Source organism: Micromonospora sp. DT233 (genome assembly GCF_049841815.1).
Classification (GTDB): Bacteria; Actinomycetota; Actinomycetes; order Mycobacteriales; family Micromonosporaceae; genus Micromonospora.
The window spans coordinates 1-113596 of record NZ_JBNCLB010000001.1; the positions used below are offsets into that span (position 1 = coordinate 1).

At 73.7% G+C, this 113596-nt stretch carries 102 protein-coding genes, 1 tRNA gene and 1 pseudogene (1 of these 104 cut by a window edge); 38 read left to right on the forward strand and 66 right to left on the reverse strand.

Going from position 1 to position 113596, the window contains the following annotated elements:
- The first annotated feature begins 956 nt into the window (after positions 1–956).
- Positions 957–1250: a DUF1540 domain-containing protein gene (locus ACLQ2V_RS00005; RefSeq protein ID WP_425716243.1), complete on the forward strand. Its 294-nt coding sequence runs from the start codon at positions 957–959 to the stop codon at positions 1248–1250.
- A gap of 28 nt (positions 1251–1278) precedes the next feature.
- On the opposite strand, the gene ACLQ2V_RS00010 is transcribed toward ACLQ2V_RS00005, so the two are convergent.
- Positions 1279–3285 (reverse strand): protein meaA, encoded by a 2007-nt coding sequence (locus ACLQ2V_RS00010; RefSeq protein ID WP_425716244.1) that lies wholly within the window; start codon positions 3283–3285, stop codon positions 1279–1281.
- Positions 3286–3418: 133 nt separating this feature from the next.
- Here ACLQ2V_RS00010 and ACLQ2V_RS00015 point away from each other — a divergent pair, with 133 nt between their 5' ends.
- On the forward strand, positions 3419–4264 hold the full coding sequence (locus ACLQ2V_RS00015) for an ABC transporter ATP-binding protein (protein WP_425716245.1): 846 nt from the start codon (positions 3419–3421) through the stop codon (positions 4262–4264).
- Positions 4264–5106 carry an ABC transporter permease gene (locus ACLQ2V_RS00020; RefSeq protein ID WP_425716246.1) on the forward strand — a complete coding sequence of 281 codons (843 nt, stop codon included), beginning with the start codon at positions 4264–4266 and terminating at the stop codon, positions 5104–5106. The genes ACLQ2V_RS00015 and ACLQ2V_RS00020 overlap by 1 nt, the downstream gene beginning before the upstream one ends.
- Here the strand turns inward: ACLQ2V_RS00020 and ACLQ2V_RS00025 are convergent.
- Positions 5048–5419 carry an SDR family NAD(P)-dependent oxidoreductase gene (locus tag ACLQ2V_RS00025; RefSeq protein ID WP_425716247.1) on the reverse strand — a complete coding sequence of 124 codons (372 nt, stop codon included), beginning with the start codon at positions 5417–5419 and terminating at the stop codon, positions 5048–5050. The two genes, ACLQ2V_RS00020 and ACLQ2V_RS00025, sit on opposite strands and share 59 nt — an antisense overlap.
- A 156-nt stretch (positions 5420–5575) precedes the next feature.
- On the opposite strand from ACLQ2V_RS00025, the gene ACLQ2V_RS00030 reads away from it, so the two are divergent.
- Positions 5576–6385: an alpha/beta hydrolase gene (locus ACLQ2V_RS00030; RefSeq protein ID WP_425716248.1), complete on the forward strand. Its 810-nt coding sequence runs from the start codon at positions 5576–5578 to the stop codon at positions 6383–6385.
- Between the two features lie 44 nt (positions 6386–6429).
- On the opposite strand, the gene ACLQ2V_RS00035 is transcribed toward ACLQ2V_RS00030, so the two are convergent.
- Both ACLQ2V_RS00035 and murA read right to left on the reverse strand, forming a co-directional pair.
- Positions 6430–7278: a 3-hydroxyacyl-CoA dehydrogenase family protein gene (locus ACLQ2V_RS00035; protein WP_425716249.1), complete on the reverse strand. Its 849-nt coding sequence runs from the start codon at positions 7276–7278 to the stop codon at positions 6430–6432.
- A 162-nt stretch (positions 7279–7440) separates the two neighbouring features.
- Entirely contained in the window at positions 7441–8877 is a 1437-nt protein-coding gene (murA, locus tag ACLQ2V_RS00040; RefSeq protein ID WP_425716250.1) for a UDP-N-acetylglucosamine 1-carboxyvinyltransferase, read from the reverse strand.
- Between murA and ACLQ2V_RS00045 the strand changes: the two genes are divergently transcribed.
- Complete coding sequence (locus ACLQ2V_RS00045) at positions 8876–9448, forward strand: cob(I)yrinic acid a,c-diamide adenosyltransferase (protein WP_425716251.1); 573 nt, start codon at positions 8876–8878, stop codon at positions 9446–9448. The genes murA and ACLQ2V_RS00045 overlap by 2 nt on opposite strands.
- Positions 9449–9524: 76 nt before the next feature.
- The gene (locus ACLQ2V_RS00050; RefSeq protein WP_425716252.1) at positions 9525–9749 is read left to right on the forward strand and encodes a hypothetical protein; all 225 of its coding nucleotides are present in this window, start codon (positions 9525–9527) and stop codon (positions 9747–9749) included.
- A gap of 116 nt (positions 9750–9865) precedes the next feature.
- Here ACLQ2V_RS00050 and ACLQ2V_RS00055 read toward each other — a convergent pair whose 3' ends face one another.
- The 12 genes from ACLQ2V_RS00055 to ACLQ2V_RS00110 form a co-directional block, all read right to left on the reverse strand.
- Positions 9866–10321: a DUF2550 domain-containing protein gene (locus ACLQ2V_RS00055; RefSeq protein ID WP_425716253.1), complete on the reverse strand. Its 456-nt coding sequence runs from the start codon at positions 10319–10321 to the stop codon at positions 9866–9868.
- Positions 10322–10334: 13 nt separating this feature from the next.
- A complete protein-coding gene (locus ACLQ2V_RS00060; protein ID WP_425716254.1) occupies positions 10335–10619 on the reverse strand; it encodes a F0F1 ATP synthase subunit epsilon in 285 nt (94 codons plus the stop codon).
- 103 nt (positions 10620–10722) lie between these two features.
- Complete coding sequence (locus ACLQ2V_RS00065) at positions 10723–11958, reverse strand: LCP family protein (RefSeq protein WP_425716255.1); 1236 nt, start codon at positions 11956–11958, stop codon at positions 10723–10725.
- A 170-nt stretch (positions 11959–12128) separates the two neighbouring features.
- Complete coding sequence (gene atpD / locus ACLQ2V_RS00070; protein WP_425716256.1) at positions 12129–13583, reverse strand: F0F1 ATP synthase subunit beta; 1455 nt, start codon at positions 13581–13583, stop codon at positions 12129–12131.
- Positions 13583–14512 carry a F0F1 ATP synthase subunit gamma gene (locus tag ACLQ2V_RS00075; RefSeq protein WP_425716257.1) on the reverse strand — a complete coding sequence of 310 codons (930 nt, stop codon included), beginning with the start codon at positions 14510–14512 and terminating at the stop codon, positions 13583–13585. The genes atpD and ACLQ2V_RS00075 overlap by 1 nt, the downstream gene beginning before the upstream one ends.
- A 9-nt stretch (positions 14513–14521) precedes the next feature.
- Positions 14522–16162, reverse strand: a complete 1641-nt coding sequence (gene atpA, locus ACLQ2V_RS00080) for a F0F1 ATP synthase subunit alpha (protein WP_425716258.1) — start codon at positions 16160–16162, stop codon at positions 14522–14524.
- Positions 16163–16263: 101 nt separating this feature from the next.
- Positions 16264–17085, reverse strand: a complete 822-nt coding sequence (locus ACLQ2V_RS00085) for a F0F1 ATP synthase subunit delta (RefSeq protein WP_425716259.1) — start codon at positions 17083–17085, stop codon at positions 16264–16266.
- Positions 17085–17612 (reverse strand): F0F1 ATP synthase subunit B, encoded by a 528-nt coding sequence (locus ACLQ2V_RS00090; RefSeq protein ID WP_425716260.1) that lies wholly within the window; start codon positions 17610–17612, stop codon positions 17085–17087. The genes ACLQ2V_RS00085 and ACLQ2V_RS00090 overlap by 1 nt, the downstream gene beginning before the upstream one ends.
- 31 nt (positions 17613–17643) lie before the next feature.
- Positions 17644–17865: an ATP synthase F0 subunit C gene (gene atpE / locus ACLQ2V_RS00095; protein ID WP_425716261.1), complete on the reverse strand. Its 222-nt coding sequence runs from the start codon at positions 17863–17865 to the stop codon at positions 17644–17646.
- Between the two features lie 93 nt (positions 17866–17958).
- On the reverse strand, positions 17959–18780 hold the full coding sequence (gene atpB, locus ACLQ2V_RS00100) for a F0F1 ATP synthase subunit A (protein WP_425716262.1): 822 nt from the start codon (positions 18778–18780) through the stop codon (positions 17959–17961).
- On the reverse strand, positions 18781–19002 hold the full coding sequence (locus ACLQ2V_RS00105; RefSeq protein ID WP_425716263.1) for a hypothetical protein: 222 nt from the start codon (positions 19000–19002) through the stop codon (positions 18781–18783).
- Positions 19003–19167: 165 nt separating this feature from the next.
- Positions 19168–19599, reverse strand: a complete 432-nt coding sequence (locus ACLQ2V_RS00110) for a hypothetical protein (protein WP_425716264.1) — start codon at positions 19597–19599, stop codon at positions 19168–19170.
- Between the two features lie 148 nt (positions 19600–19747).
- Here ACLQ2V_RS00110 and ACLQ2V_RS00115 point away from each other — a divergent pair, with 148 nt between their 5' ends.
- Positions 19748–21259 (forward strand): SDR family oxidoreductase, encoded by a 1512-nt coding sequence (locus tag ACLQ2V_RS00115; protein ID WP_425716265.1) that lies wholly within the window; start codon positions 19748–19750, stop codon positions 21257–21259.
- A gap of 45 nt (positions 21260–21304) precedes the next feature.
- On the opposite strand, the gene ACLQ2V_RS00120 is transcribed toward ACLQ2V_RS00115, so the two are convergent.
- The 4 genes from ACLQ2V_RS00120 to prmC all read right to left on the reverse strand — a co-directional run bounded on the left by ACLQ2V_RS00120 (position 21305) and on the right by prmC (position 25991).
- Complete coding sequence (locus ACLQ2V_RS00120) at positions 21305–23422, reverse strand: transglycosylase domain-containing protein (protein WP_425716266.1); 2118 nt, start codon at positions 23420–23422, stop codon at positions 21305–21307.
- A 317-nt stretch (positions 23423–23739) separates the two neighbouring features.
- Positions 23740–24351, reverse strand: a complete 612-nt coding sequence (locus tag ACLQ2V_RS00125) for a phosphotyrosine protein phosphatase (RefSeq protein ID WP_425716267.1) — start codon at positions 24349–24351, stop codon at positions 23740–23742.
- Positions 24352–24996 carry an L-threonylcarbamoyladenylate synthase gene (locus ACLQ2V_RS00130; RefSeq protein ID WP_425716956.1) on the reverse strand — a complete coding sequence of 215 codons (645 nt, stop codon included), beginning with the start codon at positions 24994–24996 and terminating at the stop codon, positions 24352–24354.
- Positions 24996–25991, reverse strand: a complete 996-nt coding sequence (prmC, locus tag ACLQ2V_RS00135) for a peptide chain release factor N(5)-glutamine methyltransferase (protein WP_425716268.1) — start codon at positions 25989–25991, stop codon at positions 24996–24998. Before prmC ends, ACLQ2V_RS00130 begins: the two co-directional genes overlap by 1 nt.
- A 73-nt stretch (positions 25992–26064) precedes the next feature.
- On the opposite strand from prmC, the gene ACLQ2V_RS00140 reads away from it, so the two are divergent.
- Positions 26065–27621 carry a diguanylate cyclase domain-containing protein gene (locus tag ACLQ2V_RS00140; RefSeq protein WP_425716269.1) on the forward strand — a complete coding sequence of 519 codons (1557 nt, stop codon included), beginning with the start codon at positions 26065–26067 and terminating at the stop codon, positions 27619–27621.
- A 19-nt stretch (positions 27622–27640) separates the two neighbouring features.
- Here ACLQ2V_RS00140 and prfA read toward each other — a convergent pair whose 3' ends face one another.
- From prfA to thrB, 5 genes are all read right to left on the reverse strand, one after another.
- Entirely contained in the window at positions 27641–28729 is a 1089-nt protein-coding gene (gene prfA / locus ACLQ2V_RS00145) for a peptide chain release factor 1 (protein ID WP_425716270.1), read from the reverse strand.
- A gap of 116 nt (positions 28730–28845) precedes the next feature.
- A complete protein-coding gene (gene rpmE / locus ACLQ2V_RS00150; RefSeq protein WP_425716271.1) occupies positions 28846–29070 on the reverse strand; it encodes a 50S ribosomal protein L31 in 225 nt (74 codons plus the stop codon).
- A gap of 456 nt (positions 29071–29526) precedes the next feature.
- Positions 29527–33018, reverse strand: a complete 3492-nt coding sequence (locus ACLQ2V_RS00155; RefSeq protein ID WP_425716272.1) for a phosphodiester glycosidase family protein — start codon at positions 33016–33018, stop codon at positions 29527–29529.
- Between the two features lie 141 nt (positions 33019–33159).
- Complete coding sequence (gene rho, locus ACLQ2V_RS00160; protein WP_425716273.1) at positions 33160–35325, reverse strand: transcription termination factor Rho; 2166 nt, start codon at positions 35323–35325, stop codon at positions 33160–33162.
- Between the two features lie 295 nt (positions 35326–35620).
- On the reverse strand, positions 35621–36565 hold the full coding sequence (gene thrB, locus ACLQ2V_RS00165; RefSeq protein WP_425716274.1) for a homoserine kinase: 945 nt from the start codon (positions 36563–36565) through the stop codon (positions 35621–35623).
- A gap of 108 nt (positions 36566–36673) precedes the next feature.
- Here thrB and ACLQ2V_RS00170 point away from each other — a divergent pair, with 108 nt between their 5' ends.
- Positions 36674–37009: a hypothetical protein gene (locus ACLQ2V_RS00170; RefSeq protein WP_425716275.1), complete on the forward strand. Its 336-nt coding sequence runs from the start codon at positions 36674–36676 to the stop codon at positions 37007–37009.
- A 100-nt stretch (positions 37010–37109) separates the two neighbouring features.
- Here ACLQ2V_RS00170 and ACLQ2V_RS00175 read toward each other — a convergent pair whose 3' ends face one another.
- From ACLQ2V_RS00175 to argS, 6 genes are all read right to left on the reverse strand, one after another.
- The gene (locus ACLQ2V_RS00175) at positions 37110–38351 is read right to left on the reverse strand and encodes an MFS transporter (protein WP_425716276.1); all 1242 of its coding nucleotides are present in this window, start codon (positions 38349–38351) and stop codon (positions 37110–37112) included.
- 332 nt (positions 38352–38683) lie between these two features.
- Positions 38684–41944 carry an efflux RND transporter permease subunit gene (locus ACLQ2V_RS00180; protein ID WP_425716277.1) on the reverse strand — a complete coding sequence of 1087 codons (3261 nt, stop codon included), beginning with the start codon at positions 41942–41944 and terminating at the stop codon, positions 38684–38686.
- 122 nt (positions 41945–42066) lie between these two features.
- Complete coding sequence (thrC, locus tag ACLQ2V_RS00185; protein WP_425716278.1) at positions 42067–43116, reverse strand: threonine synthase; 1050 nt, start codon at positions 43114–43116, stop codon at positions 42067–42069.
- Between the two features lie 131 nt (positions 43117–43247).
- Positions 43248–44561 carry a homoserine dehydrogenase gene (locus tag ACLQ2V_RS00190; protein ID WP_425716957.1) on the reverse strand — a complete coding sequence of 438 codons (1314 nt, stop codon included), beginning with the start codon at positions 44559–44561 and terminating at the stop codon, positions 43248–43250.
- 8 nt (positions 44562–44569) lie between these two features.
- On the reverse strand, positions 44570–45955 hold the full coding sequence (gene lysA, locus ACLQ2V_RS00195; protein WP_425716279.1) for a diaminopimelate decarboxylase: 1386 nt from the start codon (positions 45953–45955) through the stop codon (positions 44570–44572).
- Positions 45956–45994: 39 nt separating this feature from the next.
- Positions 45995–47659: an arginine--tRNA ligase gene (argS, locus tag ACLQ2V_RS00200; protein ID WP_425716280.1), complete on the reverse strand. Its 1665-nt coding sequence runs from the start codon at positions 47657–47659 to the stop codon at positions 45995–45997.
- 97 nt (positions 47660–47756) lie between these two features.
- Here argS and ACLQ2V_RS00205 point away from each other — a divergent pair, with 97 nt between their 5' ends.
- The 7 genes from ACLQ2V_RS00205 (at position 47757) to ACLQ2V_RS00235 (ending at position 52269) form a co-directional block, all read left to right on the forward strand.
- Positions 47757–48572, forward strand: a complete 816-nt coding sequence (locus ACLQ2V_RS00205; protein ID WP_425716281.1) for a DUF3105 domain-containing protein — start codon at positions 47757–47759, stop codon at positions 48570–48572.
- 27 nt (positions 48573–48599) lie between these two features.
- Positions 48600–49268, forward strand: coding sequence for a DUF305 domain-containing protein (locus tag ACLQ2V_RS00210; protein ID WP_425716282.1), 669 nt, complete (start codon positions 48600–48602; stop codon positions 49266–49268).
- A gap of 436 nt (positions 49269–49704) precedes the next feature.
- Entirely contained in the window at positions 49705–50397 is a 693-nt protein-coding gene (locus ACLQ2V_RS00215) for a winged helix-turn-helix domain-containing protein (RefSeq protein WP_425716283.1), read from the forward strand.
- 130 nt (positions 50398–50527) lie between these two features.
- Positions 50528–50599: transfer RNA gene (locus ACLQ2V_RS00220), tRNA-Arg, on the forward strand.
- Between the two features lie 250 nt (positions 50600–50849).
- Positions 50850–51224, forward strand: a complete 375-nt coding sequence (locus tag ACLQ2V_RS00225; RefSeq protein WP_425716284.1) for an ArsR/SmtB family transcription factor — start codon at positions 50850–50852, stop codon at positions 51222–51224.
- On the forward strand, positions 51221–51718 hold the full coding sequence (locus ACLQ2V_RS00230; protein WP_425716285.1) for an SRPBCC family protein: 498 nt from the start codon (positions 51221–51223) through the stop codon (positions 51716–51718). Before ACLQ2V_RS00225 ends, ACLQ2V_RS00230 begins: the two co-directional genes overlap by 4 nt.
- Positions 51706–52269: a dihydrofolate reductase family protein gene (locus tag ACLQ2V_RS00235; RefSeq protein ID WP_425716286.1), complete on the forward strand. Its 564-nt coding sequence runs from the start codon at positions 51706–51708 to the stop codon at positions 52267–52269. The genes ACLQ2V_RS00230 and ACLQ2V_RS00235 overlap by 13 nt, the downstream gene beginning before the upstream one ends.
- Positions 52270–52312: 43 nt before the next feature.
- Here the strand turns inward: ACLQ2V_RS00235 and ACLQ2V_RS00240 are convergent, their stop codons facing one another.
- Positions 52313–53245, reverse strand: coding sequence for an alpha/beta hydrolase family protein (locus tag ACLQ2V_RS00240; protein ID WP_425716287.1), 933 nt, complete (start codon positions 53243–53245; stop codon positions 52313–52315).
- 106 nt (positions 53246–53351) lie between these two features.
- Here ACLQ2V_RS00240 and ACLQ2V_RS00245 point away from each other — a divergent pair, with 106 nt between their 5' ends.
- Together ACLQ2V_RS00245 and ACLQ2V_RS00250 are read left to right on the forward strand one after the other, a co-directional pair.
- On the forward strand, positions 53352–53717 hold the full coding sequence (locus tag ACLQ2V_RS00245; protein WP_425716288.1) for a MerR family transcriptional regulator: 366 nt from the start codon (positions 53352–53354) through the stop codon (positions 53715–53717).
- Positions 53718–53818: 101 nt separating this feature from the next.
- Positions 53819–54109: a hypothetical protein gene (locus tag ACLQ2V_RS00250; protein ID WP_425716289.1), complete on the forward strand. Its 291-nt coding sequence runs from the start codon at positions 53819–53821 to the stop codon at positions 54107–54109.
- A 138-nt stretch (positions 54110–54247) separates the two neighbouring features.
- Here ACLQ2V_RS00250 and ACLQ2V_RS00255 read toward each other — a convergent pair whose 3' ends face one another.
- Complete coding sequence (locus ACLQ2V_RS00255) at positions 54248–55246, reverse strand: aldo/keto reductase (RefSeq protein WP_425716290.1); 999 nt, start codon at positions 55244–55246, stop codon at positions 54248–54250.
- Positions 55247–55374: 128 nt separating this feature from the next.
- Here ACLQ2V_RS00255 and ACLQ2V_RS00260 point away from each other — a divergent pair, with 128 nt between their 5' ends.
- Positions 55375–56271 (forward strand): helix-turn-helix transcriptional regulator, encoded by an 897-nt coding sequence (locus ACLQ2V_RS00260; protein ID WP_425716291.1) that lies wholly within the window; start codon positions 55375–55377, stop codon positions 56269–56271.
- 83 nt (positions 56272–56354) lie between these two features.
- Here the strand turns inward: ACLQ2V_RS00260 and ACLQ2V_RS00265 are convergent.
- Positions 56355–57094: pseudogene (locus ACLQ2V_RS00265) on the reverse strand (ATP-dependent DNA ligase); the annotation flags it as partial.
- Between the two features lie 147 nt (positions 57095–57241).
- Between ACLQ2V_RS00265 and ACLQ2V_RS00270 the strand changes: the two are divergent.
- Positions 57242–57832, forward strand: a complete 591-nt coding sequence (locus ACLQ2V_RS00270) for a TetR/AcrR family transcriptional regulator (protein ID WP_425716292.1) — start codon at positions 57242–57244, stop codon at positions 57830–57832.
- The gene (locus ACLQ2V_RS00275; protein WP_425716293.1) at positions 57832–60036 is read left to right on the forward strand and encodes an MMPL family transporter; all 2205 of its coding nucleotides are present in this window, start codon (positions 57832–57834) and stop codon (positions 60034–60036) included. The genes ACLQ2V_RS00270 and ACLQ2V_RS00275 overlap by 1 nt, the downstream gene beginning before the upstream one ends.
- Before the next feature lie 56 nt (positions 60037–60092).
- On the opposite strand, the gene ACLQ2V_RS00280 is transcribed toward ACLQ2V_RS00275, so the two are convergent.
- Positions 60093–61349, reverse strand: coding sequence for an erythromycin esterase family protein (locus ACLQ2V_RS00280; protein WP_425716294.1), 1257 nt, complete (start codon positions 61347–61349; stop codon positions 60093–60095).
- A gap of 94 nt (positions 61350–61443) precedes the next feature.
- Between ACLQ2V_RS00280 and ACLQ2V_RS00285 the strand changes: the two genes are divergently transcribed.
- Positions 61444–61635: a DUF2795 domain-containing protein gene (locus tag ACLQ2V_RS00285; protein ID WP_425716295.1), complete on the forward strand. Its 192-nt coding sequence runs from the start codon at positions 61444–61446 to the stop codon at positions 61633–61635.
- A 58-nt stretch (positions 61636–61693) separates the two neighbouring features.
- On the opposite strand, the gene ACLQ2V_RS00290 is transcribed toward ACLQ2V_RS00285, so the two are convergent.
- On the reverse strand, positions 61694–62599 hold the full coding sequence (locus tag ACLQ2V_RS00290; protein WP_425716296.1) for a Gfo/Idh/MocA family protein: 906 nt from the start codon (positions 62597–62599) through the stop codon (positions 61694–61696).
- A 191-nt stretch (positions 62600–62790) separates the two neighbouring features.
- Here ACLQ2V_RS00290 and ACLQ2V_RS00295 point away from each other — a divergent pair, with 191 nt between their 5' ends.
- Both ACLQ2V_RS00295 and ACLQ2V_RS00300 read left to right on the forward strand, forming a co-directional pair.
- Complete coding sequence (locus ACLQ2V_RS00295) at positions 62791–63186, forward strand: hypothetical protein (protein ID WP_425716958.1); 396 nt, start codon at positions 62791–62793, stop codon at positions 63184–63186.
- Complete coding sequence (locus tag ACLQ2V_RS00300; protein ID WP_425716297.1) at positions 63179–63595, forward strand: hypothetical protein; 417 nt, start codon at positions 63179–63181, stop codon at positions 63593–63595. The genes ACLQ2V_RS00295 and ACLQ2V_RS00300 overlap by 8 nt, the downstream gene beginning before the upstream one ends.
- Here the strand turns inward: ACLQ2V_RS00300 and ACLQ2V_RS00305 are convergent.
- From ACLQ2V_RS00305 to ACLQ2V_RS00320, 4 genes are all read right to left on the reverse strand, one after another.
- Complete coding sequence (locus tag ACLQ2V_RS00305) at positions 63526–64623, reverse strand: HEAT repeat domain-containing protein (protein WP_425716298.1); 1098 nt, start codon at positions 64621–64623, stop codon at positions 63526–63528. The two genes, ACLQ2V_RS00300 and ACLQ2V_RS00305, sit on opposite strands and share 70 nt — an antisense overlap.
- 6 nt (positions 64624–64629) lie before the next feature.
- On the reverse strand, positions 64630–65307 hold the full coding sequence (locus tag ACLQ2V_RS00310) for a HEAT repeat domain-containing protein (protein WP_425716299.1): 678 nt from the start codon (positions 65305–65307) through the stop codon (positions 64630–64632).
- A gap of 235 nt (positions 65308–65542) precedes the next feature.
- Positions 65543–65707 (reverse strand): hypothetical protein, encoded by a 165-nt coding sequence (locus ACLQ2V_RS00315; RefSeq protein ID WP_425716300.1) that lies wholly within the window; start codon positions 65705–65707, stop codon positions 65543–65545.
- Positions 65707–66465 carry a helix-turn-helix domain-containing protein gene (locus tag ACLQ2V_RS00320; protein WP_425716301.1) on the reverse strand — a complete coding sequence of 253 codons (759 nt, stop codon included), beginning with the start codon at positions 66463–66465 and terminating at the stop codon, positions 65707–65709. The genes ACLQ2V_RS00315 and ACLQ2V_RS00320 overlap by 1 nt, the downstream gene beginning before the upstream one ends.
- Positions 66466–66792: 327 nt before the next feature.
- Here ACLQ2V_RS00320 and ACLQ2V_RS00325 point away from each other — a divergent pair, with 327 nt between their 5' ends.
- Complete coding sequence (locus ACLQ2V_RS00325) at positions 66793–67995, forward strand: helix-turn-helix domain-containing protein (RefSeq protein ID WP_425716302.1); 1203 nt, start codon at positions 66793–66795, stop codon at positions 67993–67995.
- A gap of 3 nt (positions 67996–67998) precedes the next feature.
- A complete protein-coding gene (locus ACLQ2V_RS00330) occupies positions 67999–68223 on the forward strand; it encodes a hypothetical protein (protein WP_425716303.1) in 225 nt (74 codons plus the stop codon).
- A gap of 68 nt (positions 68224–68291) precedes the next feature.
- Here ACLQ2V_RS00330 and fabG read toward each other — a convergent pair whose 3' ends face one another.
- Positions 68292–69050 (reverse strand): 3-oxoacyl-ACP reductase FabG, encoded by a 759-nt coding sequence (gene fabG, locus ACLQ2V_RS00335; protein ID WP_425716304.1) that lies wholly within the window; start codon positions 69048–69050, stop codon positions 68292–68294.
- Positions 69051–69104: 54 nt separating this feature from the next.
- Positions 69105–70757: an alpha-amylase family protein gene (locus tag ACLQ2V_RS00340; protein ID WP_425716305.1), complete on the reverse strand. Its 1653-nt coding sequence runs from the start codon at positions 70755–70757 to the stop codon at positions 69105–69107.
- A 157-nt stretch (positions 70758–70914) separates the two neighbouring features.
- Between ACLQ2V_RS00340 and ACLQ2V_RS00345 the strand changes: the two genes are divergently transcribed.
- A complete protein-coding gene (locus ACLQ2V_RS00345) occupies positions 70915–71586 on the forward strand; it encodes a DedA family protein (protein ID WP_425716306.1) in 672 nt (223 codons plus the stop codon).
- Between the two features lie 49 nt (positions 71587–71635).
- On the opposite strand, the gene ACLQ2V_RS00350 is transcribed toward ACLQ2V_RS00345, so the two are convergent.
- The 4 genes from ACLQ2V_RS00350 to ACLQ2V_RS00365 all read right to left on the reverse strand — a co-directional run bounded on the left by ACLQ2V_RS00350 (position 71636) and on the right by ACLQ2V_RS00365 (position 76117).
- Complete coding sequence (locus tag ACLQ2V_RS00350; RefSeq protein WP_425716307.1) at positions 71636–73189, reverse strand: cellulose binding domain-containing protein; 1554 nt, start codon at positions 73187–73189, stop codon at positions 71636–71638.
- 121 nt (positions 73190–73310) lie between these two features.
- A complete protein-coding gene (locus tag ACLQ2V_RS00355) occupies positions 73311–74720 on the reverse strand; it encodes a chitinase (RefSeq protein WP_425716308.1) in 1410 nt (469 codons plus the stop codon).
- A 135-nt stretch (positions 74721–74855) separates the two neighbouring features.
- A complete protein-coding gene (gene yidC, locus ACLQ2V_RS00360; RefSeq protein WP_425716309.1) occupies positions 74856–75599 on the reverse strand; it encodes a membrane protein insertase YidC in 744 nt (247 codons plus the stop codon).
- Between the two features lie 218 nt (positions 75600–75817).
- A complete protein-coding gene (locus ACLQ2V_RS00365) occupies positions 75818–76117 on the reverse strand; it encodes a DUF6412 domain-containing protein (protein WP_425716310.1) in 300 nt (99 codons plus the stop codon).
- A 201-nt stretch (positions 76118–76318) separates the two neighbouring features.
- On the opposite strand from ACLQ2V_RS00365, the gene ACLQ2V_RS00370 reads away from it, so the two are divergent.
- The 3 genes from ACLQ2V_RS00370 (at position 76319) to ACLQ2V_RS00380 (ending at position 79747) form a co-directional block, all read left to right on the forward strand.
- Positions 76319–77458, forward strand: a complete 1140-nt coding sequence (locus tag ACLQ2V_RS00370) for a carboxylate-amine ligase (protein WP_425716311.1) — start codon at positions 76319–76321, stop codon at positions 77456–77458.
- 96 nt (positions 77459–77554) lie between these two features.
- A complete protein-coding gene (locus ACLQ2V_RS00375) occupies positions 77555–78928 on the forward strand; it encodes an FAD-dependent oxidoreductase (RefSeq protein ID WP_425716312.1) in 1374 nt (457 codons plus the stop codon).
- Positions 78929–79072: 144 nt separating this feature from the next.
- Complete coding sequence (locus ACLQ2V_RS00380; RefSeq protein ID WP_425716313.1) at positions 79073–79747, forward strand: hypothetical protein; 675 nt, start codon at positions 79073–79075, stop codon at positions 79745–79747.
- 75 nt (positions 79748–79822) lie between these two features.
- On the opposite strand, the gene ptsP is transcribed toward ACLQ2V_RS00380, so the two are convergent.
- Genes ptsP through ACLQ2V_RS00420 form a run of 8 tightly spaced genes read right to left on the reverse strand, consistent with a single transcriptional unit; the run spans position 79823 to position 86416 of the window.
- Entirely contained in the window at positions 79823–81457 is a 1635-nt protein-coding gene (ptsP, locus tag ACLQ2V_RS00385; protein ID WP_425716314.1) for a phosphoenolpyruvate--protein phosphotransferase, read from the reverse strand.
- Positions 81450–81725, reverse strand: a complete 276-nt coding sequence (locus ACLQ2V_RS00390; protein WP_425716315.1) for an HPr family phosphocarrier protein — start codon at positions 81723–81725, stop codon at positions 81450–81452. The genes ptsP and ACLQ2V_RS00390 overlap by 8 nt, the downstream gene beginning before the upstream one ends.
- 8 nt (positions 81726–81733) lie before the next feature.
- Complete coding sequence (locus tag ACLQ2V_RS00395) at positions 81734–82774, reverse strand: zinc-dependent dehydrogenase (protein ID WP_425716316.1); 1041 nt, start codon at positions 82772–82774, stop codon at positions 81734–81736.
- A complete protein-coding gene (locus ACLQ2V_RS00400; RefSeq protein WP_425716317.1) occupies positions 82771–83205 on the reverse strand; it encodes a PTS sugar transporter subunit IIA in 435 nt (144 codons plus the stop codon). Before ACLQ2V_RS00400 ends, ACLQ2V_RS00395 begins: the two co-directional genes overlap by 4 nt.
- Positions 83198–83506: a PTS lactose transporter subunit IIB gene (locus ACLQ2V_RS00405; RefSeq protein ID WP_425716318.1), complete on the reverse strand. Its 309-nt coding sequence runs from the start codon at positions 83504–83506 to the stop codon at positions 83198–83200. Before ACLQ2V_RS00405 ends, ACLQ2V_RS00400 begins: the two co-directional genes overlap by 8 nt.
- 2 nt (positions 83507–83508) lie before the next feature.
- Complete coding sequence (mtlA, locus tag ACLQ2V_RS00410; protein WP_425716319.1) at positions 83509–84672, reverse strand: mannitol-specific PTS transporter subunit IIC; 1164 nt, start codon at positions 84670–84672, stop codon at positions 83509–83511.
- 14 nt (positions 84673–84686) lie between these two features.
- Positions 84687–85640, reverse strand: coding sequence for a 1-phosphofructokinase (gene pfkB / locus ACLQ2V_RS00415; protein ID WP_425716320.1), 954 nt, complete (start codon positions 85638–85640; stop codon positions 84687–84689).
- Positions 85641–85654: 14 nt separating this feature from the next.
- Positions 85655–86416, reverse strand: coding sequence for a DeoR/GlpR family DNA-binding transcription regulator (locus ACLQ2V_RS00420; RefSeq protein WP_425716321.1), 762 nt, complete (start codon positions 86414–86416; stop codon positions 85655–85657).
- A gap of 124 nt (positions 86417–86540) precedes the next feature.
- Between ACLQ2V_RS00420 and ACLQ2V_RS00425 the strand changes: the two genes are divergently transcribed.
- Positions 86541–87419 (forward strand): aminoglycoside phosphotransferase family protein, encoded by an 879-nt coding sequence (locus ACLQ2V_RS00425; RefSeq protein ID WP_425716322.1) that lies wholly within the window; start codon positions 86541–86543, stop codon positions 87417–87419.
- A gap of 139 nt (positions 87420–87558) precedes the next feature.
- On the opposite strand, the gene ACLQ2V_RS00430 is transcribed toward ACLQ2V_RS00425, so the two are convergent.
- Complete coding sequence (locus tag ACLQ2V_RS00430; RefSeq protein WP_425716323.1) at positions 87559–88401, reverse strand: Fpg/Nei family DNA glycosylase; 843 nt, start codon at positions 88399–88401, stop codon at positions 87559–87561.
- A gap of 101 nt (positions 88402–88502) precedes the next feature.
- Positions 88503–89411: an alpha/beta fold hydrolase gene (locus ACLQ2V_RS00435; RefSeq protein WP_425716324.1), complete on the reverse strand. Its 909-nt coding sequence runs from the start codon at positions 89409–89411 to the stop codon at positions 88503–88505.
- A gap of 249 nt (positions 89412–89660) precedes the next feature.
- Between ACLQ2V_RS00435 and ACLQ2V_RS00440 the strand changes: the two genes are divergently transcribed.
- Both ACLQ2V_RS00440 and rocD read left to right on the forward strand, forming a co-directional pair.
- Positions 89661–90569, forward strand: a complete 909-nt coding sequence (locus ACLQ2V_RS00440; protein ID WP_425716325.1) for a thrombospondin — start codon at positions 89661–89663, stop codon at positions 90567–90569.
- Between the two features lie 314 nt (positions 90570–90883).
- Positions 90884–92101, forward strand: coding sequence for an ornithine--oxo-acid transaminase (rocD, locus tag ACLQ2V_RS00445; RefSeq protein ID WP_425716326.1), 1218 nt, complete (start codon positions 90884–90886; stop codon positions 92099–92101).
- Between the two features lie 73 nt (positions 92102–92174).
- Here rocD and ACLQ2V_RS00450 read toward each other — a convergent pair whose 3' ends face one another.
- The 6 genes from ACLQ2V_RS00450 to ACLQ2V_RS00475 all read right to left on the reverse strand — a co-directional run bounded on the left by ACLQ2V_RS00450 (position 92175) and on the right by ACLQ2V_RS00475 (position 99741).
- Complete coding sequence (locus ACLQ2V_RS00450) at positions 92175–93320, reverse strand: FHA domain-containing protein (RefSeq protein ID WP_425716327.1); 1146 nt, start codon at positions 93318–93320, stop codon at positions 92175–92177.
- On the reverse strand, positions 93317–93610 hold the full coding sequence (locus tag ACLQ2V_RS00455) for a 4a-hydroxytetrahydrobiopterin dehydratase (RefSeq protein WP_425716328.1): 294 nt from the start codon (positions 93608–93610) through the stop codon (positions 93317–93319). The genes ACLQ2V_RS00450 and ACLQ2V_RS00455 overlap by 4 nt, the downstream gene beginning before the upstream one ends.
- A gap of 140 nt (positions 93611–93750) precedes the next feature.
- On the reverse strand, positions 93751–97503 hold the full coding sequence (locus tag ACLQ2V_RS00460) for an SCO7613 C-terminal domain-containing membrane protein (protein WP_425716329.1): 3753 nt from the start codon (positions 97501–97503) through the stop codon (positions 93751–93753).
- A 47-nt stretch (positions 97504–97550) separates the two neighbouring features.
- Positions 97551–97871, reverse strand: coding sequence for a divalent-cation tolerance protein CutA (gene cutA, locus ACLQ2V_RS00465; protein ID WP_425716330.1), 321 nt, complete (start codon positions 97869–97871; stop codon positions 97551–97553).
- A 9-nt stretch (positions 97872–97880) separates the two neighbouring features.
- Positions 97881–98903, reverse strand: a complete 1023-nt coding sequence (locus ACLQ2V_RS00470) for a 1-acyl-sn-glycerol-3-phosphate acyltransferase (RefSeq protein ID WP_425716331.1) — start codon at positions 98901–98903, stop codon at positions 97881–97883.
- 4 nt (positions 98904–98907) lie between these two features.
- Positions 98908–99741 (reverse strand): patatin-like phospholipase family protein, encoded by an 834-nt coding sequence (locus ACLQ2V_RS00475; RefSeq protein ID WP_425716332.1) that lies wholly within the window; start codon positions 99739–99741, stop codon positions 98908–98910.
- 151 nt (positions 99742–99892) lie between these two features.
- Between ACLQ2V_RS00475 and ACLQ2V_RS00480 the strand changes: the two genes are divergently transcribed.
- Positions 99893–101494: a serine/threonine-protein kinase gene (locus tag ACLQ2V_RS00480; RefSeq protein ID WP_425716333.1), complete on the forward strand. Its 1602-nt coding sequence runs from the start codon at positions 99893–99895 to the stop codon at positions 101492–101494.
- 52 nt (positions 101495–101546) lie between these two features.
- Here ACLQ2V_RS00480 and ACLQ2V_RS00485 read toward each other — a convergent pair whose 3' ends face one another.
- The 4 genes from ACLQ2V_RS00485 to ACLQ2V_RS00500 form a co-directional block, all read right to left on the reverse strand.
- The gene (locus tag ACLQ2V_RS00485; RefSeq protein ID WP_425716959.1) at positions 101547–102605 is read right to left on the reverse strand and encodes a glycosyltransferase; all 1059 of its coding nucleotides are present in this window, start codon (positions 102603–102605) and stop codon (positions 101547–101549) included.
- Between the two features lie 243 nt (positions 102606–102848).
- Positions 102849–104474, reverse strand: coding sequence for a trypsin-like peptidase domain-containing protein (locus tag ACLQ2V_RS00490; protein ID WP_425716334.1), 1626 nt, complete (start codon positions 104472–104474; stop codon positions 102849–102851).
- A gap of 62 nt (positions 104475–104536) precedes the next feature.
- Positions 104537–106087, reverse strand: a complete 1551-nt coding sequence (locus ACLQ2V_RS00495) for a sensor histidine kinase (RefSeq protein ID WP_425716335.1) — start codon at positions 106085–106087, stop codon at positions 104537–104539.
- Positions 106084–106785 (reverse strand): response regulator transcription factor, encoded by a 702-nt coding sequence (locus tag ACLQ2V_RS00500; protein WP_425716336.1) that lies wholly within the window; start codon positions 106783–106785, stop codon positions 106084–106086. Before ACLQ2V_RS00500 ends, ACLQ2V_RS00495 begins: the two co-directional genes overlap by 4 nt.
- 197 nt (positions 106786–106982) lie before the next feature.
- Here ACLQ2V_RS00500 and ACLQ2V_RS00505 point away from each other — a divergent pair, with 197 nt between their 5' ends.
- From ACLQ2V_RS00505 to ACLQ2V_RS00520, 4 genes are all read left to right on the forward strand, one after another.
- Positions 106983–107639, forward strand: a complete 657-nt coding sequence (locus ACLQ2V_RS00505; RefSeq protein WP_425716337.1) for a hypothetical protein — start codon at positions 106983–106985, stop codon at positions 107637–107639.
- 203 nt (positions 107640–107842) lie between these two features.
- Positions 107843–108781 (forward strand): ABC transporter ATP-binding protein, encoded by a 939-nt coding sequence (locus tag ACLQ2V_RS00510; protein WP_425716338.1) that lies wholly within the window; start codon positions 107843–107845, stop codon positions 108779–108781.
- Positions 108778–109602, forward strand: a complete 825-nt coding sequence (locus tag ACLQ2V_RS00515) for an ABC transporter permease (RefSeq protein ID WP_425716339.1) — start codon at positions 108778–108780, stop codon at positions 109600–109602. Before ACLQ2V_RS00510 ends, ACLQ2V_RS00515 begins: the two co-directional genes overlap by 4 nt.
- A 260-nt stretch (positions 109603–109862) precedes the next feature.
- On the forward strand, positions 109863–113596 hold the 5' portion of the coding sequence (locus ACLQ2V_RS00520; RefSeq protein WP_425716960.1) for a multifunctional oxoglutarate decarboxylase/oxoglutarate dehydrogenase thiamine pyrophosphate-binding subunit/dihydrolipoyllysine-residue succinyltransferase subunit. The gene runs 28 nt beyond the window's last position; 3734 of the gene's 3762 nt are visible here — the first part of the coding sequence; the start codon lies at positions 109863–109865; its stop codon lies beyond the right edge, outside the window.

The window sequence follows — 113596 nt, forward strand, 5'->3', positions numbered from 1 at the left end:
ATGGGGGTGACTCCAATCGGGGATCGACACCCGCACGCCATCCGGGGGGACGACAGACACGGATGTGAGCACCACGCGGGGGCGCCCAACATGGGGAAAACACACGGGGAAGATGTCGTTCCGCGCCGCACGCACGGCCCGACGAGGGCGGGGCTCGCGGTGGTGGCGGGGCCGGGCTGTGATGGCGCGGTCCAGGTGTAACCACCGGCGACCCGGCCGCATTCCAGGAAACGGCCCGCCGACCGGGAGTCCTCTCGCGGGCTATCTGGAGCTGATGTCGCAAACGACTCAGCCGGGCGATCGCGGGGCGATGTCGTAAACGACTCAGCTCCATAGCATCCAGGAGGTGCCGCCCTTGGCGGTGGCGGTTGGCCAGGCCCTCGCAAACGTCCTCGCCGGCTACGCCACGAGTGCGGGCGGCTCGGAGAGCGCTGCTCGATCGTCCGCCATGTACAACCACCCCGAGCCGGCCGATGTTCCGCCCCCACGATGCCGGCCGTCACACCCAGTGCGCCGCCCAGCCCGCCTAGGCCACCGCACCCGCCCGGCCCACCCGGCCGGACCCATCGGACCGGATGGACCCCAACCGGGACATGGTCGACCCCGTCAGTGACATTGGGGCATCCCTCCGCCCGAAAGGCCCCATGTCCTTGACATCGTGTTGATTCGAGCCCAACCAGTCGACGATTTGGTCGAACGCATTGGCGCCGCCGCGTTGATCAAGAGGTTTGTGTCACGCTGGAGATCAAAGCTGACGCAAACCTCTTGATCAACGCGGGCTTAAGGGTGGGGCCGGCGTGTCCGCTGGTCGCCAGGGCCCGCCGGGTCCAGGGCGCCTCGGCGCATGAGACCGGAACGGCCAGCCTCCGCCGCTGTCGGTTACGGCCGATCCGCCACCGAAAATCCGGCAAAAAACTAATATCGGAAGGGAGTCCACGTCAGCAGAGGAGGTCGTCATGACGACGGCGATGGAAATGCCCCGCGTCCAGGAATGCGTGGTCACGGCCTGCGCGTACAACCACACCAGCGACTGTCACGCCTTCGCCATCACGATCGGCAGCCCCGACCACGCCCACTGCCATACCTTCATCGATCTGCCGGTGCGCGGCGGGATCGACGCGATCGCCCAGGTGGGTGCCTGTCAGCGGTCGGACTGTCGGCACAACGAGCAGCTCGAGTGCCACGCCCCGTCCATCCGGGTCGGCCCGGACAACGACATGGCCGACTGCATGACCTACGACGGCCGCTGACCGACCAGCACCGTTGACGACCCGTGCGTTACAGGCCGTTGGCGGTGCGGACGACGGTCACCAGGTCGTCGATGATGCCGGTGAGGGCGAAGTCCTTCGGGGTGAAGACGCGGGCCACCCCGGCGGCCAGCAGCGTCTCCGCGTCGGCGGGCGGGATGATGCCGCCGACCACCACCGGCAGGTCACCCCGGCCGGCGGCGCGCAGGCCGTCCAGCACCGCCGGCACGGCGGCCAGGTGCGAGCCGGAGAGCACCGACAGGCCCACCAGGTCGACGTCCTCCTCGACGGCGGCGGCGACGATCTGCCCGGCGGTCAGCCGGATGCCCTGGTAGATCACCTCGAAGCCGGCGTCGCGGGCGCGTACCGCGATCTGTTCGGCGCCGTTGGAGTGCCCGTCCAGGCCGGGCTTGCCGACCAGCAGCCGCAGCCGGCCGCTGCCCAGCTCGCGGGCGGTGGCCGCGACCCGTTCCCGCACTGCGGTCAGGCCCGTGTCGTCGCCGCCGCCGGCGGCGCCGGCCAGCCCGGTGGGTGCCCGGTACTCGCCGAAGACCTCGCGCAGCGCGCCCGCCCACTCCCCCGTGGTCGCCCCGGCCCGCGCGCATTCCAGCGTGGCGGGCATCAGGTTGGCGCTGGTCGCGGCGTCCGCGCGCAGCCGGTCCAGCGCGGCCGCGACCGCCGCGCCGTCCCGCTCGGCCCGCCACCGGCGTACGGAGGCCACGGCGGCTGCCTCCACCGCCGGGTCGACCTGCTCGATCGCCTCCGCGCCGGCCGCGGTCAGCGGCGACGGCTCGGTCTCGGTGAAGCGGTTGACGCCGACCACCACGTCGGTGCCGTCCTCCAGCCGGCGGCGGCGCTCGGCCAGCGAGGCGACCAGCGCGCTCTTGAGGTGACCGGACTCGACGGCGGCCACCACGCCACCCAACCGCAGCACCGTGTCCAGTTCCGCCCGCGCCCCGGTGACGATCTCGTCGACGAGCGCGGTCATCACGTGCGAGCCGGCGAGGATGTCCGGGTATTCCAGCAGGTCCGACTCGTACGCGAGGACCTGCTGCATCCGCAGCGACCATTGCTGGTCCCAGGGGCGGGGCAGGCCCAGCGCCTCGTTCCAGGCCGGGAGCTGCACGGCGCGGGCGCGGGCGGCGCGGGAGAGGGTGACGCCGAGCATCTCCAGCACGATCCGCTGGATGTTGTTCTCCGGCTGGGCCTCGGTCAGGCCGAGGGAGTTGACCTGCACGCCGTAGCGGAACCGGCGCTGCTTCGGGTCCGTTACCCCGTACCGCTCTCGGGTGATCTCGTCCCAGAGCACGCCGAACGCGCGCATCTTGGCGATCTCCTCGACGAAGCGCACCCCGGCGTTGACGAAGAACGAGATCCGGGCGACCACGTCGCCGAGCCGCTCGGCCGGCACCTGGCCGGCGTCGCGCACCGCGTCCAGCACGGCGACGGCGGTGGCGAGGGCGAAGCCGACCTCCTGCACCGGCGTCGCACCGGCCTCCTGGAGGTGGTACGAGCAGATGTTCACCGGGTTCCACCGGGGCATCTCGACCAGCGTGTACGCGACGACGTCGGCGGTCAGCCGCAGCGACGCCGCCGGCGGGAAGATGTGCGTGCCCCGGGAGAGGTACTCCTTGATGATGTCGTTCTGGGTGGTGCCGGCGCAGCGGGCCGGGTCCGCGCCCTGCTCCGCGCCGACGGTGCGGTAGAGGGCCAGCAGCCACATCGCCGGGGCGTTGATCGTCATGGACGTGTTCGTCTCGGCCAGCGGCAGGCCGTCGAAGAGGGCCCGCATGTCGCCCAGGTGGGCCACCGGCACCCCGACCCGGCCCACCTCGCCGACGGCCAGCTCGTGGTCCGGGTCGTACCCGGTCTGGGTGGGCAGGTCGAAGGCGATCGACAGGCCGGTCTGCCCCTTGGCCAGGTTGCGGCGGAACAGGGCGTTGCTCGCGGCGGCCGAGGAGTGCCCGGCGTAGGTGCGCATCACCCACGGGCGGTCGCGCTCGGGTAGCCGGCCGCCGCCTGGAGCCTTCTCATCCATGGCCGGAGTCTAAGTTACCGTTCAGTACGGAAGTCGGTGAAAAACCACACAGGTCCATGCGACGGCCGCGCCCGACCCCGCGCCGGCCACCCCGACCCGCGCTGGCGGCCGGGCACGACGCACACTTGACGGCATGGATGACGAGCTCGCGATCTCCGTCCGGGGCCTGCGCAAGGCGTACGGCGACAACGTCGCGGTGGCAGGCGTGGACCTCGCGGTCCACCGGGGCGAGGTGTTCGCCCTGCTCGGCCCGAACGGCGCGGGCAAGACCACCACGGTGGAGATCCTGGAGGGGTACCGGCAGCGCGACGGCGGCGAGGTCTCCGTGCTGGGCAGCGACCCCGCCCACCCCGACCCGCGCTGGCGCTCACGGGTCGGCATCGTGCTCCAGGGCACCGGCGAGTTCGACGAGTTGACCGTCGGCGAGGTGGTCCGGCACTTCTCCGGCTTCTATCCCAACGCCGACGACCCGGCGAAGGTCGTCGAGCGGGTCGGCCTGGGCGCCAAGGCGAAGGCCCGCACGCACACCCTCTCCGGCGGGCAGAAACGCCGCCTCGACGTGGCGCTGGGCATCATCGGCCGCCCCGAGCTGCTCTTCCTGGACGAGCCGACCACCGGCTTCGACCCGGAGGCCCGGCGGGAGTTCTGGGAGCTGATCCGGGACCTGGCCGCCGCCGGCACCACCATCGTGCTCACCACGCACTACCTCGACGAGGCGGAGTCGCTGGCCGACCGGGTCGGGGTGATCGCCGCCGGCCGGCTGGTCGAGGTCTCCCCGCCGAACCTGCTCGGCAACCGCCAGGAGGCCCTGGCGACGGTCTCGTGGCGTACCCCGGCGGGGGTGCTGGAGAGCGCGCAGAGCGCGACGCCGACGGCCCTGATCGCGGAGCTGGCCGCGCGCCACGGCGGCGAGGTGCCCGGTCTCACGGTGACCCGGCCGACCCTGGAAGACGTCTACCTGAAGATGATCGGACACTGATGACCACCACCACGAAGCCGGCGGCCCCGCTCGCCGCACCGGCCCGCCGGCTCGGGGCGGGCTCGCTCGCCCTGCGGCAGGGGCGGCTGGAGATCACCCAGTTCCTGCGCAGCCGGGAGTCCGTCGTGTTCACGATGGGTTTCCCGATCATCATGATCTTGATCTTCGCGGCGATCTTCAGCGACGAGATCGCCCCCGGGGTGAGCTACACGCAGTACTTCATCACCGGCATGATCGCCACCGGCCTGATGACCGTCAGCTTCCAGAACCTCGGCATCTGGATCCCGATCGAGCGCGACCGGGGGGTGCTCAAGCGCTACCGGGGCACGCCGATGCCGAAGTGGGTCTGGTTCGCCGGCAAGGTGATCATGGTGGTGGCGATCGGCGTGGCCGAGACCGCCCTGCTGCTGGCCGTCTCGGTCGCCCTGTTCGACCTGACGCTGCCTGGCACGGCCGGCAAGTGGCTCACCTTCGGCTGGGTCTCCGTCCTCGGCGTCACCGCCTGCACCCTCTGCGGCATCGCGATCTCCTCGCTGGCCCGCACCGCGCGCAGCGGCTCCGCCGTGGTCACCCCGGTCGCCCTGGTGCTCCAGTTCATCTCCGGGGTCTTCTTCGTCTTCACCAGCCTGCCGACCTGGATGCAGCAGGTGGCGGCGCTCTTCCCGCTGAAGTGGATGTGCCAGGGCCTACGCTCGGTCTTCCTGCCCGAGAGCTTCGGCGCGCAGGAGCCCGGCGGCTCGTTCGAGCTGGGCCGGGTCGCCCTCGTGCTCAGCCTCTGGTGCGTCATCGGCGTGGTGCTCTGCCTGACCACGTTCCGCTGGACCACCAAGCGCGACGGCTGACCCCGTCGCTGCGTGGGGTCACGCAGTGGCGCCCTGTGGATAGTGGGGGCGCAGGTTGGCGGCGCTGACCCGGTCGAGCGTGCGGTCGGAAAGCAGCCGGGACAGGCGGGCGAGCAGGGCGGCATCCCGGCCGACGGGGTTGGATCACGACCACCCGTACGCCCAGCGGCGCGACCTCCCGGCGGAGCGAGTCACCGACGGCCTCCAGGGCGAACTTCGCGCCGGCGTACGCCCCGTAGGTGGGCATGGCGACCCGGCCACCGATCGAGCCGATGTTGATCACGCGGCTCCTGCTGCGCAGCAGGGCAGTCACCCGCGCGGACAGAGGTCAGCGGTCACCTCGCCCCGGGCAAGTGGCGCACCACCACGGACGATCTCGTCGACACCCTCGTCCGCATGGTCGCCGGGGCCGACAGGACGGGGTGACGGCGGGGCGGCGCGCCCAGCCCGGGGCTGACAGACTGGCCCGGTGGTGGGGAGACCTACGCGGCGCGGGCTGCTCCTGGCCGGGGCCGCCACGGCGGCGCTGACCGTGGCCGGGGGCGCGGCGGCGAAGCAGTTGGCCGGCCCACGCCCCGGTCCGAGCCCGGCGCTGCCGGACGCCCCGGCCGGCGACGAGCGGCTGCTGCGGCGCGCGTCGGCGGCGCGGGGCCGGACCGTCGACTTCTGGACCGCCGTGCCCGCCGGTTACGGCGACGGCCGAGGGCTGCCGGTCTGCCTGGTGCTGCACGGCGCGTCGTCCACCCCGCGCGACTTCGCCCGCTTCGGCCTGGCCCGGTTCCTGACCGACGCGGTGCGCCGGGGCGCACCGCCGTTCGTGCTCGCCGGGGCCACCGGCGGCCGGCTGGCCTGGCGTCGCTCCGGCGACGACGACCCGCAGCGGATGGTCCGCGAGGAGCTGCCCGCCTGGTGCGCCGAGCGCGGCTTCGACACCGGCCGCGTCGTCGCCTGGGGCTGGTCGATGGGCGGCTTCGGGTCGCTGCTGCTGGCCGAGACCTTCCCCGGCTGGCTGCGCGCGGTCGCCGCGTTCTCCCCCGCCGTACGCCCCGGGGACGCGGTCTTCGCCGGGGCGCCGCGGCTGCGCGGCACCCCCGTCGGGCTCTGGTGCGGCCGGCAGGACAACCTGCTGCGCGACGTGCGGGCGCTGGCGCGGGCCCTGCCCGAGCCGCCGGCCCGCGCCGAGTACGCCGACGGCCGGCACAACTTCGTCTACTGGGGCACCCTCATCCCCGACGCCTTCGCCCTGCTGGGCGCGGCCCTCACCCCGCCGCGCCCCTGACCCGCCCCCGGTTGGCGGGAACGGGTCAGGGCGTCGGCGTCGCGTCAGTACGTGTAGAAGCCCTTGCCGGTCTTGCGGCCCAGGTCCCCGGCGGTGACCATGCGCTGCAGCAGCTCCGGCGGGAAGAACTTCTCGTCGGCGGTGTCGGTGTAGATGTTCTTCGAGGCGTGCAGCAGCACGTCCACGCCGGTCAGGTCGGTGGTGGCCAACGGGCCCATGGCGTGACCGAAGCCCAGCTTGCAGGCCGTGTCCAGATCCTCGGCCGAGACCACCCCGGACTCGACCAGCTTGACCGCCTCCACGACCAGGGCGGAGATCAGCCGGGTGGTGACGAAGCCGGCGATGTCCCGGTTGACCACCACGACGGTCTTGCCGATGCCCTCGGCGAACGCCCGGACGGTGGCGAGGGTCTCGTCGCTGGTCTTGTACCCGCGCACCAGCTCGCAGAGCTTCATCATCGGCACCGGGGAGAAGAAGTGCGTGCCGACGACCGCCTCGGGGCGCTCGGTCACGGCGGCGATCTGGGTGACCGGGATGGCGGAGGTGTTCGTGGCGAGCACCGCGTCGGCCTTGCAGATCTTGTCCAGCGCCCGGAAGACCTCGTGCTTGATCTCCAGCCGCTCGAAGACCGCCTCGACCACGATGTCCGCGTCGGCCGCCGCCTCCAGGTCGGTGGTCGGCGTGATCCGCCCCAGCGTGGCCTCGACCTCGTCGCCGGCGATCTTGCCCTTCTCGGCGAACTTCTCCAGCGACTTCCGGATGCCGGCCAGCCCGCGCCCGGTGGCCGCGTCGTCGAGGTCCCGCAGCGTCACCTGCCAGCCTGCCTGCGCCGCCACCTGGGCGATGCCCGAGCCCATCAGCCCGGCCCCGACGACCGCGAGTCGACCCGCCATCTGCTTCTCCCTCGCTGCGATTGAGTGTCTGTCTGCACCCTAGTCGGCGAGATTGAACGATGGCTAAGCCGGCCGAGGCGGCGGCCGGCGACCAGCCCGCCTTACCGGGACGGCGGCCGGCTGCTCGTCCGCCTCGCCGCGTCGCGTGGGTCGGGGGCGGGCTCAGATCTCCAGCGCCGGCTCGTCCGGCACGCTGCCGCGCTCGACCTGCACGCCCAGCGCCCGCAGGTCGGCGACGAAGTCCGGGTAGCCGCGGTCCACGTGGTGCACGTGGGACACCTCGGTCACCCCGGCGGCGCAGAGCCCGCCGATGATCAGCCCCGCGCCGGCCCGGATGTCGGTGGCCCGCACCGGCGCGCCGGAGAGCCGTTCCCGGCCCCGGACCACGGCGTGGTGACCGTCGGTCTTGATGTCCGCGCCGAGCCGCATCATCTCGTTGGCGAACATGAACCGGCCGTCGAAGATGTTCTCGGTGATCAGGGACGCCCCGTCGCTGACCGCCGCCAGCCCGATCGCCATCGGCAGCAGGTCGGTGGCGAAGCCCGGGTACGGCAGGGTGACCACGTCGACGGCCCGGGGGCGGGTGTCCATGCGTACCCGGAAGCTGTCGCCGTTGGTCTCGACCAGGCCGCCGGCGCAGACCAGCTTGTCCAGCGCCACCTCCAGGAAGCCCGGGTCGATGCCCGTCACGGTGACGTCCCCCCGGGTCATCGCGGCGGCGAACGCCCAGGTCCCGGCGACGATCCGGTCCCCCACGGTGGCGTGCCGCACCGGCCGCAGCTCCGGCACCCCGGCGATGTGCACGGTGGAGGTGCCGGCCCCCTCGATCCGGGCGCCCATCCGGACGAGCATGGCGCAGAGATCGACGATCTCCGGCTCCCGGGCCGCGTTGTCGATCACCGTGTCGCCCCGGGCCAGGACGGCGGCCATCACCAGGTTCTCGGTGGCCCCGACGCTGGGGAAGTCGAGCACGATCTCCGCGCCGTGCAGGCCGTCCGGGGCGGCGGCGATGACGAAGCCGTGCTCGCCGGAGATGTCCGCGCCCATCCGGGTCAGCCCGGCGACGTGCATGTCCAGCCCCCGGGAGCCGATGGCGTCCCCACCCGGATGGGCCACCCGGACGTACCCCCGGCGGGCCAGCAGGGGGCCCAGCACGCAGATCGACGCCCGCAGCCGGCGTACCAGGTCGTAGTCGGCCTCCGCGCCCGGCCGGGCCGGCACGTCGATGGTGACCGACCGGGAGCGGGCCGACCCGCCCCGCGCCACCATCGGGTCGACCGGGTCGTCGGCGTCGAACCGGACCTCGCAGCCCAGCCGGCGCAGCACCTCGCCCATGATGGCGATGTCGGTTATCCGGGGGACGTTGGTGATCACGCTGCGGCCGGGGGCCAGCAGGGCGGCGGCCATCAGCTTCAGGGCCGAGTTCTTCGCGCCGACGACGTGCACCGTGCCGGCGAGCCGGGCGTCCCCGGTGACCCGGATGACGTCGACGTCGTTGACCGCCGGGTCGCCGGCATCACCGGGGCCGACGCCGGCCGGCCGGGTCTCGGCCGGTCGAGCGGGGACGGTCAGGTCCGGTATCCGTAGGCTGTGCGTCATGGCCGTCCACCTCACGCGCATCTACACCAAGGCCGGCGACGCCGGCATGACCAGGCTGAGCAACAACGAGCAGGTGCCGAAGACCGATCCGCGCATCACCGCGTACGCGGACGTCGACGAGTGCAACGCCGCGCTCGGCGTCGCCCTCGCCCTCGGGCAGCTCGACGACGAGCTGCGGGCGGTGCTGGGATCCATCCAGAACGACATGTTCGACGTGGGGGCCGACCTCTCCACCCCCGTGGAGCCGGACCCGCAGTACCCGCCGCTGCGGGTCACCGAGGAGTACGTGGAGCGCCTCGAAGGGTGGTGCGACGAGTACAACGCACGCCTGAGCAAGCTCGACTCCTTCATCCTCCCCGGCGGCACCCCCGGTGCGGCGCTGCTGCACGTGGCACGGACGATCGCCCGGCGGGCCGAGCGTGCGGCGTGGGCGCTGGTCGCCCACGACCCCGACCGGACCAGCCCCCTCCCGGCAAAGTATCTCAACCGGCTCTCCGATCTGCTCTTCATCCTGTCAAGAACGGCAAACCCGGCGGGGGACGTGCTATGGGTCCCGGGCGGTCAGCGCTAAGCGGCGAGGCCCCCACCCGACGTGGTGCAGGGCCCCGACCGGGGCGACGTACCTGGTGCTGGAGGAGTCCCCGGCGATGTCCGGTCGAAACCACGACCGGCTCGCCCCGGGCCTGAACCACCTGGCCTTCCACGCCGGAGCGCCGGCCGACGTGCAGCGGCTGGTCGCTGCCGCGCCCGCGCACGGCTGGACGCTGCTCTTCCCGGACCGCCACCCGCACGCGGGGGGCCCGGAGAGCCACGCGGCCTACCTCACCGACGATCAGGGGTACGAGGTCGAGCTGGTCGCCGCGCTCCCCTGACCCGGCCCGGCGGCCGGGTCGGACGGCCCGGCTCCCGCCCGACGGCGGGGCGGCTCAGGCGGGGGCGGGGCGGCTCAGGCGGGGGCGGGGCGGCTCTCAGGCGGGGGCGGGGCGGCTCAGGCGGCGGGCCAGTCCTGGGAGGCCAGACGCGGCGAGGCCGCCCCGGGCGGGGCGGCCTCGAGCCAGGAGAGGAAGCCGGTGACGGTGGATTTCGCCATCGCGATCTCCACCGGCGCCTGTCGACTGGTACAGCGCAGGATCACCCAGTCGGCGGGCATGGAGAGGCGTTCCTGCCCCTCGGGCAACCGCCGGCGCTGCACCACCAGGCCCTTGCGGCTGAGCACCAGCTTGGGGCGCAGCGCGAAGGAGAACATCCGGTACCACCGCAGCTCGTCGCCGCTGAAGCGGCCGAAACCCGGAGACCAGCCCCGACCGTCGAGCATCGTGGAGACCCGGACACCGAGCCGGATGATCCCACCGCTGCGGGTCACCAGCGCGCGCCGGACGAAGAGAAAGAGGAGGGCGACGAGCACGGCGGCGAAGCCGATCCCGATTCCCTCCACGATCTGCATCGGCCGGGTTGGCTCAGCGGCTCGGTGCGGCGGTGACCGGGGTGGCGCTCTCGGCGAGCACCGTGACGCCCTCGCGGCTCACCGAGAGGAAGCCACCGGCCACCTCGTAGGAGACCTGCTCGCCACCGGGAAGCTTGATCCGGACCTGGCCAGGATCGGCGAGCTGGCCCAGGAGGGGCGCATGCCCCGGCAGCACACCCAGCTCACCCTCGGTCGTCCGGGCGACCACCATCTCGGCCTCGCCGGACCAGATCTTCTCCTCGACGGCCACGAGCTCGACGTGAAGCTGCTGTGCCACGCTGTCTCCTTGCTGCGGCGGGCGGAATGTCGAAAGTCTAGTCGCGCCGCCCCCGAGCACCGAACGCGGGTGGCGTAAGCTGCGCCACCCCGCGTCCGGGGCACTACCTGGTCTTGTTGCGGAAGTCGGGATGCTCCAGCAGGAAGGCGTCCAACTGCTCCTTCTTCAACGCCGCGAAGAAGTCCTCGGCCTCGGGCAGCAGCCGCTCCCCCCGGTAGCCGGCGCCGGTGCCGATGTTCTCCCCCGGCAGCTTGATCAGCTCGACGTTGCTCGAGCGGATGCCCTTGAGGGCGATGGCGAAGTCGATCACACCGTTGCCCCGACCGTTGAAGATCAGCGACTGCCCGGCGGCCCGGATCACCCGGTCCAGCTTGATCGGATTGGTCACCACGTCGGCGCTGAACGCCTGGTCGACCATCGCCTTGATGAACTGCTGCTGGTGGCGCTGCCTGCCGTAGTCGGCGTCCGGGACGCCGTTACGCGGGTAGCGCTGCCGCACGTAGTCCAGTGCCTGCCAGCCGTTGAGGTGCCGGTTTCCCTTCTTGTAGACCGCCTGCGGGCCGACGTACCCCTCGCCGTCCGGGTTGCCCTTGCGGTGCACCCCGCTGGGTTCGCGGTGCTCGGAGCGCACCTCGTGCTCGATGTACATGTCGACGCCGCCCATCGCGTCAACGATCTTCTTGAAGCCGGTGAAGTTGATGATCGCCCCGGCGTCGAAGCGCTCCACCCCGACCACCTGCTGCACGGTCTTGGCCAGCAGTTCGAAGCCCCGCGCGGCGTCCGGGTCGCCCCCCGGCACCCGGCTGCCGTACGACATGGCGGCGTTCAGCTTGTCCGTGCCGCCGTTGAAGTCGGCCTTGCTGAACCTCGGGATCTCCACCCGCAGGTCCCGGGGCAGCGAGAAGAGGTACGCCCGGTCCAGTTGGGTCGAGACGTGCAGCACCATGATCGAATCGGCCAGCGGCGGCATCGTCGGGTCGCGCGGGTCGATGCCGACCAGCAGGATGTTGAGCGGCCCCTTGACGTCACTCGTGGGCTCCTGGGCGCCCGCCGCCTCGTCGCCGAAGAGGTCGCCCTTGCCGACGGCCCCCTCGTACCGGGAGACCAGCGCCTCGTAGCCCACCAGCCCCGCGCCGCTGAACAGCAGGAGCACGACGCCGAGGATCGTGCACACCCGCGCCCAGCGCGGCACACCCGACCAGACGGAGCGTTTCCTCCTGCCACCCTTGTCGGCCCTGCCGACCTTGCCACCCTTGTCGGCCCTGCCGACCTTGCCACCCTTGTCGGCCTCGCCGGCCTCGTCGGCCTTGTCGCCCTTGCCGGCCTTTACCACGAGCATCTCCGTTCGTCACGCCCACGAGGAGAAGACGGGCGCTCCCAGCCGATAAGTTGTCACAACAATCACTCGTCCGGGGGACGGCGTGGACCGCCACGGTACCGCGCGGCGCACGAGAACGAGGACCGTCCCGGTGATCACCGGGACGGTCCTCGTCACTACGAAACGCGCAACTAGCTCTTCATGAGCTCCGCGGCCTTCTTCTCCAGGTCCTCCAGGCCACCGCACATGAAGAACGCCTGCTCGGGGAAGTGGTCGTACTCCCCCTCGCTGATCTTCTTGAACGCCTCGATGGTCTCGGTGATCGGGACCGTCGAGCCCGGAACGCCGGTGAACTGCTCCGCCGCGTAGGTGTTCTGCGACAGGAAGCGCTCGATCCGCCGCGCACGCTGCACGGTGATCTTGTCTTCCTCGGAGAGTTCCTCGATGCCGAGGATGGCGATGATGTCCTGCAGGTCCTTGTACTTCTGCAGGATCCGCTTGACCTCGGTGGCGACCGCGAAGTGCTCGGCGCCGACGAACTCCGGGGCGAGGATCCGCGACGAGGACGCCAGCGGGTCCACCGCCGGGTAGATGCCCTTGTCGGAGATCGACCGCTCCAGGTTGGTGGTGGCGTCGAGGTGGGCGAACGTGGTGGCCGGGGCGGGGTCGGTGTAGTCGTCCGCCGGCACGTAGATCGCCTGCAACGAGGTGATGGCCTGGCCCCGGACGGAGGTGATCCGCTCCTGGAGCTCGCCCATCTCGTCGGCCAGGGTCGGCTGGTAACCCACGGCGCTCGGCATGCGGCCGAGCAGCGTGGAGACCTCGGAACCGGCCTGGGTGAAGCGGAAGATGTTGTCGATGAAGAGCAGCACCTCCTGCTTCTTCACGTCACGGAAGTACTCCGCCATGGTCAGCGCGGAGAGGGCGACCCGCAGCCGGGTGCCCGGCGGCTCGTCCATCTGGCCGTAGACCAGCGCGGTCTTGTCGATGACGCCGGACTCGGTCATCTCGGCGATGAGGTCGTTGCCCTCACGGGTGCGCTCACCCACGCCGGCGAAGACCGACGTACCACCGAAGTTCCGGGCGACACGGGTGATCATCTCCTGGATGAGCACCGTCTTGCCCACGCCCGCGCCGCCGAACAGGCCGATCTTGCCGCCCTTGACGTACGGGGCCAGCAGGTCGATGACCTTGATGCCGGTCTCCAGCATCTCGGTCTTCGGCTCCAGGTCCGCGAAGGCCGGGGCCTTGCGGTGGATGCCCCAGTGGTCGTCCGGGCTCAGCGTCTCGCCCTCGGTGAGGTTGAGGCACTCGCCGATGGCGTTGAAGACGTGGCCCTTGACCGTGTCGCCCACCGGCACCTGGATCGGCATGCCCCTGTCGCGCACCTCGGCACCGCGGACCAGGCCGTCGGTCGGCTGCATCGAGATGGCGCGGATCAGGTTGTCGCCGAGGTGCTGGGCGACCTCCAGGGTCAGCGTCTTCTCGCCGCCGGAGAGCGTCACGTCGACGTTCAGGGCGTTGAACAGGGCCGGCATGGCGTCGCGCGGGAACTCGGCGTCGACGACCGGGCCGATGACCCGGACCACGCGACCCGTGGCCGTCCTGGTCTCTGCTGGTCCACCAGCAACTGCGGATACAGTCATCACACTTCACTTCCCGACGCGGCGAGCGCGTTGGCGCCGCCGACGATCTCGCTGATCTCCTGGGTGATGCCGGCCTGACGGGCCGAGTTCATCTCACGCGTGTACTTCTCGATCATCTCTTCGGCGTTGTCGGTGGCGCTCTTCATCGCCCGCCGTCGGGCGGCCGACTCGCTCGCCGCCGACTCCAGCAACGCCGCGTAGATCCGCGTGTTGATGTACTTCGGCAGCAGCGCGTCGAGCAGCGCCTCCGCCTCCGGCTCGAACTCGTACGCCGGGAGCGGGCCCTCGGCGCTCGGCAGGTCCTCGACCTGCATCGGGCCGATGACCTTCGTGACCGGGTTCTGGGTCATCAGGGAGTGGAACTCGGTGTAGACGATGTGCAACTCGTCGACCCCCAGCACCCCGTCCGCCCCGGCGCTGCCGTCGGTGTCGTCCGCGCCGGCGGTGAACGCCTTGATCAGCGTCTCCCCCACCTCGCGGGCGTCCTCGAACGTCGGCTGCTCCGAGAAGCCCGTCCAGTTCGCCTCGATCGGCCAGTCCCGGAACCGGTAGAACGCCACGCCCTTGCGGCCGATGACGTAGAGCACGGGCTTCTTGCCCTCGGCGTTCAGCCGGGCGATCAGCGCCTGCGCCTTCTTGATCGCGTTGGAGCTGTAACCGCCGGCCAGGCCCCGGTCGGAGGTCACCAGCAGGACGCCCACCCGCCGCACCCGCTCGCGCGGGCTGAGCAGCGGGTGGTCGATCCGGGCGTTGGACGCCAGCGCGGTGAGCACGCCGGTGATGGCCTGGGCGTACGGCAGGGACGCCTGCACCCGGGCCTGGGCCTTGGCGATCCGGCTCGTCGCCACGAGCTCCATCGCCTTGGTGATCTTCTTCATCCCCTTCGCCGAGCGGATCCGTTGACGAAGAACGCGTACCTGGGCCGCCATGTGTCAGCCCTACTGCTTCTCTGCGGCGTCGCGGTAGCGGGTCACCGTCTCGCGGTTCTCCTCGCCCTCCAGCGGGGCGGCCGGGGCCTCGTTGATCCGGGGCTCGTCGGCCTTGCCCAGGAACATCTGCTTGAAGCCGGCGATGGCCTGGTCGAGAGTGGCGACAATCTCGTCACCCCAGGTGTTGTCGGCGATCGCCGCGAGGGTGCCCTCGTGCTTGTGCCGCAGGTACTGGAGGAACTCCGACTCGAAGCGGCGCACCTCGCCGACCGGGATGTCGTCGAGCTTGCCCTCGACGCCGGCCCAGACCGAGACGACCTGCTCCTGCACCGGGTACGGCGAGTAGTTCGGCTGCTTGAGCAGCTCGACCAGGCGGGAACCGCGGTCCAGCTGGGCCCGCGAGGTCTTGTCCAGGTCGGAGGCGAAGGCGGCGAACGCCTCCAGCTCGCGGTACTGGGCGAGGTTGAGCCGCAGCGAACCGGCGACCTTGCGCATCGGCTTCACCTGGGCGGCACCGCCGACCCGGGAGACCGAGGTGCCGACGTTGATGGCCGGCCGGACGCCCTGGTTGAACAGGTCCGTCTCCAGGAAGATCTGGCCGTCGGTGATGGAGATGACGTTGGTCGGGATGAAGGCCGAGATGTCGTTGGCCTTCGTCTCGATGATCGGCAGGCCGGTCATCGAGCCGCCACCCAGCTCGTCGGAGAGCTTCGCGCAGCGCTCCAGCAGGCGGGAGTGCAGGTAGAAGACGTCACCCGGGTACGCCTCGCGGCCCGGCGGGCGACGCAGCAGCAGCGACACGGCCCGGTACGCCTCGGCCTGCTTGCTCAGGTCGTCGAAGACGATCAGGACGTGCTTGCCGCCGTACATCCAGTGCTGCCCGATGGACGAGCCGGTGTACGGGGCCAGGTACTTGAAGCCGGCCGGGTCCGACGCCGGGGAGGCGACGATGGTGGTGTATTCCATCGCGCCCGCCTCCTCCAGGATGCCCTTGATCGAGGCGATCGTGGAGGCCTTCTGGCCGATGGCGACGTAGATGCAGCGGACCTGCTTCTTCGGGTCGCCGGAGCGCCAGTTGTCCCGCTGGTTGAGGATGGCGTCCAAGGCGACCGTGGTCTTGCCGGTCTTCCGGTCGCCGATGATCAGCTGCCGCTGACCCCGACCGATCGGGGTCATGGCGTCGACCGCCTTGATGCCGGTCTGCAGCGGCTCGGAGACCGACTGCCGCGACATCACGTTCGGGGCCTGCAGCTCCAGCTCACGGAAGCCCTCGTTGGCGATGTCGCCGAGGGCGTCGATCGGCTGGCCGAGCGCGTCGACCACCCGGCCGAGGAAGGCGTCGCCGACCGGCACGGAGAGCACCCGGCCGGTGCGCTTGACGCGCTGGCCCTCTTCGAGCTTCGCGGAGTCGCCGAGGACGACGACACCGATCTCCCGCACGTCGAGGTTCAGCGCCACGCCGAGCGTGCCGTCCTCGAACTCCAGGAGCTCGTTGGTCATGGTCGAGGGAAGGCCCTCGACGTGGGCGATGCCGTCGCCGGTGTCGGCGACGGTGCCGACCTCCTCGCGGGAGACGTCGGGCGAGTAGGAGGAGACATAGCGCTCCAGGGCGCCGCGGATCTCCTCCGTCGAGATGGTCAGCTCGGCCATCCTCTGCTTCCTTAAATTCAGGGGCCCGGGATACCTAGTACCGACCGGTCCGAATGGCGTCTGTCAATCCGGCGCTTCGCGCGTGTGCCAGCGGGTGCCGGTCAGCGCTTCGCGAGCGCGTTGCGAGTCTCGTTGAGGCGGCGCAGGACGGTGCCGTCGTACAGGTCGGAGCCGACCCGCACACTGACGCCACCGAGAACCGAGGGGTCGACCGTCTGCTTGACGGAAACCTCTCGACCGTATATCGCAGAGAGACTCGCGCCCAACCGTCGCTCGTCCTCGTCACTCAACGGGGATGCGGCGGTCACGTACGCGACCTGCCGGTCCCGCCGGTCGGCGGTGAGCTCGACCAGCCGGCTGAGCGCCCCGGTGAAGGAACGTCCCCCGAATCCGCTCAGCGCCACCTCGACGAGGCTGATGGTGACCGGGCGCGCCTTGCCGGCGAGCAGCTCGCGGGCCAGCCCGGCCCGCTGCCCGACCGGGGCGATCGGGTCGGTCAGCGCGCTGGAGAGCCCGGGCTGACCGGCAACCACCTGACCGAAGCGGAACAGCTCGTCCTCGACCTCACCGAGGTCGCCGGCGGTGTCGGCGCTGGCCAGCAGCGCCTCCACGCCGAGCCGCTCGGTGCCTTCGAGCAGCTCCGAGGGGGTCGACCAGCGGTTGGCCACCAGCGAGGCGAGCAGGTCCAGCGCCTCGGCGCTCACCTTGCCGCGCAGCATCTCGCTGAGCAGGCCGGCCCGGTCGGCACCCGGGCGGGCCGGGTCGGAGAGCGCCCGGCGCAGCCGCGGCTCGCGCCGCAGCAGGTCGGCGACGGAGAGGAGATCGGCGGCGGTGGAGGCCACCGCCGACGCCTCCGTGCCGCGGACGTACGCGTCGAGGCGCTCGGCCCCGAGCTTGTACGACTCCCGGCTGGCGGCCTGCATCAGCGGGCCCCCGCGCTCTCGAGGCCGCTCAGGAACCGGTCGACGGTGCCCTTGCGACGCGCCTCGTCGGCGAGGGACTCACCGACGATCTTGCTGGCCAGGTCGACCGCGATGGTGCCGACCTCGACACGCAGGTCGCGGGCGATGGTGGCCCGCTCGGCGGCGAGCTGCTCCTTGCCGGCCGCGATGATCCGGTCGGACTCCTCGCGCGCCTTGGCGAGGATGTCCTGGCGGATGCCCTCGGCGTCGGCCCGGGCGTCGTCCCGGATCCGGGCGGCCTCGGTGCGCACCTCGGCGAGCTGGGTCCGGTACTGCTCCAGCAGCTGGTTCGCCTCGGCCTGCGCGGCCTCGGCCCGCTTGAGCCCACCCTCGATCGCGTCGACCCGTGCCTGGTACATCGCCTCCATACGGGGCATGACGAACTTCAGCAGGACGAAGCAGAGCAGGATGAAGGAGATGATTCCGATGACCATCTCCTGCCAGATCGGCAGGATCGGGTTGTGCGCGCCTTCGGCGGCGAGGAACATGTCGGACCTCCGGGTCGTGGAGAAGCTCTCGTCAGACTGCGAAGGCGAGCACCAGGCCGAAGAGCGCGAGCGCCTCGACCAGAGCGAAGCCCAGGACCAGCCAGGTGCGGTTGTAGCCGGCGGACTCCGGCTGACGCGCGCTCGACTGGATGTAGGCCGCGAAGACCAGGGCGACACCGATGCCGGGGCCGATGGCGGCGAGGCCGTAGCCGATGGTGTTGACGCTACCGTCGATGGCGGCAAGAACGTCCATTGCGGGTATTCCTCCTAGTTGGCGCGTGAGGGCTCACGCGTACTCGGTTCGGTACCAGAAGCTTGGTCGGGCCGGGTGGCCCGCCGAGCCCGATCAGTGCTCGTCGGCGAGCGAACTCCCGATGTAGTTCGCGCTCAGCGTGACGAAGACGTAGGCCTGCAGGACGGCGACCAGCACCTCGAAGAAGGCCATCACGATCGCCATCAGGAAGGAGAAGACAGAGGTCACCTGGATGAACAGGCTGCTCGAGTTGAGCATCACGAAGCCGCCGACGGTGAAGACCAGCAGCAGCAGGTGGCCGGCGAACATGTTGGCGAAGAGTCGGAGGGCCAGCGTGACCGGCCGGACGATGAACGTCTGCAGAAACTCGATCGGGATCAGCAGGATGTGCATGGGCCACGGCACGCCCGGGATGACCAGGCTCATCTTGAGGTATTTGCCGAGGCCGTGTTTGCGGGCGCCGAGGTAGAGGTACATCACGTAGGAGATCGCGGCGAGCACGATCGGGAAGGCGATGTGCGAGTTCGGCGAGATCTGCAGCCCGGGCACGATGCTGAAGAGGTTGGTCAGTGTGATGAACGCGAACAACACCGTGAAGTAGGGCGCGAAGCGGACGCCCGCCGGGCCCATCTGCTCCTTGGCGATGTTGTCGCGGACCAACCCGTAGAGCGCCTCGGCGTAGAACTGGGTCTTTCCGGGAACCAGCGTGGGTTTCCGGTAGGCGTACAGGAAGAAGATGATCAGCAGCGCCACCGCGAGCCAGACCATGATGCCGAACTTCGTGACCCAGGGCCCGGCGACGTCCGGCGGGTAGAAATCCCCGACGCTGGGGGGCCAGGGAAGGTCCTGGGCGACGACCAGCTGTCCGCTCACCGTGTCATCCTCCGCACTCGACAGACCCGCGCGTGCTGGCACTCAAGCACTGAGCCTCTTCATGATCAGGTAAATCGCTCCGGCCGCGCCGAAGATCATGCCGACGGCTGCTCCGACACCGGTTCGGAGGTCGAGAAACCGCTCCACCAACCAACCGAGGAAGCCCCACACCACAATGCCGGCGAGCAGGTAGCCCAGAACGGCCCCTGCCACGCCCTCCGGCGAGGATTCGCCGGCTTTCTGGGGCTGTGGGTCGTCTGCCATGACCTGCCGAACAATATCAGCATCGACGCGCGGCGGTGTGCGGCACCCCCCACACGCTGGGAGCAGCGTGCGGGCCGAGGTGCGGGCGCGTAGGTCGTTGGTCAGGCTACTCCCGCTAGGGGCCCGGCGGCAGCCCGAAATGCCGGACAACGGGTGACGACCTACTTACTGCTCGCGGCGCTGGAAGGTGGGCAGCGGCGAGCGCAGGGCCCACGCCAGGTGGGTGCCCGTCCAGACCACGACGGCGATGATGATCGCCGCTCCCATGTCCGGCAGGCCGGGCCAGCCGGTGGCCGCGACGGCGGCCATCGTCAACCCCAGCACCACGATCTTCGTGGCGTAGGTGACCAGCCCCACCGACATGATCATCCGGGGGTGCACGGCGTCGGCCCAGGCCACCGAGAGGCCAGAGACCAGGTAGCTGGCGACGACGAGCGCGATCCCGGCGGCCACGCCGGCCGCCCCGGTGCCGCCGCGCAGCACCGCCGCGGTCGGGACCCCGATCAGCGCGAGCACCCCGCAGGCCAGCAGCGGCAGGCGCAGGTGCGGCAGGCGGGACCGGATGGCGCCGGGCTCGCCCGCACGGGGCTCGCTCATCGGGGACCCGCCGGCCGGGCCAGGGCGGGCCGCCCCGCCTGCTCGGAGCCCGGCCCGGCGGCCCGGAACTCTTCGAGGCCCGGCCCTCGGAGGGTGCTCGTCGCGTTCTTCACAACGAGAAAGTCTATGGGGCCGCACACTGGAGGCCGTGAGATGCCTCGTCACGGGTGCGACCGGCTACATCGGCGGGCGGCTCGCGCCCCGACTGCTGGCCCAGGGGCACACCGTGCGCTGCCTGGTCCGCCGGGCCAGCCGGCTGCGCGACGTGCCCTGGGCGGCGCAGACGGAGATCGTCGAGGCGGACCTGCGGCGGCCGGAGACGCTGCCGGCCGCGTTCGACGGCGTCGACGTCGCCTACTACCTGGTGCACTCGCTCGGCACCGCCGGCTTCGAGGCCGCCGAGCGGGAGTCGGCGGCCAACTTCGCCGCGGCGGCCCGCGCCGCGGGCGTACGCCGGATCGTCTACCTGGGTGGGCCGGAGCCGGCGGCCGGCGGCAAGGTCCCGTCGCCGCACCTGCGGTCGCGGGCCGAGGTGGGGCGGATCCTGCTGGCCAGCGGGGTGCCCACGGCGGTGCTCCGGGCGGCGGTGGTGATCGGGTCGGGCTCGGCGTCGTTCGAGATGCTGCGCCACCTCACCGAACGGCTGCCGGTGATGGTCACCCCGCGCTGGGTGCACAACCGGATCCAGCCGATCGCCGTGCGGGACGTGCTGGGCTACCTGGTCGGCTGCGCCACGCTGCCACCGCAGGTCAACCGGGCCTTCGACGTCGGCGGTCCGGACGTGCTCACCTTCGTCGACATGATGCAGCGCTACGCGCGGGTGGCCGGGCTGCGCGGGCGGGTCGTGCTGCCGGTGCGGGCGCTGACGCCGTCGCTCTCCTCGCACTGGGTCGGGCTGATCACGCCGGTGCCCAGCTCCATCGCCCGGCCGCTGGTGGAGAGCCTGATCCAGGAGGCCGTGGCCGGCGAGCACGACATCGCCCGGTACGTCCCCGACCCGCCGGGCGGGCTGACCGGCTTCGACCGGGCGGTCGAGCTGGCGCTGGTGAAGATCCGCAACGCGGAGGTGGAGACCCGGTGGTCCACCGCGAGCGGGCCGGACGCCCCGGCCGAGCCGCTGCCCAGCGACCCCGAGTGGTCCGGCGGGACGGTCTACACCGACGTACGCGAACAGGTCGTCGCCGCCCCGCCGGCGGCGCTGTGGTGGGTGGTCGAGGGCGTCGGCGGCGAGCACGGCTGGTATTCGTTCCCGCTGGCCTGGTCGGCGCGCGGCTGGCTGGACCGGCTGGTCGGCGGGGTGGGGCTGCGCCGGGGCCGGCGGGATCCGCACCACCTGCGGGTCGGCGAGGCGCTGGACTTCTGGCGGGTCGAACAGCTCGTGCCGGGTGAGCTGCTGCTGCTGCGCGCGGAGATGCGGCTGCCCGGCCGGGCCTGGCTGGAGTTGCGCGTCGAGCCGGTCGAGGGCGGTGGCAGCCGGTACGCCCAGCGCGCGATCTTCCTCCCCCGGGGGCTGGCCGGGCACGCCTACTGGAACTCGCTGCTGCCGTTCCACGCGATCGTCTTCGGCGGCATGGCCCGCAACATCGCCCGCACCGCCCGCCGCCGCACCCCACGCGGCTGCACCGTCCACGCCGCCGAGCACCCGACCGACCGCGCCTGACCGGCCCCGGCGCGTCCGGCCGACCCGGCTCCGCGCCCCACCGGCTCAGTTGCCGGTGCGTTGGCCGGTCAGCCGGTGGGCCACCGAGTCGCTGGGCGGGACGAAGTCGAGGATCGGCTCGTCGCGGAGCGCGTCGTGCAGGACCGCGCCGACCACGTCGACCAGGCGGGCCTGCACCGGCCAGCCCACCGCGTCGCGCGGGTCGTCGGGGTTGGCCGCGATCGAGGCGACGGCGAGCTGCGGGGTGAAGGCGACGACGGACTCCGTCCCGTTCCCCTCCGAGCTGCCGGTCTTGCCCGCCACCGGCCGGCCGAGCCGGGCGCGCAGGCCCGTGGCGGTGCCGCCGGTGCAGCCGCCGTACATCGACTGGTCGCCGACCGGGCAGCGGGCGGCGTCGGCGGCCCCCCGGGCCACGTCGACGTCGAGCGCCTGCCGGCAGGCCGGGCGTCCGGCGGCGACCGTCCGGCCGGCGGCGTCGACGATCGACAGCACCGGCGTGGGCGCGCACCACGTCCCCTCCGCCGCCACCGCGGCGTACGCCCCCGCCAGGTCCAGGGGGGTGGTGGCGGCTACGCCCAGGGTGAACGGCCCCCAGTCCCGCGCGCCGTAGCGGGCCATCCGGGCGTCGGGCTCGGCGCGCAGCCGGATGCCGAGCCGCTCGGCCATCTCCACCACCCGGTCCGCACCCACCTGCTCGGTCAGCCAGGCGAAGTACGTGTTGACCGAGCGGCCGAAGGCGTCCCACATCGTGCGTGGGCCGTCCATCCCGGCCGGGTCGGCGTTCGCCGGGCACCACTTGCCGCCGCAGTCGGCGGAGCCGCCGGTGACCGGGAACCGGGTCACCACGCGCGACGGCGCGTTGAACGCGGTGCTCAGCGGCAGCCCGGCCTCCAGCCCGGCGAGCAGGGTGAAGAGCTTGAACGTCGACCCGGCCTGATAGCCGTCGATCGTCCCGCCGCCGGCGACGAGCTGATTGACCGTGTTCGGCCGGTTCACCCAGCCCGGCGGGTTCTCCGCCACGCTGTAGTTCCGGTTGACCGCCAGGGCGAGCACCCGGCCGGTGCCCGGCTGCACCACGGCGGTCGGTGCGGCGCGGGCGTCGTCGACGCCGTAGACCCCGCGCACCTGCGCGGCGACGGTCTGCTGCACGGCCGGGTCGAGCGAGGCGATGATCTTGAAACCGCCCCGGCGCAGGGTGCGCTGCCGCTCGTCGACGGTGGCCCCGAAGGCGGGCTGCTCGTTCCACCACCGGGTGAACCAGTCGCAGAAGAAGCCCCAGTCGTTGTGCTCGCGCGGCACGGCCGTGCAGTCGTTCGGCGTCGTGCTCGGGCGCAGCGCCAACGGCTCGGCCTTCGCCGCCGCGGCCACCGCCGGCGCGACCTGGCCGGTCTCGACCAGCCGCTCCAACACGTACGCCCGGCGGCTCAGCGCCGCGTCGACGTCGCCGTCGATCGGGTCGTCGGTGTTCGGGGAGCGCATCAGGCCGGCCAGCAGCGCCGCCTCGGCCAGGGTGAGCTGGGCCGGCGGCTTGGAGAAGTACCGCTTGCTGGCGGCGGCCACCCCGTACGCCCCGGCGCCGAAGTAGGCGATGTTGAGATAGCCGGCGAGGATCTCGTCCTTGCTCATCTCCCGCTCCACCGCCAGGGCGTACCGCATCTCCTTGAGCTTGCGGGCGACGGTGATCTCGGTGGCCTCGGCCCGCTGCGCCTCGGTCAACGCCGGGTCGCTGGCCAGCACGTTGCGGACGTACTGCATGGTCAGCGTCGACGCGCCCTGCCGGGTGCCGTCGCGCTGGTTGGCGGTCAACGCCCGCAGCACGCCCCGGGCGTCGACGCCCCGGTGGCGGTAGAACCGGACGTCCTCGGCGGCGACGATGGCCTGGCGCATCGCCGGGGCCACCTCGGCCAGCGGCACGTCCACCCGGTCCTCGACGTAGAACGAGGTGATCAGGGTGGTGCCGTCGTTGGCGTAGAGGGTGGAGCGCTGGGCCGTGGGCGGCGTGCGCAGCGACTCGGGCAGCCCGGACCAGGGCCCGGTGAGCCCGCGCACGCCGATGCCGAAGACCAGGGCGGCCGGCAGGGCCGCCACGGCCAGCGCCAGCCCGGCGAGCACCCCGGCGAGCAGGATGGTGACCAGCTTGTCGAGACGACGGACCCGGATCATCAGCTCTCCCCGCAGGGCCGCTCAGGTTTGCGGACCCGTCCAGGATGACCCGAAACGCCCTACATCCCGCTGCTTTTCCCCGAACGAGGCCAAATATCGCGAGAAAGACCCACAACGCGCATTCCCGGCCTGTCGCCCCCGCCCCGCGCTCCTCCCCTGCCGCCCCCGCCCCGCGCTCCGGGCAAGATCCGAGCATCTTCGGGGAAGATGCTGCCTGAAAGCCCGATCGACCCAGCATTTTCCCTGAAGATGCTCGGATCTTGGGGCGCGTGGGGTGCGGCGCGGGCAGGGACGGCGGCGGGGCGGGACGGGACGGGCTACGGGAGCAGGGCGGCGGCGAGGGGGTGCACCGTTTCCTCGATCTCGTCGCCGATGCGGCTGAAGCACTGGTCGCCGCGCCCCCACGGGTCGTCGAGGTCGTCGGTGGCCAGCGGGGACGCGCCCTGCCGGGCGGCATGCGCGGCGGCGACCAGGGCCACCCCTCGGGCGTACACCGCGTCGGGGGTGGGCTCGGCGGTCGGCAGCCCGGTGGCGTCCACGGCCGCCAGCAGCCGGCCGAACTCGCCGAGCACGAAGGTGCGGGCCGCCGCGTCGGGGCGCAGCGCCAGCACGTACTCGTGTTGGTCGGCGGTGGCGGTGAGCACCAGGTCCGCGCCGTCGATCAGGTCGGAACGCAGCTTGCGGGCGGCGAACCCGGCCACCTCGCCGCCACGGGCGAGCACCTGGCGGGCCGCCGGGGGGTTCATCTCCTCCCCCGCGTGCCAACCGCCGGTGCCGGCGCTGTGGCTGTGCAGCAGCCCGTCGGCGTCGGCCACGTCGACGCCGCGTCGGGCCAGCCGCTCGCGGACGGCCAACGCCAGCAGCCGCTCCGCCATCGGCGAGCGGCAGATGTTGCCCATGCAGACGTGCAGGACGGTGAACGGCGACACTCAGCCCACCCGGCTTCCGATGATGTCCGGCACCACGTCGCGCAGCTTCTCGAACGCGATCGCCCCGTCGCGCAGCACCCGGGGCACCTCGCCGGTGAGGTCGACGATGGTGCTCGGGACCGGGTCGGGGCACGGCCCGGCCTCCAGGTACGTCCGCACGGAGTAGCCCAGTTGCTCCCGCGCCGCCTCGGCGGTGACCGCCGCCGGCTGGCCGGCCCGGTTGGCCGACGCCACCGCCATCGGGCCGGTCTCCCGCAGCACCTCCAGGGCCACCGGGTGCAGCGGCATCCGCACGGCGACGGTGCCGCCGGCGTCGCCCAGGTCCCACGACAGGCTCGGCGAATGCTCCACCACGATGGTCAGCGCGCCCGGCCAGAACGCCTCGACCAGCTCGCGGGCCGACCGGGGCAGCGTGAAGACCAGGCCGTCGAGGGTGTGCCGGGAGCCGATCAGCACCGGCGGGGGCTGCCGACCGACGCCCTTGGCGTCGGCGAGGGCCTTCACCGCGTACGGCGTGAAGGCATCCGCGCCGATGCCGTAGACCGTGTCCGTCGGCAGGACGACCAGCTCCCCGTTGCGGACGGCCTCGATGGCAGCGGCGATGCCGCGGTCCCGGTCGGCGGGCGACCGACAGTCGTAGAGCATCACGAGGAGCCAGTCTGCCACGCCTGCGCCCCGTCGGCCTGCTCGCCGCGATCGGGTTGCCCGGCAACTGCCGCCGGGCGGCGGCGGGCGGTGGCGAACCGGGGCCGCCCGGTGAGGTCCCGGTGGGCCTCGACCGCCTCGTAGCGGCCGTCGGCGGCCAGCAGCGCCGGCACCGCGTCGCCGTGGCTGTCGTCGTGCTCGATGCCGAGCACCCCGCCGGGGCGCAGCAGCCGCGCGGCGCGGTCGAGCACCGGCCGGATCACCGCCAGCCCGTCCGCCCCGCCGAAGACCGCCTCGTCCGGGTCGTGCGCCGCCACCTCCGGGGGCACGGCCACGGCGCGGGGCACGTACGGCGGGTTGCACAGCAGCACGTCCACCCGCCCGGTCAGGTCGGCCAGCAGGGCGGGGTCGGTGACGTCGCCGGCCACCACCTCGATCGGGGCGTCCCCGGCGGCGGCCCGGTCGGCGGCGTTGCGGCCCAGCCAGGCCAGCGCGGCCGGGGAGCGCTCCACCGCCACCACCCGGGCCCCGGGCGTCTCCTGGGCGACGGCCAGGGCGATCGCCCCCGACCCGCTGCACAGGTCCACCACCAGCGGTCCCCCGCCCGTCCCGGCGGCCGCCGCGCCCCGCAGCCGGGCCTGGTCGACGCCCCAGCCCGCGAGCAGTTCGGTCTCCGGCCGGGGCACGAAGACCCCCGGCCCGACCGCCAGCTCCAGGTGCCGGAAGGCGGCGCTGCCGGTGAGGTGCTGCAACGGCTCCCGGGCCGTCCGCCGGGCGACCAGGGCGTCGTACCGGTCGAGCTGGTCGGCGGTGAAGCCGTCGGTCAGCGCCAGCCGCCCCCGGGGCACGGCCAGCACGTGCGCGGCGAGCAGCTCGGCCTCTGCACGGGACGCCTCGACCCCCGCCGCGGCGAGCAGCCGCGCGGCACGGGCCACGACCACGGAGGGCCGCCGGCGTTCTGACCCTTCGGACGGGTGTTGCGAAAGGGAGGTCACGACATAATCATGAGGCGTCGCCGGGCCACGAACGACGTTGCGTGGTGGACGCACACCGACAGGGAGGTCGCGGGTGGGCTGGCTCGACCGGGTCGACGACCAGGTTGACATCCTGACCCGGGCCCGCGCCCTGCAGGAGGTGAGCCGCTCCGCCGAGGCCTGCGCCCTCCTCGAGAGGGTGATCGAGAACACCGCCGACCCGCACGCCCGCGCGGACGCGCTGGTGCAACGACTCTCCGCGCTGATCAATCTCGGCCGCACCGCCGAGTTCACCCGGGCCATCGAGGCGGCCTCCGCCGCCGTGCGGGACCTGCCCGAGCCGTACCTGCACGGGCACGTCAACGCGCTGGCCGCGCTCGCCGCCCACCACCAGGGCGCGCTCGACCGCTGCGTGACCCACCTGGTGAAGGCGGCCCGCGCCCTCAACGCCGTCGACGACCCGGACCGGGACACCGCATGGGGCTGGCACGACCTGGCGATGGCCTACTCCTACCTCAGCTTCCACGGCTACGCCCTCGGCGCCATCGAACGCGCCCGGCAACTCGGGATCGCCGCCGGGATCCCCGAGGAGACCTTCGCCGCGCCCGGCATCCGGCTGCGCAACGCCGTCGCCCTCGACCACAACGGCGACAGCGACGGCTGCCTGCGGGTGCTACGGGACGTCGCGGCGGATCTGAGCCGGTTCCTGCGCGGTGGGCAGGGCAGCCGGCTGCGCCCGAGCAGCCTCGCCGCGTACGGCTACGCCGCCGCCCGCCGGGCGGCGCTGGGCGAGCACGTGGAGGCGGGCACCGAGGCGGAGCCGGCCCGGCTGCTGGCGCACGGCGGGGACAGCGCCCGCGCCCGGGACATGCGCCAGCTCGGCCAGGTCTGCCTGGCCATCGCCGCCGGCAACCCGATCGAGGCGGTCACCCGGCTGGACACCGCGCGGGTCTCCACCGAGACCCTCGGCGCGGCCGAGCCCGCCCGGCTGCGCAGCATCGCGTACGCCCGGGGTGGTGACCACGCGGCGTCGCACCGCGCCGACCGGCACGCGTTCCGGCTCGCCGCGCAGCGCAACGACCGGCTGCGCGACGTCTACATCGACGGCATCGCCGCCCGCATCGACCACGAGGAGATGCGCCGCGAGGCGGCCCGCTACGAGGGCGAGGCGCTCACCGACCCGCTGACCGGGCTGCCCAACCGCCGCCGGTTGGAGCGCTACGTCGCGGCGGTGGTCAGCCGGGGCGAGCAGGTGGTGATCGGCGTCTGCGACCTGGACGGCTTCAAGGCGGTCAACACCCGCCACGGCCACCACTCCGGCGACCTGGTCCTCCAGCGCATCGCCGGGGTGATCAACCGGGTGATGCGCCGGGGCGACTTCGTGGCCCGCTACGGCGGCGACGAGTTCGTGGTGGTGCTCTCCGGCGCGGGCCGCTCCGAGGCCGGCGAGGTGGCCCGCCGGATCGCGGCGGCGGTGCGCACCGAGGACTGGGAGTCGCTGGTGCCCGGCACCCCGGTCGGGGTCAGCATCGGCTTCGCCGAGGTCAACCCCTCCGCCGCCGGGCTGCGCGAGGCGCTCGGCGAGGCGTTCGAGACCGCCGACCGGGAGATGCTGGCCGCCAAGGCCCGCTCCCGCTCGCGCGTCTCCTGAGCCCACCCGCGCGCCGAGGTCAGCGGCGGCTGAGCTCCGTGTCGCCGGCCAGGCGGGCGGCGCGGTCGGCCTCGGTGAGGGCGTCCAGCACGCCGTCCAGCTCCCCGGCGAGGGCCAGGTCCAGGTTGTACGCCGTGTAGCCGATCCGGTGGTCGGTGATCCGGTTCTGCGGGTAGTTGTAGGTGCGGATGCGCTCCGAGCGGTCCACGGTGCGCACCTGCGCCTTGCGCGCGTCCGAGGCGGCGGCGTCGGCCTGCTCCTGGGCGGCGGCCAGCAGCCGGGCCCGCATGATGCGCATCGCCTGCTCCCGGTTCTGCAGCTGGGACTTCTCGTTCTGGCAGGAGACCACGATTCCGGTCGGCAGGTGGGTGATCCGCACCGCCGAGTCGGTGGTGTTCACCGACTGCCCGCCGGGACCCGACGAGCGAAACACGTCGATGCGCAGCTCGTTGGGGTCGATGGTGACGTCAACGTCCTCCGCCTCGGGCAGCACCAGCACGCCGGCGGCGCTGGTGTGGATGCGCCCCTGCGACTCGGTGACCGGGACGCGCTGCACCCGGTGCACCCCGCCCTCCCACTTCAGCCGGGACCAGACGCCGTTGCCGCCGTCCGGGACGCCCTTGGTCTTGATCGCCAGCGAGACGTCCTTCACCCCGCCCAGGTCGGAGTCCTGCGCGTCGATGACCTCGGTGAGCCAGCCGTGCCGCTCGGCGTACCGGGTGTACATCCGCAGCAGGTCGCCCGCGAAGAGGGCGGACTCCTCGCCACCCTCGCCGGCCTTGATCTCGACGATCACGTCCTTGGCGTCGTGCGGGTCGCGCGGGATGAGCAGCTCGGCGAGGCGTTCCTCCAGCGCCGGCAGCCCGGCGGCGATCGAATCCGCCTCGGCGGCGAAGGAGGGCTCCTCGGCGGCCAACTCCCGGGCCGCGACCAGGTCGGCGCGGGCCTGCTCCAGCTCGCTGGCCGCCTTGTGCAGCGGCACCAGCTCGGCGTACCGGCGGCCGATCCGGCGGGCGAGGCCCTGGTCGGCGTGGATGGCCGGGTCCGCGAGCCGCTTCTCCAGCTCGGCGTACTCGTCGAGGAGGGCGGTCAGCCGCTCGCTGCTCATGCTGGGGGTGCTCCTTCGACGACGAGGACCGGCCGGCGGGGCTCGACCGGAAAAAGGGGCGATACGGACAGCGCCCGCGTCCGGCGGGAAGCCGGACGCGGGCGCCGAACGCGGAGCTACTTGGCCTTCTTGGCCTGAACCTTGGCGTACTTCTGCTGGAACTTGGCGACCCGGCCGGCCGTGTCGAGAACGCGCTGCTTACCGGTGTAGAACGGGTGGCAGGCGCTGCAGGTCTCGACGTGGATGGAACCGCCCTTGGCCGTGCTGCGGGTCGTGAACGTGCTACCGCAGGAGCAGCTGACCTCGGTGGTCGTGTACTGCGGGTGGATGTTGGACTTCATCGCCTCGGTCCTTTCGTGGGTGGTCGCCGGGTCGCCGTGCGGCCCCGGACGCGTGCTGCGTCGGGCGCGGGCGTGAACCGGAACCGGTGGCCGATTGACCAGTGTGCCATGGGCTTCGGCCGACCCGTCGAGCGGGCCGCACAGCAGGTCCGGCTTCGTCAACACCCCCGCCCGGTGTCGCATTCCCCCGGGCGGGGGGCAGGGCACCTGCCGCCGCCCACCGCCCGGAGAAGTCGGTGCGGCGTCCGGTGGTCGGTGTCCGATTCGCCCCGGGAACCGACCGGGCGGGGCAGACCGCCCCGGCTGAGCGCCACCCGCGGGCTGCCCGCCTCCGGCATGACCTCGGCCTGACCGTCTTCCAGGTGGCCGGGGGCGACTCCTGAACCGGCCCCGGGCCGGGCCCCGCGCCGACGCGTGTCGACGAAGGGCCCGGCCCGGGGGGCCTGGCGGCGCGGCTCAGGCGGCGCGGGACGCCGCCCGGGGGGTCAGCGCGACGGTGGCCTCGGCGCGGACGCCGTTGACCGTCACCGCCAGCACCACCGACGCCCCGGCCCGCAGCGCCGTCAACTGGCCGGTGGCCGGGTCGAAGCGGGCCACGTGCCAGGGCCGCACCCCGGCGGCCGAGCCGATGTGCACGCTCGGCGAGGCCGACCAGTCCGCGCTCACCGGGGCGGCCACCGGCACCGCCCGGCCGCCCGGCTGGGTCAGCGTCGCGGTGACCCGCGCCGGCGTGCCGACCGGCACCGTCTCCGGTGCGGTCACGGCGAGCCGGTCGACGTGGGCGTGCGTCTCGGCGCTCACCCAGCGGGGGCCCTCGGCGAGCGGGTTGAGGCGGGCCAGCGCGGCCTCGGCCGGGGTGACCGGGTCGACGCCGAACTCCGTCCAGCCGGTGAAGCCACCGAGCTGCGCCGGGGTGGAGGGGTTCTTCCCCGAGTTGCCGTTGATCACGTACGGCACGCCGTCGACCCGGTCGGCGTGGAACGCCCCAACGTGGCCGTTGACCACGAGCGCGCCCTTGCCGGTGCGGTGCTGGAAGTCGGCGACCCACTGCTCGACCAGGGCCGCCTCCTTGCGGTCACCGAGCTGGCTGGCCTTGGCCGGGCTGGGGTCGCGCGGCGGGTGGTGGAACAGCACGGCCACCGAGCCCACCGCCGGGTCGGCGGCGGCCCGGTCCAGGGTGTCGCGCAGCAACCGGACCTGGTCGAAGCCGCCCCCGCGCAGCGAGCCGGTGGCGGTGCTCAGGGTGAGAAAGCGGGTGCCGGCGTGATCGAAGACCCGCGACGTGGGCCCGAACACGGCGCTGAAGTTGGCGATCGGCGCGCCCATGATCTCGTGGTTGCCGGGGACGTAGTAGTAGGGCAGCGCGCCGCCCAGCTCCTCGTCGAGGATCCGCTTGGCCAGCGCGAAGTCCGCCGGGTACGCGGTGTCGACGAAGTCGCCGTTGATCACCAGGAAGTCCGGCTTCGCCGCCTTGACCTCGCGCAGCGTGCGACGGGCCTGGGCGACCAGGTCGCTGTCCGGGTCGGCGGCGACGAACTGGGCGTCGGACATCACCGCGAAGCGCCAGGGGGCGCCGTCGACGGTGCCGTCGCGCAGCACCACCCGGTCGGTGCGGGGCGCCTCGGCCGGCACCTCGATCGCCGGCGGCACCTTCGCCACCAGGTCGTCGATGACGACCTCGCTGGTGTACTGCGCGGCGGCGTTGGTCTCGGCGACGTAGAACCGGCGCACCCGCACCGGGTACTGCACGCCGGCCGGGACGGCGAACTCCACGTAGCGCCAGCCGGTCCAGTCGATCAGCGGGCCGCGCAGCACGTGCTGGGTGTCCTGGGCGTCGTGCAGGTGCAGGCTGGGCCACTCGCCGTGGCCGCTGCCGTTGATCCACATGCCGAACGCCTGCGGCTGGCCGGGCACGTCGATCCAGGCCGGCGGGTCCGCGTACGCGGCGCGGGTGCCGGTGGACTGGCTGAAGTCGTACGACAGCTTCAGGCCGGTGCCGGTGTGGCCCGGCGCGGGGGCGACCGAGCCGCTGGCGCGGGCCTGGCTGAACTTCCAGGCCGCCGCGTCGTCGAAGCCGGCCACCGGCACGTCGGTCAGCCCGATGGTCACCGGCAGCACCGTGCTGCGGCTGCCGACCCTGGCGGTGACCAGCGCGGAGCCGGTGCCGGCGAGCGCCTTCACCGCGAGGTTGCCGTCCTCGGTGGGGGTGATCTCCAGCAGCGACCGGTCGTAGTCGAGCTTGACGTCGGCGGGCTCGATGGGGGCGGTGTTGCCCTCGGCGTCGTAGCCGACGATGCCGGAGACGGCGGTGGCGCCCGCCCCGGTCAGGCCGACCCGGTCGGTCGTGGCGTCGATGCGGGCCAGCGGGCCGAGCACGGTCAGGGCGAGGGTGCCGTCGGCGTCGCCGCGCCGCGCGGTGACGGTGGCGGGGCCGGGCAGGCCGGCCCGGAAGACGCCGTCGCGGGCGACCAGGCCCCGCAGCACGGGGCTCACCCGCCAGGTCGGGGCGCCGGCCGCCGGGCCGTACGTCTCGTCGTGGCCGGTGGCGGTGAGCCGGCGGGTCAGGCCGGGGAAGACCCGGTCGGGGCGACCGCCGCGGATCGGGGCGACGCCCGGCGCGGCGGTGGGGTCGCTGGTGGTGCGCAGCCAGTACCCGGTGAGCCGGCCGCTGCCCTTCGGCGCGTAGATGGCCAGGCCGTTGGGGACGGGGCGCTCGCTGCCGTCGGAGGGGGCGTTCTCCACCCGCACGGTCTCCTCGCCGGGGCGGCGGGCCAGCAGGGTCGACGAGCCGCCGCCGTCGAGGTTCAGCGCGCTCGACGCGCCGAGCTCGGCCATCATCCGGCCCATCTCGGTCTGGGTGACGCCGCGGCTGTCGGCCTGCCGGCCGTCCACGGTGAGCATGATCATGCGGCGGCCGTCGGCGGTGAAGCCGACCGAGGTGCGCGGCGCGAGGGTGGGGTCGTCGATGCTCTGCACCACCCCGTCGCGGACCAGCACGCTGGCGCCGCCGATCGCCGCGCGCAGGGTGCCGCCGTCGGAGGCCTTCGGCCGGTACGCCACGCTCACCGCGTCGCCCGGCCGCAACCCGGCCAGGGCGTCCGCGCCCGCGTCGCGGCCCAGCAGCACGGTCGTGCCGGCCGGGATCGGGCCCGTGCCGGCCGCCGTGGTCACGCTGGCGACGCGGCCGTCGACCACGATCACCTCGGTGACGCGGGCCGCGCCCTCGACCGCCCGCTGCCGGGTGTACGCCCCCCAGAGCGGCGTGAAGAGCCCGATCCCGCCCGGCTGCACCATGTTGTTGAACTGGGTCAGCGACACCGGGCCGGCGGGCAGGGTGGCGGTGCCGTCGAAGTTGACCTGGATCACCCGGCCGAGGCCGTCGGCGCTGATCGCCACGGCGTTGTTGTGCCCGGCGACGGGCGACTGCACCAGCTCGCCCGCGCGCACCCCGATCCCCTGCGCGGCACCGGAGTTGTTGATGTCGAAGAAGTCGCCGTTGACGGCGGCGACGGCCCGGGAGCGGTCCACGGCGGCGCGCAGCGGCTCGTCCTTCGACACCGCACCGGAGTTGACGTAGTCGACCGCGAGGCCGCCGGAGAGGTCGGCGGTGAGCGCGTCGGCGCGCAGCCAGCCGTCGGCGTCGTACCGGTCGAAGGAGGTCAGGTCGAGGCCGGGGGCGACCGGCCGGGTGGTCTTGGCGGTCTCCAGGCCGCCGGCCGGCTCGACGCCCGAGGCGGCGCGGGCGGCGGCGGTGGCCGCGCCCGGGTCGGCGGCGAGGGCGACCGGCTCGGCCGACGCGGACGACGCCCGGGGGGCGTCCTCGGCGGTGGTGGCGGTGGCGGGGCCGGCGACCGGGCCGGCGGTGGCCGGCGTCAGGCCGGCCAGGGCGAGGAGCGGCGTCAACAGCAGGACGCCGGCGAGGTGAGCGGATCGACTGCGGGTGCGCATGGACCCCAGTCAACCGACCCTGAATAGAAGTTTCAATACCTTACGGCCCAACCGAAGAAAAACTTCAACCCCTCCCCCGGGGCCGTGGAGACGCGAAGGGGCACGGCCGCTGCCGGCCGTGCCCCTTCGCTGCCGTACGGATCAGTCCCCCGGGGTGGACTTCGCGATCTGCATCAGGAACTCGATGTTGGTACGGGTCTGCTTGAGCTTCTCGAGCAGCAGGTCCAGCGCCGCCTGCGAGTCCAGCGAGTGCAGGACCTTGCGGAGCTTGTGGAGGATGGCCAACTCCTCCGGTGCCAGCAGGACCTCTTCCTTACGGGTGCCGGACGGGTTGATGTCGATGGCCGGGAAGGTCCGCTTGTCGGCGATCTTCCGGTCCAGCTTCAGCTCCGCGTTACCGGTGCCCTTGAACTCCTCGAAGATGACCGTGTCCGCCATGGAACCGGTCTCCACCAGGGCGGTGGCGAGGATGGTCAGCGAGCCGCCGTTCTCGATGTTGCGGGCCGCGCCGAGGAACCGCTTCGGCGGGTAGAGCGCCGTGGAGTCGATACCACCCGACATGATCCGGCCGGAGGCCGGCGCCGCCAGGTTGTACGACCGACCGAGCCGGGTCACGGAGTCGAGCAGCACGACGACGTCGTGCCCCAGCTCGACCAGCCGCTTCGCCCGCTCGATCGCCAACTCCGCGACGGTGGTGTGGTCCTGCGGCGGACGGTCGAACGTGGCCGCGATGACCTCGCCCTTGACCGACCGGGTCATGTCGGTGACCTCTTCGGGCCGCTCGTCGACCAGCACCACCATCAGGTGGCACTCCGGGTTGTTGTGCGTGATCGCGTTCGCGATCGCCTGGAGCACCATGGTCTTGCCGGCCTTGGGCGGCGAGACGATCAGCGCCCGCTGACCCTTGCCGATCGGCATCACCAGGTCGATGACGCGGGTCGTCAGGATGTGCGGCTCGGTCTCCAGCCGCAACCGCTCCTGCGGGTAGAGCGGGGTGAGCTTGTAGAACTCCGGGCGACGCTTCGCCTCGTCCGGCTCCATCCCGTTGACCGTGTCCAGCCGCACCAGCGGGTTGTACTTGTCCCGCCGCTGCTCGCCGTCGCGGGCCGCCGCGCGCACGGCACCGGTGATCGCGTCGCCGCGCCGCAGGCCGTACTTCTTGATCTGCGACATCGAGACGTACACGTCGTTCGGGCCGGCCAGGTAGCCGGTGGTCCGGACGAAGGCGTAGTTGTCGAGCACGTCGATGATGCCGGCGACCGGGACGAGGACGTCGTCCTCGCTCACCTGCGGCTCGCGGCTCGAACCGCCGACGGAGACGTTGTCGCCCTCGCCGCGCTCGCCACGGCCCCGCCGGCGATCCCGGAAGCGGCTGCGCCGGCCACGCCGGCCGCCGTTCTCGTCGTCGTCGTCGTGGTCCCGCTCGACACGCTGTCCCCGGTCGTTGCGGTCGCCCCGGTCGGCACGCTCGGTGCGGTCGGCACGGTCGGCACGGTCGCCCCGATCGTTGCGCTCGGCGCGATCGGCACGGTCGCCCCGATCGTTGCGCTCGGCACGATCGCCCCGGTCGCCCCGGTCGTTGCGCTCGGTGCGGTCGGCACGCTCGGTGCGATCGCCCCGGTCGGTGCGGTCGGCACGCTCGGTGCGGTCGGCCCGGTCGGCACGCTCGGTGCGCTCGCCCCGGTCGGTGCGCTCGGCACGCTCGCCCCGGTCGGCCTGGTCCCGGCCGCCCCGGCCCTCGCCCCGCTCCCGACGGCTCTCGCCGCGGTCGGTGGGTTCGGTCGTGACGGCCACGGCCTGCGGCTCCTCGGTGCGGCTCTCGGCCGGCCGAGGCTCGGCCTCGGCGGGCCGGGAGTCGACCACGGCGGGCCGGGAGTCGACAGCAGCGCCGGCGCGGCTGCGCCGGGCCCGGGTGCGTCCCTCGGTCGGCGCGGCAGCGGCCGGCTCCGCCGACACCCGGCTCTGGCCCGTGGCCGGTGCCCGGCTCTGGTCCGCGCCGACCGGAGCCGGAGAGACCTCCGCGCGCACCTCCTCACGGGTGGCAGCGGCCGCAGCCGCCACCTCGGCGCGCGGTCGAGGGGTCCCGGCGGCGGCGCCGCCCTGCCGCTCGGAGATCGCGCTGATCAGCTCGCCCTTGCGCATGCGGGCCGTGCCGGAGATGCCGAGCGACGCGGCCAGGCTCTGGAGCTCCGGCAGCAGCATCGCCGACAGGCCGGTGCCGCTGCGTCGACGGCGGACGGGGGCGGCGGCGGTGGCATCGCCAGCGACGTTGGAAACATCCGACGTCACGTCGGTGGTGTCGCTCAATGGATTCCTTCCCTCGATAGGCCGGGACTGCCCGGGGTCGACAAGCAGGTGGCCGGGCGGCCTCGGTGCACCCGCCTCGCATGACGCGTCGCGGGAGACTGTGACACAGCAGCCGGTCGATTTCCCGACTCACCAACCTCGGTGAGCAGCTCTCGCCCTCTGCGGCGACCTGCGGAAACTGCGGTGCGGCGTGGGCCTTGAGCAGAGGTGACGGGCTGACCGCCGAGAGCTTCAGGGGTGCGCCGACCCGCAGGGAGATCGCATGCTTCGCGGCTGTGCTAAGTCTAGAGCGTAATCAACTCTTCCGACCTGCGGCAACAGGGTCCCGCTCGGCGTGTCCCAGTGTACCCCGTGCGGACCGCGCTCCGTGCACCTCTATACCCAACCGCCACCTGCGCCAACCTGTTCCTGCGCCGAGGTTCGCCGGCGGCTCGCTCAACGCCAGGACCGTCGGACCCGCCCCACTGACCACGGCGGCCACACCGGCCGCACGCAACGCATCGACCAGGGCGGACGTCTCCGGCATCCCCTCGGCGCGGTAGCCCTGGTGCAGCCGGTCGACCGTCGCGGGCAAAAGCAGCTCCGGCGCGCGGGTCAGGGCGTGCACCAGCAGCGCCGCCCGGCCGGCGGTGAGGGCGGCGTCGCCGTGCGGGACGGCACCGGGCAGCGCGGCCCGGGCCACCGCCGTCAGCCCCCGCTCCTCGGGCACGAAGAGCGTCGGGCGCACCCGCGCGTCGACGGCCAGCGAGACCGCCCGCGCCCCCGAGGGCTCCGTCCAGGCGATCGTGAAGCCACCGAGCAGGCAGGGGGCGACGTTGTCCGGATGCCCCTCGAGCTGCGCCGCCAGGCGCAACGCCCCCGCGTCGTCCAACCGGGTCGCGCCGTCGGCGACGAGCGCGCGGGCCAACTGCACGCCGGCCACGATCGCGGCGGACGAGGAACCCAGGCCCCGGGCCTGGGGAATACGGTTGACGCACTCCACCGCGAGGCCCGGCGGCTGCCCGCCCAGCGCGTCGAAGGCGGCCCGCATCGCCCGGACGACGAGATGGGCGTCGTCGTCGGGCAGCTCGCCCGCGCCCTGCCCGGTCACCGTCACCCGCACGCCGTCGGGCACCACCTCGGCGGCCACGTCGTCGTACAGGGCGAGCGCCAGCCCCAGCGCGTCGAACCCCGGCCCGAGGTTGGCGCTGGTCGCCGGGACCCGGACCTTCACCGGCCCGGACACGAATGTCGTCGACACGCGCCCATGCTAGGCCGCGCCCCGCCCCGGCCGCGGCCCGCCCGCCCGGTCCGTGGGATTCGACCACCTCCGATAGCCTGGCCCGCACCACCCGAGACGGGAGACGGCGTGCAGTCCCTGCTCTACTCCGCCATCCAGTTCGCCGTCCAGCTCCCGACCCTGCTGGTGCTGGTCGCGGGGGTGGTGCTGGCCGTGCTGACGCGCGACCGGCTGCCCCGGCGCTCCCGCACGCTGCTGGTCTGCGGCGCGCTGGTGCTGCTGGTCGGCGCGCTGCTCAACCTCGCCTGGTTGGTGGTCATCCCCCGGCTGCACCAATCCGGGACGTCGGCGGGCGACATCGGCTGGCTCAGCGGCGGCCTCGGCCTGGTCTCGGCGGTGCTCAACCCCGTCGGCCTGGGCCTGCTGGTCGCCGCGGCGCTGACCGGCCGGCGCCCCAACGCCTGACCCACCCGCCGCGCGACCCAACCCACCACGCGATCCACCCACCGCGCGACGCCCGCGAGCCCGGCCCTCGGGCGGGAGCCCGGCGCCCCGCCGGGGCGGGTCAGCGGGCCGGGGCGGGGTCGGTGGCCGGCTCCCCGGTCAGCGAGAGCCGGCGGGTGGCGATCCGCCAGCCGACCGCGTAGACCAACGTGACCAGGCCACAGCCGGCCAGCACCACCCGCTCGTCGACCAGGTCGACCACCCCGGCCACCACGAGCTGACTGACCGAGATCGCGAGCGTCGCCAGCATCATGTCGGTGGCGAAGACCCGGCCGCGCAGCCGGTCCGGCACCTCGCCCTGCAGGGCGAAGTTCGACAGCACCCAGTTGCTCCCGCCGGCCAGGTGCGCCACGAAGACCAGCGCCAGCACCAGCGGGAACCAGCCCACCACCGACGTGCCGAGGTAGGCCACGCCGTACAGGGACATCGACAGGGCCAGGCCGGGCAGCAGCCAGGCCCGTCTGGTCAGCGCCCGGCGCATCAGGATCGGCCCGATCAGGGCGCCCGCGCCGCGCACCGCGAAGAGCAGGCCGGCGCCGAGCGGGCCCACCCCGTACACGCCGGCCAGCAGCGGGAAGACGGTGAGCACGCCGTTGCCCAGCCCGACGGCCGACTTCACCGTGACCAGCGCCAGCACCCGGGGACGGTGGGCGATGTAGCCGAGGGCCTCCCGGATCGCCGGCCAGGTGCGCTGCGCCGGCACGGCGGCGTCGCGGGGGGCCTGCAAGGGGCGGCGGATCAGCGCCGCCAGCCCCGCCGCCGCCGTCAACGCGCCCGCCGCCACCCAGAAGCAGACGTACGGGCCGGCGGCGGCGCTGAGCACCCCGCCCAACGAGGCACCCACCACCGTCATGGTGCCCCAGGCGGAGCCCGCCACCGCGTTACCGGCGGCCAGTTCCTCCGGGTCGAGCACGTTGGGCAGGGCGGCCTGGGCGGCCGGGGAGTAGAACGCCTTCGCCACCGCCATCACGGCGACCGCCGCCATCGCCAGCCACGCCGTGTCGGCGCTGCGGACGCCGAGCAACAGCAGCACGCCGAGCAGGGCGGCCAGGTTGGCCACCATCATGATCTTCTTGCGGTCGAACCGGTCGGCGATCGTGCCGGTGTACGGCAGCAGCAGCGCCACCACGCCGGTGTCCACGGCCAGCACGAGCGCGCCCCAGACGCCGCTGCCGGTCAGCTTCGGCAGCAGCACGAGCAGCGGCACCATGACGAACCAGTCGGCGCCGAAGACCACCAGCTCAGCCAGGAAGAGGTTGCGGAAGTTCCGGTTGCGGACCAGGACCGAGACGGTGGGCGACACGGGGAAAGACCCTACCCGGCGGCGGCCGGCGGTCCCGCCGGCCGCCGCCGGGCCCGCCGCCGCCGACCGACACCGTCCACCATGGCCCCCGCCTCCGGGCGGACCGCCGTCGAGGGGGCGATCCGACACCCGTCAGTATGCGATCGCCGGCCCGGGGCGCGGAGTCGGATCCGCGACGCATCCCGGCGCGACACGTGCCGGGCCCGACACGAGCCGGGCCCGACACGGCCCGGCGCGACACGAGCCGGGCCCGACACGGCCGTGCCGGGCGGCCCGACGCGGCACGCCCCCGCCGGGCGGACCCGGCGGGGGCGTGTCGTGGTCGTGCCCGGCTACTCGGGCGGCGGCAGCGGCGACTGCCGACTCCTCGGCAGCCGCAGCACCTCGAACTGGTCGGTGCCGTCCAGCAGCGCCGCCGACGGCGCCGGCCGGGCCTCGGCGGTGGGACGCGACGGTGCCGCCGTCGGCGTCGGCTCGGGATCACTGGCCGGGGCGTCGCCCGGGACCGGTGCCTCGGGCTCCGCCGGGTCACCGCCGCGCCGCTGGCGGCGGGCCCGCAGCGACTCCTTGGTGTGCTCCACCATGGTGTAGAGCGTCGGGACCAGGATCAGCGTGAGCAGGGTGGAGCTGAGCAGGCCACCGATCACCACGACCGCCAGCGGCTTGGAGATGAAGCCACCCTCGCCGGTCAACCCGAATGCCATCGGCAGCAGGGCGAAGATCGTCGCCACCGCGGTCATCAGGATCGGACGCAGCCGGCGTCGGCCGCCCTCGATCACCGCCTCGCCGACCGGCATGCCCTGCGCCCGGTACTGGTTGACCAGGTCGAGCAGCACGATCGCGTTGGTCACCACGATGCCGACGAGCATCAGGACGCCGATCAGCGCCGGCACGCCCAGCGACGTGCCGGTGGCCAGCAGCAGGCCGATCGCCCCGGTCGCCGCGAACGGGATCGAGATGAGCAGGATCAGCGCCTGGGTGAGGCTGCGGAACGTCGCCACCATGATCAGGAAGACGATCGCGATGGCGGCCAGCACGGCCAGCCCCAGGTCGGCGAACGCGTCGGCCTGGTCGGCACTGACCCCGCCGATGCTGATCTTCGCGCCGGGCACGTCGATCGCGTCCAGCTTCTTCTGCAACTCCTCGGTGGTCGCGCCGAGGTTCGACCCGGTCGCCGTGCCGGTGACCGTGACGCTGCGCTCGCCGTCGATCCGGGTCACCTGCTGCGGCCCCTCGGCCGGGGTGACGTCGGCGATGTCGTCCAGCTTGACCGGGCCGACCCGCAGGGCGCGCAGCTCCTCCACGGTCGTCGGCGGCTTGCCGGCGGAGCGCAGCACCACGTCCTGCTGCCCGCCGTCGAGGGTCACCTGCCCCAGCGGGGAACCCCGGTAGAGCTGGGACACGAGCTGCCCGACGGCGGCCTCGGTGAGCCCCGCCTTCGCCGCGGCCAGCCGGTCGACGGTGACGTCCACCCGCGGCACCCGCTCGGCCAGGGTGGACGAGACGTCCTCGACCTCGGCGGTGTCGGCCATCGCCACCCGCACCTGCTCGGCCGCCCGCGTCAGCACCTCCTGGTCGGCCGCCTGGATCACGACCGCCAACTGGTTGGTCGACGCGCCGCCCTGGCCGACGCCGAAGCTGAGCTCGCCCACGCCGGGGCCGAGGTCGTCGAACTCCCGGCGCAGCGTCTCCTTCACCTCGGCCACGTCGGCGTCGCCGTCGAGCGCGACCGAGTAGCTGGCCGCGTTGTTGCCGCCCGCCGCGAAGATCTGCTCGCTGCCGCCGGCGCTGACCTGGTACGTCTTGACGCCGTCGGTGCGGGTCAGCACCGCCTCGACCCGGCGGGCCGCCTCGTCGGTGGCCGCCAGGCCGCTGCCGGCCGGCAACTGCTGGCTGATGGTCAGGGTGTCCTGGCCGGAGTCGTCCAGGAAGTTGGTCTTCAGCGCGCTGGAGAGCCCGAAGGTGCCCAGCAGCACCAGCACGCCCAGGCCCAGGGTGATCCAACGGGTCGCCCGGCTGCGGGTGGCGAAGCTGATCGCCGGCAGGTACGCCCGCTGCAACGGGCTGCGCAGCTCCTTGGCCTCGGCGGCCCGCCGGGCGGCGTCGTCCGTCCCGCCCTTGGGCTTGAGGAACCAGTACGCCAGCACCGGGATGACCGTCAGCGAGACCAGCAGCGAGGCCAGCAGGGCCACCGTCACGGTGATCGCGAACGGCGCGAAGAGCTGCCCGACGAAGCCGCCGACCAGCGCGATCGGCAGGAAGACGGCCACCGTGGTCAGGGTCGACGCGGTCACCGCCCCGGCCACCTCACGGACCGCCGTGAGGATCGCCTGCCGCTTCGGCTCGCCGTACTCCAGATGTCGTTTGATGTTCTCCAGGACCACGATCGAGTCGTCGACCACCCGGCCCACGGCGATGGTCAGCGCGCCGAGGGTGAGCAGGTTGAGCGAGTAGTCGCCGATCCAGAGGACGATCAACGCCACCAGCACCGACAGCGGGATGGAGACCGCGGTGACGATGGTGGAGCGCACCGACAGCAGGAAGACCAGGATGACCAGGACCGCCATGACCAGGCCGAGCAGGCCCTCGGTGGCGAGGCTCTCGATGGACTTCTCCACGAAGGGCGCCTGGTCGAACACGACGGTCAGCTCCGCGCCGGAGGCGGCCCGCAGGTCGGCGAGGCGGTCGCGGATCTCGTTGGAGATCTCGACGGCGTTGCCGTCCGGCGCGGCGGTGACCGCGATGCCGAGGCTGTCCTGGCCGTTGGTGCGGGTGAACGAGGTGGCCGGGGCGAGCTGCTGCTCCACGGCCGCCACGTCGCCGAGCCGGACCGGGGTCGACTTCGGCGTGCTGGAGGTCAGCACGATGCTCTTGAGGTCGTCGACGGAGCGGATCGGCGTACCCACCTGGACGGTGAGGGCCCGCGTGCCGTCGCTGACCGCGCCGGCCGGCACGGCGACACCGTTGGTCTTCAGGGCCGTGCCGATCGCGGTCGGCGGGAGCTTCGCGGCGGCCAGCTTGGCCTGGTTCGGGGTGACCGTGACGACCTGGTCGCGGGTGCCGGTCACGTCGACCGTGCGGACCCCCTCGATCGACTCCAGGTCCGGCACCACGGTGTCGCGCAGCTTGTCGGCCAGCACCCGCTGGTCACCGCCGCCGCCGGTGGCGGCGACCACCACGGCCGGAAGGTCGTCGGTGCCGCCGGTGAGCACCTGCGGGTCGACGCCCTCGGGGAGCTGGGCCTCGATCCGGCTCAGCGCGGTCTGCATCTTGTTGACCACGTCGTCCAGGTCGGTGCCGAAGACGAACTGCACCTGGACGGTGGCGGCGCCCTCGCGGGAGGTCGAGGTGACCTCCTCCAGGCCGGGGATGCCCTGGAGGCTCTTCTCGATCGGCTCGGTGACCTGGGACTCGACGATCTCGGGCGCGGCGCCGGGATAGGGCGCGATGACGAACGCGCCGGGGAACTCCAGCGACGGCAGGAGCTGCTGCTTCAACGACGGCACAGCGAACAGACCGAACAGCGTCAGGACCACCGCGATGAGGGCCACCAGCCCCCGGTTGGCGAGGCTGAATCTGGCAAGCAGTGACATCGGCGTGGCTCACTCCTGAAACGGAAGGCGGAACAGCTCGGTGAGAAAGAGTGTGCCGCACCGGCCCCGCCGCGTGACGCGCGGGCGTCGCCCGCCCGGCCGCCCCCGTCCGCCGGCGGCGGTCAGACCAGATCGAGGGCGCGGGCGGCGGCCAGCGGGTCGTTGCCGATGGTGATGGGGGCGGGCGCGGTGGAGATCGCCCACTCCGGGTCCTTGAGGCCGTGGCCGGTCACCGTGCAGACGATCGTGGCACCGGCCGGGACCCGGCCGGCGGCGGCCTGCTGGAGCAGCCCGGCCACGCTCGCCGCGCTGCCCAGCTCGACGAAGACCCCGACCTCGCGGGCCAGCAGCCGGTACGCGGCCAGGATCTCCCGGTCGGAGACGGCGGCGATCAGCCCGCCGGAGGCGTCCCGGGCGTCGACGGCCTTGGTCCAGCTCGCCGGGTTGCCGATCCGGATGGCGGTGGCGATGGTGGAGGGCTCCGGCACGACCTGGCCGGTGACGATCGGGGCCGCCCCGGCGGCCTGGAAGCCGTACATCCTCGGGGCCTTCGTGGCGTTGCCGTCACGTAGGTCCTCCGAGTACCCCATCCAGTACGCGGAGATGTTGCCGGCGTTGCCGACCGGCAGGCAGTGGATGTCCGGGGCGTCGCCGAGCGCCTCGACGATCTCGAACGCGGCGGTCTTCTGCCCCTGCAACCGGTCGGGGTTGACCGAGTTGACCAGCGCGACCGGGAAGTCCTGGGCGAGCTTGGCGGCGGTGGCGAGGCAGTCGTCGAAGTTGCCGGTGACCTGGAGCAGCTTCGCGCCGTGCACCAGCGCCTGGGCCAGCTTGCCCAGGGCGATCTTGCCCTGCGGCACCAGCACGGCGCAGGTGATCCCGGCGCGCGCGGCGTACGCGGCGGCGGAGGCGCTGGTGTTGCCGGTCGAGGCGCAGATGATCGCCTTGTCGCCGTGCTCGACGGCCTTCGAGACCGCCAGGGTCATGCCCCGGTCCTTGAACGAGCCGGTCGGGTTGGCCCCCTCCACCTTGAGGTAGACCTCGGCGCCGAGCCGGGCGGAGAGCACCGGGGCGGGCACCAGCGGGGTGTTGCCCTCGTGCAGCGTGACGACGGGAGTCGCGGCGGTGACCGGCAGCCGGTCCCGGTACGTCTCGATCAGGCCCCGCCACATGTCGCTCTCCTCGCCTCTGCCGCCCCGCCGTGCCGGGCCGCCTCGCCTCCAGGGTGACCCACGGTCCCCGGCCCGGGGCCGGCGCACCCGCGCCTAACCATCAGGCGAGACGCGATCGTGACCCGGGTCGCTCAGGCCCCGCCCTCCACCCGCAGCACGCTCGCCACCGACCGGACGTTGTCCAGCCCGCGCAGCTGCTCGACGGTGGCCGCGAGCGCGGCGTCGGGCGCCACGTGGGTGACGATGACCAGCTCCGCGTCGGCGCCGGAGGCGACCCGGCCGCCGCCCGCCGCGCCCTGCCGGACGGTGGCGATCGACACGTCGTGCGCGGCGAAGACCCCGGCCACCGAGGCCAGCACGCCGGGACGGTCGGCCACGTCCAGGCTGACGTGGTAGCGGGTCAGCGCCTCCCCCATCGGCCGCACGGCCAGCCCCGCGTACGCGGACTCGCTGGCCGCGCGCACCCCGGCGAGGCGGTTGCGGGCCACCGCCACCACGTCGCCGAGCACGGCGCTGGCCGTCGGCGCGCCGCCCGCGCCCCGGCCGTAGAACATGAGCTGCCCGGCCGCCTCGGCCTCGACGAAGACCGCGTTGAAGGCGTCGCCGACGCCGGCCAGCGGGTGGCTCAGCGGGATCATCGCGGGGTGCACCCGCACGCCGACGGTCTCCGCGCCGGCGGCGTCGCGCCCCCGGGCGGCGATGCAGAGCAGCTTGATCGTGCAGCCCATCGCCTTGGCGCTGGCCACGTCGGCGGCGGTGACCTCGGTGATCCCCTCGCGGTGCACATCGGCGGCGGTGACCCGGGTGTGGAACGCCAGCGAGGCGAGGATGGCCGCCTTGGCGGCGGCGTCGAAGCCCTCCACGTCGGCGGTCGGGTCGGCCTCGGCGTAGCCCAGCGCGGTGGCCTCCTCCAGCGCCTCGGCGAAGCCGGCGCCGGTGGCGTCCATCGCCGAGAGGATGAAGTTGGTGGTGCCGTTGACGATGCCGGTGACCCGGTTGACCCGGTCGCCGTGCAGCGACTCGCGCAGCGGGCGCAGCAGCGGGATGGCCCCCGCCACCGACGCCTCGTAGTAGAGGTCCGCCCCGCCCTCGGCGGCGGCGTCGTGCAGGGCCGCGCCGTCCTCCGCCAGCAGCGCCTTGTTGGCGGTGACCACGCTCTTGCCCGCCCGCAGCGCCTCCACCAGCCAGCCCCGGGCCGGCTCGATCCCGCCGACCACCTCGATCACCACGTCGACGTCGTCGCGCTTGACCAGCCCGAGCGCGTCGGTGGTGAAGAGCACGTCGTCGACCGGCAGGGCGCTGCGGTCCCGGCCGAGCCGACGCACGGCGATCCCGGCGATCTGCAGGGGCGCGCCGATCCGGGCGGCGAGGTCGGCGGACTGCTCGTGCAGCAGCCGCACCACCTCGCTGCCGACGGTTCCGCAGCCGAGCAGCGCCAAGCGCACAGGTTGGGTCATCCGACATCCAATGCGAGCAGGTCTTCTTCGGTCTCCCGCCGGACGATCAGGCGGGCCCGGCCGTCGCGCACCGCGACCACCGGGGGCCGGGGCACGTGGTTGTAGTTGCTGGCCAGGCTCCGGCAGTAGGCCCCGGTGCCGGGCACCGCGACAAGATCTCCCGGCTGCACGTCGGCGGGCAGGAATTCATCCTTCACCACCACGTCCCCGGACTCGCAATGCTTTCCCACCACGCGGGCGAGCGTCGGCGGCGCGGCCGACGCCCGGGAGGCCAGCGTCGCCGAGTACGACGCGTCGTAGAGGGCGGGCCGGACGTTGTCGCTCATCCCCCCGTCCACGCTGACGTAGCTGCGCAGCCCGTCCACGTCCTTGACCGTGCCCACCTCGTAGAGGGTGAACACGGCGGGGCCGACGATCGCCCGGCCGGGCTCGACGGAGAGGCGCGGCACGGTCAGCCGCTCGGCGGCGCACTCACCGTCGATGATCTTGCGGAGCCGGTCGGCCAGCTCGTGCGGGGTGGCCGGGTCGTCCTGGCTGGTGTACGCGATGCCGAACCCGCCGCCGAGGTCCAGCTCGGGCAGCTCGACGCCCCGGGCGTCGCGGATCTGCGCCTGCAGGGCCAGCACCCGCCGGGCGGAGACCTCGAAGCCGCTGGTGTCGAAGATCTGCGAGCCGATGTGCGAGTGCAGCCCCCGCAGGTCCAGCACGCCCTCGTCGAGCACCTTGAACGCGGCCGCCGCGGCGGCCCCGCTGGCCAGGGAGAAGCCGAACTTCTGGTCCTCGTGCGCGGTGGCGATGAACTCGTGGGTGTGCGCCTCCACCCCCACGGTGACCCGGACCAGCACCCCGGGACGCACGCCCCGCTCCCGCGCCAGCGCGGTCAGCCGGTCGATCTCGGCGAACGAGTCGACGACGATCCGCCCCACCCCCGCGTCGAGGGCCCGGGTCAGCTCGGCGACGGACTTGTTGTTGCCGTGGAAGCCGATCCGCCCCGGCGGCATCCCCGCCGACAGCGCCACGGCCAGCTCGCCGCCGGTGCAGACGTCCAGGTACAGCCCCTCCTCGGCGATCATCCGCACCACGGCGCGGCAGAGGAACGCCTTGCCCGCGTAGTAGACGTCGGCGTCGGTGAACGCCGCCCGGAACTCCCGGCAGCGCGACCGCAGGTCGTCCTCGTCGAGGACGTACAGCGGGGTGCCGAACTCGGCCGCGAGCTCCGCGACGCCGAGGCGGGCGACGGCGAGCGCGCCGTCGGCGGCCCGGGTGACGGTACGCGGCCAGAGCGCCGGCACCAGGGCGTTGACGTCGGCCGGGGGGCGCAGCCAGGCCGGCCCCCGGTAGCCGATCCCGGCGTGCAGCGCGCCGGCCTCGTGGGAGTGCATTACCGGCGCACGCTTCGTGACTGTCGGATTCGCATGCGACTACATCCGCTCGGGGGCGGAGACGCCGAGCAGCCGCAGGCCGTTGGCGATCACCGTGCGGGTGGCGTCGTTGAGCCAGAGCCTGGCCCGGTGCAGGTCGGTGACCTCCTCGTCGCCGAGCGGCAGGATCCGGCAGTTGTCGTAGAAGCGGTGGTACGCCCCGGCCAGCTCCTCCAGGTACCGGGCGACCCGGTGCGGCTCGCGCAGCTCGGCGGCCGTGGCGACCACGGCGGGGAACTCGGCGAGCGCCTTGAGCAGCTCGTTCTCCTTGTCGTGGCCGAGCAGCTCGGGCCGGAACGCCTCGGCGTCGCCCCGGGTCAGCCCCACCTCGGCGGCGTTGCGGCCCACGTTGGCGGTGCGGGCCGCCGCGTACTGCACGTAGTAGACCGGGTTGTCCCGGGTGGCCCGGGTCCACAGCTCCACGTCGATGTCGATCGGCGAGTCGCTGGAGTAGCGGGCCAGCGCGTACCGGGCGGCGTCCACGCCGATCGCGTCGACCAGGTCCTCCAGCGTGACCATCGTGCCGGCCCGCTTGCTCATCCGCACCGGCTGCCCGTCGCGGACCAGGTTGACCATCTGGCCGATCATGATCTCCAGGTTGGCGTCCGGGTCGTCGCCGAAGCAGGCGGCCATCGCCTTCATCCGGCCGATGTAGCCGTGGTGGTCGGCGCCCAGCATCATCACCACCCGGTCGAAGCCGCGCTCGCGCTTGTCGAGGTAGTACGCGCAGTCGGCGGCGAAGTACGTCCACTCGCCGTTGGACTTGCGCAGCACCCGGTCCTTGTCGTCGCCGAAGTCGCTGGTGCGCAGCCAGATCGCGCCCTCGGCCTCGTAGATGTTGCCCTGCTCGCGCAGCCGGGTCACGGCGTGCTCCAGCTCACCCCGCTCGTGCAGGCCCTTCTCGCTGAAGTAGACGTCGAAGTCCACCCCGAAGTCGCGCAGCGACGACTTGATCTCGTCGATCATCAGGGCCACGCCCTCGACGCGGAACACCTCCTGGGCGGCGGCGTCGTCCAGGCTCGTCACGTCGGGCCGGCGGTCGCGCACCGCGGCGGCGATCTCCGCGACGTACGCCCCGGCGTAGCCGCCCTCGGGAGCGGGCTCGCCCTTCAGCGCGGCGAGCAGGGAGCCGGCGAAGCGGTCGATCTGGGAGCCGGCGTCGTTGACGTAGTACTCCGTGCCGACCTGGGCGCCGGTGGCGCGCAGCAGCCGGCCGAGCGCGTCGCCCAGGGCCGCCCAGCGGACCCCGCCGATGTGCACCGGGCCGGTCGGGTTGGCCGAGACGAACTCCAGGTTGATCTTCTGCCCGGCCAGGGTCGTGCTCCGCCCGTACGCCGGGCCGGCCTCGACGATCGAGCGGGCGAGCTGGCCGGCGGCGGCCGCGTCGAGGCGGATGTTGAGGAAGCCCGGACCGGCGATCTCCACCGACTTGACCCCCGGCGCCCGGCCGAGCTGCTCGGCCAGCGCGGTGGCCAGCTCGCGCGGCGGCACGCCCACCTTCTTGCTGAGCTGCAGGGCGAGCGTCGAGGCGTAGTCACCGTGCTCCGGGTTGCGCGGTCGCTCGACGGCGGTGCGCCCGGGGAGCGCGGCGGGGTCCAGGCCCCGGTCGACGAAGACTGCGTGGGCTGCGGAGAGGACGACCTCGGCCAGTTCTGCGGGAGTCACCGAACCATGTTATCGGGGGTAGACTCGGGCACCCGGCGGCGACCCTGCGCGTGAACACGACCCGCCACTCCCTGACCGACCGACCTGACGAGGCACGATGAGCATCAGCACCCCGGGCGGCCCGGAGCGCCGTCCGACCGTGGTCACCACCGGCAAGAAGCCGGCGGCGGGCCGGCCGGCCTCCGGCACCAAGGCCGGGGACGGCAAGCCCAAGGACGCCCCCCCGCGTCCCACGGCCGGCGGCAAGGGCAAGGGCCCGCGCAAGCCGGTCGCGCCCGTGAAGGTCAGCCAGGGCCGGCCCTGGGGGCCGATCGCGCTCTTCGTCGCGGTCGGCGTCCTCGCCGTCGCGATCATCGGCTACGGCGCGTGGGCCGCGTTCCAGGGCACCAAGCCGTGGGAGGACCGGGCCGCCGACATCGACGGCGTCGTCAACTTCCGCAAACAGGACCCGGAGCTGGTCAAGGGCAGCAACCACCAGCAGGGCGCGATCAAGTACGCGCAGGCCCCGCCGGTGGCCGGCCCGCACAACGCCGCCTGGCAGAACTGCATGGGCGACGTCTACGACGCCCCGATCGCCAACGAGCACGCGGTGCACAGCCTGGAGCACGGCGCGATCTGGATCACCTACCGCCCCGACCTGCCCGCCGACCAGGTGACCAAGCTCAAGGGCAAGGTCCAGGGCCAGGAGAAGATGCTGCTCAGCCCGTACGAGGGGCTGGACAAGCCGGTCGCGCTGCAGGCCTGGGGATACCAGCTCAAGGTCGACAACGCCGACGACGGCCGGATCGACGAGTTCATCAAGACGCTGCGGGTCAACGCCTCGATCGAGGGCCCGACCGCCAACTGCGCCCAGGGCGTCACGGCCACCGGCACCGCGCCGCGTGAGCTCGGCGAGCAGATGCCCCCGCAGTAACACCGACACCGACGACGAGGACCCGCGATGACCGTACCCACGACCCTCGACCGCGACGCGGACGAGGCCCCGGCTCCCGACGAGGGCGGCCGGGGGCCCGCGCGCCGCTTCGGCCTGCTGGCCCTCGCCGCCGCCGTCGTGGTCGGCCTCCTGCTCGGGTACGCGGGCGGCCTGCTCACGCCGAAGCTCACCCGCCCGGGTGACGCCTCGGCGGAGGCGGGCTTCGCCCGGGACATGAGCACCCATCACGCCCAGGCGGTGGAGATGGGGCTGATCGCGTTCCAGCGGGGCACCGACCCCGAGGTGGTCAGCGTCGGCGGCGACATCGCCACCGGCCAGCAGGGCGAGATCGGCACCATGCAGGGCTGGCTGCGCTCGTGGGGCCTCGACCCGACCGGGTCGCAGCCCCGGATGGCGTGGATGCCCGACGGGGAGGCCGCGGTCCGCAACGGGCTGATGCCGGGCATGGCCACCCCGGAGGAGATGGCGAAGCTCCGCGCCGCCCAGGGCCGTGAGTTGGACGTCCTCTTCCTGCAGATGATGGAGCGCCACCACCTCGGCGGCGTCCACATGATCGACGGCATCCTCGACGTCAGCGACGAGGACGACGTGGTCAGGACGGCCCAGACCATGAAGAACACCCAGCAGACGGACCTGACGAACCTCAGGGCCGCCCTGAACCGCCTCAAGGGTTGACCCCGGGCGTCCCCTCCAGCCCACAAGGGTGACGCGGGGCTGCCCGCCAGCCCGCACCGGTGACCCGGGCATCCCGCCAGCCCGCCAGGGTGACCGGGGCATCCCGCCAGGAAGACCGCTCGTCGACTCGCTCGACGGGCGGTCTTCCTGTTCCCGCCGACCTCCCCCTGCTGGACTCCCGCACCCTTCCCTCCCCCTCCCCCCTCTCCCCCCGCAGGGTCAAGATCCGCGCATCTTCGGGGAAAATGCTGACTGAACCCCTGATCGAGCCAGCATTTTCGGGGAAAATGCTCGGATCTTGGCCGCGCGGCGGTCACCCGCCCGCACACCTGCGTCCGGTTTGGTGGTTTTGGGGTGTTTGTCGCAAACCAGAGGTTGATGGAGTTTTCCACCTACATATCGTGACCAGGTGGGATTCGTGCTCGTTGCGTAGGACGTGGGGGTTGCACTCAGAGACGCACGGCGCTCGGTCACCAGTTGGTGCCGACGCCACACCATCGGCGGTGACGGAACGGTGGCAGCCGTCCGTCGCGGACAGCGGCAGGGCGAGCCCGGAACGCTCAGCCGCGAACAGGAACTGGAACTGATCGACGTCCTGCGCGGCGTCCACCCCGACGAGTTCGGCCTGGACGAGGAGCTGTGGAGCCGGCAGAGTCTCACCACGCTGGTCCAGCGCCGCTTCGACCCGACGATGGACGTCGGGGCCGTCGGGGCGTACCTGCGGGCCTGGGGGTTGGGGCCGCGCGAGCCGCGCGAGCGCGCCTGCGGGCTCTGCGTCGGGGCGGTCGAGCGCTGGGTGCGCCTGGACTACCCGGCGATCACCCGGGCCGCCCAGGAGCACCTGGCCGAGGTCTACTGGATCGGCCGGATCCGGCTGCGCGGGACCATGCCGGCGGCCGACGTGATCTCGGCCGTCTCCTCCCGGGGGCGGGTCCGGTTCATGGTGACCACGCCGTCGGTCGACCCGCCGCTGCCCCGGGAGTTCGTGCTGCGGCTCAGCGGGGCCGAGGAGCACCCGGTGCACCTCATCGTCGACGGCTCCTGGCCGAAGAACGAGTGGCCGCGCCGGCTGCCCCGGCGGATCGCCCTGCACCCGCTGCCGAGCTGCGGGCGCGCGGTCGCCGCCTGACACCCTGCGAACGGACGGACGGGGTGCACCGGAGGGCGAACGCGGCACGTCGGCGGCCCCGGGCGAGGCGATCAGCGGATACCGATTCGGCGATCGGCGGGGGCGTTTGCTAGTCTTCTCCAGTCGCTGAGCCCCCGTAGCTCAGGGGATAGAGCACCGCCCTCCGGAGGCGGGGGCGCAGGTTCGAATCCTGCCGGGGGCACTTCACAGAACTCCAGACCAGTAGAAGATCGAAGAATGCCCCGGCCGAGCGGTCGGGGCATTTTTGCGTGGCTCGGCCCACGGGTGCCGAACGCGCCCGGAGCGCGGCAGCAGCGGACACCGCCCCGCGCAGGGCGTCCGGCAGCACGTCCAGCGCTGACCTTGGGGCCGCGCCGACAGAACCCATCTCGTTGACAACCTCACCAGTGTCCCAATACGCTTAACGTATCGGTTAAGTGAGGAGGCTTCGAGTGGCTGGCAGCGACCAGCTCAGCACGATCTTCTCGGCGCTCGCGGACCCGACTCGACGGGCGATCCTCGCCGAGCTGGCCGAACGCGACGCCACGGTCACCGAGCTCACCGCCCCGCTCGCCATCTCGATGCCGGCGGTGTCCCGGCACCTGAAGGTGCTCGAACATGCCGGGCTCATCTCGCGGTCGCGGTCGGGCAAGTGGCGCGCGAGCCGCCTCGAGGCTGCCCCGCTGCGCGAGGCGGCCGACTGGATCGAGCGCTACCGGCGGTTCTGGGACTCGTCCCTCGACCGCCTCGATGCCCACCTCGCCGCGGTGCAGGCCACCGAACGGGCGACGGACCGGATGGCCGAGGACCCCAAGGAGCTCGAATGAACACCGACAAACCGCAGCTCGTCGTCTCGCGCGTCTTCCACGCGCCGCGACAACTCGTCTACCGGGCCTTCACCGATCCCGACCACCTGGCGGCGTGGTGGGGCCCGACCGGCAACTCACTGCCGCGCGACGAGATCGAGTTCGACGTACGCCCCGGCGGCCATCAACGGTGGACGGAGGTCAACGCAGCCGACCCCGGCCTTCGCGTGCGCGTCCACGTCGACCTCACCGACGTCGCCGACGGCGAACTGATCGAAGGCGTCATGCACGTCGGTGGCCGGCTGCAACAGGGCCTCGAACCGTTCCAGACGAGACTCCGGGTCGAGTTCCACGACGAGGCCGACGGACGGACCCGGCTCGAGATCCGCCAGTGGCTCCCCGAACACCTGGCGCAGCCCAGCGGGGCGGGCTGGCACCAGGCGTTCACCAAGCTGGACGCCACGCTGAAGAACGTGATGGCCCACCACCGAGAGGCAGAGGCATGGCAAAGCTGATCTACGTCACGAACGTCTCGCTCGACGGCTACATCGAGGACGAGCACGGCTCCTTCACCCTGTTTCCGCACGACGACGAGGTGTTCGCGTTCACCACCGACCTCCTGCGGTCCGCAGGCACGTTCCTCTACGGGCGGCGACTGTACGAGACGATGGCCGTCTGGGAGACCGACCCCGCCCTGGCCGCCCAGTCCGACCTCACGGCCGAGTTCGCGAAGGTCTGGCACGCGCCGAACAAGGTCGTCTACTCCACCACTCTCGACGCCGTGTCGACCGCCCACACCCGGATCGAACGCCACTTCGACCCCGCCGCCGTACGCCAGCTGAAGGCCACGGCCGACAGCGATCTCACCGTGGGCGGCGCGCACCTCGCGACGCAGGCTCTCCAGGCCGGGCTGGTCGACGAGTGCCACCTGCTCGTCTGGCCCAGGCTCGTCGGCGGGGGCAAGCCGTGGCTGCCGGCCGGCACCCGCGCCGACCTCGAGCTCCTCGACGAGCGCCGGTTCGCCAACGGCGCCGTACACCTGCGCTACGGCCTGCGCGGACAGTGACCGACGACCCGGTCCGGCTCGCCGAAGCGTCGAGCCGGCCGGGTTACTTGGACTCGACGCGGCCCAGCGGGTCCCGGCTCGCCGCGAGCTGCGCCACCTCCGTCGGCCAGGCGGGATCCGCCGGGTCGAGCGCGCTGCGCAGGTACGCGGTGGTGAGCCGCCGCAGCAGCGCCACCCGGCCGGGGTGTTCGTCGGTGGTCTCCGCCGCCTCGTAGCCGGGGATGCCACCGAGGGAGTGCTCCGCGCCGAAGAGGGTGAGCAGGCTCTTCGGTCCGGGGCCGAGCAGGTACGGGTCGGCCGACCAGTCCGGGCCGCGAACGCTCAGCGCGGACTGGTCCCGGTCGCCGGCGACCACCAGCGCCGGGGCCGTCAGGTGCGTGAAGTCGGGGTTGAGGTACGGGAAGTGCTCCCGCGCGAAGGGGGTCAGGTCGTCGCCGCCGGTGCCGGCCGTGGCGAGGAGCACGCCGGCGGAGACGCGCGGGTCGGAGAGGTCCTCGCCCGTGCCCGCCGGTGGGAGGACCCGCAGGCCGAGCAGGATGCCGGCGGTCTGACCGCCGAAGGAGTGCCCGGCGGCGGCGATGCGGCCGTGGTCGATCCCCCGCTCGGCCAGGCCGGGCACGGCGGCGGCCAGCTCGTCGAGGTGGTCCAGGACGCGGGTCATGTCCTCGACCCGCAAGCGCCAGAACCGGCGCGCGCGGGGGTCGTCGGGGGCGAGGCCGAGCGTCCTAGAGTCCAGGTGCGTGGGTTGGACGACGACGAACCCCTGCGCCGCCCAGTGGTCGGCGAGCGGGCCGTAGCCGTCGAGCGACGAGCCGTAGCCGTGGGCGAGGAGGATCACCGGCAGGTTGCCGCCGGTGGTCGGCGCGGAGACTCGCACGTGCAGGTCCGCCCCGCGTCCGGGGGCGGGCAGGACGAGCGGTTTCACCGAGACGATCGGGGTGGCGGCGGGGCCGACGGCGGGGCCGAGCTGAGTCATGGCGGGCTTGTCCCTCGGGGTTCGCGCTGGATGTGGGTGGTACAACACGCAGGGACGGTAGGACCTACCGTCGACGTCAGAGGCAACCGGCTGTGAGGGGGCTCACGTGCGGATCGGGGATCTCGCGGCGCGGGCGGGGGTCAGCGTCCGTGCGCTGCGCTACTACGAGGAGCAGGGGCTGCTCAGCAGCAGCCGCAGCCCCGGCGGGCAGCGCGTCTACGTCGCCGCCGACGTCGAGCGGGTGCAATTCCTGCAACGGCTCTACGCGGCGGGGCTCTCCAGTCGCACGATCGTCGACCTCCTCCCCTGCGTCGACTCCCCGAGCGGGGCCAGCGCCGACGACGCCTGGGCGCGGATGGCCGCCCAACGCGCGCGGCTCGACGAGCACATCGCCGACTTGCTGCGTACGCGCGACGCGCTGGACGAGGTCATCGCCGTGAACCGGCGGGCCCGCGCGTCGATGACCCGCTGAGGCGGAGCCGGGCCGACCACGCTAGGGGTTGATGGGGATGCATGTCTTCTTGCAGACTCGGGCGTGGGGTGGCTCGTTCGCATCGACAGAATGGGGTTCACATGCCTGCGCTTCGTCGGATCTTCGCGGCCACCGTGCTGGCCACGACGGCCTGCGCGACCGTCGTGCTCGGCGCGACGGCGGCGTCCGCCAGCGAGACGAAGACCTTCTCGGGCACCGGGATGAACAACAATCCCTTCACGGCCCTGTACTACGCCGACGCCAACGCGCGCGCCCTGGCCACCGCCGACGGGTTCGACCAGGCCACCCAGTGCGTCGCCGACGGGCACTTCACCACCCGGCATTCCCTGGGCTACTACGTGGTGTACGCGCAGGTCCGCTGCACCCGCTGACCGAGCTGCACCCGGGCCCGGCAGGCACCCGGACCGACCCGCACCACCCGGCACGGCCCGTACGGCGGCCCGGCCTCGGGCGCGGGCTCCCCACGGAGCCCGCGCCCGAACAGTCGGTGCCGCCCCAGAGAGCGGGCCTCAGTTCCCCACGCCGAGGAGGGCCATCATCGGGGCCGGGTAGCGGTCGCCGCGCGCCGCGCCCGCCGGCACCGCCCGCTCGATCGCGGCGAGGTCGTCCGCGTCGAGCTGCACCTCCAGCGCGGGCAGCGCCTCGCCCAACCGCTCCCGGGTACGGGCCCCGACCAGCGGCACGATGTCCTCGCCCTGGGCGGCCACCCAGGCGATGGCCAGCTGCGCGACGGTGCAGCCCTTCGTCTCGGCGACCCGGCGCAGCGCCTCCACCAGGGCGAGGTTGTGCTCCAGGTTCCCGGCCGCGAAGCGTGGGCTCATCGCGCGCATGTCGCCGGGGCCGGCCACCCGGTCGGCGCGCCAGTGCCCGGAGAGCAGGCCCCGGCCCAGCACCCCGTACGCGGTCAGGCCGATGCCCAGCTCCCGCAGGGTGGGCAGCACGTCCGCCTCCACCGCGCGCACCAGCAGCGAGTACTCGATCTGCAGGTCGGCGATCGGGTGCACGGCATGCGCCCGGCGGATCGTCTCGGCGTTGACCTCCGACAGGCCGATGTGCCGCACGTACCCGGCGTCGACCATCTCCTTGATCGCGCCCACCGTCTCCTCGATCGGCACCGCCGGGTCGAGCCGGGCCGGGCGGTAGATGTCGAGGTGGTCGGTGCCGAGCCGGTTCAGCGAGTACGCCAGGAAGTTGCGCACCGCCTCGGGGCGGTTGTCCTGCCCGCCGAACTCGTGGCCGGGCCCGCGCAGCGCCCCGAACTTGACGCTGAGCTGGTAGCTGTCCCGGTCCCGACCGCGCAGCGCCTCGGCCAGCAGCAGCTCGTTGTGGCCCATGGCGTAGAAGTCGCCGGTGTCGATCAGCGTGACGCCGGCCTCCAGCGCGGCGTGCACCGTGGCGATGCTCTCCGCGCGGTCGGCCATGCCGTAGGCGCCGTCCGACATGCCCATCGCGCCCAGGCCGAGCGCGGAGGTGTGCGGTCCGGTGCTGCCCAGGGTTCGTGTCCGCATCGTGTGCTCCTTCGTCGTCGGTGTCGTCACCCACCCTGCGCCGGGCGCGGTACGGCCGGTAGCGGAGCGTTCATCATGGGAGCGCGCCTCCCTGGATCGACCCGGCGACCGCGAGGGAGCATGGCGTCATGCAGCGTGCCGAACTCGCCGACTTCCTGCGCCGCCGCCGCGAGGCGATCCGCCCGGCCGAGGTCGGCATCGCCGGCGGCCCTCGCCGCCGCACCGCCGGGCTGCGCCGCGAGGAGGTGGCCATGCTCGCCGGCATGTCGGTCGACTACGTCGTCCGCCTCGAGCAGGGGCGCAGCAGCCAGCCGTCGACCCAACTGCTCGGCGCGCTGGCTCGGGCGTTGCGGCTGACCGACGACGAGCGCGCCCACCTGTTCCACATGGCCGGCCACCGCCCGCCGCCCGCCGAGGGGCTGGCCCGGCTGGCCCGCGCCGGCCTGGTCCGCATGCTCGACCTGCTCGGCGACACCCCGGCACTGGTCCTGTCCGACCTGGGCGAGGCGCTGGCCCAGAACCGGGCGGCGGTGGTGCTGATGGGCGACTACACCGGGCTGACCGGCGACCGGCGTTACCACGTGTACCGCTGGTTCACCGACCCCGACACCCGCGCCGGCCACCCGCCGGAGGAGCAGCCGCACCAGGCCCGTCGGCTCGTGGCCGACCTGCGCGCGGCGGCCGGCCGGCGCTCGGGTGACCCCGTCGTCGCCGGGCTGGTCGACCGGTTGCGGGCCGCCAGCGCCGAGTTCGACCGGCTCTGGGCCGAGCACGAGGTGGCGGTCCGGCGGTCCGACCGCAAGACCCTGGTGCATCCTCGGGTGGGCCGGGTGGTGCTGGACTGCGAGACCCTGGTGACGCCCGACCAGCGGCAGCAGCTGCTGGTGCTCACCCCGGCCGACGCCGAGGCCCGCGAGCGGCTGGACCTGCTGCGGGTGCTCGGCGTCGAGGAGTTCCCGACGGACGCCACGCCGGCCACGGCCGCCACGGGGGCCACCGACGAGACGGACACCGGAGCACGGTGACGCGGCGGGCGGGTGGCCGCTCAGTCCGCGGCGCGGCGGGCGGGTGGCCGCTCAGTCCGCGGCGCGGCGGGCGCGGGCCCGGCCGGGAACGACACCGGGAGCCCCGGGCGCAACCGAGGGCTGTACCCGGCCACCACGCTCGCCGCGCCGGAACGGGTGGAGTCGACGAAGACCCGGCCGCCCCGGTCGGCGCGGATGAAGGCGGTGGTGGCGAGCGCCGGGTCGAGGCGCTCGGCGCGTACGGCCAGGGCCCGGGTGGCGGCGGCGGCCTCCTCGGCGTCGGTGGCCGGGTCGACCGGGACGAAGACGTGCAGCCCCTTCGCCCCGCTGGTCTTGACCGCCCCGGTGAGCCCGGCGTCGGCGAGCGCCTGCCGGACCAGCCGGGCGGCGGCCACGGCCACGCCGAAGGCGGCCCCCTCCGGCGGGTCGAGGCCCAGCACCAGGTGGGTCGGGTGGCCCGGACGGCCGGCGGTGGTCAGGTCGGGTGGTACTCCACGGCCCGCTGGTTGGCGAACCAGAGCAGCGTGCGCCGGTCGTCGCAGAGGGCGTACGACACCGCGCGGTGCGACGCCTCGGCCCAGACCGCCGCCCGGCGCACCCAGTCCGGCGTGTACTTCGGCAGGTTCTTCTGCATGAACGCCGGTTGCCCGCGCAGCGCCCGCACCACCGACAGCGGCCGGTCGCGCAGCACCGCCACCAGTCGCGGGTGCACCGCGTCGAGGTAGTCGACCAGGTCCCGTTTGGTGGCCCCGGTCCGCGGGGACAACGGTTGGTCGAGGTTGGTCAGCGACACCCCGTCCCGGGTCTGCTCCGCGCCGCTCATCACCCCACCCTGGTCGCCCGGCCGCGCGTCGGCAACCGGAACCGCCGACGCCGCGCCGAGCGGCGGCCGGGCGGCCCGATGTGGCGAAGCCCACCTTCCTGACCGATCGGTCAGCGCCTGACCGATCGGTCAGGCATGCTGGACGGCATGGCCCGAGCCACCCCCGAGACCCACGCCGAGATCCTCGCGGCGGCGACGCGGCAGTTCGCCGCGACCGGGTACAAGGGCACCTCGTTGCAGGACATCGCCCGCGAGGTCGGCATCTCCAAGGCGAGCGTGCTCTACCACTTCGCCAGCAAGGAAGCCCTGCTCACCGAGCTGATGGCCCCGGGGCTGGTGGCCCTGCACGAGCTGGACGACGCCCTCGTCGGGCTGACCGGGGCGGACGCGCAGCGCGTCGCCGGCGAGGGCTTCGTGGACCTGGCGGTGCGCTTCCGACGCAAGATCGCCCTGCTCCGTGGGGAGTTCCCCGAGCTGCTCCGGCAGCCGGCCTTCGCGGACGTGCAGCGGATCTCCGACCGGCTGATCGTGGCGCTGGCCGGCCACTCGACCCGCCCGGCGGCCCGGATCGCGGCGCTGGTCGTCCTCGCCGGGATCGCCGAGACGTGCGGCGAGTTCGGCGACGTCGCCGACGGTGAGCTGCGCGACGCCCTGCTCGGTTTGGTCCGGCGGGCGCTGGAAACCCCTGGACCGACTCCACCACCGCCCCACTCCCCAATCACCGAGGAAGACATCTGATGGCGACCCTGTTGTACCGGCTCGGCCGGGCCTCGCTACGCCGTCGACGGCTCGTCGCCGTCGTCTGGCTCGTCGTACTCGTCGGCCTCGGTCTCGCCGCGGCGACGCTGCGCGGCCCGACGGCCAGCAACTTCACCATGCCCGGCACCGAGTCCCAGCAGGCGATCGACCTGTTGGCCGAGCGGTTCCCGGAGGCCAGCGGGGCCACCGGCACCATCGCGCTGAAGGCCCCGGCGGATGGCCAACTGGCCACGCCGCAGGGGCAGGCCCTGGTCAAGCAGGTCACCCAGGAGGCGGCCACCCTGCCCGGCGTGGTCGGCGCGGTCGACCCGTACCAGGCCCGGTCGATCTCCCCGAACGGCCGGTACGCGCTGATCCAGGTGCAGTTCGCCGGCCGCGCCGACGACGTCACCGACGACCAGCGCGACGCGTACGAGAAGGTGGGCGCGCAGGCCGAGCAGCAGGGCTGGCAGGTCGCCCCGGGCGGCGAGGTGCTCAACGGCGAGCCGGAGATCGGCTCGACCGAGGCGCTGGGCGTCCTGGTGGCGGCGATCGTCCTGGTGATCACGTTCGGCTCGCTCGTCGCCGCCGGGATGACCATGCTCAACGCGCTGATCGGCGTCGGCGTCGGCATGGCCGGCCTCTTCGCGCTCAGCGGCACCATCGAGCTGACCAGCACCGCGCCGATCCTCGCCCTGATGCTCGGCCTGGCCGTCGGCATCGACTACTCGCTCTTCATCACCTCCCGCTACCGGCAGAACCTGCTGGAGCGGCACTCCCCCGAGGAGGCCATCGGCCGGGCAGTCGGCACGGCCGGCTCCGCGGTGGTCTTCGCCGGTGCCACGGTGGTCATCGCGCTGGCCGGCCTTGCGGTGGTGCAGATCCCGTTCCTGACCGTGATGGGTCTGGCCGCCGCCGGCACGGTGACCGTCGCCGTGCTGGTCGCGATCACCCTCGCCCCGGCCCTGCTCGGCTTCGCCGGCGCCAGGGTGCTCCCCCGCAAGCTGCGCAAGGCCGAGGCGGCGAACCCTGAGGCGGCCAGCGCGACCGACACCCCCGAGGCGGCGGCCGCCGCCGAGGACCGCAGCGGCTTCGGCTTCCGCTGGGCCCGCCTGGTGACCCGGCTGCGGGTGCCGGTGATCCTGGTCGCGCTGATCGGCCTGGGCCTGCTCGCGCTGCCCGCCCCCGACATGCGGCTGGCCCTGCCGGACCCCAGCACCGCCGCGGCCGGCTCGCCGGCCCGGGTGAACAGCGACCTGGTCCGGGAGGGCTTCGGGCCGGGCTTCACCGGCCGCCTCGCGCTGGTCGTCACGTCCGACTCGCCGCAGGCCACCGGGGCCGCCGCCGGGCAGGTCGCCCAGCAGGTCCAGCAGCTGCCCGGCGTGCTCGCCGTGGCCCCGCCGCAGACCGACGCCAGCGGGCGGACCGCGCTGCTCGGGGTCATCCCCAAGAGCGGGCCGACCGACAAGGCCACCGAGGATCTGGTGCAGGACATCCGCCGGCAGGCCGCCGACGTCACCGGCGCGGAGGTGCTGCTGACCGGCGCGACCGCCATCGGCATCGACGTGTCGGAGAAGCTCTCCGACGCCCTCCCGGTCTACCTGCTGCTGGTCGTCGGCCTGTCGATCCTGCTGCTGATGCTGGTGTTCCGGTCGATCCTGGTGCCGGTCAAGGCGGCGCTGGGCTTCCTGCTCACCGTCGCGGCGACGTTCGGCATCACCGTCGCGATCTTCCAGCAGGGGCACCTGGCCGACCTGGTCGGCCTGGACAGCCCGGGCCCGCTGGTCAGCTTCCTGCCGATCCTGCTCATCGGCATCCTCTTCGGCCTGGCCATGGACTACGAGGTCTTCCTGGTCTCCCGGATGCGGGAGGACTTCGTGCACGGCGACACCGCGCAGCAGGCCACCGTCAACGGGATGGGGCACGGCGCGCGGGTGGTCACCGCCGCCGCGCTGATCATGATGTCGGTCTTCGGCGGCTTCGTCTTCCTCGAAGACCCGATCATCAAGTCGATGGGCTTCGCGCTGGCGATCGGCGTCGCCGTCGACGCCTTCGTGGTCCGGATGACCATCGTCCCGGCGGTGATGTCGCTGCTCGGCAGGTCGGCGTGGTGGCTGCCCCGCTGGCTCGACAAGATCCTGCCGAACGTGGACATCGAGGGCGAGGGGCTGCGCGCCCACCTCGCCGACAAGAAGCCAGCCTGACCGACCCGGCCTTCGCCGGCCCCGTCCGCCACATCGGCGGGCGGGGCCCCGCCGCATCACACCCCCGCCGGGTACGTCTCCAGCTCGCCGGACGTGCGCAGCGCCGGCAGCGGGTGCACGGCGGTCGTGTCGTCGCACCAGACGAAGGCGTCGTAGCGCTCGCCGAGCCGGGTCGGCACGTAGTTGCCCCAGGACTCGAAGCTCGGGTCGTACACCACGCCGATCGCCCGGTGGGCGCGCTCCTCGCCGACCCAGCCGGGCTGGTCCGGGCCGCCGAAGACCAGCACCGCCCGCTGCGGCATCAGCTCGTGCAGCAGCCGCTCCACCGACCCGGACCGGGCCGGCGGCACCGCCAGCTCCCGCGCCGACGACCCCCAGCTCGGCGCGGCGATGGTCGCGCCCCGGTAGCCGCCGAAGCCGATCAGCACCACGTCGTGCGCCCCGTGCCGCTCCCGCGCGAGCTGGCCGATGTTGACCATCCCGTCGGCCGCCATCTCGGTGGCCCGCGCGTCGCCGACGTGGGTGTTGTGTGCCCAGACGACGCCCCGCGCCTGCGGGCCGTGGAAGGCCAGCAGCCGGTCCAGGGTGTCGGCCATGTGGGTGTCGCGCACGTTCCACGACTGGGGGCCGCCGGCCACCATCGCCCGGTAGTAGCGCTCCGCGCCGGCCACCACCTCCGCGTTCTGCACCGCCGAGAGGCCGTCCGGGCCGTCCGAGGCGGCGCGTTCGCGGGTACGCGCCAGCATCCGCACCACCTCCTCCTCGCAGCGGGCGGAGACGAAGCGGCTGGCCGACGCGTACTCCTCGACCCGCCGCCCGTACGGCTCGAAGCAGCGGTACGCCTCCTGCGCGGCCTCCAACGCGGCCGGCTCCTCCTCGCCCAGGTAGTCGAAGATCGCCTGCATGGACTCCCAGAGGCTGTAGACGTCCAGCCCGTGGAAGCCGGTCCGCTGCGCGGGCGGCCGGTCCAGGTTCCACGCCCGCAGCCACCGGCAGAAGCGGGCCACCTCGACGTTCGCCCACATCCACGTCGGCCAGCGCACGAACCGTTCCAGGGCGGCCTGCGGATCGGCGAGGCCGCCGGGGGCGGCGACGACCGAGCGGTGCACCCGCTCGCAGTCCGGCCAGTCCCCCTCGACCGCGACGAAGGAGAAGCCCCGCTCGGCGATGAGCCGCCGGGTGAGCTGTTCACGCAGCCGGTAGTAGTCGTGGGTGCCGTGCGTCGCCTCGCCGATCATGACGATCCGAGCGTCGCCGATCCGTTCCAGCACCGGATCGAAGTCGCTCGGCGTGCCGAGCCGCTGTACCCGCATGTCCGCGGCTACCCGACCCCCGCCGGGACAAACGGACCGGGACCGGGGCGACCGGAACCCACATGGCCGGCGGCGCAGCGGGTAGTCGGCGGACATGACGAGCGGTGCCGAGGAGTTGCGGGAGTACCTGGCCGGGCTCCACTACCCGGTCTCCCGCGCCGACCTGGTCCGCTGGGGTCAGGAGAACGGCGTCAGCACGGAGACGTTGCAGCTGTTGCATGCGCTGCCGGCGGAGTCGTTCGACTCCCCCGCCGAGCTGACCGAGGCCCTCGGCAGCATGGCCTGAGGCCGCCCCGGCTCCCGGCCGGCCCCTGGGCAGCAGGCCCGACCCTCGGCCGACCGCGTCAGGGGGCCAGCTCGACGGTGCGGGCCTCGGCGCGGGCGGTCTCGGCGGCGGCGAGGACGGCCACCACCTCCCGGCCGAAGCGGACGTCGCAGTGGTGGTCGCGGGTGCCGGCGTCGACCTCCTCGACGAGCTGGTCGATCGCGGTCGCCAACGCGGTCACCGGGCTGCCGTCGCCGGGCGGGGCCTGGGTGACGCCGTTCTCCCCGAAGAAGACGAAGTCGCGGGTGACCGCCTCGGGCGGCGCGTCCAAAGTCAGCGACACGGTGCTGGTCGCCCCGCCGTCGTGGGTGAGCAGCAGGTGGACCAGGCCGCTCGGGCCGTCGGCGGCGGCGACCCGGCTCACCCGGCCGAGCACCGGCACGATGATCGACAGGGCGTGCGGGCCGATGTCCCACAGCGCGCCCCGGTCCCGCCGCCACTGCGACCCGCCGTACGGGTTGCCGGGCTGGAAGATCGACGCGAACATCGTCGCGCGGGCGTGCTGCCAGCCCCCGGTCGCGGCGGTCGCGGCGAGGAAGCCGGTCACGTTCGGGTGGAACCGCTGCGTGAAGAAGACCACCGAGGCGACGCCGGAGGAGCCGGCGGCGGCGACCACCCGGTCGGCGCCGGCGAGGTCGAGCGCCAGCGGCTTGTCCAGCAGCAGGTGCCGGCCCGCCGTCGCGGCCCGCACGGCGATGTCGGCCTGCACGTCCGGGGGGAGCGCCACGGCGACCGCGTCGCAGGCGTCGAGCAGCGCGTCGACCTCGGTGAAGACGGGCACCCCGTGCCGCCGGGCCAACTCCGCCGCCCGGTCGGGGTTGCGGCCCCAGACCCCGGCCAGCTCGGCGTCGGGATGGGCGTCGATCGCCGCCGCGTGGGTCTGGGTCGCCCAGTGGCCGGTGCCGAACAAGCCGAACCGCAGCACGTTGACTCCCACTGTCGTCGTCGGCCCCGGCGTCTCCGGTGCCCGTGATCCACGCTAGTCGCCCGGCCCGCCCGGCAGGGGCAGCGGGCCCCCGACGCCCCGGCCGCCGCCACGCTGACCGGGGCGAAGGCGCGCACCACGGGGATCAGTAGGCTGTCCCGGTGACCGTGACTGCGACCCCGGTGCCGTCGATGACCAGCCTCGCTGCCGCCGGCTCGCCGGTGGACGGGGTGCTTGCGACGGCGACGATCGTGCTGTCGCTGGCACTCGCGGTGTGGGCGCTGGTGGCCTCGGTGCGCGACCGGCCGCCGGACCGGGTGCAGTTCGCCGGCCTGGCCGTGTTGGAGCTGGGCCTGCTCGCGCTCACGGCGCTCGGGCTGGTCGCCCTCGGCGGCGGCGAGCGGCCGGGCGAGCCGGGGGCGTTCTTCGGCTACCTGGTGACGCTGGTCTGCCTGCCGGCGCTGGCCTGGGTGCTGGCCCGGATGGAGCCGACCCGCTGGGGTTCGGCGATCATCTGCGCGGTCTGCCTGGTCACCCCCGTCGTGGTGGTCCGGCTCCAGCAGACCTGGGAGGCAGTCGGTGGTTGAGACGCAGACCCGCAAGCCGGTCACCAACAGCGGGCCGGGTCGGCTGCTGATCGCGGTGTACCTGATCTTCGCCATCGCCGCGACCTCCCGGGCGGGGTTGCAGATCGCCACGAAGTTCGACGAGGCACCGGTGGCGTACCTGCTCTCGGCGCTGGCCGCGCTGATCTACATCGTGGCCGCCGTGGGGCTGGCCCGCGCCGGTCACGCCGGCCGGCGGGTGGCGCTGGCCTGCTGCTCGGTGGAGCTGGTCGGGGTCCTCGGCGTCGGCGCGCTGAGCCTGGCCGACCCCGAGCTCTTCCCCGACGAGACCGTCTGGTCGGGCTTCGGCAACGGGTACGGCTACGTCCCGCTGGTGCTGCCGGTGCTCGGCCTGCTCTGGCTCTGGCGCACCCGCGCCCGCACGCCCTGACGCCCGGCCGAGGCTCGCTGCGGTCGGCGGCGCAGTTCGAGGACGTACGCCGCGGTGAGCGCCACGCCACGGTCGTCGTCGCCGGCCAGCTCCGCGAGGGCGGCCGTCGCCGTCTCGCCGGGGATCTCCGCGAGGGCCTGGGCCAGCCGCCGACGTACGGCAGCCTGGTCGCCGCCCGGGGCGAGGCGGTCGACGAGCCCGGCGGCGATCCGCTCCGCCGACGCGGGATCGCCCGCCAGCACGCTCAGCGCGTCGCCCGCCTCCACGTCGTTCGCCCCCGCCACGATCATGTCGATGAGCGTCGGGACCGCGTCGGCCCCGCCACGGGCCCCGAGCGCCAGCGCGGCGCACCGCCGGACCACCGGGTCGGGGCTGGCCAGGGCGGCGCGCAGCGGCCCGGTCGCCGCACCGTCCGGCAGCTCGGCGAGGGACTGCACGGCCCGCTTGCGCACCTCGGCGACCGGTGAGCCCAGGCCCTCCGCCAGCAGGGCCGCCCCGCCGTCGTCGTCGCTGGCGCGCGCCAACGCCCAGCGCAGGGCGCCGGCGACGTGCGGGCTCGTCTCGGTCAGCGCCGCCTCGACCAGGGCCGCCACCGGCAGCGGCACGTCCTGGGTCGAGGTCAGCGCCGCGCGCTGGCGCCGCCCGGCGCTCTCCGAGCCCAGCCCCTGCAGGAGCGCCACGACCTGGAGGACGTCGCCCCAGTCGGTGGGTTCGGCGGCACCGATCCGACTCAGCCGGGTGAGCAGCTCCGTCTCGGCCGCGATGCGTTCCCGGGTCCGGCGGATCAGGTCGTCGACGAGCGCCGACGGGGTGAAGCCGGGATCGTCCAGCGCCCGGCCGACCTCGCGCAGCGACAGCCCCAGCGACCGCAGGCTCTCGATGTGGAAGATCCGCCGGATGTCCTCGCCGGAGTATTCGCGGTAGCCGCCCTCGGTGCGCCCCGTCGGCCGCACCAGGCCGAGCGCGTCGTAGTGCCGGAGCATCCGGGCGCTGACCCCGGACCGCCGCGCCACCTCACCGATCAGCACCGTTGCTCACCCCTGCGGGTCGAGCGCGCCGAGCGAGCCGAGGGCGACGATGCGCTGCGCCTGCTCGATCGAGGCGTCGAACCCGGCGTCCGGGTCGCGCAGCAGCCGCTCCGTGGCGGCGGCGTGCCGACGTACCTGCGGGTCGGGGCTCGCCGTGGCGGCGTCCAGGAGCGGCACGACCGGCTCGCCGAGCGCGACCAGCGCCCGGCTGAGGCTCAACTGCGTCTCCCGCTCGCCGCGCCCGAGCTGCGTGGCCAGCACCTCGGCCAACCCGAGTTCTTCACCCTCGGGTACGAGCGCCACCGCCGCCCGCCAGGCGGTGCGCGCCACCTCGTCGTCGGCGTCGGTCAGCAGTTCCCGGGTGATCGCCGGCCAGGCCCGCCGGTCCCCGATCTTGGACAGCGTGTGCAACGCCTGGCTCCGGGCCTGCGTACGCTCCGCGCGCAGCTCGGCGATCAGCTTCGGGACCGTCAGCGACGGCTCGTGGCGCAGGAGCGCCCAGGTGAGCATCTCGCGCACCTGGAAGTCGGGCTCGACTGCGCAGCGCTCGACGAGCGGGTCGACGCACCTCGGGTCCGGGGCCGTGCCGATCGCCAGCGCGGCCCGCAGCCGCACCGACGGGTCGTCGCTCGCCAGCCCGCGCAGGGCGCGCAGCGCTTCCGTGTCCTGATTCGGCCCGGTCACCGGCACCACCTCCGCACCACAGTCAAGACCTTGTCACCGTGGCAATGTCAAGCGGAACCGCAGACCAGACGGCCAGCTGAGGCGAGCAGGCCTCCGCGCCAGCCCGTGATCGGTTCTCCATATAGGCCTATTCCGTTCCGAACGGAATCTGCGGATTTCCCGAACCGTGCGATGGGGGCGAGCTTGGTGGCGACGCGTTCGACCTGGACGGTGTAGGTCGGCGCGGTCTAGGTGATCACCGGCCCAACTCGCCGCGCAGCTCGGTCAGCGAAATCGGGGTGTCGCCGTCGTCGATGCGGGCCAGGGCTTCGCGGGCAGCGTCGACGTCTGCGGCGTCCTCGGCGCGTTCGATCGCTTCTGCCAGGTCTGCGGGGACGATGGCACCTCCATACCAGCTCATTACGCCGGTACTGCGTTGTATCGATCGAGCGTCGCCTTGGACGTCGAAGCCTCTTGGAAGGTCAGTTCCCACGGCCCCGTGTTGACGTCCATGTCCTTGCCGAAGCCCACCCATTTTCCGGCCAGCCGTCGACCGGTGGGCTCGGCCAGCAACTGGACCGCCCCGTGGTAGCGGGCACCCCGGTAGTAGCCGCCGGGGTCGGTCTGCTCCACCCAGGTACCGGTGACAACCGCGCCGTCCAAGGTGAGGTCCAGCGACAGCGACGATGTCGCCGAACCGGGCAGGCTGCGCGCGGTCAGCCGGTCACCGTGCTGAAGCACGACCACGAAGTGCTGCCCGGCGAAGGACTCCCCCCGGCCGCTGGAGTGGTACTGGTAACGGCTGAGCCAGACGCCCTCGTACGACCTGTGGCCCGTCGCCGGCTTGGCGGTCGGTGCCGGGGTGGCCAGGCTGGACAACGGTGAGGTCAGGTCGTGGCCGTCGCCCTGGTCGCTGACGACGTGGCTGTCCGGCACGGAGGCGAAGCCGAGCAGCGAGATGGGTAGGCCGGTGACGACCTCCAGCGCACGGGCGTAGAGAGGGCGCGGCGCGGCTGTCGCGCCGGACTCCCACCGCTGCACGAGTCTCTTGTTGGCGTCGTTGGGCTCGCCGACCCGGTGGCCGACGGCTTGCAGGGCACGTGCGAAGTCGTCCTGACTCATGCGCATCCCGGTGCGAACGGCGCGGAGGGCGGTGTTCGGAGCGGTCATGCCCGTCACGGTAGCGCCATGTCGCCGAAATGTCGCCGGATATGTGACCGGATTGTCGTGGCCCGTGTCGTCGCGGTGGGCGACGTCCCGACGTCATGGTTACAGGACGACGAGTCTCGTCGGCTCGAACCGGTACAGCAACCGAGTTCACCACCATGGCACTAACCGATGGAGGCGCGATGCGGCGTCATGACGACGAACCGGCGGCGTGCCGGAGCGAGCAGGCTCAGGCTGCGGAGCGAGAGGCCGCGAAGCTGCGCATTCTGGCGCTGGCTGAGGCGGAGCGGATACCGGTGGAGGAGACGACCCGGGCGGTGCCGGAACGGCGGTGGCGGCGTGGGCAGCGATGAACTCCTGCCCATCGGGCGGCGAGTGGCGTACTGGCGGGGGCGGCGGAAGCTGTCGCAGCAGGTGTTCGCCGATCGCCTGGGGAAGTCGAAGAGCTGGGTGGACAAGGTTGAGCGGGGCGTCCGATCCCTCGACAAGGTGTCGACCCTCCAGAACATTGCCGCCGTCCTACGTATCGACACGGCCGTGCTGTTCAACGGGGACACCCGGTCCGCCGAGGCGACCGCACGGGCCGTAGGCGTCGAGCGCATCCGAGCGGCGCTGTCCCGCTACGAGACAGCAATGCAAAGACCGGCGGGCCACCGCCCGGTGCTCCCCCCTGGACGGCTGATTCCTCAGGTAGCGCACGCCTGGACGGCCTTCCGGCACGCCCGTTACGAGCAAGTGATCGATCTGCTGCCCGACCTGCTGGGGGACGCGGAGCGCACCCACGCCGTTGGCCCTGAGGCGGGTCGAGTGCCGCTGGTAGAGGCGTATCGGATCACCGCCGCGCTGCTGGTCAAGCTCGGTGATGCCGACCTCGCCTGGTTGGCCGCCGACCGGGCGATGATCGCTGCGGCTGCTGACCGCGTGCTGGTTGCCGCCGCAGCGATGCAGCTTGGTCAGGCCTTACGCGCCTGCGGGTGGGCGCGGACGGCCAAGTCGGCGATGCTCGCCGCCGCATACCGCATCGCTCCGCCGGTGATTGAGTTCGGCCTCCCCCCGGAGCTGTCCCTGTGCGGGACGCTGCTCGTGCAGGCAGCGTTGGCCGCCGCCCGACTCGGGGACGGCGCGGCGATGGCCGAGCTCATCGATGAGGCTGCCGAACTGGCAGCCCGGGTCGGTGAGGGCCACGACCATTACCGCACCGGATTCGGGCCGGCCGCTGTGGACCTCGCCCGTTGCGTCGCGGCGGCCGAACTGGGCGACGTGTGGGAGGCGGTGGCCCAGCACAAGCAGGTCACCCAGCAGGACGGCTGGCGATGGCTGCCCCCCGAGCATCGGGCCGCCCATCTGATCGACGCCGCCCGCGCCTATCTGCACACCGACGACCCGGCCAACGCCGGGCGGCTCCTGGTCGAGGTCGATTGCACCGCCCCGGCCGAGATCCGCCATCGGCCAATGGCCCGGGACCTGCTGGTTCAGGTCGTCCGCGACCCGCGTGCCCCGGCCGCGGCCGTCCGCCTCGCCATCGCGCTGGGAGTGGGCTGAACGATGACCGGTCCGCAACTGTCCCTGGCGCAGATCCGCAACCGACTGGTCCTCACCGCCCGCACGATCCTCCGCCGGCACCTGCCGGGAAGCGACGGGCGCTGCCTGGCCTGCCGGATCCCGGACTGCCGGATAGCGATCGCCGCCCGCGATGTCCTCGACTCCGCCGAGAAGGTACGGCAGGGTCGCGCGCCGACCCCGCCCGACTCGAACGACCCGCAGGATTAGGGGTCATTCCGGCGGTTCGGCGGGCCGGCCCGCCGCTGGCTCGGAACCAGGCGGCGGGCCGACGCGGTTCAGTCCTTCGGGCCGCCGGCGACGTAGACGACCTGGCCGGAGACGAAGGATGCGCCCTCGCTGACCAGGAACGCGATGGTGTGCGCGACGTCCTCCGGGCGGCCGACGCGGCGCACCGGGATCTCCGACTCGGCGTGCTTCTGCAGCGCCTCGAAGTCGACCTTCATCCGGGCGGCGGTCGCGGCGGTCATGTCGGTGACGATGAAGCCGGGCGCGACGGCGTTGACTGTCACCCCGAACGGGCCCAGCTCGATCGCCAGGGTCTTGGTGAAGCCCTGCATGCCCGCCTTCGCCGCCGCGTAGTTGGCCTGGCCCCGGTTGCCCAGCGCGGAGGTGCTGGAGAGGTTGACGATCCGGCCCCACTTCCGCTCGACCATGTGCTTCTGGGTGGCCTGGCTGAACAGGAACGCCCCGCGCAGGTGCACGCCCAGCACCGTGTCCCAGTCGGCGTCGGTCATCTTGAACAGCAGGTTGTCGCGGAGCACCCCGGCGTTGTTGACCAGCACGGTGGGGGCGCCCAGCTCGGCGGCGACCCGCTCGACGGCCGCCTCGACCTGGGGCCGGTCGGCCACGTCCGCGCCGACGCCGAGCGCCCGGCCGCCGGCCGCCACGATCGCGTCCACGGTGTCCTTGGTGGCCGACTCCTCGATGTCGACCACGGCGACCGCCAGGCCGTCGGCGGCGAGCCGGCAGGCGGTGGCCGCCCCGATCCCCCGTGCGGCCCCGGTGACGATCGCGACCCGCTGCTCCTCGGACATGCCCCTACCTCCCGGTAACTTACGGCGACCACCGGAGCCTACCCAACCGCTGGGTCAGAACGCGTCCCCGCGACGCAGCCGGATCCAGCGGTAGCCGTACCCGGCGAGCTTCAGCGAGTCGAGCTTGCCCACCTCGCCGTAGCCCCGGTCGGCGAGCACGTCGATCGGCATGTCCGCCTCACCGGCGAGCGTGCCGAGGTCGACCTCCACGTCCTCGGTGCCGAGGTTGTGCAGGAAGACCATCGTGCCCGTCGGCCCGTCGGCGCGGTGGGCGAGCACCCCGGCCGGCACGGGCACGTCGATGTGGGAGGTGGAGCCGGAGCCGATCTCCGGGGCCTCGCGCAGCGTCCGGATCATCCGCTCGAACCACGACAGCAGCGAGCGCGGGTCACCGCGCTGGGCGGTGACGTTGACCTTCTCGTACGAGAAGTCGCCGGAGTCGATCACCGGGCGGACCAGCTTCTCCGGTTCGGCCGTGGAGAAGCCGGCGTTCGGCTTGTACGACCACTGCATCGGGGTGCGGATCGCCTCCCGGCCGGGCAGCGACAGGTCCTCGCCCATGCCGATCTCCTCGCCGTAGCGCAGCACCGGCGTGCCGCGCAGCGAGAACTGCAACGCGTACGCCAGCTCGATGCGCCGCCGGTCGTTGCCGAGCATCGGGGCGAGCCGGCGGCGGATGCCCCGGTCGTAGATTCGCATGGTCTCTTCGGGGCCGAACTCGGCGTACACCTGGTTGCGCTGTTCGGTGGTGAGCCGGGACAGGTCGATCTCGTCGTGGTTGCGCAGGAAGGTGGCCCACTGCCCGCCGGTGGGCAGGGTGGGGGTGTCCCGCAGCGCCTCGATCACGGCCTCCGGGTCCCGGCGGGCCAGGGCGAGCATCAGCCGGCCGTTGAGCATGAAGTCGAAGAGCATGTGGATGCGGTTGCCGGAGCCGCTGCCGTCGCCGAAGAACTGCGGAAGCTGGTCGGGCTCCACGTTGGCCTCGGCCAGCAGGACCGCGTCGCCGCGTCGCCACTGCACGTGCTGGCGCAGCTCGGTGAGGTATTCGAAGTCCTTCGGCGAGTTGGGGTTGCCCGGCTCGGTCAGCTCGATGATGAACGGCACCGCGTCCATCCGGAACCCGGAGACGCCGAGCTGGAGCCAGAAGGAGACGATCTTCTTGACCTCGTCGCGCACCTTGGGGTTCGAGAAGTTCAGGTCGGGTTGGTACTTGTAGAAGCGGTGGTAGTACCAGGCCTTGGCGGTGCGGTCGTAGCTCCAGGTCTCGTCCTGCTCGCCGGGGAAGACCATGCCCTGGTGCCGGTCGTCGGGCTCGGTGTCGGACCAGATGAACCAGTCCCGGTACGGCGAGTCGGGCGAGGAGCGGGCCGACTGGAACCAGGGGTGCTGGTCCGAGGTGTGGTTCACCACCAGGTCGATGATCACCCGGATGCCCCGGTTCTGCGCCTGGTGCAGCAGCTCCGCGAAGTCGCCGAGGGTGCCGAAGCGGGGATCGACGTTGTAGAAGTCGGTGACGTCGTAGCCGTCGTCGAGGTTCGGCGACGGGTGGATGGGGTGCAGCCACAGGCAGGTCACCCCGAGCCGGGCCAGGTAGTCGAGCCGGCCGATCAGGCCCCGGATGTCACCCACCCCGTCGCCGTCGGAGTCCGCGTACGTGTCGATGTCGAGGCAGTACACGACGGCCTCGGAATACCACCTGTCACCCATGTCCGGCTAACTTCTCCGATCCGCTTCCTCGCCAAACGTGAGCCGGGCCCGTGTCGGAGGACGCAACCTGCCGCCGTCAGGTGTGAGTTCGGCGGACCGGGGTACCACCTTCCGATCCGCCGGAACACCCCTGACGGCACCCCGAGGAAGGATCCCGATGGCTGAGGCCCAGAACGTCGACCCGTCGCAGTTCACCGGCCTGACCGGGTGGGTGGCCAGCGTCATCGACACGCTGGGCCCGATCGGGGTGGCCGCTCTGGTGGCGTTGGAGAGCATCATCCCGCCGATCCCGAGCGAGATCGTGCTGGCGATGGCCGGCTACCTCTCCTCCGCCGGCCGGTTCAACGTGGTGCTGATCGTCGTCGCCGCGACCGTCGGCTCGCTGGTCGGCGCGCTGGTGCTCTACTGGCTGGGCGCCGCCGTCGGCGAGCAGCGGCTGAAGCGGTGGCTGGACCACATCCCCCTGGTCGACTCGGAGGACCTGGAGAAGGCCGACCGCTGGTTCGAGCGGCACGGCCGGTGGGCGGTGCTGATCGGCCGGATGGTGCCGGTGGTGCGCAGCCTGGTCTCGGTGCCCGCCGGGGCGGACCGGATGCCGCTGGGCGAGTTCGTCCTGCTGACCACGCTGGGCAGCGCGGTGTGGAACGCGCTGATCGTCGGCGCCGGCTTCGCGCTCGGGTCGCGCTGGCAGGAGGTCGACAAGTACAGCGACTGGTTCAACTACGCCATCTTCGCGATCTTCGGCATCATGATCGTGAGCTGGGTGGTGAAGAAGGTGCGCCGCCGCCGCGCGCGGCGCGACCGGCAGTCCGTGACCGCCGGCCGCTGACCGCGCGCGTGGTGCGGCAGGTCGCCCGGTAGGTGGTGCGGCAGGTCGCTCAGTAACGGGCGGTGATGCTGGTGAACTCCCAGGTGTTCTGGGCGATGCCGGAGCAGTTCGCCACCACTCCCCCGCCGGGGCACGGCCGGTCGCGGTTGACGGCCCAGAAGGTGAACCGGGACAGGCTGCGGGCCTTCGCCCAGTCGCGGAGCTGCGTCCAGGTCGCCGCCGTGGTCAGCTCCTGCTGGTCGGAGAGGCCGTTCATGCCGGAGATGCCCATGTGCGCGTACGCGGTGGCGTCGGACCAGCCGAAGGCGTTCTTCAGCGCGGTCTTCAACCCCTCGGCGGCGTTGACGGTGCTCTGGTACATGTTCGCGCCGCCGCCGAAGTCGAACGGCATGATCGTGAACGTGTCGATGTTCGCCCCGAGCGCCGCGGCCTGATTGATCAGCCGGGTGCCGTAGTACGACGGCCCGGTGGTCGAGGTGCCGAAGGTGACGATGGTCTTGATCCCCGGGTTGTTCTGCTTGACGATCTTCAGCGCGCCGAGGATGCGGTCCTGCACCACCTCGTTCTCGAACTCGTCGCTGTTCTCGATGTCGATGTCGATGGCCTTCAGCCCGTACGCGTTGATCACCTGCTGGTAGGCGGCGGCCAGGGCGCTGGCCGAGGCGCAGTTCGGGCCGAGCTTGTTGCCGCTCCACCCGCCGAAGGAGGGGATGACGTCGCCGCCGGCCGCCCGGATCGCGGCGATGGTGGCGGCGTGCGCGCCGCCGGTGAGCGGGCCGCTGCCGTCCCAGGCCGGGGTGCAGCCGCCGCCGGAGAGGACGAACGCGATGGTGAACCACTTGACCCCGGTCGCGCTCATCACGGTCGACGGCGCGGGCGGGTCACCCCAGCCGGGGTAGAGGTAGGGCGCGGCGGCCATCGCACCGGTCCCGCCGGAACAGCCGGTGGTGGTGGCGGCCACGGCGGACGACTTCGCCGACTCCCCCGCCGAGTTGTACGCGGTGACGGTGTAGCTGTGCGAGGAGCAGGAGCCCAGCCCGGAGATCGTGGTGGCGGTGCCGGTGACGGTGGCCTTCACGGTGCTGCCCTCGTACACCCGGTAGCCGGTGACCCCGCTGACGGCGTTCCAGGCCAGCGAGACCGCCGAGGCGGTGGTGCCGGTGACCCGCAGCCCGCCCGGGGTGGCCGGGCCGGAGGGGTTGCCGCCGCCGGTGCAGGAGCCGCCGTTGACGGTGCAGTTGGTCGGGTCGCCGGTGCCGGCGACGACGAACCCGAACGAGGCGGTGCCGCCCGGGGCGAGGGTGCCGTTCCAGGACTTGTTGACGGCGGTGACGTGCTGGCCGGAGGTGGTCATCGTGGCGTCCCAGAACGATCCGAGCGAGCTGCCCGACGGCAGGTCGAACTGCACGTTCCAGGAGGCGATGCTGGCCGAGGTGTCATTGGTGACGGTGAACTTCGCCTCGTACCCGCTGCTCCAGCTGGAGGTGCGGACGAAGGCGGCGGTGGCGGCCGACGCGGGCGGCGGGGCCGCCACGGTGGCCGCGACCACGGCGGCGGCGAGCGCGACGGCGAACGTCGCCACGCGGGGGGTACGGAGTTTCACGGCGTCCTCCAGGGACCGGTGGTGGGGGTTGTTCCGCCCGAGGGGGTGGGCGGGGCCGCCGGCCGCGAGGGGGCGCGGGCCGGCGGTGGCGCGGGACGGTGCGACGGGCTATGACAGCGGCTCAGGGCAGGGTGGCCAGGTGGGGCTTGACGGTGCGGGCGAAGCCGTTGCCGTTGCTGACGTCCCAGTTGATCGACCAGGTCATCGCGCCCCGGATGCCCGGATAGGTGCGCGGCGGGCGGAAACTGCCGCAGTTGGTGCCCCGGGCCAGGCAGTCGAGGGCGGCGTTGACGACGCTCGGGGCGACGATCCCGCCGCCGGCCGCGCCCGCGCCGGCCGGCAGGCCGAGCCCGACCTGGTCGGGGCGCAGGCCGGCTTCGAGCTGGATGCAGGCGAGCGCGACGATGAAGTTCACCGTGCCCTGGGGGTACGCGGCGTTCTGGTCGCAGCCGAGCATCGCCCCCGAGTTGTAGAACTGGGTGTTGACCACGGTGAGGATGTCCCGGATGTCCAGGGCGAGCTTGAAGTAGCCGCCGGCCGGGGACTGCATGTCGATGGTCTGCGGGGCCATCGCGATGATCAGCGACGCGCCGACCTTCGCCCGCAGGGCGCGCAGCGCCTGGGCCAGGTACGTCGGGTTGAGCCCGTTCTCCAGGTCGATGTCGACGCCGTCGAAGCCGTACCGCTGGATCAGGGCGTACGCGGTGTCGGCGAACGCGGTGGCCGAGGCGGCGTCGTTCACCGCGACCCGGCCGGTCTCGCCGCCGACCGAGAGGATGACCTTCTTGCCGCGGGCGCGCAGCGTCCGCACGTCGGCGGTGAAGTCGGCGTCGGTGTAGCCGCCGAGCGATGCCGAGAGGCCGGGGTCGATGCCGAAGGTGACCGCGCCGGGGGTGGCGGTGGCCTCGGCGAAGGCGACGGCGACGACGTCGTACTCGGCGGGGACGTCGCGCAGCCGCAGCTCGACGGCGGGGTTGTCGAAGTTGTGCCAGTAGCCGGTGAGCAGGTGCTTCGGCAGGCCGGTGGGCGGCGGGGGCGTGCTGGTCGGCGGGGGCGGGCTGGTCGGCGGGGTGGTCGGGGGCGGAGTGGTCGGGGGCGCGGTGGTGGTCGGCACCGGGGTGGTCGGGGTGGGGCCGCCGCCGCAGGGCGCCCCGTTGAGCAGGCAGTTGGCCGGGTTGCCGGAGCCGACGACCAGGAAGCCGAACGACACCGACGCGCCGGGGGCCACGCTGCCGTTCCAGGACCGGTTGGTGAAGGCGTACCGCTGGCCGGAGTTGATGAGCAGCGCGTCCCAGTAGTTGCCGATGGTGGTGCCGGCGGGCAGGTCGAAGGCGACGGTCCAGCCGGAGAGCGTGGCGCTGCCGCCGTTGGTGATCGTGTACTTCCCCTCCCAGCCGGTGCCCCAGTCGGCGGTCTTGACGAAGGTGGCGGTGGCACCGGCGGCGAAGGCCGGCAGCGCCGCCCAGGCCGCCCCGACGGTCGCGGCCAGCGCCGTCACCAGGGCCAGAACAACGGATCGGGGACGTTTCATGCCACCCTCCAGGCCCGGACGGGCATCTATGGACATCAAAGTGTCCGCTTATTATTAGGACTGTTAACTGTTTTTGTCCAGGGGTTGCCCCGGCCCGGCCCGCCGACCCGTCAGCCTGCGGCCGGGGCGATCCCGTCAGCCCACGGCCGGGGCGGGGGCCTGCGGCCGGCGCAGGACCGCCTGTTCCAGCGCGGTCCACGCGGTGGTCGCCAGCAGGTAGAGCACCCCCGCCAGCGGCACGACCACCGCCACCGCCACCGTCAGGTACGGCAGCAGCGGGATCAGCCGGCCCAGGACGGCCGCCCCCGGCCCCTCGGTCGGCGTACCGGCGACGGTGCCGGCGGCCGCCGCCGCGCGCCGCGCCCGCCGCGACGACCACCAGGCCAGCGCCAGCAGCGCCGCGAGGAGCACCCCGAACAGCGGCCCGGCCGCCCCGCCCAGGCCGTCGGAGACGTGCCAGCCCAGCGGCACCCCGGCCAACCGCTCGTCGAGCAGCCCGGTCCCGCCGTCGGCGGTACTGAAGAGCCGGTACATGACCAGGAAGAACGGGGCCTGCAGCAGCGCCGGCAGGCAGCCCGCGACCGGGTTCGCCCCGGCGGCCCGGTAGAGCCCGAAGACCTCGCTCTGCAACCGGGCCGGGTCGTCGGCGTACCGGCGTTGCAGGTCGCGGACCTGGGGGGCGAGGGCCGCGCGACGCCGCTCACCGCGGACCTGGACCAGGGTGAGCGGGGAGATCGCCAGCCGGACGGCGACGGTGAACAGGACGATGGCGGCGGCCGTGGCGGCCCCGCCGGTCAGCGGGTGCAGCGTGTCGGCGAGCCAGGTGACGGCGGTGGCGGCGACGGTGACCGCGCCGTGCAGCGGTGCGAAGGCGAGCATGGTTGGTTGACCCCTTGGTCCGATCCCGGAGGTCCGGCCGGCGGCCCGGTGGGCGAACGCGCGGCGGGACGGATGACGACGGAACCGGCCGGGTGGCGGTGACGCGGCGAGCCTTCCGCCCACCGGTGACGCGGCGAGCCCTGCCCACCGGTGCGGGGGCGTGAGCCGCCCGCTCGCACCTGGCCCTCGCCCGGCGCAAGCCGGCGGGCCAGGGGTCGCTACCCGGCCGAGGGGGCCGCGCCCGGCGCGCGGGGTCGGGGGCGGCCGGCGGCATCCGGATCCGCCTGCCGGCAGACGCCGCGCCGACGGGCGCGTTCGCGCAGGCCGACACCGCGCCGCGCGGCGCGGGCCGGCGGGCCGGCGGCGGCACCGGGGGTGGCGGCCAGCAGCACCGTGAGCAGCACGACGGCGGCCACCGCCGCCCCGGCCAGCAGGTCGGTCGGGCGGTCCGTGAGCACGGCGAAGTGGGTGAGCGCGTACGCCCACATCCCCGTCAACACCGCCGGCAACCCCGCCACGCGGCCAGCCTAGAACCCGCCGTCCACCCCCGGGCCGGCTTCGTCGGCCATCCCCGCCGGGTCTCTTCGTCGACGCCCGGCGGAGGTCTGGGACACGCGCGTCGCTGGGGAGTTTTCCGACCCCGATGTCATGGGTACATGCCGGACAATCTCGTTCGCGGCGCGACGCCGCGGGCCGGCACGCGACGGACGGTGGGGGCGATGAGCAGTTCAGTGGCGCAACGGGAACCGGACTCGGCCTCGGCCGGCACCGACCTGCTCACCGTGGGCGTCGAGGAGGAGTTCCTGCTCGTCGACCCGCACACCGGCGCCGCCGTGCCCGCCGTGGACCTGGTCATGGAGCAGGTGCCCGCCGAGCTGCGCGGGCAGGTGGAGCGCGAGTTCCAGACCAGTCAGATCGAGATCGGCAGCCCACCCGGGCTCGAACTGTCCTCGATCCGGCACTCCCTCGGGGTGCTGCGCCGGGCGCTCTCCGAGGCCGCCGAGCGGGCCGGGGTGCGGGTGCTGGCCATCGGCACCGGCCCCGTCGACGGCCCGGTGCCGCCGGTGACCGACAAGCCCCGCTTCGACCGCATGATCGAACGGTTCCGGCTGCTGGTGCCCGGCCCCGGCAACAACGGCATGCACGTGCACGTCGGGGTGCCGGACCCGGAGACCGGGGTGCAGGTGCTCAACCACGTCCGGCCCTGGCTGCCGCTGCTGCACGCGGTGACCGCGAACTCCCCGTTCTCGGCGGGCGAGGACACCGGCTACGCGAGCTGGCGCTCGGTGGAGTGGGAGCGCTGGCCGTCGGTGGCGCCGACGCCGTACCTGGAGTCGCACGAGCACTACGAGCGGCTGATCCGGCAGCTCATCTCCAGCGGCGTGATGCTGGACGAGGGGATGCTCTACTGGTACGCCCGGCTGTCGGCCAAGTACCCGACGGTGGAGCTGCGCATCGGTGACGTCTGCCCGTCGGTGGAAGACGCGGTGCTGGTCGCCGCCCTGGCCCGCGCCCTGGTCGCCACCGCCATCGCCGACGTCGCCGCCGGTCGGCCGGCCCTGCGCACCGACCACCACCTGCTGGTCGGCGCGCACTGGCGGGCCTCCCACGACGGGTTGGAGGGTGACGCCGTGGACGTGCTCGACGGCGAGGTGCGCCCCGCGTGGGAGCTGCTGGACCGGCTCGTCGAACGGCTCGGGCCGCAGTTGGAGCGGCACGGCGACCTGGCCGAGGTGACCGACCTGCTGGGCGGGCTGCGCCGGCACGGCTCCGGGGCGGCCCGGCAGCGGGCGGTCTTCGCGCGCACCGGGAGCCTGGTGGACGTGGTGCGGGACGTGGCCCGGCAGACCCGTGGCTGAGCATGCGGGCAGCCCCGTGGCGGAGCGTGCCCGTCGGGTGGGGGCGCGGCGGCCGGTCGGGTCCGCCGACGCACGCGGCGTGACAGGATGGTCCGCGTGACGCAACGGTTGGTCGTCATCGGCGGGGACGCCGCCGGCATGGCGGCTGCCTCCCAGGCCCGCCGCCGCCGCCGCGACCGCGCCGACCTGGAGATCGTGGCGTTCGAGCGGGGGCACTTCACGTCGTACTCGGCGTGCGGCATCCCGTACTGGATCAGCGGGGTGGTCCCGGAGCGCGACCAGCTCATCGCCCGCACCCCGGAGACCTTCCGCGACGACTTCGACATCGACGTCCGGCTGCGGCACGAGGTCACCGCGATCGACCTGGAGCGCCGCGAGGTCGTCGCCCGCGACCTGGAGGGCGGCGGCGAGCTCCGCGAGCGCTTCGACGACCTGGTGTACGCCGCCGGGGCGGTGCCGAAGAACCCCGACTGGGCCGACCCGGACGTGGGCGGCGTCTTCGGCGTGCAGACCCTCGACGACGGCGCGGCGCTGCGCGACTGGCTGGGCGCCGACCCGGAACCCCGCCGGGCCGTGGTGGTCGGCGGCGGCTACATCGGGGTGGAGATGGCCGAGGCGCTGGTCCAGCGGGGGCTCACGGTCACCCTCGTCGAGCAGGCCGACCAGCCGATGGCGACCGTCGACCCCGACATGGCCGTGCTGGTCGCGAAGGCGATGCGCGACCTGGGCATCGAGATCCGTACCGGCGTCGCCGTCACCGGCCTCGACCAGCGCGACGGCCGGGTGCGCGCGGTGCGCACCGCCGACGGGCCGGTGCCGGCCGACGTCGTGGTCCTGGGCCTGGGGGTACGCCCCAACACCGCCCTCGCCGAGGCCGCCGGCCTGCCGATCGGCCCCTCCGGCGGAATCCGGGTGGACCGGCGGATGCGGGTCGCCGGAGTGCCCGGGATCTGGGCGGCCGGCGACTGCGTGGAGACCCTGCACCGGGTCAGCGGAATGCCGGTGCACGTGCCGCTGGGCACCCACGCCAACAAGCAGGGCCGGGTCGCCGGAATCAACATCGGCGGCGGGTACGCGACCTTCCCCGGGGTGATCGGCACGGCGGTGACGAAGGTCTGCGAGCTGGAGGTGGGGCGCACCGGGCTGCGCGAGCGCGACGCCGCGGCAGCCGGGTTCGAGTTCGTCTCCGTGGTGGCCGAGTCGACCAACCGGGCCGGCTACTACCCGGGGGCACGACCGATGACCGTCAAGCTCATCGCCGAGCGGCCGGGCGGGCGGCTGCTCGGCGCGCAGATCGTCGGCTGGTCGGAGGCGGCGAAGCGGATCGACACCCTGGCCGTGGCGCTCTGGAACGGCATGACGGTGGACGAGATGACCTCCCTGGACCTGGGCTACGCCCCGCCGTACGCGCCGGTCTGGGACCCGGTGCTGATCGCCGCCCGCAAGGCCGTCGACGCCCTCGCTCTCTGATCCCCCGTCGAACAACGGGTGCGTTTCTTGTCGCTATGGCGACAAGAAACGCACCCGATCCTGTTTCAGGACCTTTGTTGCGCACCGGAGGCCGGTTCGGGGCGGACGAGGCGGGGCGGTTCTTGGTGGGGTGGCGGGGTGCGGATGCCGGGGGACGACGCGTCGGGGCTCGACTGGCTGCTCTTCGAGCAGGCGGCGATGCTGACCTGGGGGCAGGCGGTCGCTGCGCTCGGCCCGTCGAGGGCCCGGCATCTGCTGGCTTCCGGCAGGTGGCACCGCGTCTGCCGGGGGCTGCTGCGGGCCGGCCCGGCGGACGCCCCGTACACCTGCGAACAGCATGCACGGGACGACGAGCAGGCCCAACAGCTCCTGGCGGCCGGCTGTCAGCAGCGCCGGGTGACGCCGGGCGAGCTGGAGACGGTGCTGGCCCGAACACCCCGCGCCCGCCGCCGGTCGCTGATCCGGCAGACCCTGCGGGACGTGGCGGGTGGCGCCGAGGCGCTCTCCGAGATCGACCTGGTACGGCTCTGCCGGCAACACGGCCTGCCGACACCGCAGGGCCAGCAACGCCGGCGGGGCGCCGACGGCCGGGTGCGCTACCTGGACGCGTACTGGCCCGCGTGGCGGCTGCACGTGGAGGTCGACGGGGCGCACCACATGGACGTGCGGCACTGGGCCGCCGACCTGCGCCGGCAGAACCGGGTCTGGATCGAGGGCGATCGGATCCTCCGCTTCACCGCGTTCGACGTGCGGCACCGAGCGGCGGAGGTGGCCGCCCAACTCCGCGCGGCCCTTCTTGCGGCCGGCTGGCGCCCGTAAGGATGCCCAACGCACATCGGGTGCGTTTCTTGTCGCCATGGCGGCAAGAAACGCACCCGATGATGACGTCGCCGTTCAGCGACCGGTTGCCGCTGCCCGCGCCGCCGCCGGGGTGTCGGCGGCCAGGGCCGCCTCGGCGATCCGACGGCACTCGTCCAGGGTGTGCGCGGCCAGCGACTCGCGCACCGCCGGGATGCTGCGGGGCGCCATGGAGAGGCTGGTCACGCCCAGGCCCGCCAGGACCAGCGCGAAGTGCGGGTCGGCGGCGGCCTCGCCGCACACCCCGACCGGCTTGCCGGCCGCGGCGCCCGCCGCCGCGCAGGAGGCGATGAGCGAGATCAGCGCGGGTTGCCACGGGTCGAGCAGTTCCGCGAGGTCCCCGCACATCCGGTCGGCGGCGAACGTGTACTGGCTCAGGTCGTTGGTGCCGATGCTGAGGAAGTCCACGTCGCGCAGCACGTGGCCGGCGCGCAGGGCCGCCGCCGGTATCTCGATCATGACGCCGGCGGTGGGCAGGCCGTGCTCGCGGCAGGACTCGGCGAAGGCGGCGGCCTCCGCCGCCGTGGCGACCATGGGCGTCATCACCCAGACCTCGGCGTCGGCGGACTTCGCCGCCGCCGCGATGGCCGCCAACTGGGTGGTGAGCACGGCCGGCGACTGCCGGGCCACGCGCAGCCCACGGATGCCCAGCGCCGGGTTGGGCTCGACCGCCAGGTTCAGGAACGGCAGCGGCTTGTCGGCACCGGCGTCGAGGGTACGCACGACGACCTTGCGGCCGGGCAGCGCCGCGAAGACCTCGCGGTACGCGGCGACCTGCTCCTCGTACGGCGGGGGGTCGGTGCGGTCGAGGTAGAGCAGTTCGGTGCGGAACAGGCCGACGCCCTCGACCTCGCCGGTGAGGTCGCGCACCGAGCCGATGTTGGCCAGCAGCGCGACGGGGTGGCCGTCGGCGGTCCGCCCCGGGCCGTGCGAGCGGGCGCGGCGTTCGACCTCCGCCCGGCGGGCGGCGTTGACGTCGGTCGCCGTCTCGGCGGAGACGCCGGCCGTCACGACGCCGGTCGCGCCGTCGAGGCTGACCAGCGTGCCGTCGGCCACCTCCAGGATGTCCGCGCAGCGGACCACGGCCGGGATGCCGAGCGTCCGGGCCACGATCGCGGTGTGGCTGGTCGGCCCGCCCTCGGCGGTGACCAGCCCGAGCACCAGGTCGGGGTCGAGCCCGGCGGTGTCGGCGGGGGCCAGGTCGCGGGCGACGAGCAGGTACGGGTGCCCCGGGTCCGGAACCCCCGGCATGGGCAGCCCCAGGCAGGCCGCGACGAGGCGGTCCCGCAGGTCGTCGAGGTCGCTGACCCGCTCGGCGAGGTACCCGCCGGCGGCCTCGAAGGCCGCCCGGTGCACCGCGAGCACGTCGGTGACGGCGTGCGGGGCGTCCGCGCCGCCGTCGATGGCGGTGTCGGCCGCGTCGACCAGCGTCTCGTCCTGCACCATCAGCACCTGCGCCCGCAGCACCTCGGCCGCGGTCGAGTCGCTGGCGGTGTCGGCGCGGCGGGTCAGCTCGTCGGCGACCGCACCGACGGCGGCGCGCACGGCCGCCTTCTCGGCCGCCGCGTCGACGGTCTGCGGGGCGGCCGGCAGGGCGGGCGGCGGGGCCAGCCGGTAGACCGGCCCCGCCGCTGCACCGGGGCTGGCCCCGATCCCCCGGAGTTCACGCATCGGTGGCGTCCAGGTCCCGTTCGAGGAGGTCGGCCAGCGTGTCGACGGCGCCCTGCGCGCCGTCTCCGTCGGCCTCCAGCGTGACCTCGGTGCCCTTCTTCGCGCCGAGCGAGAGCACGCCGAGCATGCTGCGGGCCGGCACTGGTTTCTTGTCCCCGGTGCGGATGGTGACCTGCACCGGCTGCTTCGCCGCCTCGGCGACGAACAGCGCCGCCGGGCGGGCGTGCAGCCCGCTGGCGGAGCCGACGACAACGGTCCTGGTGGGCACGGATCCTCCTACGGTTCGATCGTCACCTTGATCGCTTCGCCGCGCGCCACGATCCCGAAGGCGTCGAGGGCTTGGTCCAGCGGGAGGCGGTGGGTGATGAGGTCGTTCACCGGCACGGAGCCGTCGGCGATGAGCCGCAGCGCCTCCTTGTTGTGCTCGGGGCTGGAGCCGTTGGCGCCGACGATGGTCAGCTCGCGGTAGTGCACGAGGTTGGAGTCCAGGGAGATGACCGGCTTGTCCTTCGGCAGGCCACCGAAGAAGCTGATCCGGCCCTGCCGGGCGGTCATCTGCAACGCCTGCTCCTGGGCGACCCCGGCGGCCGTGGCGGTGATGACCACGTCGGCGCCCCGGCCCCCGGTGAGCTTGAGCACCGCGTCGACCACGTCGGTCTCCGCGCCGCAGATCGACGCGTCCGGCTGCACCAGCGCGGCGGCCAGGTCGAGCCGCTCGCGGTTGAGGTCCACGAGGAAGACCCGGGCCGCGCCGCGCGCCCGCGCCAGGCGTACGTGCAGGCAGCCGATCGGGCCGGAGCCCACCACGACCACGTCGTCGCCGGCGCCGACCCCGGCGAGGTTCTGGCCGTTGAGCACGCAGGCGAGCGGCTCGGCGACGGAGGCCTCGGCGAAGCTGACCCCGTCGGGGATGCGGTTGAGCCCGTCCACGGCGAGGACGTTCTGCGGCACCACCATGTGCTCGGCGAAGCCGCCGTCGAAGTGGTAACCCATCGACACCTGGTTCGGGCAGACGGTCATCCGGCCGCGCTGGCACTCGGGGCAGGTGCCGCACGGGATGGCGGCGATGACCTGGACCCGGTCGCCGGCCTGCCAGCCGGTGACGTCGGCGCCGACCTCGACGATCTCGCCGGCGATCTCGTGGCCCATGACCCGCGGCGGCACGATGTGGTGGTGGCCGAAGCGGGAGATCTTGACGTCGGTGCCGCAGGTGGAGCAGGCCCGGACGCGGATCTTCACGTCGGCGGGGCCCGGGGTGGGCTCCGGGGCGTCCTCGATGCGGATGTCACCGGGGGCGTGGAAACGTACGACCTTCACGATGGTTCCTCTTCAAGAATGGTGATGACTTCGTCGACGTCCGTCGAGTTTCGAAGCCGCTCGGCCTGGGCCGGGTCCATCAGCACCGAGGCGAGCTTGGACAGGATCTCCACGTGCCCGTCGCCGGCGGCGGCGATGGCGACGCAGACCCGCACGTCGACGCCGTCCCAGTCGACGCCGTCGGGGAAGCGCAGCACCGCGAGGGCGTCGCGCCGGACCGACTCCTTGCTGTTCAGCGTGCCGTGCGGGATGGCGACGCCCTCCCCGATGTACGTGGAGACGCTCTGCTCGCGGGCGAGCATGGCGTCCACGTACGTCGGGGCGACCGCGCCGATCTCGACGAGCACCGCCCCGCAGCGGCGGATCGCCTCCTCCCGCGACCCGGCCCGCTCGGCGAGCCGGATCGCGTTCGGGGCGAGCAGGTCAGCCACTCAGCTCACCGCCGCGCTGGACGGCGTTGACGACCTTGGTGACGGCCGGGTCGCCGATGAAGACCTGGATCGGCACGATCACCTTGTCGGGCGCGGTGACCCGGGCCCGGGCGGCGAGGCCCTGGTGGCAGACGATCACGTCGGCGTCGGCCGGGATCGTGTTGACCGGCGAGTGCTCGACGGTCACGTTGTTCTTGGCCAGTTGCCGGCGCAGTTGGCTGGCCAGCATCACGCTGCTGCCCATGCCGGCGTCGCAGGCGACGACGACCTTCTTGATGTCGGATCCGTTGATGGTGGGCATGTTCAGACCTCCAGTTTCGCCGGCTTATCGGTGGCCTCGGCCGGCAGCTTCGCCGACTTGTTGGCGGCCTCGTCGGGGTTGACGATGGTCTCCTCGTCGGGGCCGATCGGGTCCTCGGCGGGCTCGCCGCGACCGAAGCCGAGCAGGGCGGAGGCGACCGCGAAGGAGACCGCGGTGGCGATGAGGACGCCGAGGAGGACCCCGAAGTAGCCGCCCTTGGGCGTCACGGCCAGGTAGGCGAAGATGCTGCCCGGCGCGGGGGTGGCGACCAGGCCCGCACCCGTGATCATGAAGGTGCCGACACCCGCGGCGCCGCCGGCCATGACGGCCAGGATCAGCTTCGGCTTCATCAGCACGTACGGGAAGTAGATCTCGTGGATGCCGCCGAGGAACTGCACGATGATCGCGGCCGGGGTGCTGGCGCGCAGCGCCCGGGGGCCGAAGAACATGAAGGCGAGCAGCAGGCCGAGACCGGGGCCGGGGTTCGACTCGATCATGAACAGGATCGACTTGCCCTTTTCGGCCGCCTCGGCGATGCCGAGCGGGCCGAAGACGCCGTGGTTGATGGCGTTGTTGAGGAAGAGCACCTTCGCGGGCTCGACGAGCACCGAGGTCAGCGGCAGCAGGTCGGCCTCGACCAGCCAGTCCACGCCCAGGCCGGCCTGCTTGGTCAGCCACTCGACCACGGGGCCGATGCCGAAGACGCCGCCGATGGCCATCGCGGCACCGATGATGCCGGCGCTGAAGTTGTCGACCAGCATCTCGAAGCCGGGGCGGATCTTGTTCTCGACCAGGCCGTCGAAGAGCTTGACGACGAACGCGGCCAGCGGGCCGATGATCATTGCGCCGAGGATCATCGGCACGTCGGCGCCGACGACCAGACCCATGGTCGCGACCGCGCCGACGACGGCACCGCGCTGGCCGTGGACCAGCCGGCCGCCGGTGTAGCCGACCAGCACCGGGAGCAGGATCTTGATGATCGGGTCGACCAGCCCGGCGAGGGTCCCGTTGGGGAACCACCCGGTCGGGATGAACAGCGCGGTGATCAGGCCCCACGCGATGAACGCGCCGATGTTGGGCATGACCATGGCGGCCAGGTAGCCGCCGAGGCGTTGCACGGAAGCCTTGAAGCCCTGACCTTGGGCCTGGGGTGTGTAGGAGGTCACGGGGAACAGCTCCTTCAGGAAAGAGGGCCGGACGGCAACAGGGGGAGAAGCTCGTCCGGTTGGTGGTGGATGGTGACGTGCTGGCGGAACAGATCGGTCGGGCCGGGCATCCGGCTGCCGGGCAGGCTCACCGCGGCGGCCCCCCAGGCCAGGCCCTCGGCGAGGGCGGGGGCACCTCGCGCGCCCGCGGCGAGGAAGCCCGCGAGCAGGGCGTCGCCGGCGCCCACGGTGCTGCGAGGGCGGGCCACCGGGCAGTTGCCGGTGACCACCCCGTCGGCGTCGACGAGGACGGCCCCGTCGGCACCGAGGCTGGCCACGACCGCGCCGGCCCCCCACGCCCGCAGGCGCTGGGCGGCCTCGACCACGTCGCCGAGGCTCGTCAGCGGGGCGCCGACCACCTCGGCCAGCTCCTCGCGGTTGGGCTTGAGCAGGGTCGCCCCGGCCAGGGCGGCCTCGCGCAGGGCGGGGCCGCTGGTGTCCACGGCGACCCGGACGCCGGCCGCCCGCAGCCGCCGGCAGAGCTGGGCGTACGCGTCGGCGGGCAGACCCGGCGGGACGCTGCCGCAGAGCACCACCCAGTCGGCGTCACCGGCACGGGTGAGCAGCTGGGCGGTGATCTCGTCGAGATCGGCCCCGCACAGCTCCGGACCGGGCTCGTTGACCTTGGTGACCGTGCCGTCCGGCTCCGCCAGGGTGATGTTGGAGCGGGTCCGTCCGGAGATCGGCACCGCGAGGACCTCGACCCCCTCCGCCTTGAGCAGGCGGGTGAGCTGGCTGCCCTCGTCGCCGCCCGTAGGCAGCACCGCTACCGAGAGTACTCCGTTGGCCAGCAGTGCCCGGGAGACGTTGACGCCCTTGCCGCCGGGGTCGATGCGGGCCGCGGCGGCGCGGATGACCTCGCCGCGGGTGAGCGAGTCGACCTCGACGGCCCGGTCGAGGCTGGGATTCAGGGTGACAGTGACGATCATGCTGTTTCCGGCTTTCATGCTCGTACCACTCGGACGCCCGCGGACTCCAGTTCGCCGACCAGATCGGCGTCCCCGCGGCTGTCGGTGACGAGCAGGTCGAGGTCGGCCAGGTCGGCGAAGCGGGCCAGGTAGTCGTTGCCGAGCTTGGTGTGGTCGGCCAGCAGGACCGTGCGGCGGGCGGCGCGGACCATCGCGCGCTTCACCGCCGCCTCCGCCGGGTCCGGGGTGGTCAGGCCGCGCTCCACCGAGACGCCGTTGGTCCCGACGAACGCGACGTCGACGTAGAGGTCGGCCAGGGGCCGCAGCGCCCAGTCGTCGACGGTGGCGAGGGTCTTGCCGCGCACCCGCCCGCCCAGCAGCAGGACGTTGAGGTTCGGGTACGTGCCGAGGGTCGTGGCGATGACCGGCGAGTTGACCACGACGGTCAGCTCCCGGTCGACCGGGAGGAGTTGGGCCAGCCGGGCGGTGGTGGTGCCGGCGTCGAGGATGATCGCGCCCTCCTCGGGCACCTCGCTCAGGGCGAGCTTGGCGATGCGCTCCTTCTCCTCGATGAGCACGGCGTCCCGGGTGGCCAGGGCGGGCTCGAAGCCGATCCGCTCGACCGGGATGGCGCCGCCGTGGACCCGGCGCAGCACCCCGGCGCGCTCCAGGATCGTGAGGTCGCGCCGGATGGTCTCCGGGGTGACGCTCAGCTCCTCGGCCAGGCCCGCCACCTCGACCCGGCCAGCGCTGCGGGCCATCCGGAGGATCTCCTGTTGCCGCTCTTCGGCGTACACGATGTTGTTTCACCGCCGTTTCATCTTTGCTTGTGTTTTGTTTACGCCCGGTTGAGTGGGAAGTCAAGGGGTGACCTGGGGAAACCCACACCGTCGGCCCGAGCGGGTGCGCCAGAATGCCCCGATGGGGACGACGATTCGGATACCGAACGGGCTGGCGTGGGTGCGGCAGGCGCCCGCCGGGCGGCGGTGGCTGGCCGAGCTGCCCGACCGGCTGGCGGAGTGCGTCGCGCAGTGGGGGCTGCGGCCGGGCCCACCGTTCCCGCAGGCGTACGCGTCGCTGGCGCTGCCGGCGCAGCTGCCCGACGGCACCCGCGCGGTGCTCAAGCTCCAGTACCCGGACGCCGACAGCGAGCACGAGGCCGCCGCGCTGGCACACTGGGCGGGCGACGGCGCCGCCCGGCTGCTCGCCCACGACCCGGGCCGGCGGGCCCTGCTGGTGGAGCGCTGCGACCCGGGTACGCCGCTGCACGCCGCCCCCGCCGACGAGGCGCTGGACGCGCTGGTCGGGCTGCTGCCCCGGCTCTGGCGACCGGCCGGCGCACCGTTCACCCCGCTGGCCGTCGAGGCAGCGGGCTGGCTGGAGCGGCTGCCGGTCACCTGGGAACGGGCCGGCCGGCCGTACGAGCGGCGGCTGCTGGACCACGCGCTGGGCCGGCTCGCCGAGCTGGTCGGCACCCAGGGCGAGCAGGTGCTGGTCAACCAGGACCTGCACGCCGGCAACGTGCTACGGGCCACCCGCGAGCCGTGGCTGGTGATCGACCCCAAGCCGCTGGTCGGCGAGCGCGAGTTCGGCGTGGTGGCGATCGTGCGGGGCCGGGAGCTGGGCCACTCCCCCGCTGCGGTCCGGCACCGGCTGCACCGGCTCACCACCGAGCTGGGCCTGGACGCCGAGCGGGTCCGGGGCTGGGCGATCGGGCAGACGCTGGCCTGGAGCATCTCCGGGGAGACGGTCTTCCCCCACCAGATCGAGACGGTCCGCTGGCTGACGGGGCTGACCTAGCCGGCAGGGCAGCCGGCGGACGGGCACGGCGGACGACCGCCCCACCTCGCCGCCAAGCAGGACGACCGTCCCACCCTCGCGCTCGGGCAGGAGAGGGCACCCGACCAGGCGGCACGGCCACCGCTGGCGGGTGGGGCGCCTACCGCTGGCAGGTGGGGCACCAGTAGAGGTTGCGGCCGGTCAACGCGCCCCGGCGGACCTCGTCGCCGCAGACGTGGCAGGGCTGGCCGGGGCGGCGGTAGACGTACACCTCGCCGCCGTGCCGGTCGACGCGGGGCGGGCGACCGGTCACCTCCGGCAGGTGGGCGTCCCGGACGGTGTCGATGCGGCCGACCGCGACGGCCCGGGTCATCAGCTCCACCAGGTCCGCCCAGAGCTCGCGCCACCGTGCCGGGGTCAGCTCCCGGCCGGGCAGCAGCGGCGGCAGCCCGGCCCGGAACAGCGCCTCCGTCACGAAGATCAACCCCGTGCCGGCCACCACGGACTGGTCGAGCAGCAGCGCCGCGAGCGGAGTCGGGCTGCGGGAGATCCGGGCGTACGCGCGGGCCGGGTCGGCGTCGCCGCGCAGCGGGTCGGGGCCGAGCCGGTCGCGCAGCGCCGCCACCTCGGGCGGGGTGAGCAGCTCGCAGGCGGCGGGGCCGCGCAGGTCCAGCCAGTGCCCGACGTACGACGGCTCGGCGCCCCGCGACCCGGCGCCGTCGCTGACCAGGCGCAGCCGCACCTGGCCCACGGGCGGGGGCGGCTCGCCCGGCCCGTCGGTGAACCTGCCGTAGAGCCCGAGGTGCACGTGCAGGGTCAGCTCGTGCGCGTAGTGGTGCAGCAGGTGCTTGCCGTACGCCTCGGTGTCGTCCAGCACGGTGCCGTTGAGCCGGGCCGCCCCCTCGGCGAAGCGCCCCTGCGGGCTGACGGCCTGCACCTTCTCGCCGACCAAGAGCTCGGCGTGCCGGGCGGCGAGGCGGTGGATGGTGTGTCCCTCTGGCACGGGTCCAAGCGTAGTCAGCGGCCGTCGCACGCCGACCGGCCGCTCCGGACCAGCCGCTTCCGACCGGCCGCTCCCGGCCACCGCCGCGCCGCCCACCGGGATCAGCGGGTGTGCTCGACGACCAGCTCGGCGATCCGGCCGGTCAGGCCGGGCGCGAAGAACGGGTGGTGCCCCATGCCCGGCACCACCGCCAGCCGCGCGCCCGGGATCTGCGCCGCCAGTGCCGCGCCGTGCGCGGGCGGGAAGAGCGGGTCCTGCTCGCCGTGCAGCACCAGGGTGGGGGCGGTGACGGCGGAGAGCGCCGCCCGCCGGTCGTCGGCGAACCGCCGACCGGCGAGGTCGTGCTGCAGCGCGGCGGCGTAGTCGCGGGCCCGCGCGTGGCACCGCTCGACGAACCGCCGGGCGGCGTCCTCGTCGAAGGGCAGCACGTCGCCGTTGAGCACCCGCCAGGTCCGCACGTCGGCGTCGACCCGCTCCGCGTACGTCTCCCGTGGCGCCGCCGCCGAGGCCAGCACGTGCGCCAGGAAGCGGGCCGTCGGCGGGGGAAGCTCGCCGGCCACTGGGGGCTGTCCCGCGAACGCCCGCGCCCACGCCGGGCCCGGGTCGTTCCCCATCGGCGAGGACGCCAGCGCCGTCAGCGTCCGCACCCGGGCCGGTCGGTGCACGGCGAGCCACTGGCCGATCGCCCCGCCCAGCGACGTGCCCACCACGTGCGCGGTCGGGACGCCGTGGCCGTCGAGGACCGCGACGGCGTCGGCCGCCAAATCGCCGAGGGCGTACGGGTTGGCGGCGAAGTCGACGCAGTCGGATCGGCCGGTGTCGCGGTGGTCGTATCGGATGACCTGCCGACCGGCGTCGACGAGTGCCTCGACGAATTCGTCGGGCCAGCCGATGCCCTGCGTCGCCGTTCCCATGACCAGGAACACGGTGGGCGCGCCGGGATCGCCGCACCGCTCCGTCCACAGTCGCAGTTCCCCCGAGCGCACAAACTTCTCTTCAACCGTCCACATACCGGGCACCGTAAGGGTCGCCGGGGCCGCCCGAAGCCGCTCCCCATTGCCGGGAAAAGCGACGGCCATGGGATAATGGAGAAGACGCCGACGGATGGATCCGTCGGTTTTCCTCGCACCTCCTCCAGTGGCATGCGTCGCTCGATCGGGTGATCCGGGTGTCGCGGAACGGGCATTGGGGTATCTCCCGGGCGTACCGCGTGGCTGCCGACTTCCCGAGCCTCCACGCATCCATCAGGAGGTGACGAGGTGAAGATTCCTTCGCTGCTGTCGCGCCGGAGCGAGCCGGCGACGACGGACGACAGCAACGGCGACGGCCGGGTCGACGGGCGCGACGCCGCCGCCACCACGGAGACCGACGGCCGGCGCGACGCGCCGCCGGTGGTCACCGATCGCGGTGCCGAGCAGACGACGTACCGCAGCGGCGCGACCGCCACCGACGACGAGCGCAGCGCCGACGCCGAGCGCCGGGCCGCGGAGCGGGCGGCGGTGGCCCGCGCCGCGACCGCCCGGCCACTCACCGGCGAGAGCCACCGCCCGGCCGACCCCGCGCCCGCCGGCCCGGCCCCGGTCGCCACCGGCGGGAGCACCGCCGCCACCGGCGGGAGCGCCGCCGGCACCGGCCCGGTCGCCACCGGCCCGGCCCAGATCCGCACGGACCCGGCCCCGATCGGCACGGACCCGGCCGGCGGACGCGCCGGTGATCCCGGCGCCGTGGCGGCCGCCGACCAGCGCGCCGACCGGGACGGCACCGGGGCCCGGCCGGGGCCGGCCGACCGCACGGACGCCGACGGCGAGACCCGGCCGGAGCCGGAGCCGGCGGTCCGTGGGCCGAAGCCCCGGGCCAGCCTGATCGCCACCCTGGGCCTGATCGTCGCCGTCGCCGGGGCGCTCGCGGTGCTGACCGGCACCCTCGCCGGGTACGGCATCGCGGTCGGCGCGCTCGGCGCGGTGCTGTCGGTCTTCGGCCTGCTGGCGACCCGTCGCCGGCACATCGCCGGCAAGACCGACGCCCTGCTCGGCATGGCCTTCGGCGTCGCGGCCGTGGTGCTGGGCGTGCTGGCGATGACCGGTCAGTTCGACTGGCCCACCACGGACGGCGACTGGACGCAGCGGTTCCGTGAGTGGCTCGACTCACAGTTTGTGGACCGCTTCTGACGGGCACCTTGCTCCTCGCCGGCGGTTCGCCGGCCCAGCCCGATCACTCTGGTGGTTCACCAGCCGGGCACCTCCTCTTTTTCGGGGGGCGGCGGTTCGCCGCCCCCCGAAGCACGTCCGGGCTCCGCCGCCCAGCAGGGCCCCGCCGGTACGCAACGAATCACCGAGCCGCGCCCGCTCTACGCAACGATCAGCCGATCGACGCAACTTCCACCGGTGGATCTCGTCCATGCCGGCGCATACGGTTGGGCGACGGCGTCAGCCCCGTGACGAGGACGGCCGGGGCCCGCCCGACCACTCGGGAAGCGGGACAGATGATCGTGGACGACATGCTGCGGACGCCGGGCGCGGTCCGGGACGCCGAGCGCCACACGGCGCAGAACTACCACCCGCTGCCGGTGGTGATCAGCTCCGCCGAGGGCGCCTGGGTCACCGACGTGGACGGCCGGCGCTACCTGGACTGTCTCGCCGGCTACTCGGCGCTCAACTTCGGCCACCGGCACCCGGCGCTGATCGCCGCCGCGCACGCGCAGCTCGACCGGCTGACCCTCACCAGCCGGGCGTTCGTCCACGACCAGTTCGCCGACTTCTGCCGGGAGCTGGCGCAGTTGTGCGGCAAGGACCTGGTCCTGCCGATGAACACCGGCGCCGAGGCGGTGGAGACCGGCATCAAGGTCGCCCGCAAGTGGGGTTACCAGGTCAAGGGCGTGCCGGCCGGGCAGGCGAACATCGTGGTGGCCGAGGGCAACTTCCACGGCCGGACCACCACCATCGTCAGCTTCTCCACCGACGAGGACGCCCGCGCGGACTTCGGGCCGTACACCCCGGGGTTCACGGTCGTGCCCTACGGCGACCTGGCCGCGCTGACCGCCGCCATCGACGAGAACACCGTCGCGGTGCTGCTCGAGCCGATCCAGGGCGAGCAGGGCGTCGTGGTGCCGCCGGAGGGCTACCTGCCGGGGGTGCGCCGGGTCTGCACCGAACGCAACGTGCTCTTCGTCGCCGACGAGATCCAGTCCGGTCTGGGCCGCACCGGGGCCACCTTCGCCTGCTCCCAGGAGGGCGTGGAGCCGGACATGTACCTGCTGGGCAAGGCCCTCGGGGGCGGGATCGTGCCGGTCTCGGCGGTCGCCGCGAACGCCGACGTGCTCGGGGTGCTGCGGCCCGGCCAGCACGGGTCGACCTTCGGCGGCAACCCGCTGGCCTGCGCGGTCGGCACCGAGGTGGTCCGGCTGCTGGCCACCGGCGAGTTCCAGCGCCGCTCGGCGGAGCTGGGCGAGCGGCTGCACGCCGGCCTGCGGGGGCTGATCGGCGAGGGCCTGGTCGCCGTCCGGGGGCGGGGGCTCTGGGTGGGCGTGGACATCGACCCGGCGCTGATGACCGGCCGGGAGGCCTGCGAGCGGCTGATGGGGCGGGGCATCCTGGCCAAGGACACCCACGGCTCGACGATCCGGCTGGCTCCGCCGCTGGTCATCACCGCCGAGGAGATCGACCAGGTGGTGGCCCAGCTCACCGCCGTGGTGGCCGGCTGATCCCGGCGTACGACCGGGTGGGCGGCGCGGGCCGATGCTCCGCGCCGCCCGCCGTCGTCCGCGCCGCCCGGCGCTAGGCGTGGGGCAGGCGCATCGCCATGGTGGGGGCCTCGGCCATCACCGAGGTGGGGGTGAACGGGGCGCCCGACGGCAGCTCGTCGGCGCGGCCGATCTGCACCCCCGGATAGAGCTCGACCATGTCGTTGGCGGAGAGCACCCGGGACTGCTGCGGCTTCAGCGGGATCCGGTCCTGCTCGGCCAGCGACCCCGAGGGCCGGATGCCCGACCCGTTGGTGCTGACGTCGGTGGCGATCACCTCGCCGACCCGCAGCTCGAACCGGACGTGGTTGCGGCTGATCCAGCGCCGCGCCTCGTCGTTGAGCCACTGGCCGAGCACGATCCCGCCCTGCTGCTCCGGTGCCCGCCCGACCAGCACCGCCTGCCCCTCGGTGAGCACGAAGCGGCGGCGGATCAGCCCGCCGACCCGCACGGCCAGCACCTCCGTACGCGGCCGTGGCCCGGCGTCACCGAGCCGCGCGCCGTGCCGGGGGCAGGTGGGCACGCCGTTGCGCAGGGTGGGCGGCGGCTGCCCGGCCGGGGCCCGCTCCGCCCGCAGGTCGGCGAACGCGCCGCCGCCCGCCGCACCGAAGAGGGCGCAGCCCGGCTCGGGGCAGCGCCACTGCCGGGCGAGCAGCTTCGCGCCGGTCGCCGAGCGGGTGCCGGCCACCGGCACGTTGCCGCCGCCGACGTGGGCGATGAAGACCGGCCCGCCCGCGCCGGGGACCGGGGCCAGCACCCGACCGGGCTGCTCGGCCACCCACGGGAACCGGCCGCGCAGGCCGTCCAGCCGGGCCCGGGTGAGCACCGGCAGCCCCAGCAGGTCGGCCAGTTCCAGCATCCGGTCGCCCGGTTGGTCCAGCACCTCCACCAGGCCGTCGTCGGCCCAGCGGCGGACCACCATCCGCTCGTTGGACGTCAGGTCGGCGTCGGAGAGCAGCGCCCGGGGCACGATCGCGTAGACCGGGACGCTGTCCTCCTCCAACTCGCGGGCGAGCGCGTCGATCACCATGCCGAGCCGCAGCAGATTCGCCGGCCGGCCGCCGTCGAGATCCTGGAAACGAATCACCTCGGCCAGGTCGAGGACGGCCCGGGCCAGCGAAGGGTCGGTGCAGACCCGCCCCTCGATGGCGTCGAGCACCTTGCTGATCTCGAATCTCATCGGGCACTCCGGACGATGTCGTCGATCCGCCGCGCCAGCTCCAGGTCGCGGTGGGTGACCCCGCCGGCCGAGTGGGTGACGCAGCGGAAGGTGAGGGTCCGCCACCGGATGTCGATGTCGGGGTGGTGGTCGAGTTGCTCGGCCACCTCGGCGACCCGGTCGACCACCGCGACGGCCGCCGGAAAGCTGCTCAGCTCGGCGGTGCGGCTGATCCCGGTCGGGTCCCCGGTCCAGCCCGCCAGCTCGCCCAGCCCGTCTCGCACCGCGTCGGCGGTGAGCACGTCTGCCATGGCCAGACCCTACCGCCAACGGTGAGCAGGGCGGGCGGCCCCCGTTTCGGGGGTGAGGGGCATCCCCCACCCCGGCCCGCCCGCCCCGCTCCCCCCCCCACCGACCGACCGGCGCTCCCCCCCGTCCGGCCGACCGCCGCTCATCCCATCCGGCCGACCGCCGCGCGCAGCCGGCCCAGGTCCCGTCGCCGCCGCTCGTAGGTGGCGGCCAGGCCGATCAGGGCCAGGCCGCCGGCGGCCAGGAAGATCCACCGGGGCAGCAGGTCCCAGCTGCGGGCCAGCTCGTGCAGCGCGAGGAGGATCAGCGCACCCCCGCCGAGCAGCACCGGCGCCTGCCAGCGGCGGGCCGCCCCGGCCAGCACCACGGCCAGCGCGCCGACCCCGAGCAGCAGCCGCCGCCAGGGCTGCGGCTCCGGCGCGAAGAGCACCGACGCCAGGCCGGGCAGCAGCCCGGCGGCCAGCCCCGGCCCGAGCGCCAGCCAGCTGTTCAAACCCGGCCGGGTACGCAGCGCCACCGCACCGGCGGCCAGGGCGAGCCCCGCCGCCGGCAGGGTGTACGCCTCCAGCAGCACCACCCCGCCGGCGGCCAGCAGCAGCCAGGTGCCGAGGAGTTCGCTGCCCCCGGCGACGCCCGCGAACGCCCACCGGCGCCCAATCGACTCGCCCCGGCGCAGCAGCCGCAGCCCCACGGCGGCCCCCCAGAGCACGCACCCCGCGGCGGCGTGCCGGGGGGACCCGGCGGCCAGCAGCACCGCCAGCAGGGCGACGGCCTGGGCGGCGACGTCCAGCGCCAGCCCTCGAGCCGGGTCCCGCCCGGCCGGCAGGGCGGCGGCAGCGGCCAGCGTCAGCACCGCCACGGCCAGCACGGCGAACGAGGTCGACCGCAGCGGCAGCTCCGCCGCCTGGGCGGCGGTCAGGGCGAACCCGGTCGCCGCGCCGACCGCCACCAGCGCGCCGCCCAGCCGGACCGGGCCGACCCGGCCGGCGACGGTGACCGCCGAGGCGACCACCAGCACCGCACCGAGGCCGAACAGGGTGCCGGCGCGGGTGGCCAGCAGCCCGGTCAGGCCGCACGCGGCGGTCACCACACCCACCGGCGCGGTGACCGCGACCAGCCGCGACGCGGGCGTGGCCAGGGCGGCCACCAGCAGCGCGGCCAGCCCGCCGAGCAGGAGGACCGTCGGCACCACCGGCCACGGCGTGCCCGCCGCGACCAGCAGCACCGGCAGCGCCGCCGCGACGAAGGGCAGCGCCGCCAGCGACATGCCACCCAGGACCGTCCGGGGCCGCCGCAGCCCGAGCGGCGGCCCGCCCGCCGGCAGCGGGTGCTCCCCGCCCGGGTACGGGCCGGTCGGTTCCGGTGCCCGGCGGCCGGACGTCCGACCGACCAGCGCGGCGGCCAGCGCGAGCACGAGCAGGGCCACCCCGGTCACGGTGGCGGCGGGCGGCGGCGTGCCGCTCGGCGCACCCGACCAGGGCAGGGCGGGCCCACCGTGCGGGGCGACCAGCGCCACCGCCACCGCCGGGGCGCAGGCCAGCAGCGCGACGACGAGCAGCCCGATGCCGGTCGCCTCGGTGGCGCCCGCCGGGCGGGTGCCCGGCCCGCCGAGCACCGTCAGCAGCACCGCCAGCGCGGCGTAGAGCGTCACCGGTTCGTCGGCCCGTACGACCAGCGGTGCGAGCCCGGCCAGCACCGTCACGGCGGCGAAGGCGACCGAGGCGTACCCGGTCAGCTCCGGCCACCGGCGGCGGACCGCGAGCAGGGCGACCAGCGGCAGTACGACGGCGGCCAGGGCGACCCGGGCCTGCCACCAGGGCGGTGCCCCGGCCGCGAAGGCCGCCACGGTCACGGCGGCGGGGGCGGCCAGCAGCGCCACGGCCAGGGCCGTGCCGGCGACCCCCCGGCCGACGCCGCCGGCCCGCCGGCCCCACCCCGCGACCGCCGCACCGAGCAGCGCGACCGCGCCGAGCAGGACCGCCTCCCCCGCCGGGGTGGCCAGGCCGGTCAGCAGCGCGTGCCCGACCAGCGCCGCCCCGGCGGCCACCGCCGCCGGGGCCTCCCACCAGCGCCGGGCCCGGACGACGGCGGCCAGCAGCAGCGCCGTCCCGACGGCCAGGTCGGCGGCGGGCACCGCCGGCCACGGCACCGCCCCCACGCCGCCGAGCGCGAGCGTGCCCAGCCCGACCGCGACGGCCCCGGTGACCGGCCACAGCGCCCGGGGCAGCAGCGCCCCCAGCGCCACCGCCGACAGCGCCACCGCGACCGGGACCTGCCACCCCCAGGGCAGGTCCGGCCCGGCCTCGACGCCCTGCCACGGCGGCAGCGCCCGGCCCGCCACCATCCCGCCGACCACGACGGCCAGCAGCGCGGCGAGGCCGCCGAACCCGGCGGCCACCGCCAGCGCGCCCGCGCGCGGGCCGGGCCCGACCCGGCGGGGCAGCAGCCGGACCGCGCCGGCCAGCGCGAGGGCGATCAGCGCCGTCGCCACCGTCAGCAGTCCCGCGCGCGACTCCGCCACCGGCCGCAGCAGCGCCAGCCCGAGCACCGGGACGACCAGCCCGGCCGCGACCGCCCGGAACAGCCGGTCGCGGGCGACCAGGGCCGCGCCGAGCAGCGTCAGGGACACCAGCAGCAGCGGCGCCCCGGCCAGCAGCGGCGAGCCGGCGGCCCGCCCCTGGGCCAGCGGCACCAGCGCGCAACCCGCCGCCTCGGCCAGCGCGACGCCGTAGCCCAGCCAGGCGAGCACCCGCCCCGCGACGACGGCCGACCCCCCGGCGGCCGTCGTCGCGGGAGCAGGTGGCCCCACCGGGCCCGGCGCCCCCACCGGACCCGACACGGGACCACCCGCCGCAGCCGGCGTCCCCGCCGGCGACGGGCCGCCCGCCGGCGCCGAGGCTCCCGCCGGGAGCGGGCCGCGCGCCGCAGGCCGCGACCGCGCCGCAGCCGGGCCACGGCGCAGGACGGCGACCACGGCCAGGTTCAGCGCCGCCACGCCGACGCCGACCAGCGTCCAGCCGGCCGGCGACGGGTGGGCCGGCCCGACCAGCAGGGGCAGCACCGGCTGCACGGTGAGCAGCGCCGCGAACCACGGCACGGTCAGCCGGGTCAGCCGGCCGTAGCCGGCCGCCACCGCCGCGCCGGCCACCCCGACCAGCGCGGCGTAGCGGGCCCCCGACCAGCCGGTCACCCCGAACAGGTCCACCGACCAGGCGGCGTACCCGTCGAGCAGCACCAGCAGCAGCCCCACCGCGGCGAACGTCTCGGCGGTGCCGCGCAGCGCCCGCCGGGCCAGCACCGGCGGCGCGGCCAGGGCGAGCGCGGTGAACGCGCAGAGGATCAGCGCCCGGCCGACGATCCCCACCGACGCCCAGGCGACCGCGGTGAAGACCACGGCGGCGGTGCCGAGCAGCAGCCCACCGAGGACGAAGAGCAGGCCCTGCACCGTCCGGGTGGAGGTCTCCGCGCCACCCACCGGGGCGTACGACGGCGACGCCGGGGCGTACGAAGGCGACGCCGGCCCGGCCGGCCGCACCGCCGGCATCGGCCGGATCGGACCGCTCGTCGCGGCGGCCACCCCCGCCGGGGCACCCGGCTGGGCGGGGGCGGCAGCGGCAGGCCGGGCGGGGGCGGCCGACCGGGCGGGGGCGGGAACTACCGCCCGCACCCGTGCCGCCAGCTCCGCGCGACGGTCCTGCGCCACGCGCACCGCAGCGGCCAGTTCGAGGTACGCCCGGCGGGCCTGATCCGTCCGCCCGGTGAGCGCGACGATCTCCCGGTCGAGCCGGATCACCTCGGCCGCAGCCGGATCGGGTGCCCGCCCGCAGCGGCGGCAGCCGACGCTCAGGTCGGCCGGCCCGCCACACCCCGGGCAGGGGTAGCCGTTCGTCTCCACCCGGCCATCATGCCGACCGTGATCAACTGAGCCCAGAGTGCGCGTACTCAGGGACGGGTCTGCTCGTGCACCCACGTCGAGTAGTCCGGGTTGCCGCTCTCCACCCGGCTGACCAGGATCTCCGGCACCTCGTACGGGTGGTGGGCGCGGATCTGGTCGACCAGGGCCGTGACCCGGTCGGGTGCGGTCTTGAACAGCACCGACCACTCGGAGCTCGTCTCCACCGCCGACCGCCACCAGTAGGTGCTGTCCACCTGCCCGCCCACCTGGGCGCAGGCGGCGAGCCGGCCGGCGACCGCGGCCGCCGCCAACACGTCCGCCACCGCGCGGCTGTCCACCACGGTCGTCACCACGCTGATCTGTTCCACGAGCGCACCCTACGCGGCGCCTGCACCGTCGCGGTGGGCCGCGATCCACTCGTCGATCCGGGCCCACCAGTCGAAGAGCCAGTCGATGCGCTCCTGCTTGCCGGTGGGGACGTCCTCGGGCGGCACGGACCAGAACCGCATCACGATCCGCTTGTCCATCGGCAGCTCCCGCCAGATGTCGGCGACGGTGAGCATCCGGTCCAGCCCGGTGTGCGCCACGAAGATCACCCCGGCGTCCGGGGCGGCGTCCAGGGCGGCCAGCAGCCCGCCGGGCTGCGGGGCGAGCACATGCTGCATCCGTTCCGCCCGCAGCGCCATCCGTTCCAGGCCGAGCGAGCGGAGCCGGGCGATGGCCCGCACCCGGCGGCGCGGGGTGAAGTTGCCGCCCTCCGGGAAGATCACGAACGCGTCGTTGTCGTCCAGGCCGGTGGCAAGGTGCCGGATCTGGGCGGTCACCGACTCCTGCCGGTCCGAGCGGGGCGCGATGAAGCGGCTCGGCAGCCGGTTGAGCAGCACGTCGATCGCCGGGTCCCACTGCAGGCTGTCCTTGAGCACGATGCGGGGCTCCCGGTGGAACCAGTTGACCAGCGCGTGGATCAGGATGAACGAGTCGCCGGGGCCGGCGTGCCGGCAGAGCACCAGCTCCGGCCGGCCGGGCAGGGCGGTGTCCGGGTCGGTGCCGACCACGTCGATGCTCAGCCGCAGCGTCCACCGGGCCTGCCAGAAGAAGACCCGCAGGAAGTGGCCGGCCAGCACGTAGTGCGCCCGCTGGAAGGTCGGCGTCCGCTTCCACGCCCCGAAGCCCGAGGCCAGCCAGAGGCCGAAGAGGGCGAGCAGCGCGGCGGCGTCCCAGACCAGGTAGAGGCAGCCGATCCAGAGCAGGCGCAGCGGTCGTAGCCGCCCCGGCACCAGGGGGGACAACGCCAGCGCGGCGAACGCCCAGACCGGCAGGGTGGTCACCACCAGGATCGCGAGCAGCACCACGCCGGGGGCCAGCAGCAACCGGCGCAGCCACCGAGGGGGCAGCGGCATCAGTTCAGTTCTCCAGGTTGGTCGCCAGGTAGCGGCGCGACGCGGTGTAGGCGCGGCTGATCCGTCGTCCCACCGCCGCCATGTCCCGGTACGCCCACGGGCTGTCGTCGCGCGGCTCCAGCCCGCCGGTGGGCAGCACGTGCACCTCCACGCCCTCGGGCAGCGCCGCCATCTCCCGGGCGAACCGGTGCCGGCGGGCGATCTCGAACGCCACCTGGGCCACCTCCCACGGCCGGCGCGGCGGGGTCAGCTCCCGTTCGATGCGCCCCACCTGGAGGACGAAGATCCGCCGCGCCCCGGCCGCGACCGCCTCGCCGATCGGGATGGAGTTGACGATCCCGCCGTCGATGTAGTGCTGTCCGTCCAGTTCGGTCGGTGGGAGCAGCCCCGGCACGGAGGCGGAGGCGAGCACGGCCGGCACCAGCGGCCCGCCGACGAACCAGTGCTCGGCGGCCCGTTCGATGTTCGCCGCGCAGCACCGGAACGGCACCCGCAGGTCGGCGAAGGTGGTCGCCGCCCCCAGCTCCGCCTCCAGCAGCCGGCGCAGCGGCCGGGGCGAGTGCAGGTGGGTACGGGCGGCGAAGCGGCGCAGCTGGCGGGCCATCGAGTCGCCGTACACCTCGCTGGCCTCGGGCGAGGCCCAGAGCCGGACCAGCCGGTCGGTGACCGCCTCGGTCGGGTCGGCCGCCACCAGGGCGCCGTTGACCGCGCCGATCGACGTGCCCAGCACCAGGTCGGGCCGGATGTCGGCGCGGAACAGGGCACGCAGCATGCCCACCTCGACCGCGCCGAGGACTCCCCCACCGCCGAGCACGAACGCCACCGGACCGCCCACCATGCCGTTCATCCTGGCACGGGCGGTCCCGTCGGGCGGGCCCGCCCGACCGCCCGCCGCAGCGGGAGCGGCCCGGTCGGGCCGGATGACCGTTGACACGCCGGACACATTCGCGCAACCTGATACCGCCCCGACGTCCAGACAGGTGCGACCCGTGAAGGCAACGCTGCACCCCGGCACACTGCTGGCCCGCAGATACCGGCTCATCGACCAGATCGGCGCCGGTGGCATGTCGGTCATCTGGCGTGCCCGCGACGAGGTGCTGGACCGGACCATCGCGCTCAAGGTGCTGGCGCCGTCGCTGGCGGCGGACGCCCGGTTCCGGGGCATGGTGCGCGAGGAGGCCCGCTCCGCCGCGCAGCTCGTCCACCCGCACGTGACCTCGGTGCACGACTACGGCGAGACGCTCGCCCCGGACGGCTCGATCACCTCGTTCGTGGTGATGGAGCTGCTCACCGGCGAGGAGTTGGAGTACCGGCTGACCGAGGGGCCGCTGCCCTGGCCGGAGGCGGTGGAGATCGGCGCCCAGGTGGCGGAGGCGCTGGCGGCTGCGCACCGGCTCGGCATCGTGCACCGGGACATCACCCCGGCCAACGTGATGATGACGCCGGTCGGGGCCAAGGTGCTCGACTTCGGCATCGCCACCCACGTCGGTGCCCCGGACGAGGACGAGGACGGCGGCACCTTCGGCACGCCCGCGTACGTCGCCCCGGAGCGGCTGGACGGGGCGCCGACGCAGCCCGCCACGGACATCTACTCGCTCGGGGTGCTGCTGTACGAGACGTTGACCGGCCGGGTGCCCTTCCCGGCCGACACCTGGGAGCAACTCGGTGTGGCGCTGGCCGGGGGCGAGGCCCCGCCGCCGCTGGAGGTGCCGGGGCTGCCGCCCGAGGTGGCCCGCACCTGCCTGCGCTGCCTGTCCCGCGAGCCGCGGGACCGGCCGACCGCGCACCAGGTGGCCCTGGTGCTGCGCGACCAGCTCCTGCCGGCCGATCCGCAGGCCGCCACCATGCTCGCCCCGACCATGACCCTGCCGTCACTCGTCGCCCCGCCGCAGCACCCGCCGCCGTTCCCGTCGCACGGAACCACGGTGCCGGGCGGGCGGGACTATCCGGGCGGGGGGGCGACCCCCGACGTCCCCGCTGCGGCGGCCCTGTCGACCGGGCCGGGCGGGCGCGGTGGCCGGCGGTCGCTGCCACTGGTCGCGGTGGGCGTCGTCCTCGTGGGCGTCGTGGTGGTCGCCGGGCTGGCGCTGCTCCTGCCGGCGCTGATCCCGGACGCGGCCCCGCCGCCCCGGGCCGCGCCGACGCCCGCCGCCCCGGCGCGGACGGACGCCGCGCCGCCCCGGACGGACGCCGCGCCGGCGGGGCCGTCCACCCCGGCCGGGGCGCAGTCGTCGAGCGGGCCGGGCACCGCCACGGCCCGCCCCTCCGGCGGTGGTCGGCCCACCCCGTCGGCGGTGGCGACGACCACGCCGCCGACCCCGGCGGGCAGCAGCCTGACCGAGGCGGCCAACCGGATCGGCCGGCTCATCGACACGGGCGTCGCCGACGGCGGGATCCGCACCGACGTCGGCACCGACCTGCGCAACCTGCTCGGTCATGCCACCGCCGCCAGCGGCCGGGGCGCCCGGGCGGTGGCCGCGCAGCAGGCCCGGGTCAAGGTCGCCGAGCGGCAGCGCGAGGGGAGCATCACCACGGCGTACGCCCGCCAGCTCGACACGGCGTTCCAGCAGCTCGGCGCGGCTCAGGTCTGAGCACCGAGCCCGCCTCGGGTCCGTCCAACGGGCGTCGCCCGTCCCCCTGCGGTCAGCGGGCGGCGACCGGGACGGGACGGCCGGTCGCGACGTGCTCCGGACCGCCGAGGAACCCCCGGTACACCCCCTCGTAGCCCCGGGCCATCGTCGCGGTGGAGAAGTTCCGCGCCACGTGCGCCACGCACTCCCCCGGTTCCAGCTCGGCGACCCGACGCAGCGCGCCGGGCAGGTCGTCGGGGCCGTCGCAGACCAGGCCGGTCACGCCGGGGCGGACCAGTTCCCGCACCGCGCCCCGGTCGAGCGCCACCACCGGGGTGCCGGTCGCCATCGCCTCCAGGATCACCATGCCGAACGGTTCGTCCCACTGGATCGGCATGATCAGGCAGCGGGCGTCGACGAGCATCCGCAGGGCGGCCTCCCGGTCGGCGTCGAACACCACGGTCACGTCGTCGCCGACCATCGGGGCGATCACCTGCTCGTAGTACCGGCGCTCGGCGGGCTCGTTGCACTTGCCGGCCAGGATCAGCGGCAGGCCCGCCGCCCGACAGGCCCGGATCGCCAGGTCCGGCCCCTTGTCCGGGCTGAACCGGGCCAGCCAGAGCACGGGGCCACGACCCGGCTCGGTCTTGTGCGGCACGTCGGCGATGTCCAGGGCGTTGTGCACGGTGCCGAGCCACGGCAGCGTCGGGTTCAGCCGCCGCTGGGTGTGTGAGATGGCGACCAGTCCGACGCCACGGTCGGCGTCGCCGAGCACCACGCCGTACTCACCGACGGGGTTGCCGTGCACGGTGGCCACGGTGGGCACCGCCCGGCGGCCGGCGACCAGCGGCCCGATCGTGGTGTGGTCGTGCACGAGGTCGAATTCCGCCGGGTCGACGAGGTGCCTGACCTGGGCCAGGTGGGCCAGTTCGGGCAGCGACTCGCCCAGCCGGGGGTACTGGATGTCGGGGCAGGTGGGCACGAAGCGGGCCCGGGTGCCGTGCCGGGGGCCGGCCCCGAAGAGGGTCACCGCGTGCCCGCGTTCGACCAGCGCGTCGACCAGGCCGGCGACGACGTGTTCCAACCCGCCGTAGCCGGGTGGCGGCACGGGGAGCCACGGCGGGACGACCATCGCGACGCGCAACGGTCGTTCCCCCGAGCGATCGGCCAGCCGGTGGTTCACGGCCACGCGTCCTCCCCGTTGGTCCCAGTGCCGCGTGATCGGCGACGCTTTCCCGACCCGGCCACGGTCAAACGGCCGGGGCGCAACGGGCAGGGGCGGGGGGGGGGGGGGGGGGGGGGGGGGGGCGCCCCCCCCCCCCCCCCCCCCCCCCCCCCCCCCCCCCCGCCCCTCAGGAGGCAGGTCCGCTGGTTGTCACGACGTCTCGGCGAGCGTCACGGTCGCCGTCGCCGCCGATCCGTTGCGCTTGTACTGCACCTCGACCCGGTCGCCCACCTTGCCGGCCTGCACCGCGCCGACCAGGTCGTTGGAGTCGTTGACCACGGTGGCGCCGAACTTGGTGATCACGTCGCCGCGCTGGAGCCCCGCCTTCTCGGCGGCGCTGCCCGGGGTGACGGTCGCCACCACCGCGCCGCCGTCCTCGGCCGGGCTGACGCTCACCCCGAGGGAGGGGTGGCTCACCTTCTCACCCCGCTGGAGCTTGCCGGCGACGTCCTTGGCCTTGTTGCTCGGGATGGCGAAGCCGACGCCGATGTTGCCGGTGCTCTGGCCGGAGGTGGCGATGGCGGTGTTGATGCCGATCACCTCGCCCCGGGTGTTGACCAGCGCGCCGCCGGAGTTGCCCGGGTTGATCGGGGCGTCGGTCTGGAGCAGCCCGGCGATCGAGCTGACCCCCTGCTGCGGGGCCTGCTGCTGGCCCTCGCCGGCCTGGATGGTGCGGTCGCGGGCGCTGATGATGCCGGCGGTCACCGAGCCCTGCAACCCCAGCGGGCTGCCCAGGGCGAGGACCTGGTCACCGACCTGCATCGCGTCGCTGTCGCCGAACTTCGCGGCCTTGAGCCCGTCGACCCCGCTGGCCTTGACCACGGCCAGGTCGGTCTTCGGGTCGGTGCCGACGATCTTCGCGTCGGCGGACTTGCCGTCGGCGAAGACCACCCGCACCGTCTGGCCGCCACCGGCGGCCACCACGTGGTTGTTGGTGAGCACGAAGCCGTCGTCGCTGAGGATGACGCCGGAGCCCTCGCCGCTGCCGGTGCTGATCGAGACCACGCTGTCCTGCACGGCGGCGGCGATCCTCGGCAGGTCGGCGCTGTTGAGCACCGGGGCGGCGGAGTAGTTGCGGGTGATCCCGCCGGAGTCGCCGTCCACGGCGAGCGCGAGCGCGCCGCCCGCGACACCGGAGCCGAGCATCAGCGCGAAGACCGCGACGCCCGCCCCGGCGAACTTGGCGACCCGGCTCGCCTTCGGGGGCTGCGCCCACGGCGGCACCGGCTGGCCGGGGTACTGCGGCGGCACCGGCCCGCCCGGGTAGCCGGGGCCGGCGGCGTGCGGGGCGTAGCCGGCGCCGGCGGCCTGCGGGGCGTAGCCGGCGCCGGCGGCGTGCGGGGCGTAGCCGGGGGTGGCGGGGCCGTGCTGGCCCCCGGCGGCCCAGCCGGACTGCTGCCCGGCCGGCCAGGGGCCGTTCGGGTGCTGCTGCCCGGAGACCGGGTACGGCGGCGCGGAGCCGGTGCCGGTCGGCGGGCCGTACCCGGCGGGCGGCTGCGGTGCGTGGCCGGCGGGCCCGTCGCCTCCGGCGGCACCGGAGCCGTACGCCGGGGCTGCGGGGGCCGGTGGCGCCCCGGCGGCGTCGGCGGCCTGCGGGGCGAACGGGGCGAACGGATTGCCGGGGGCGGCGGCCGGCGGGGTGGCCGGAGCGGACTGCTCGACGGCTGGGGAGTCGGGCTGCCCGGAGGAGACGCGGGGCTGCTCGGCGGTGGGGTACGACGGCTCGGCGTCGGAATGTGCCGGCCGCCGCTGCGGGTCGGTCTCGTACTCGGTCATGTTTCCACCTTCCCCGCTGCCACTGCGACCAACCTGGACCCGGGCTGGACGTTTTCTGAAAGTCACTCGCTCGGATCGTCGATCTCCGGCAGCAGGGGCAGCCGGACCCGGAAGGTCGCTCCCCCGCCCGGGGTCTGGGCCACCTCGACGCTGCCGTGGTGGGCGGCCACCAGCGCCGCCACGATCGCCAGGCCGAGCCCGGTCCCGGTGGCGCCGTCGGCGCGGCGGGTCCGGGCGGCGTCGGCCCGGTAGAAGCGCTCGAAGACCCGTTCGGCCTGCTCCGGAGGGAGCCCCGGGCCGGTGTCGGCCACCTCCGCCACCGCCACGTTCCCCGGCTCGGTACGCAGCCGCAGGGTCACCGCGGCGTCCGGCGGGGTGTGGCTGAGTGCGTTCGTCATCAGGTTACCGACGACCTGGCGCAGCCGGGCGTCGTCGCCGAGCACCACCAACGGCCCGGAGCCGGGCTCGATCTCCAACTCGATGCGCCGGTCCGGGGCCACCACCCGGGCCGCCTGCACGACGTCGCCGGCCAGCAGCGGCAGCTCCACGGGACCGAGCGAGAGGGGCCGTTCCCGGTCCAGCCGGGCGAGCAGCAGCAGGTCCTCCACCAGCAGCCCCATCCGGGCGGCCTCGCCCTCGATCCGACGCAGCAGGCCCGCCGTCTCCTCCGGTGCCCGGGCGGCCCCCTGCCGGTACAGCTCGGCGAAGCCGCGGATGGTGGTCAGCGGGGTACGCAGCTCGTGCGAGGCGTCGGCGACGAACTGCCGCATCCGCTCCTCCGAACGGCGGGCCCGCGTCTCGGACGCCTGCGCCGCCGCAGCGGCGTCCCGCGCGCCGGCCTCGGCCGACCGCGCGGCGATCTCCGAGGCGGCGCGGGCGGTGAACGCGGCCTCGATCTGCGCCAGCATGGTGTTGAGCGCCCGGGACAGCCGCCCCAGCTCGGAGGTGGGGCAGGCCTGTCCCTCCTCCGGGTCGGGCACCCGCTGGGTCAGGTCGCCGCCGGCTATGGCGGCGGCCGTGCGCTCGATCTCGACCAGCGGCTTGAGGCTGGTCCGCACGATCGCCGCGCCGATGGACGCCAGCAGGATCAGCACCGCCCCGCCGACCAGGAGGTCTATCCAGATCAGCCGCCGGACGGCCTGGTCGATGTCGGTGAGGTTCTGCGCGACGGCGACCATCTGCGAGTTCGGCAGCTCGGCGTAGATGATCCGCCAGCGCATCCCGCTGTCGCTGGCGCGGACGGTGCGCGGCTCGCCCACCCGTTGGGCGAAGCCGGCCGCGTCGCTCGGCAACTGGGGGAGGTCCCCCTCGCGGTACCGGGAGTCGTACTGCAGGAACACCTTGCCGGTGCGGTGGTCGGTGGCCACCAGCAGGTAGTCGGTCGGCACTATCGGGTGGGTGACCTGCGCGGTGAGCGCCGCCGTCTCCAGGTTCTCCACCGAGGTCCGCAGCTCGCCGTCGACCTGGGCGACCAGGTAGTCGCGCAGGAAGTAGGTGGTCAGCGAGCTGATCACCACCAGGGCCACGGCGACCAGCGTCAGCACGGCCGTCACCAGCTTCAACCGCAGCGGTACGCTGCGCAGCCGGCCCTTCGCCTGCGCTACCGCGTTCACGCCGCTGGCTTGCGCAGCACGTATCCCACGCCGCGCAGGGTGTGGATCAGCCGGGGTTGGGTGTTGTCGACCTTGCGCCGCAGGTAGGAGATGTACGACTCGACGATGTTGTCGTCGCCGCGGAAGTCGTAGTTCCACACGTGGTCGAGGATCTGCGCCTTGGAGAGCACCCGGTTGGCGTTGAGCATCAGGTACCGCAGCAGCTTGAACTCGGTCGGCGAGAGCTGCACCCGCTGCCCGGCCCGGTGCACCTCGTGGGTCTCCTCGTCCAGCTCCAGGTCGGCGAAGGTGAGCCGGGACGGGGTCTGCTCGCCGCCGGCCGTGCGGCGCAGCACGGCCCGGATCCGGGCGGTCAGCTCCTCCAGGCTGAACGGCTTGGTGACGTAGTCGTCGCCGCCCAGGGTCAGCCCGCGGATCTTGTCGTCGGTCGCGTCCCGGGCGGTCAGGAAGACCACCGGGGTGCGGGTGCCGCCCTCGCGGAGCATCCGGATCACCTCGAAGCCGTCGAGGTCGGGCAGCATCACGTCGAGGACCACCAGGTCGGGGCGGTGGTCCTTGGCTGCGGTCAGCGCGGAGCTCCCGCTGGTCGCGGTGGCCACGTCGAAGCCGGCGAAGCGGAGGCTCGCGGAGAGCAGTTCGAGGATGTTGGGGTCGTCCTCGACGACGAGCAGTCGCGCCTCGGTCTGGGTAGCGGCCATGCCGACCATCATCCGCGATGTCGCTGCGCCGGCGCTGGACGCGTGCTGAAAAAACCCTGAGAGCGGGCGCGGCGGGGTGGCCGACCCGACCCGCCGGGCCGGGCGTGGCCGAGGCGGCGTCCGGCGCCCGGCCGTGCGAGGGTGGGCACCGTCGACGCGGCCCTGGCCGTCCCCGACACCGGAGCAGGAGGTTACCCATGATCATTCCGTCGAGGTTCAACGGGCCGCCCGGTTCGGGCAACGGCGGCTGGAGCGCCGGCCTCTTCGCCGCCGCCGCCGGGCACGACGGGCCGGTCGAGGTGACGCTGCGCCGGCCGCCGCCGTTGCAGACCCCGCTGACCCTGTCGGGCGACGAGGTCCGCGACCCCGAGGGCCGGCTGGTCGCCCAGGTCCGGCCGACCGGGGCGGTCCCCGACCCGGTGCCGCCGGTGGAGCTCGGCGTGGCGCGGGTCGCCGCGGCGACGTACGCCGGTCTGGTGGACCACCCCTTCCCCGGCTGCTACGTCTGCGGCCCGCAGCGCGCCGACGGGCTGCGGATCTTCCCCGGCCGGCTGCCGGACGGGCGGACGGCCGCGCCGTTCACCGCCCCGGCGGAGGTCACCGCCGCGACGGTCTGGGCGGCGCTGGACTGCCCCGGCGGCTGGGCGGTGATCGTCCCCGGCCGCCCGTACGTGCTCGGCCGGATCACCGTCGTGTCGCATGCGCTGCCGGCACCGGGCGACGAGTGCGTGGTGACCGGCGTCATGGACGAGACGCACGGCCGCCGGGCGCTGGTGCGCAGCAGCCTGTACGGCCCCGACGGCCGGCTGCTGGCCCGCTCCCGCGCCGCCTGGATCGCCCTGGAAACGGCCTGAAACGCCCCGGAGTCGGGGCGGACGTGCCCGACGCGGACGACCTCGGCGGTGCCCCCGCGGCACCGGGAGGGGCCGCCACGCGGGCAGACCGACACCAACCTGATTGACCTGGTTGCGCGGCCTTGCCAGGCTGTGCCACGGCGCGTGAACAGCAGCGCCGCACCTGTCGGCGCGCCCCGCGCGCCACGCACGGAAGGAGAACGATGTCTGACGGGCAGCGAAGCCCCCTCACCACCGACGGTCAGATCGTGGTGTCCGGCCTGACGAAGCAGTACAAGAACGTCCGGGCGGTCGACAATCTGTCGTTCACGGTCGAACCGGGGCGGGTCACCGGCTTCCTCGGCCCGAACGGCGCCGGCAAGACCACCACGCTGCGCATGCTGCTGAACCTGGTCACCCCGACCGGCGGCACCGCCACCATCGGCGGGCAGCGCTACGCGGACCTGACCGACCCGCTGCGGCACGTGGGCGCGGTGCTGGAGGCGTCCAGCGCGCACAAGGGCCGCACCGGCATCAACCACCTGCGGGTGATCTGCGCGGCGGCCGGCCTGCCCAGCGGGCGGGCCGACGAGGCCCTCGAGCTGGTCGGGTTGACGCCGGCGGCGAAACGCAAGTTCAAGGGCTACTCGCTGGGCATGAAGCAGCGCCTCGGCATCGCGGCCGCGATGCTCGGCGACCCCCGGGTGCTGATCCTCGACGAGCCGGCGAACGGGCTCGACCCGGAGGGCATCCGGTGGATGCGTGGCTTCCTCAAGGGTCTGTCCCAGGAGGGGCGCACGGTGCTGGTCTCCAGCCACCTGCTGTCGGAGATGCAGTTGCTGGCCGACGACGTGGTGATCATCGCGGCCGGCAAGCTGATCCGGCAGGGCCCGGTCGAGCAGGTGCTCGGCTCGATGGCCCAGGGCGGCCGGGTGCGGGTGCGTACCCCGCAGGCCGAGGAGCTGGTCGCGGCGTTGCGCGAGCAGTCGGCGACGGTGGAGACCGACGAGCACGGGGTGCTGCTGGTCAGCGGGGCGGACGCCCCGGCGATCGGCCGGGCCGCCCTGGCCGTGCAGGCGGAGTTGCACGAACTGACACCGGAGCGACCCGATCTGGAACGGGTCTTCCTGGAGCTGACGGCCGGAAAGGCGGGCATCCGATGAACCTCGTCCGATCCGAGCTGCTCAAGATCCGTACCACCAGCACCTGGTGGATCTTCGGGCTGATCATGCTGCCGCTCTGGGGCCTCACCCTGCTGATCAACTGGTTGCAGACCGAGGCGCTGGCCTCCGGGGGCTTCGAGGACGTGCCGGCCGAGCAGGCCGAGCAGCTCGATGCGGTGGCCTCCGCGGACAGCCTGGCGGCCAACCTCTACACCAACGCCCAGTTCTTCGGGCTGCTCATCGTGATGCTGCTCGGCATCATCGTGGTGACCAGCGAGTTCTTCCACCAGACGGTGACCACCACGTTCCTCACCGCGCCGCACCGCACGGCGGTGATGGTGGCGAAGCTGGTCGCCGCCGCCGTCCTGGCCATGCTCTTCTGGCTGGTCACCACCGTGCTCAACGTGCTGGTCGGCGCGCTGATCCTGACCTCCGTCGACGTCGGCACGCAGTTCGGCAGCGGCGCGATCTGGCAGGCCATCGGGCTCAACGCCCTGGCGTACCTGCTCTGGTCGGTGCTGGGGGTCGGCCTCGGGGTGCTGATCCGCAGCCAGATCGGCGCCACGGTCACCGGCATCCTGCTCTACCTGGGCGGCTCGATCGGGGCCGTGGCGGTGCTGGGCATCCTCGCGTCCCGCTACGGGGAGTGGATCAACCAGCTCCAGGTGGCGGTGCCGTCGCTGGCGTCGTCGCTGATGGTCAGCGGCGAGGACATCCCGGGCAACCCGGCGCGCTGGGTGGGCGCGGCGGTCCTGATCGGGTACGCCGTGGTCGCCGGCACGATCGGCGCCCTCACCCTGCGGCGGCGCGACATCTCCTGACCCAGATCCGGTGGCACCGGCCCCGGGCGTGATCGTCAATCGCGCCCCGGGGCCGGTGCCTCGTCGGCCGGCGTCAATGCCGACGCCGGGCCGGACCGAACTTCGCATCTTCTGTGAAACGGACCACGCGGCGGAGGCGGAAATGCTTAGCGTATTGCTACGGCGTAGCCTGGGAGCCGTCCCTTGTCCGCCCGCGCTCCGGGGCGGGACGGCGGACGCCGCGTGACACACAAACCCGCGTGAAAGAGGCGATTACCGGCGTGTCGACCCAGCAGACTTCGCAGGAGAACCCACTGGCGGGTTTCGGCCCGAACGAGTGGATCGTCGAGGAGATGTACCAGCGCTACCTCGCCGACCCAAGCAGCGTCGATCCGGCCTGGCACGACTTCTTCGCCGACTACCGGCCGGCCCCCGGCGCCGCCACACCGCGCCCGGACGCCGCCGACGGCAAGGCCGCGAAGGCCGCGCCGGAGCCCGCCGGGCAGCAGGAGGCCGCCGCCACCGTCGCCCAGCCGGCCGCGAGGACCGCCCCGGCCCCCGCACCCGCGACGAAGCCGGCCCCCGCCACCAAGGCCGCCGCGCCCGCCGCGAAGCCGGCCCCCGCCGCGAAGGCCGCACCCGCCAAGCCCGCACCCGCCAAGGCCGCGCCGGCAAAGCCCGCCGCCGCCGGCGCGCAGACCAGCCCGCTGCGCGGCGTCGCCGCGAAGATCGTCCAGAACATGGACGCCTCGCTGAGCGTGCCGACCGCGACGAGCGTGCGCGTCGTCCCCGCCAAGCTGCTGGTGGACAACCGCATCGTGATCAACAACAACCTCGCCCGGGGGCGCGGCGGCAAGGTCAGCTTCACCCACCTGATCGGGTACGCGATGGTCCGGGCGCTGGTCGAGCACCCGGAGATGAACAACTCGTTCACCGAGGTCGACGGCAAGCCGGCGATCCTCCGCCCCGAGCACGTCAACCTGGGCATCGCGATCGACCTGGTCAAGCCCGACGGCAGCCGCAACCTGGTGGTCCCGTCCATCAAGGGCTGCGAGTCGATGGACTTCCGGCAGTTCTGGCAGGCGTACGAGGACGTGGTCCGGCGGGCCCGCCGCAACGAGCTGACCATGGACGACTACTCCGGCACCACGATCTCGCTGACCAACCCGGGCGGCATCGGCACGGTGCACTCGATCCCCCGCCTGATGACCGGGCAGAGCGCGATCATCGGCGTCGGCGCGATGGAGTACCCGGCCCCCTACCAGGGCATGAGCGAGACCACCCTCGCCGAGCTGGCCGTCAGCAAGACCATCACGCTGACCAGCACCTACGACCACCGGATCATCCAGGGCGCGCAGTCCGGCGAGTTCCTGAAGGTCATGCACGAGCTGCTCCTCGGCGAGCACGGCTTCTACGACCAGGTCTTCACCGCGCTGCGCATCCCGTACGAGCCGGTGCGCTGGGTGCAGGACGTGGCCGTCAGCTCCGAGGGCCAGATCAACAAGACCGCGCGGGTGCACGAGCTGATCCACGCGTACCGGGTGCGCGGTCACCTGATGGCCGACACCGACCCGCTGGAATTCAAGATCCGTAAGCACCCGGACCTGGACGTCCTCCAGCACGGGCTGACCCTGTGGGACCTCGACCGGGTCTTCCCGGTCAACGGCTTCGCCGGCAAGCAGCGGATGAAGCTGCGCAGCATCCTCGGCGCCCTGCGCGACTCGTACTGCCGCCGCGTCGGCGTGGAGTACATGCACATCCAGGACCCGGAGGAGCGGCGCTGGATCCAGGAGCGGGTCGAGCGCAAGTACGAGAAGCCCAGCACCGACGAGCAGAAGCACGTGCTCAACCGGCTCAACGCCGCCGAGGCGTTCGAGACCTTCCTGCAGACGAAGTACGTGGGCCAGAAGCGCTTCTCGCTGGAGGGCGGCGAGTCGCTGATCCCGCTGCTCGGCGAGATCCTGGAGTCCTGCGCCGAGGCCGGGCTCGACGAGGTCGTCATCGGCATGGCCCACCGGGGCCGGCTCAACGTGCTGGCCAACATCGTCGGCAAGCCGTACGAGAAGATCTTCTCGGAGTTCGAGGGGCACCTCGACCCGCGCTCCACCCAGGGCTCCGGCGACGTGAAGTACCACCTGGGCCAGAACGGCAAGTTCACCGCGCCGGGCGGCGAGCACGCGGTCAAGGTGTCGGTGGTGGCCAACCCGTCGCACCTGGAGGCCGTCGACCCGGTGCTGGAGGGCATCGTGCGGGCCAAGCAGGACCGCATCGACCTCAAGCTGGAGGGGTACACGGTGCTGCCGCTGGCGGTGCACGGTGACGCCGCCTTCGCCGGTCAGGGCGTGGTCGCCGAGACGCTCAACCTGTCGCAGCTACGGGGCTACCGCACCGGCGGCACGGTGCACGTGGTGGTCAACAACCAGGTCGGCTTCACCACCGCCCCCGAGCACTCCCGGTCCAGCCTCTACAGCACCGACGTGGCTCGGATGATCGAGGCGCCGATCCTGCACGTCAACGGCGACGACCCCGAGGCCGTGGTCCGGGTCGCCCGGCTGGCGTTCGAGTACCGGCAGGCGTTCAACAAGGACGTCGTGATCGACATGGTCTGCTACCGCCGGCGCGGGCACAACGAGGGCGACGACCCGTCGATGTCCAACCCCCAGATGTACAAGATCATCGACTCGAAGCGCTCGGTCCGCAAGCTCTACACCGAGGAGCTGATCGGCCGGGGCGACATCACCGTGGAGGACGCGGAGGAGCTGCTGCGCGACTACCAGGCGCAGCTCGAGCGGGTCTTCAAGGCCACCCGCGACGCCGCCTCGGCGCCGAAGCAGTCGACCCGCCCGCGCCGCGAGCCGGAGCCCGAGCCGCAGGTGCAGACCGCCACCACCGCCGAGGTGGTCAAGGCCGTCGGCGACGCGCACGTCAACCTGCCGGAGGGCTTCACCCCGCACAAGCGGATCCAGCAGCTGCTCGACCGGCGGGCCAAGATGTCCGTCGAGGGCCACATCGACTGGGGCTTCGGCGAGATCATCGCCCTCGGCTCGCTGCTGCACGACGGGGTCACGGTCCGGCTGGCCGGGCAGGACTCCCGCCGGGGCACGTTCGTGCAGCGGCACGCCTCGGTGGTGGACGCCAAGACCGGCGCGGACCACCTGCCGCTGAGTTCGCTCACCGGCGACGGCGAGCGGTCCCGGTTCTTCGTGCACGACTCCCTGCTCAGCGAGTACGCGGCGATGGGCTTCGAGTACGGCTACTCGGTGGAGAACATCGACGCGCTGGTCTGCTGGGAGGCCCAGTTCGGCGACTTCGTCAACGGCGCCCAGTCGGTGATCGACGAGTTCATCTCCTCCGGCGAGGTCAAGTGGGGCCAGCGCTCCGCGGTCACCCTGCTGCTGCCGCACGGCCACGAGGGGCAGGGCCCGGACCACACCTCCGGGCGCCCGGAGCGGTTCCTGCAGCTCTGCGCCGAGGACAACATGCGGGTGGCCATCCCGACCACCCCGGCGAACTACTTCCACCTGCTGCGCCGCCAGGCCCTGTCGCCGAAGCGCAAGCCGCTGGTGGTCTTCACGCCGAAGTCGCTGCTGCGGCACAAGCTCTGCGTCTCCGACGTCGAGGACTTCACCACGGGCACCTTCGCCCCGGTGCTGGCCGACGCCGCCGCGCCGGCTCCGGAGCAGGTCAAGCGGGTGCTGCTCTGCTCGGGCAAGGTCTACTACGACCTCTTCGCCGCCCGTGCGGAGCGGGGCGTCACCGACACCGCCATCCTGCGGATGGAGCAGCTCTACCCGCTGCCCGTCGAGGAGATCCGGGCCGCCCTGGCGCAGTACCCGAACGCCGAGGACTACGCCTGGGTGCAGGAGGAGCCGGCCAACCAGGGCGCGTGGAGCTTCGTCGCGCTCAACCTGCTGGAGCACCTCAGCGAGATCCGGCTGCGGCGCATCTCCCGCCCCGCCGCCGCCGCCCCGGCCGGCGGCTCGGCCAAGACCCACGAGGCCGAGCAGCACGCGCT

Bases quoted from the DNA above. Each gene is read 5' to 3' on its own strand.
- atpE (WP_425716261.1), bottom strand. From the start codon at position 17,865: ATGGACGTTCTTGCCGCCATCGACGGTAGCGTCAACACCATCGGCTAC.
- ACLQ2V_RS00435 (WP_425716324.1), bottom strand. From the start codon at position 89,411: ATGTGGACGGTTGAAGAGAAGTTTGTGCGCTCGGGGGAACTGCGACTG.
- ACLQ2V_RS00370 (WP_425716311.1), top strand. From the start codon at position 76,319: ATGAGCAGTTCAGTGGCGCAACGGGAACCGGACTCGGCCTCGGCCGGC.
- pfkB (WP_425716320.1), bottom strand. From the start codon at position 85,640: ATGATCGTCACTGTCACCCTGAATCCCAGCCTCGACCGGGCCGTCGAG.
- ACLQ2V_RS00020 (WP_425716246.1), top strand. From the start codon at position 4,264: ATGACCACCACCACGAAGCCGGCGGCCCCGCTCGCCGCACCGGCCCGC.
- ACLQ2V_RS00155 (WP_425716272.1), bottom strand. From the start codon at position 33,018: ATGCGCACCCGCAGTCGATCCGCTCACCTCGCCGGCGTCCTGCTGTTG.
- ACLQ2V_RS00105 (WP_425716263.1), bottom strand. From the start codon at position 19,002: ATGGCAGACGACCCACAGCCCCAGAAAGCCGGCGAATCCTCGCCGGAG.
- ACLQ2V_RS00065 (WP_425716255.1), bottom strand. From the start codon at position 11,958: ATGCTCGTGGTAAAGGCCGGCAAGGGCGACAAGGCCGACGAGGCCGGC.
- rocD (WP_425716326.1), top strand. From the start codon at position 90,884: ATGATCGTGGACGACATGCTGCGGACGCCGGGCGCGGTCCGGGACGCC.
- ACLQ2V_RS00280 (WP_425716294.1), bottom strand. From the start codon at position 61,349: ATGCGGGTACAGCGGCTCGGCACGCCGAGCGACTTCGATCCGGTGCTG.
- ACLQ2V_RS00110 (WP_425716264.1), bottom strand. From the start codon at position 19,599: ATGAGCGAGCCCCGTGCGGGCGAGCCCGGCGCCATCCGGTCCCGCCTG.
- ACLQ2V_RS00075 (WP_425716257.1), bottom strand. From the start codon at position 14,512: ATGGCGGCCCAGGTACGCGTTCTTCGTCAACGGATCCGCTCGGCGAAG.
- ACLQ2V_RS00260 (WP_425716291.1), top strand. From the start codon at position 55,375: ATGCAGCGTGCCGAACTCGCCGACTTCCTGCGCCGCCGCCGCGAGGCG.
- ACLQ2V_RS00120 (WP_425716266.1), bottom strand. From the start codon at position 23,422: ATGATCCGGGTCCGTCGTCTCGACAAGCTGGTCACCATCCTGCTCGCC.
- ACLQ2V_RS00500 (WP_425716336.1), bottom strand. From the start codon at position 106,785: ATGGCCGCTACCCAGACCGAGGCGCGACTGCTCGTCGTCGAGGACGAC.
- lysA (WP_425716279.1), bottom strand. From the start codon at position 45,955: ATGCACTCCCACGAGGCCGGCGCGCTGCACGCCGGGATCGGCTACCGG.
- ACLQ2V_RS00010 (WP_425716244.1), bottom strand. From the start codon at position 3,285: ATGGATGAGAAGGCTCCAGGCGGCGGCCGGCTACCCGAGCGCGACCGC.
- ACLQ2V_RS00180 (WP_425716277.1), bottom strand. From the start codon at position 41,944: ATGTCACTGCTTGCCAGATTCAGCCTCGCCAACCGGGGGCTGGTGGCC.
- ACLQ2V_RS00345 (WP_425716306.1), top strand. From the start codon at position 70,915: ATGGCTGAGGCCCAGAACGTCGACCCGTCGCAGTTCACCGGCCTGACC.
- yidC (WP_425716309.1), bottom strand. From the start codon at position 75,599: ATGCTCGCCTTCGCACCGCTGCACGGCGCGGTCACCGTCGCCGCCACC.
- ACLQ2V_RS00130 (WP_425716956.1), bottom strand. From the start codon at position 24,996: ATGCTCTACGACTGTCGGTCGCCCGCCGACCGGGACCGCGGCATCGCC.
- ACLQ2V_RS00315 (WP_425716300.1), bottom strand. From the start codon at position 65,707: ATGAGCTGGTATGGAGGTGCCATCGTCCCCGCAGACCTGGCAGAAGCG.
- ACLQ2V_RS00340 (WP_425716305.1), bottom strand. From the start codon at position 70,757: ATGGGTGACAGGTGGTATTCCGAGGCCGTCGTGTACTGCCTCGACATC.
- ACLQ2V_RS00470 (WP_425716331.1), bottom strand. From the start codon at position 98,903: ATGCCGCTGCCCCCTCGGTGGCTGCGCCGGTTGCTGCTGGCCCCCGGC.
- ACLQ2V_RS00505 (WP_425716337.1), top strand. From the start codon at position 106,983: ATGATCATTCCGTCGAGGTTCAACGGGCCGCCCGGTTCGGGCAACGGC.
- ACLQ2V_RS00295 (WP_425716958.1), top strand. From the start codon at position 62,791: ATGACCAGCCTCGCTGCCGCCGGCTCGCCGGTGGACGGGGTGCTTGCG.
- thrC (WP_425716278.1), bottom strand. From the start codon at position 43,116: ATGTGGCGGGGCCTGATCGAGACGTACCGGGACCGGCTGCCGGTCACC.
- ACLQ2V_RS00205 (WP_425716281.1), top strand. From the start codon at position 47,757: ATGAGCATCAGCACCCCGGGCGGCCCGGAGCGCCGTCCGACCGTGGTC.
- ACLQ2V_RS00270 (WP_425716292.1), top strand. From the start codon at position 57,242: ATGGCCCGAGCCACCCCCGAGACCCACGCCGAGATCCTCGCGGCGGCG.
- ACLQ2V_RS00015 (WP_425716245.1), top strand. From the start codon at position 3,419: ATGGATGACGAGCTCGCGATCTCCGTCCGGGGCCTGCGCAAGGCGTAC.
- ACLQ2V_RS00405 (WP_425716318.1), bottom strand. From the start codon at position 83,506: ATGCCCACCATCAACGGATCCGACATCAAGAAGGTCGTCGTCGCCTGC.
- ACLQ2V_RS00210 (WP_425716282.1), top strand. From the start codon at position 48,600: ATGACCGTACCCACGACCCTCGACCGCGACGCGGACGAGGCCCCGGCT.
- ACLQ2V_RS00330 (WP_425716303.1), top strand. From the start codon at position 67,999: ATGACCGGTCCGCAACTGTCCCTGGCGCAGATCCGCAACCGACTGGTC.
- ACLQ2V_RS00035 (WP_425716249.1), bottom strand. From the start codon at position 7,278: ATGGCGGGTCGACTCGCGGTCGTCGGGGCCGGGCTGATGGGCTCGGGC.
- ACLQ2V_RS00045 (WP_425716251.1), top strand. From the start codon at position 8,876: ATGGCCGTCCACCTCACGCGCATCTACACCAAGGCCGGCGACGCCGGC.
- ACLQ2V_RS00235 (WP_425716286.1), top strand. From the start codon at position 51,706: ATGGCAAAGCTGATCTACGTCACGAACGTCTCGCTCGACGGCTACATC.
- fabG (WP_425716304.1), bottom strand. From the start codon at position 69,050: ATGTCCGAGGAGCAGCGGGTCGCGATCGTCACCGGGGCCGCACGGGGG.
- ACLQ2V_RS00255 (WP_425716290.1), bottom strand. From the start codon at position 55,246: ATGCGGACACGAACCCTGGGCAGCACCGGACCGCACACCTCCGCGCTC.
- ACLQ2V_RS00355 (WP_425716308.1), bottom strand. From the start codon at position 74,720: ATGAAACGTCCCCGATCCGTTGTTCTGGCCCTGGTGACGGCGCTGGCC.
- ACLQ2V_RS00285 (WP_425716295.1), top strand. From the start codon at position 61,444: ATGACGAGCGGTGCCGAGGAGTTGCGGGAGTACCTGGCCGGGCTCCAC.
- prfA (WP_425716270.1), bottom strand. From the start codon at position 28,729: ATGAGCAGCGAGCGGCTGACCGCCCTCCTCGACGAGTACGCCGAGCTG.
- ACLQ2V_RS00090 (WP_425716260.1), bottom strand. From the start codon at position 17,612: ATGTTCCTCGCCGCCGAAGGCGCGCACAACCCGATCCTGCCGATCTGG.
- ACLQ2V_RS00230 (WP_425716285.1), top strand. From the start codon at position 51,221: ATGAACACCGACAAACCGCAGCTCGTCGTCTCGCGCGTCTTCCACGCG.
- ACLQ2V_RS00455 (WP_425716328.1), bottom strand. From the start codon at position 93,610: ATGGCAGACGTGCTCACCGCCGACGCGGTGCGAGACGGGCTGGGCGAG.
- rpmE (WP_425716271.1), bottom strand. From the start codon at position 29,070: ATGAAGTCCAACATCCACCCGCAGTACACGACCACCGAGGTCAGCTGC.
- ACLQ2V_RS00380 (WP_425716313.1), top strand. From the start codon at position 79,073: ATGCCGGGGGACGACGCGTCGGGGCTCGACTGGCTGCTCTTCGAGCAG.
- ptsP (WP_425716314.1), bottom strand. From the start codon at position 81,457: ATGCGTGAACTCCGGGGGATCGGGGCCAGCCCCGGTGCAGCGGCGGGG.
- ACLQ2V_RS00510 (WP_425716338.1), top strand. From the start codon at position 107,843: ATGTCTGACGGGCAGCGAAGCCCCCTCACCACCGACGGTCAGATCGTG.
- murA (WP_425716250.1), bottom strand. From the start codon at position 8,877: ATGACGCACAGCCTACGGATACCGGACCTGACCGTCCCCGCTCGACCG.
- ACLQ2V_RS00450 (WP_425716327.1), bottom strand. From the start codon at position 93,320: ATGAGATTCGAGATCAGCAAGGTGCTCGACGCCATCGAGGGGCGGGTC.
- ACLQ2V_RS00005 (WP_425716243.1), top strand. From the start codon at position 957: ATGACGACGGCGATGGAAATGCCCCGCGTCCAGGAATGCGTGGTCACG.
- atpD (WP_425716256.1), bottom strand. From the start codon at position 13,583: ATGACTGTATCCGCAGTTGCTGGTGGACCAGCAGAGACCAGGACGGCC.
- ACLQ2V_RS00490 (WP_425716334.1), bottom strand. From the start codon at position 104,474: ATGACCGAGTACGAGACCGACCCGCAGCGGCGGCCGGCACATTCCGAC.
- ACLQ2V_RS00425 (WP_425716322.1), top strand. From the start codon at position 86,541: ATGGGGACGACGATTCGGATACCGAACGGGCTGGCGTGGGTGCGGCAG.
- ACLQ2V_RS00475 (WP_425716332.1), bottom strand. From the start codon at position 99,741: ATGGTGGGCGGTCCGGTGGCGTTCGTGCTCGGCGGTGGGGGAGTCCTC.
- ACLQ2V_RS00055 (WP_425716253.1), bottom strand. From the start codon at position 10,321: ATGCAGATCGTGGAGGGAATCGGGATCGGCTTCGCCGCCGTGCTCGTC.
- atpA (WP_425716258.1), bottom strand. From the start codon at position 16,162: ATGGCCGAGCTGACCATCTCGACGGAGGAGATCCGCGGCGCCCTGGAG.
- ACLQ2V_RS00240 (WP_425716287.1), bottom strand. From the start codon at position 53,245: ATGACTCAGCTCGGCCCCGCCGTCGGCCCCGCCGCCACCCCGATCGTC.
- ACLQ2V_RS00515 (WP_425716339.1), top strand. From the start codon at position 108,778: ATGAACCTCGTCCGATCCGAGCTGCTCAAGATCCGTACCACCAGCACC.
- ACLQ2V_RS00085 (WP_425716259.1), bottom strand. From the start codon at position 17,085: ATGCAGGCCGCCAGCCGGGAGTCGTACAAGCTCGGGGCCGAGCGCCTC.
- ACLQ2V_RS00275 (WP_425716293.1), top strand. From the start codon at position 57,832: ATGGCGACCCTGTTGTACCGGCTCGGCCGGGCCTCGCTACGCCGTCGA.
- ACLQ2V_RS00050 (WP_425716252.1), top strand. From the start codon at position 9,525: ATGTCCGGTCGAAACCACGACCGGCTCGCCCCGGGCCTGAACCACCTG.
- ACLQ2V_RS00485 (WP_425716959.1), bottom strand. From the start codon at position 102,605: ATGGTCGTCCCGCCGTGGCTCCCCGTGCCGCCACCCGGCTACGGCGGG.
- ACLQ2V_RS00250 (WP_425716289.1), top strand. From the start codon at position 53,819: ATGCCTGCGCTTCGTCGGATCTTCGCGGCCACCGTGCTGGCCACGACG.